Origin of the sequence: Deinococcus sp. AB2017081, assembly GCF_034440735.1 — a bacterium.
GTDB classification, from domain to species: Bacteria; Deinococcota; Deinococci; order Deinococcales; family Deinococcaceae; genus Deinococcus; species Deinococcus rufus.
This window is the reverse complement of the sequence record NZ_CP140098.1, coordinates 359,774-471,040: the sequence shown is the minus strand read 5'-3', so window position 1 is coordinate 471,040 and position 111,267 is coordinate 359,774. Positions and strand designations below refer to the sequence as shown.

At 69.5% G+C, this 111,267-nt stretch carries 109 protein-coding genes (2 of these 109 only partly in view); 40 read left to right on the top strand and 69 right to left on the bottom strand.

The annotated features are described in order from the left end of the window. Window positions 1-263, bottom strand: the 5' end (the start) of a protein-coding gene (locus tag U2P90_RS02275; protein WP_322473622.1) for a phosphotransferase. The gene continues 544 nt to the left of window position 1, outside the view; 263 of the gene's 807 nt are visible here — the first part of the coding sequence; the start codon lies at window positions 261-263; its stop codon lies off the left edge, out of view. Between the two features lie 126 nt (window positions 264-389). On the opposite strand from U2P90_RS02275, the gene U2P90_RS02270 reads away from it, so the two are divergent. Beyond that, window positions 390-1,124, top strand: coding sequence for a dienelactone hydrolase family protein (locus U2P90_RS02270; protein ID WP_322473621.1), 735 nt, complete (start codon window positions 390-392; stop codon window positions 1,122-1,124). A 238-nt stretch (window positions 1,125-1,362) separates the two neighbouring features. Then, window positions 1,363-3,060, top strand: coding sequence for a ribonuclease Y (gene rny / locus U2P90_RS02265; RefSeq protein ID WP_322473620.1), 1,698 nt, complete (start codon window positions 1,363-1,365; stop codon window positions 3,058-3,060). 533 nt (window positions 3,061-3,593) lie between these two features. On the opposite strand, the gene U2P90_RS02260 is transcribed toward rny, so the two are convergent. The 3 genes from U2P90_RS02260 to U2P90_RS02250 are packed head-to-tail and all read right to left on the bottom strand — an operon-like array spanning window position 3,594 to window position 5,439. Beyond that, window positions 3,594-4,271, bottom strand: coding sequence for a tRNA (adenine(22)-N(1))-methyltransferase TrmK (locus tag U2P90_RS02260; RefSeq protein WP_322473619.1), 678 nt, complete (start codon window positions 4,269-4,271; stop codon window positions 3,594-3,596). Further along, window positions 4,258-4,827, bottom strand: a complete 570-nt coding sequence (locus U2P90_RS02255) for a YqhA family protein (protein ID WP_295821311.1) — start codon at window positions 4,825-4,827, stop codon at window positions 4,258-4,260. Before U2P90_RS02255 ends, U2P90_RS02260 begins: the two co-directional genes overlap by 14 nt. Window positions 4,828-4,881: 54 nt before the next feature. Then, window positions 4,882-5,439, bottom strand: a complete 558-nt coding sequence (locus tag U2P90_RS02250) for an MOSC domain-containing protein (RefSeq protein ID WP_322473618.1) — start codon at window positions 5,437-5,439, stop codon at window positions 4,882-4,884. A 163-nt stretch (window positions 5,440-5,602) separates the two neighbouring features. Here U2P90_RS02250 and U2P90_RS02245 point away from each other — a divergent pair, with 163 nt between their 5' ends. Both U2P90_RS02245 and tyrS read left to right on the top strand, forming a co-directional pair. Continuing rightward, window positions 5,603-5,935: a hypothetical protein gene (locus U2P90_RS02245; protein ID WP_322473617.1), complete on the top strand. Its 333-nt coding sequence runs from the start codon at window positions 5,603-5,605 to the stop codon at window positions 5,933-5,935. Between the two features lie 348 nt (window positions 5,936-6,283). Then, window positions 6,284-7,528, top strand: coding sequence for a tyrosine--tRNA ligase (gene tyrS, locus U2P90_RS02240; protein WP_322473616.1), 1,245 nt, complete (start codon window positions 6,284-6,286; stop codon window positions 7,526-7,528). Between the two features lie 351 nt (window positions 7,529-7,879). Here the strand turns inward: tyrS and pyk are convergent, their stop codons facing one another. The 5 genes from pyk to U2P90_RS02215 all read right to left on the bottom strand — a co-directional run bounded on the left by pyk (window position 7,880) and on the right by U2P90_RS02215 (window position 14,899). Further along, a complete protein-coding gene (pyk, locus tag U2P90_RS02235) occupies window positions 7,880-9,328 on the bottom strand; it encodes a pyruvate kinase (protein WP_322473615.1) in 1,449 nt (482 codons plus the stop codon). 114 nt (window positions 9,329-9,442) lie between these two features. Beyond that, window positions 9,443-10,714, bottom strand: a complete 1,272-nt coding sequence (eno, locus tag U2P90_RS02230) for a phosphopyruvate hydratase (protein ID WP_322473614.1) — start codon at window positions 10,712-10,714, stop codon at window positions 9,443-9,445. Window positions 10,715-11,012: 298 nt separating this feature from the next. Next, complete coding sequence (gene dnaN / locus U2P90_RS02225) at window positions 11,013-12,095, bottom strand: DNA polymerase III subunit beta (protein ID WP_295823077.1); 1,083 nt, start codon at window positions 12,093-12,095, stop codon at window positions 11,013-11,015. A 361-nt stretch (window positions 12,096-12,456) separates the two neighbouring features. Further along, the gene (gene dnaA, locus U2P90_RS02220; protein WP_380102297.1) at window positions 12,457-13,812 is read right to left on the bottom strand and encodes a chromosomal replication initiator protein DnaA; all 1,356 of its coding nucleotides are present in this window, start codon (window positions 13,810-13,812) and stop codon (window positions 12,457-12,459) included. Between the two features lie 127 nt (window positions 13,813-13,939). Then, on the bottom strand, window positions 13,940-14,899 hold the full coding sequence (locus tag U2P90_RS02215; protein ID WP_322473613.1) for an NAD-dependent epimerase/dehydratase family protein: 960 nt from the start codon (window positions 14,897-14,899) through the stop codon (window positions 13,940-13,942). A 17-nt stretch (window positions 14,900-14,916) separates the two neighbouring features. On the opposite strand from U2P90_RS02215, the gene U2P90_RS02210 reads away from it, so the two are divergent. Further along, window positions 14,917-15,204, top strand: coding sequence for a hypothetical protein (locus tag U2P90_RS02210; protein ID WP_295823385.1), 288 nt, complete (start codon window positions 14,917-14,919; stop codon window positions 15,202-15,204). A 22-nt stretch (window positions 15,205-15,226) separates the two neighbouring features. Here U2P90_RS02210 and dprA read toward each other — a convergent pair whose 3' ends face one another. The 8 genes from dprA to U2P90_RS02170 all read right to left on the bottom strand — a co-directional run bounded on the left by dprA (window position 15,227) and on the right by U2P90_RS02170 (window position 23,181). Next, entirely contained in the window at window positions 15,227-16,288 is a 1,062-nt protein-coding gene (gene dprA / locus U2P90_RS02205; protein WP_295823393.1) for a DNA-processing protein DprA, read from the bottom strand. A 114-nt stretch (window positions 16,289-16,402) separates the two neighbouring features. Next, complete coding sequence (locus U2P90_RS02200; RefSeq protein WP_322473612.1) at window positions 16,403-17,803, bottom strand: sensor histidine kinase; 1,401 nt, start codon at window positions 17,801-17,803, stop codon at window positions 16,403-16,405. A gap of 21 nt (window positions 17,804-17,824) precedes the next feature. Next, window positions 17,825-18,484 (bottom strand): response regulator transcription factor, encoded by a 660-nt coding sequence (locus U2P90_RS02195; protein WP_322473611.1) that lies wholly within the window; start codon window positions 18,482-18,484, stop codon window positions 17,825-17,827. 52 nt (window positions 18,485-18,536) lie between these two features. Then, window positions 18,537-18,995, bottom strand: coding sequence for a hypothetical protein (locus tag U2P90_RS02190; RefSeq protein WP_295819511.1), 459 nt, complete (start codon window positions 18,993-18,995; stop codon window positions 18,537-18,539). 182 nt (window positions 18,996-19,177) lie between these two features. Beyond that, the gene (locus U2P90_RS02185) at window positions 19,178-20,713 is read right to left on the bottom strand and encodes a dihydrolipoamide acetyltransferase family protein (protein ID WP_322473610.1); all 1,536 of its coding nucleotides are present in this window, start codon (window positions 20,711-20,713) and stop codon (window positions 19,178-19,180) included. A 43-nt stretch (window positions 20,714-20,756) separates the two neighbouring features. After that, window positions 20,757-21,041: a hypothetical protein gene (locus U2P90_RS02180; protein WP_322473609.1), complete on the bottom strand. Its 285-nt coding sequence runs from the start codon at window positions 21,039-21,041 to the stop codon at window positions 20,757-20,759. Then, window positions 21,041-22,075, bottom strand: coding sequence for an alpha-ketoacid dehydrogenase subunit beta (locus U2P90_RS02175; protein ID WP_322473608.1), 1,035 nt, complete (start codon window positions 22,073-22,075; stop codon window positions 21,041-21,043). The genes U2P90_RS02180 and U2P90_RS02175 overlap by 1 nt, the downstream gene beginning before the upstream one ends. Beyond that, on the bottom strand, window positions 22,072-23,181 hold the full coding sequence (locus U2P90_RS02170) for a thiamine pyrophosphate-dependent dehydrogenase E1 component subunit alpha (protein WP_322473607.1): 1,110 nt from the start codon (window positions 23,179-23,181) through the stop codon (window positions 22,072-22,074). The genes U2P90_RS02175 and U2P90_RS02170 overlap by 4 nt, the downstream gene beginning before the upstream one ends. 211 nt (window positions 23,182-23,392) lie before the next feature. Here U2P90_RS02170 and mnmG point away from each other — a divergent pair, with 211 nt between their 5' ends. From mnmG to parB, 5 genes are all read left to right on the top strand, one after another. Further along, the gene (gene mnmG, locus U2P90_RS02165) at window positions 23,393-25,198 is read left to right on the top strand and encodes a tRNA uridine-5-carboxymethylaminomethyl(34) synthesis enzyme MnmG (RefSeq protein WP_322473606.1); all 1,806 of its coding nucleotides are present in this window, start codon (window positions 23,393-23,395) and stop codon (window positions 25,196-25,198) included. A gap of 86 nt (window positions 25,199-25,284) precedes the next feature. Beyond that, a complete protein-coding gene (locus tag U2P90_RS02160) occupies window positions 25,285-25,605 on the top strand; it encodes a hypothetical protein (RefSeq protein WP_295819525.1) in 321 nt (106 codons plus the stop codon). Then, window positions 25,602-26,339 carry a 16S rRNA (guanine(527)-N(7))-methyltransferase RsmG gene (rsmG, locus tag U2P90_RS02155; RefSeq protein WP_322473605.1) on the top strand — a complete coding sequence of 246 codons (738 nt, stop codon included), beginning with the start codon at window positions 25,602-25,604 and terminating at the stop codon, window positions 26,337-26,339. The genes U2P90_RS02160 and rsmG overlap by 4 nt, the downstream gene beginning before the upstream one ends. Window positions 26,340-26,349: 10 nt before the next feature. Beyond that, window positions 26,350-27,099, top strand: a complete 750-nt coding sequence (locus U2P90_RS02150; protein ID WP_295819530.1) for a ParA family protein — start codon at window positions 26,350-26,352, stop codon at window positions 27,097-27,099. Then, window positions 27,083-27,922, top strand: a complete 840-nt coding sequence (gene parB / locus U2P90_RS02145) for a ParB/RepB/Spo0J family partition protein ParB (protein WP_322473604.1) — start codon at window positions 27,083-27,085, stop codon at window positions 27,920-27,922. Before U2P90_RS02150 ends, parB begins: the two co-directional genes overlap by 17 nt. Window positions 27,923-27,994: 72 nt before the next feature. Here the strand turns inward: parB and U2P90_RS02140 are convergent, their stop codons facing one another. The 3 genes from U2P90_RS02140 to U2P90_RS02130 form a co-directional block, all read right to left on the bottom strand. Further along, window positions 27,995-29,383, bottom strand: a complete 1,389-nt coding sequence (locus tag U2P90_RS02140) for a VanW family protein (protein ID WP_322473603.1) — start codon at window positions 29,381-29,383, stop codon at window positions 27,995-27,997. A gap of 51 nt (window positions 29,384-29,434) precedes the next feature. Further along, window positions 29,435-30,436, bottom strand: a complete 1,002-nt coding sequence (locus tag U2P90_RS02135) for a YpdA family putative bacillithiol disulfide reductase (protein WP_322473602.1) — start codon at window positions 30,434-30,436, stop codon at window positions 29,435-29,437. Between the two features lie 71 nt (window positions 30,437-30,507). Further along, complete coding sequence (locus tag U2P90_RS02130; protein ID WP_322473601.1) at window positions 30,508-30,849, bottom strand: hypothetical protein; 342 nt, start codon at window positions 30,847-30,849, stop codon at window positions 30,508-30,510. Window positions 30,850-30,870: 21 nt separating this feature from the next. Between U2P90_RS02130 and U2P90_RS02125 the strand changes: the two genes are divergently transcribed. Then, complete coding sequence (locus U2P90_RS02125; protein ID WP_322473600.1) at window positions 30,871-31,020, top strand: hypothetical protein; 150 nt, start codon at window positions 30,871-30,873, stop codon at window positions 31,018-31,020. Here U2P90_RS02125 and U2P90_RS02120 read toward each other — a convergent pair whose 3' ends face one another. The 4 genes from U2P90_RS02120 to U2P90_RS02105 all read right to left on the bottom strand — a co-directional run bounded on the left by U2P90_RS02120 (window position 31,021) and on the right by U2P90_RS02105 (window position 35,123). After that, window positions 31,021-31,575: a hypothetical protein gene (locus U2P90_RS02120; protein ID WP_322473599.1), complete on the bottom strand. Its 555-nt coding sequence runs from the start codon at window positions 31,573-31,575 to the stop codon at window positions 31,021-31,023. It lies immediately after the preceding gene. 73 nt (window positions 31,576-31,648) lie between these two features. Continuing rightward, on the bottom strand, window positions 31,649-32,878 hold the full coding sequence (locus U2P90_RS02115) for an MFS transporter (protein WP_322473598.1): 1,230 nt from the start codon (window positions 32,876-32,878) through the stop codon (window positions 31,649-31,651). A 58-nt stretch (window positions 32,879-32,936) separates the two neighbouring features. Next, the gene (locus U2P90_RS02110) at window positions 32,937-33,785 is read right to left on the bottom strand and encodes an AraC family transcriptional regulator (RefSeq protein WP_322473597.1); all 849 of its coding nucleotides are present in this window, start codon (window positions 33,783-33,785) and stop codon (window positions 32,937-32,939) included. Between the two features lie 84 nt (window positions 33,786-33,869). Further along, complete coding sequence (locus U2P90_RS02105; RefSeq protein WP_322473596.1) at window positions 33,870-35,123, bottom strand: MFS transporter; 1,254 nt, start codon at window positions 35,121-35,123, stop codon at window positions 33,870-33,872. Window positions 35,124-35,322: 199 nt separating this feature from the next. Here U2P90_RS02105 and U2P90_RS02100 point away from each other — a divergent pair, with 199 nt between their 5' ends. The 3 genes from U2P90_RS02100 to U2P90_RS02090 all read left to right on the top strand — a co-directional run bounded on the left by U2P90_RS02100 (window position 35,323) and on the right by U2P90_RS02090 (window position 37,820). Further along, window positions 35,323-35,937, top strand: coding sequence for a CGNR zinc finger domain-containing protein (locus U2P90_RS02100; RefSeq protein ID WP_322473595.1), 615 nt, complete (start codon window positions 35,323-35,325; stop codon window positions 35,935-35,937). A 54-nt stretch (window positions 35,938-35,991) separates the two neighbouring features. Beyond that, window positions 35,992-37,383, top strand: a complete 1,392-nt coding sequence (gene fumC / locus U2P90_RS02095; RefSeq protein ID WP_322473594.1) for a class II fumarate hydratase — start codon at window positions 35,992-35,994, stop codon at window positions 37,381-37,383. An 86-nt stretch (window positions 37,384-37,469) separates the two neighbouring features. After that, on the top strand, window positions 37,470-37,820 hold the full coding sequence (locus tag U2P90_RS02090) for a hypothetical protein (protein WP_322473593.1): 351 nt from the start codon (window positions 37,470-37,472) through the stop codon (window positions 37,818-37,820). Window positions 37,821-37,948: 128 nt separating this feature from the next. Here U2P90_RS02090 and U2P90_RS02085 read toward each other — a convergent pair whose 3' ends face one another. From U2P90_RS02085 to U2P90_RS02070, 4 genes are all read right to left on the bottom strand, one after another. After that, window positions 37,949-38,152: a hypothetical protein gene (locus tag U2P90_RS02085; RefSeq protein ID WP_322473592.1), complete on the bottom strand. Its 204-nt coding sequence runs from the start codon at window positions 38,150-38,152 to the stop codon at window positions 37,949-37,951. Between the two features lie 62 nt (window positions 38,153-38,214). Beyond that, window positions 38,215-38,556, bottom strand: a complete 342-nt coding sequence (locus tag U2P90_RS02080; protein ID WP_322473591.1) for a YraN family protein — start codon at window positions 38,554-38,556, stop codon at window positions 38,215-38,217. 4 nt (window positions 38,557-38,560) lie between these two features. Beyond that, window positions 38,561-39,229, bottom strand: coding sequence for an HAD family hydrolase (locus U2P90_RS02075; protein WP_322473590.1), 669 nt, complete (start codon window positions 39,227-39,229; stop codon window positions 38,561-38,563). Window positions 39,230-39,299: 70 nt separating this feature from the next. Further along, window positions 39,300-39,701, bottom strand: a complete 402-nt coding sequence (locus tag U2P90_RS02070) for a putative dsRNA-binding protein (protein ID WP_322473589.1) — start codon at window positions 39,699-39,701, stop codon at window positions 39,300-39,302. Between the two features lie 42 nt (window positions 39,702-39,743). On the opposite strand from U2P90_RS02070, the gene U2P90_RS02065 reads away from it, so the two are divergent. Next, complete coding sequence (locus U2P90_RS02065) at window positions 39,744-40,211, top strand: hypothetical protein (protein WP_322473588.1); 468 nt, start codon at window positions 39,744-39,746, stop codon at window positions 40,209-40,211. A 6-nt stretch (window positions 40,212-40,217) separates the two neighbouring features. On the opposite strand, the gene U2P90_RS02060 is transcribed toward U2P90_RS02065, so the two are convergent. The 6 genes from U2P90_RS02060 to U2P90_RS02035 form a co-directional block, all read right to left on the bottom strand. Next, on the bottom strand, window positions 40,218-42,107 hold the full coding sequence (locus U2P90_RS02060; RefSeq protein ID WP_322473587.1) for a hypothetical protein: 1,890 nt from the start codon (window positions 42,105-42,107) through the stop codon (window positions 40,218-40,220). Beyond that, entirely contained in the window at window positions 42,107-42,877 is a 771-nt protein-coding gene (locus U2P90_RS02055; RefSeq protein ID WP_322473586.1) for an FHA domain-containing protein, read from the bottom strand. Before U2P90_RS02055 ends, U2P90_RS02060 begins: the two co-directional genes overlap by 1 nt. A 41-nt stretch (window positions 42,878-42,918) precedes the next feature. Then, window positions 42,919-44,520 (bottom strand): serine/threonine-protein kinase, encoded by a 1,602-nt coding sequence (locus tag U2P90_RS02050; RefSeq protein ID WP_322473585.1) that lies wholly within the window; start codon window positions 44,518-44,520, stop codon window positions 42,919-42,921. A gap of 70 nt (window positions 44,521-44,590) precedes the next feature. Then, a complete protein-coding gene (locus U2P90_RS02045; RefSeq protein WP_322473584.1) occupies window positions 44,591-45,973 on the bottom strand; it encodes a vWA domain-containing protein in 1,383 nt (460 codons plus the stop codon). A gap of 72 nt (window positions 45,974-46,045) precedes the next feature. After that, window positions 46,046-46,561: a GNAT family N-acetyltransferase gene (locus tag U2P90_RS02040; RefSeq protein WP_322473583.1), complete on the bottom strand. Its 516-nt coding sequence runs from the start codon at window positions 46,559-46,561 to the stop codon at window positions 46,046-46,048. Between the two features lie 49 nt (window positions 46,562-46,610). After that, window positions 46,611-47,846, bottom strand: coding sequence for a zinc-dependent alcohol dehydrogenase (locus U2P90_RS02035; protein WP_322473582.1), 1,236 nt, complete (start codon window positions 47,844-47,846; stop codon window positions 46,611-46,613). A gap of 176 nt (window positions 47,847-48,022) precedes the next feature. Between U2P90_RS02035 and U2P90_RS02030 the strand changes: the two genes are divergently transcribed. Then, window positions 48,023-49,579, top strand: a complete 1,557-nt coding sequence (locus tag U2P90_RS02030) for a sensor domain-containing diguanylate cyclase (RefSeq protein WP_322473581.1) — start codon at window positions 48,023-48,025, stop codon at window positions 49,577-49,579. Window positions 49,580-49,631: 52 nt separating this feature from the next. Here U2P90_RS02030 and uvrB read toward each other — a convergent pair whose 3' ends face one another. Next, window positions 49,632-51,647, bottom strand: coding sequence for an excinuclease ABC subunit UvrB (uvrB, locus tag U2P90_RS02025; RefSeq protein ID WP_322473580.1), 2,016 nt, complete (start codon window positions 51,645-51,647; stop codon window positions 49,632-49,634). A 232-nt stretch (window positions 51,648-51,879) separates the two neighbouring features. On the opposite strand from uvrB, the gene U2P90_RS02020 reads away from it, so the two are divergent. Further along, window positions 51,880-52,287: a phospholipase A2 gene (locus U2P90_RS02020; RefSeq protein WP_322473579.1), complete on the top strand. Its 408-nt coding sequence runs from the start codon at window positions 51,880-51,882 to the stop codon at window positions 52,285-52,287. On the opposite strand, the gene U2P90_RS02015 is transcribed toward U2P90_RS02020, so the two are convergent. Continuing rightward, window positions 52,269-52,808 (bottom strand): DNA topology modulation protein FlaR, encoded by a 540-nt coding sequence (locus tag U2P90_RS02015; protein WP_322473578.1) that lies wholly within the window; start codon window positions 52,806-52,808, stop codon window positions 52,269-52,271. The genes U2P90_RS02020 and U2P90_RS02015 overlap by 19 nt on opposite strands. A 93-nt stretch (window positions 52,809-52,901) precedes the next feature. Here U2P90_RS02015 and U2P90_RS02010 point away from each other — a divergent pair, with 93 nt between their 5' ends. Together U2P90_RS02010 and U2P90_RS02005 are read left to right on the top strand one after the other, a co-directional pair. Further along, window positions 52,902-54,137 (top strand): TCR/Tet family MFS transporter, encoded by a 1,236-nt coding sequence (locus U2P90_RS02010; RefSeq protein ID WP_322473577.1) that lies wholly within the window; start codon window positions 52,902-52,904, stop codon window positions 54,135-54,137. 79 nt (window positions 54,138-54,216) lie between these two features. Then, window positions 54,217-54,669 carry a hypothetical protein gene (locus U2P90_RS02005; RefSeq protein ID WP_322473576.1) on the top strand — a complete coding sequence of 151 codons (453 nt, stop codon included), beginning with the start codon at window positions 54,217-54,219 and terminating at the stop codon, window positions 54,667-54,669. Between the two features lie 31 nt (window positions 54,670-54,700). On the opposite strand, the gene U2P90_RS02000 is transcribed toward U2P90_RS02005, so the two are convergent. Continuing rightward, window positions 54,701-55,597: a LysR family transcriptional regulator gene (locus U2P90_RS02000; protein WP_322474663.1), complete on the bottom strand. Its 897-nt coding sequence runs from the start codon at window positions 55,595-55,597 to the stop codon at window positions 54,701-54,703. A 33-nt stretch (window positions 55,598-55,630) separates the two neighbouring features. On the opposite strand from U2P90_RS02000, the gene yedA reads away from it, so the two are divergent. From yedA to aceF, 3 genes are all read left to right on the top strand, one after another. Continuing rightward, window positions 55,631-56,521: a drug/metabolite exporter YedA gene (gene yedA, locus U2P90_RS01995; protein WP_322473575.1), complete on the top strand. Its 891-nt coding sequence runs from the start codon at window positions 55,631-55,633 to the stop codon at window positions 56,519-56,521. A 529-nt stretch (window positions 56,522-57,050) separates the two neighbouring features. Then, complete coding sequence (gene aceE / locus U2P90_RS01990) at window positions 57,051-59,780, top strand: pyruvate dehydrogenase (acetyl-transferring), homodimeric type (RefSeq protein WP_322473574.1); 2,730 nt, start codon at window positions 57,051-57,053, stop codon at window positions 59,778-59,780. A gap of 108 nt (window positions 59,781-59,888) precedes the next feature. Further along, window positions 59,889-61,676, top strand: coding sequence for a dihydrolipoyllysine-residue acetyltransferase (gene aceF / locus U2P90_RS01985; RefSeq protein ID WP_322473573.1), 1,788 nt, complete (start codon window positions 59,889-59,891; stop codon window positions 61,674-61,676). Window positions 61,677-61,729: 53 nt separating this feature from the next. Here the strand turns inward: aceF and U2P90_RS01980 are convergent, their stop codons facing one another. The 3 genes from U2P90_RS01980 to U2P90_RS01970 form a co-directional block, all read right to left on the bottom strand. Further along, the gene (locus U2P90_RS01980) at window positions 61,730-62,176 is read right to left on the bottom strand and encodes a hypothetical protein (RefSeq protein WP_322473572.1); all 447 of its coding nucleotides are present in this window, start codon (window positions 62,174-62,176) and stop codon (window positions 61,730-61,732) included. Window positions 62,177-62,255: 79 nt separating this feature from the next. Beyond that, window positions 62,256-64,229, bottom strand: coding sequence for a transketolase (gene tkt, locus U2P90_RS01975; protein ID WP_295820007.1), 1,974 nt, complete (start codon window positions 64,227-64,229; stop codon window positions 62,256-62,258). Between the two features lie 42 nt (window positions 64,230-64,271). Beyond that, window positions 64,272-64,700, bottom strand: coding sequence for a GntR family transcriptional regulator (locus tag U2P90_RS01970; RefSeq protein WP_322473571.1), 429 nt, complete (start codon window positions 64,698-64,700; stop codon window positions 64,272-64,274). A 346-nt stretch (window positions 64,701-65,046) separates the two neighbouring features. On the opposite strand from U2P90_RS01970, the gene U2P90_RS01965 reads away from it, so the two are divergent. Together U2P90_RS01965 and U2P90_RS01960 are read left to right on the top strand one after the other, a co-directional pair. Next, window positions 65,047-65,973 (top strand): GNAT family N-acetyltransferase, encoded by a 927-nt coding sequence (locus U2P90_RS01965; RefSeq protein ID WP_322473570.1) that lies wholly within the window; start codon window positions 65,047-65,049, stop codon window positions 65,971-65,973. Window positions 65,974-66,063: 90 nt separating this feature from the next. Then, window positions 66,064-67,119: a sensor domain-containing diguanylate cyclase gene (locus tag U2P90_RS01960; RefSeq protein ID WP_322473569.1), complete on the top strand. Its 1,056-nt coding sequence runs from the start codon at window positions 66,064-66,066 to the stop codon at window positions 67,117-67,119. Here the strand turns inward: U2P90_RS01960 and U2P90_RS01955 are convergent, their stop codons facing one another. The 14 genes from U2P90_RS01955 to U2P90_RS01890 all read right to left on the bottom strand — a co-directional run bounded on the left by U2P90_RS01955 (window position 67,120) and on the right by U2P90_RS01890 (window position 82,252). After that, on the bottom strand, window positions 67,120-67,590 hold the full coding sequence (locus U2P90_RS01955; protein WP_322473568.1) for a hypothetical protein: 471 nt from the start codon (window positions 67,588-67,590) through the stop codon (window positions 67,120-67,122). It abuts the gene before it with no gap. Then, window positions 67,587-68,759: a DUF1501 domain-containing protein gene (locus U2P90_RS01950; protein ID WP_322473567.1), complete on the bottom strand. Its 1,173-nt coding sequence runs from the start codon at window positions 68,757-68,759 to the stop codon at window positions 67,587-67,589. Before U2P90_RS01950 ends, U2P90_RS01955 begins: the two co-directional genes overlap by 4 nt. A 72-nt stretch (window positions 68,760-68,831) precedes the next feature. Next, window positions 68,832-70,091 (bottom strand): DUF1800 domain-containing protein, encoded by a 1,260-nt coding sequence (locus U2P90_RS01945; protein WP_322473566.1) that lies wholly within the window; start codon window positions 70,089-70,091, stop codon window positions 68,832-68,834. 30 nt (window positions 70,092-70,121) lie between these two features. Continuing rightward, complete coding sequence (locus tag U2P90_RS01940; RefSeq protein WP_322473565.1) at window positions 70,122-70,892, bottom strand: transcriptional regulator; 771 nt, start codon at window positions 70,890-70,892, stop codon at window positions 70,122-70,124. Further along, a complete protein-coding gene (locus tag U2P90_RS01935) occupies window positions 70,889-71,170 on the bottom strand; it encodes a hypothetical protein (RefSeq protein ID WP_322473564.1) in 282 nt (93 codons plus the stop codon). The genes U2P90_RS01940 and U2P90_RS01935 overlap by 4 nt, the downstream gene beginning before the upstream one ends. A gap of 66 nt (window positions 71,171-71,236) precedes the next feature. Beyond that, on the bottom strand, window positions 71,237-71,791 hold the full coding sequence (locus U2P90_RS01930; RefSeq protein ID WP_380102275.1) for an RNA polymerase sigma factor: 555 nt from the start codon (window positions 71,789-71,791) through the stop codon (window positions 71,237-71,239). An 86-nt stretch (window positions 71,792-71,877) separates the two neighbouring features. Continuing rightward, a complete protein-coding gene (locus U2P90_RS01925; protein ID WP_322473562.1) occupies window positions 71,878-72,864 on the bottom strand; it encodes a glycosidase in 987 nt (328 codons plus the stop codon). 119 nt (window positions 72,865-72,983) lie between these two features. Continuing rightward, complete coding sequence (locus U2P90_RS01920) at window positions 72,984-73,931, bottom strand: glycoside hydrolase family 130 protein (RefSeq protein ID WP_322473561.1); 948 nt, start codon at window positions 73,929-73,931, stop codon at window positions 72,984-72,986. Next, a complete protein-coding gene (locus tag U2P90_RS01915) occupies window positions 73,928-76,390 on the bottom strand; it encodes a hypothetical protein (protein ID WP_322473560.1) in 2,463 nt (820 codons plus the stop codon). The genes U2P90_RS01920 and U2P90_RS01915 overlap by 4 nt, the downstream gene beginning before the upstream one ends. Before the next feature lie 10 nt (window positions 76,391-76,400). Beyond that, complete coding sequence (locus tag U2P90_RS01910) at window positions 76,401-77,732, bottom strand: hypothetical protein (RefSeq protein ID WP_322473559.1); 1,332 nt, start codon at window positions 77,730-77,732, stop codon at window positions 76,401-76,403. Between the two features lie 25 nt (window positions 77,733-77,757). Then, window positions 77,758-79,029, bottom strand: coding sequence for an ABC transporter substrate-binding protein (locus tag U2P90_RS01905; RefSeq protein ID WP_322473558.1), 1,272 nt, complete (start codon window positions 79,027-79,029; stop codon window positions 77,758-77,760). 161 nt (window positions 79,030-79,190) lie between these two features. Beyond that, complete coding sequence (locus U2P90_RS01900) at window positions 79,191-80,048, bottom strand: carbohydrate ABC transporter permease (protein WP_322473557.1); 858 nt, start codon at window positions 80,046-80,048, stop codon at window positions 79,191-79,193. Beyond that, a complete protein-coding gene (locus tag U2P90_RS01895) occupies window positions 80,048-80,980 on the bottom strand; it encodes a carbohydrate ABC transporter permease (RefSeq protein WP_322473556.1) in 933 nt (310 codons plus the stop codon). Before U2P90_RS01895 ends, U2P90_RS01900 begins: the two co-directional genes overlap by 1 nt. Before the next feature lie 204 nt (window positions 80,981-81,184). Next, on the bottom strand, window positions 81,185-82,252 hold the full coding sequence (locus U2P90_RS01890) for a hypothetical protein (protein ID WP_322473555.1): 1,068 nt from the start codon (window positions 82,250-82,252) through the stop codon (window positions 81,185-81,187). Window positions 82,253-82,291: 39 nt separating this feature from the next. Here U2P90_RS01890 and U2P90_RS01885 point away from each other — a divergent pair, with 39 nt between their 5' ends. Together U2P90_RS01885 and U2P90_RS01880 are read left to right on the top strand one after the other, a co-directional pair. Then, window positions 82,292-82,972, top strand: a complete 681-nt coding sequence (locus tag U2P90_RS01885; RefSeq protein ID WP_295820046.1) for a metal-dependent transcriptional regulator — start codon at window positions 82,292-82,294, stop codon at window positions 82,970-82,972. Then, window positions 82,969-83,685, top strand: a complete 717-nt coding sequence (locus U2P90_RS01880) for a thermonuclease family protein (RefSeq protein ID WP_322473554.1) — start codon at window positions 82,969-82,971, stop codon at window positions 83,683-83,685. Before U2P90_RS01885 ends, U2P90_RS01880 begins: the two co-directional genes overlap by 4 nt. A gap of 10 nt (window positions 83,686-83,695) precedes the next feature. Here the strand turns inward: U2P90_RS01880 and U2P90_RS01875 are convergent, their stop codons facing one another. The 3 genes from U2P90_RS01875 to U2P90_RS01865 are packed head-to-tail and all read right to left on the bottom strand — an operon-like array spanning window position 83,696 to window position 86,120. Next, entirely contained in the window at window positions 83,696-84,982 is a 1,287-nt protein-coding gene (locus tag U2P90_RS01875; RefSeq protein ID WP_322473553.1) for a phosphotransferase, read from the bottom strand. 57 nt (window positions 84,983-85,039) lie between these two features. Continuing rightward, entirely contained in the window at window positions 85,040-85,780 is a 741-nt protein-coding gene (locus tag U2P90_RS01870; protein ID WP_322473552.1) for an SDR family oxidoreductase, read from the bottom strand. A gap of 25 nt (window positions 85,781-85,805) precedes the next feature. After that, window positions 85,806-86,120: a putative quinol monooxygenase gene (locus U2P90_RS01865; RefSeq protein ID WP_322473551.1), complete on the bottom strand. Its 315-nt coding sequence runs from the start codon at window positions 86,118-86,120 to the stop codon at window positions 85,806-85,808. A gap of 107 nt (window positions 86,121-86,227) precedes the next feature. Here U2P90_RS01865 and U2P90_RS01860 point away from each other — a divergent pair, with 107 nt between their 5' ends. From U2P90_RS01860 to U2P90_RS01850, 3 genes are read left to right on the top strand one after another with little or no spacing between them, the layout of a single operon-like run. Beyond that, window positions 86,228-86,689 (top strand): winged helix-turn-helix transcriptional regulator, encoded by a 462-nt coding sequence (locus tag U2P90_RS01860; RefSeq protein WP_322473550.1) that lies wholly within the window; start codon window positions 86,228-86,230, stop codon window positions 86,687-86,689. A gap of 54 nt (window positions 86,690-86,743) precedes the next feature. Then, the gene (locus tag U2P90_RS01855) at window positions 86,744-86,992 is read left to right on the top strand and encodes a hypothetical protein (protein WP_322473549.1); all 249 of its coding nucleotides are present in this window, start codon (window positions 86,744-86,746) and stop codon (window positions 86,990-86,992) included. After that, window positions 86,989-87,615 (top strand): phosphoribosylanthranilate isomerase, encoded by a 627-nt coding sequence (locus U2P90_RS01850; protein WP_322473548.1) that lies wholly within the window; start codon window positions 86,989-86,991, stop codon window positions 87,613-87,615. Before U2P90_RS01855 ends, U2P90_RS01850 begins: the two co-directional genes overlap by 4 nt. A 181-nt stretch (window positions 87,616-87,796) precedes the next feature. Here the strand turns inward: U2P90_RS01850 and U2P90_RS01845 are convergent, their stop codons facing one another. From U2P90_RS01845 to U2P90_RS01830, 4 genes are read right to left on the bottom strand one after another with little or no spacing between them, the layout of a single operon-like run. Beyond that, window positions 87,797-88,669, bottom strand: a complete 873-nt coding sequence (locus U2P90_RS01845) for a metalloenzyme domain protein (RefSeq protein WP_322473547.1) — start codon at window positions 88,667-88,669, stop codon at window positions 87,797-87,799. 60 nt (window positions 88,670-88,729) lie between these two features. Then, on the bottom strand, window positions 88,730-89,122 hold the full coding sequence (locus tag U2P90_RS01840; RefSeq protein WP_322473546.1) for a VOC family protein: 393 nt from the start codon (window positions 89,120-89,122) through the stop codon (window positions 88,730-88,732). Beyond that, complete coding sequence (locus tag U2P90_RS01835; protein ID WP_322473545.1) at window positions 89,119-90,027, bottom strand: DNA-3-methyladenine glycosylase family protein; 909 nt, start codon at window positions 90,025-90,027, stop codon at window positions 89,119-89,121. The genes U2P90_RS01840 and U2P90_RS01835 overlap by 4 nt, the downstream gene beginning before the upstream one ends. Continuing rightward, window positions 90,024-90,377 carry a VOC family protein gene (locus U2P90_RS01830; RefSeq protein WP_322473544.1) on the bottom strand — a complete coding sequence of 118 codons (354 nt, stop codon included), beginning with the start codon at window positions 90,375-90,377 and terminating at the stop codon, window positions 90,024-90,026. The genes U2P90_RS01835 and U2P90_RS01830 overlap by 4 nt, the downstream gene beginning before the upstream one ends. 114 nt (window positions 90,378-90,491) lie before the next feature. Between U2P90_RS01830 and U2P90_RS01825 the strand changes: the two genes are divergently transcribed. Then, window positions 90,492-90,896, top strand: a complete 405-nt coding sequence (locus tag U2P90_RS01825; protein WP_322473543.1) for a hypothetical protein — start codon at window positions 90,492-90,494, stop codon at window positions 90,894-90,896. A 901-nt stretch (window positions 90,897-91,797) separates the two neighbouring features. After that, window positions 91,798-93,852, top strand: a complete 2,055-nt coding sequence (locus U2P90_RS01820) for a DUF4132 domain-containing protein (protein ID WP_322473542.1) — start codon at window positions 91,798-91,800, stop codon at window positions 93,850-93,852. A gap of 30 nt (window positions 93,853-93,882) precedes the next feature. On the opposite strand, the gene U2P90_RS01815 is transcribed toward U2P90_RS01820, so the two are convergent. The 5 genes from U2P90_RS01815 to U2P90_RS01795 form a co-directional block, all read right to left on the bottom strand. Beyond that, window positions 93,883-94,242: a VOC family protein gene (locus U2P90_RS01815; RefSeq protein WP_322473541.1), complete on the bottom strand. Its 360-nt coding sequence runs from the start codon at window positions 94,240-94,242 to the stop codon at window positions 93,883-93,885. Window positions 94,243-94,400: 158 nt separating this feature from the next. Next, entirely contained in the window at window positions 94,401-95,321 is a 921-nt protein-coding gene (locus tag U2P90_RS01810) for a helix-turn-helix transcriptional regulator (protein WP_322473540.1), read from the bottom strand. 57 nt (window positions 95,322-95,378) lie between these two features. Beyond that, window positions 95,379-96,254: a nickel transporter permease gene (gene nikC / locus U2P90_RS01805; RefSeq protein WP_322473539.1), complete on the bottom strand. Its 876-nt coding sequence runs from the start codon at window positions 96,252-96,254 to the stop codon at window positions 95,379-95,381. Continuing rightward, window positions 96,251-97,258 (bottom strand): ABC transporter permease, encoded by a 1,008-nt coding sequence (locus U2P90_RS01800; RefSeq protein WP_322473538.1) that lies wholly within the window; start codon window positions 97,256-97,258, stop codon window positions 96,251-96,253. Before U2P90_RS01800 ends, nikC begins: the two co-directional genes overlap by 4 nt. 154 nt (window positions 97,259-97,412) lie before the next feature. After that, window positions 97,413-98,981 carry an ABC transporter substrate-binding protein gene (locus U2P90_RS01795; RefSeq protein WP_322473537.1) on the bottom strand — a complete coding sequence of 523 codons (1,569 nt, stop codon included), beginning with the start codon at window positions 98,979-98,981 and terminating at the stop codon, window positions 97,413-97,415. A gap of 174 nt (window positions 98,982-99,155) precedes the next feature. Between U2P90_RS01795 and U2P90_RS01790 the strand changes: the two genes are divergently transcribed. From U2P90_RS01790 to U2P90_RS01765, 6 genes are all read left to right on the top strand, one after another. After that, complete coding sequence (locus U2P90_RS01790) at window positions 99,156-99,599, top strand: hypothetical protein (RefSeq protein WP_322473536.1); 444 nt, start codon at window positions 99,156-99,158, stop codon at window positions 99,597-99,599. Next, window positions 99,596-100,309, top strand: a complete 714-nt coding sequence (locus U2P90_RS01785) for a hypothetical protein (RefSeq protein WP_322473535.1) — start codon at window positions 99,596-99,598, stop codon at window positions 100,307-100,309. The genes U2P90_RS01790 and U2P90_RS01785 overlap by 4 nt, the downstream gene beginning before the upstream one ends. Next, window positions 100,306-101,208: a DNA polymerase beta superfamily protein gene (locus tag U2P90_RS01780; RefSeq protein ID WP_322473534.1), complete on the top strand. Its 903-nt coding sequence runs from the start codon at window positions 100,306-100,308 to the stop codon at window positions 101,206-101,208. Before U2P90_RS01785 ends, U2P90_RS01780 begins: the two co-directional genes overlap by 4 nt. Before the next feature lie 122 nt (window positions 101,209-101,330). After that, window positions 101,331-102,356 carry an RNA ligase (ATP) gene (locus U2P90_RS01775; RefSeq protein WP_322473533.1) on the top strand — a complete coding sequence of 342 codons (1,026 nt, stop codon included), beginning with the start codon at window positions 101,331-101,333 and terminating at the stop codon, window positions 102,354-102,356. Window positions 102,357-102,382: 26 nt separating this feature from the next. Continuing rightward, entirely contained in the window at window positions 102,383-102,925 is a 543-nt protein-coding gene (locus tag U2P90_RS01770; protein WP_322473532.1) for a 3'-5' exonuclease, read from the top strand. Next, window positions 102,913-103,680, top strand: a complete 768-nt coding sequence (locus tag U2P90_RS01765) for a DNA polymerase beta superfamily protein (protein ID WP_322473531.1) — start codon at window positions 102,913-102,915, stop codon at window positions 103,678-103,680. The genes U2P90_RS01770 and U2P90_RS01765 overlap by 13 nt, the downstream gene beginning before the upstream one ends. 3 nt (window positions 103,681-103,683) lie before the next feature. Here the strand turns inward: U2P90_RS01765 and U2P90_RS01760 are convergent, their stop codons facing one another. After that, the gene (locus U2P90_RS01760) at window positions 103,684-105,252 is read right to left on the bottom strand and encodes a hypothetical protein (RefSeq protein ID WP_322473530.1); all 1,569 of its coding nucleotides are present in this window, start codon (window positions 105,250-105,252) and stop codon (window positions 103,684-103,686) included. Window positions 105,253-105,345: 93 nt separating this feature from the next. Between U2P90_RS01760 and U2P90_RS01755 the strand changes: the two genes are divergently transcribed. Then, window positions 105,346-106,590 carry an AAA family ATPase gene (locus tag U2P90_RS01755; RefSeq protein WP_322473529.1) on the top strand — a complete coding sequence of 415 codons (1,245 nt, stop codon included), beginning with the start codon at window positions 105,346-105,348 and terminating at the stop codon, window positions 106,588-106,590. A gap of 50 nt (window positions 106,591-106,640) precedes the next feature. Here U2P90_RS01755 and U2P90_RS01750 read toward each other — a convergent pair whose 3' ends face one another. Further along, a complete protein-coding gene (locus U2P90_RS01750) occupies window positions 106,641-109,250 on the bottom strand; it encodes a S8 family serine peptidase (RefSeq protein ID WP_322473528.1) in 2,610 nt (869 codons plus the stop codon). A 318-nt stretch (window positions 109,251-109,568) separates the two neighbouring features. Then, complete coding sequence (locus U2P90_RS01745) at window positions 109,569-110,486, bottom strand: magnesium transporter CorA family protein (RefSeq protein ID WP_322473527.1); 918 nt, start codon at window positions 110,484-110,486, stop codon at window positions 109,569-109,571. A gap of 64 nt (window positions 110,487-110,550) precedes the next feature. On the opposite strand from U2P90_RS01745, the gene crcB reads away from it, so the two are divergent. Next, entirely contained in the window at window positions 110,551-110,904 is a 354-nt protein-coding gene (crcB, locus tag U2P90_RS01740; RefSeq protein WP_295819099.1) for a fluoride efflux transporter CrcB, read from the top strand. Window positions 110,905-110,917: 13 nt separating this feature from the next. Then, window positions 110,918-111,267, top strand: the 5' end (the start) of a protein-coding gene (gene xseA / locus U2P90_RS01735) for an exodeoxyribonuclease VII large subunit (protein WP_322473526.1). It continues 862 nt past the right edge of the window; only the first 350 of its 1,212 coding nucleotides appear in the window; the start codon lies at window positions 110,918-110,920; its stop codon lies beyond the right edge, outside the window.

Here is a 111,267-nt window from a genome sequence, read left to right as displayed (position 1 = left end):
CCGATCCTCTCCACCGTGCCTTCCGGCCACGCTCCAGGATGAGCGCTTTCACCTGGGACGTACGTCAGCGTCATGCGGCCGTCTGGTGCGTAGCCATCGCCCAGCACACGAGGCGCTCCACCAAAGCCGACCCTCTCCAGATGTCTGAGGAGGGCTATGACGGCGTCAGACCACGCCCCGGCTTTTTTCAGAACGATGTCGCCCTTCCGCTGTGCATTGGCGGAGAGCGTCTCCTCCGGATGTCCGCCCCCGTCCGCTTGCATGCTTCTATCCTGGCACGGCCCGTCGCTCGGATGCCTTTCCTCCCCTCATCCGCGTGAAGGGCCTTGTCGCAGGGCACACCACCGATGCCGCGGCAGCCGTTACGGTTGAACGTGGAGGATCAATCCATGCTCAAGCACACGCTGTCTCTGTCCGCGTTCGTTCTGTCGTCTCTCGCGCTGGGCCAGGCGGTCAAGGGTGGGGACGTGACCGTCACCAGCTTCGGTAAGGACTACAGGAGCTACCTGTCCGCGCCGGCGAGCGCGACGCCCAAACCGGCCGTGATCCTGATCCACTCGTTCAACGGGCTGGAGCAGGGCTACAAGGATCTGGTGGACGAGATGGCGGGAGCCGGCTACGTGACGCTGGCGCTGGGCTGGCAGACCTTCGAGAAGGAGCCCAGCGACGCCACGGTCAAGGCGCTGGTCGAGGACGGCCTGAAGTTCCTGGCGGCCAGGAAGGACGTGAACATGAACGCGGTGGGCCTGACCGGCTTCTGTGCAGGCGGGCGCTACACCATGTTGCTGCTGCCGCAGATGAAGCAGTTCAAGGCGGGCGTGGCGTGGTACGGCTTCCCGGATCAGGGCGGTACGGCGGCCAAGCCCCAGGCCCCGGCGGCGCTGATCGGTGACCTGAGTACGCCCATGCTGATCCTGCACGGCACGAAGGACGTTCCCAGCCCGATCGCCGGGATCTACAGTTACGCGCAGAAGCTGGACGCGGCTGGGAAGAACTTCAAGCTCAGCGTGTATCAGGGCGAGCCGCACGGGTTCCTGCTCAGCAACAGCTTGATCGCCGACACGCCGGCCAGCCGGGGAGCACGTCAGGACATGCTGACCTACTTTGGAACCTGGCTCAAATAGCGTGATCACCGCCCATCCAGGCCCGGTCTCCCACATGGTGCCGGGCCTGTGGTCTGCCGTGCCGGAGCAGCGGCCACTGAACACCCTGGCCGTGCCACCTTCCTGAACGCCCTTTCACACCTTTGGGGCTACACTGCGCTTGGACGTCCTGTTCCTTGTGACGTCCGTGTCAACCCTATTTAAGAGTCGGGCATGTCCGGTCACGGCCGTGCTCATGAAGAACCGAGGAGGAGGCAGCATGACGACCATCTGGGTCATTGTGGCGCTCCTGGTCGGATTGGTCGGGGGGTTCCTGGGTGGTCAGGGGCGAGGGCTGCGTCAGCGGGCCGAACTCGATGACCGCCTGCAACGGGAAGCCCGTGCGGAAGCGGAACGCATCCGGGCAGCAGCGGAGGCGGAGGCGCGGCAGGTGCGGGAACAGGCCGACCAGGCCAGACAGGACGCCACACGGCGGATTCAGGAAGCAGGAGAACGCGAGGCACAACTCACGGCGCTGGGACCGCAACTCGACGCCCAGCGCGAGCAGCTCACCACCCTGCGGGCACAGGTGGAGGCCGAGCGGTCGCAGGCCAAGCAGGACATGGCCCGCGACCGCGAGGCGCTGGCGGGCGACCGGCAGGAGACGCGGCGCGAGCGCGAGGAGCTCAAGCGCGAGATCGAACGCCTCAACCGCCGCGCCGAGCAGCTCGACGCGCGCGGCGAAAAACTCGATGCGCTGGAAGAACGCCTGGAGGAGCGCGCCCGCACGCTGGGCGAGCACGAGGCGGAACTCGAGGGGCGCGGCAAGCAGATCGACCTCAAGCTCTATGAGGTTGCCAACCTGTCGCCCGAGGCCGCCCGCGACGAGATCATGTCCAGACTGGACGCGGAACTGGAAGAGGAAAAGGCCATCCGCGTGAAGGCCATGCACGAGCGGGCCACAGCGGACGCAAAGCGCTCGGCGCGGCATGTGATCGCGCAAGCCATCCAGCGCAGCGCCTCGGAGACGAGCGCTGCGCTGAGCGTTTCGGTGGTGCCGATCCCGAACGACGCCATGAAGGGCCGCCTGATCGGCCGCGAGGGCCGCAACATCCGCGCCTTCGAGGCCCTGACGGGGGTCGACCTGATCATCGACGACACGCCGGAGGCGGTGATCCTGTCGAGCTTCAACCCGGTGCGCCGCGAGGTCGCCAAGCACGTGCTGGACGCTCTGGTCGCCGACGGCCGGATTCACCCCACCCGTATCGAGGAGATGGTGCACAAGGCGCAGGAGGAGATGAAGGTCTTCATCCACGCCCAGGGCGAGGAGGCCGGGATCGAGGCCGGGGTGGTGGGCGTGAAGCCGGGGCTGGTGCAGCTGCTGGGCCGCATGTACTTCCGCACCAGCTACGGGCAGAACGTCCTGAAACACAGCATTCAGGTCGCTCACCTGACCGGGATCATGGCCGACGAGCTGGGTCTGGACGCCAGCATGGCCCGCCGCGCCGGCCTGATGCACGACGTGGGCAAGAGCATCGACCGTGAGATCGACGGCACGCACGTCGAGATCGGGATCAACCTCGCCAAACGCTTCGGTGAGCCCCAGGAGGTCATCGACGCCATTGCCCACCACCACGACCCGGAGAACGGCGAGACGCTGTACTCGGTGCTGGTGGCCGCCGCCGACGCGATCAGTGCGGCCCGGCCTGGTGCCCGGCGCGAGGAGCTGGAATCCTACGTGCGCCGGCTGGAGCAGCTCGAGCAGATCGCCGTGTCGTTCCCCGGCGTGCAGCAGGCCTACGCCATCCAGGCGGGCCGCGAGGTGCGCGTGATCGTGCAACCGGAGAAGGTCACGGACGCCCAGGCGACCCTGCTCGCCCGCGAGATCGCCGGGCGGGTCGAGCAGGACATGGAGTACCCGGGGCAGGTGCAGGTCACCGTCGTGCGTGAGAGCCGCGCCGTCGAGGTCGCCCGCTAGGAAGCCGGCGGCGCGGTGAGGGGCGGCCACGGGCGACCGGGCCGCCCCCTTCCTATGCAATGCGTGCCAGCACCAGACGCTGGAAAGACCGTCCAGCGAGGCGCTTTCCGGACGCGCCGGATGGAGTTGACACGCCCTGCATACCGCGCTATCTTTTGCTTATCACCGCCTGAGAGGGCGGCTTTTTTTGTGCCCGTGATCGGTTCGGGGCGGCCCGCCAATATCGGGCTATGCACAGCACACGAGACGCGCACTCTGAAACGCTCGTCCAGCACGGCCGTTCTCTCGCGGCTCGCATGGGTTTGACACCGCCTGCATACCGCGCTATTCTTTTTCTATCACCGCCGAAGAAGGCGGCTTTTTTATTGCCTGTGGCCGACCCGGCCACGCAGCCTCGGCCTATGCACCACCATTGCCCCGGTGTCGGCACGACAGTTGTCCAGAACGCCGTTTTTTTCGACCGGCGCATGGGTTTGACACCAGCTGCATACCGCGCTATATTTTCCCTATCACCGCCGAAGAGGGCGGCTTTTTTATTGCCTGTGATTGGAGCACCACTCCAGGGCGTCGTGCGCGGCGACCAGTTCGTCCTGGGCCGGGCGGCCGGGGCGGGCCAGGGGCGTCAGGCGAGCCACGTCCGCGCGCACCTGCGCGAGCAGCAGGGGGTCGGCGGCGCGCAGCAGGTGGGGGCCGTACTTCACGGCTGCCGCCCGGGACAGGCCGGCGTAGGCCGGGTCGGGGCCGGGACAGCGCTCGAAGCGCAGTACGGGGTACGTCCAGAAGCCCGCCGCGAGGCGTTCCGCGACGAGGTGGTGGCCGTGCGCCAGCGCCCACGCGCGCAGCAGGCCCGGCGCGTCGTTCGGCTGGAGCACCAGCGCGTGCGGCGCGGTCTCCCCCGCCCGGGCCAGGATGCCCAGGATGGTGCGCGCGCCCATGCCGGTCATGCTCGCGCTGTCCGCCTCGCCGGGGGCCAGGGGCGCGAACCCGTCGCCGGCGCGTACGTCGATCCGGTCGGTTAGGCCGGCGCGGGCGACCGCTCCCCGCGCGACGGCCAGCGGGCCGGGCGTGAGCTCCACGACCACGGCCCGCCGCGCGTGCCCGCGCCGGACGAGTTCCACGGGCAGGGCCGCGTGGTCACTGCCGATGTCGGCGTGCACGTCCGCGCGGATGAGGTGGAGGGCGGCCTCCAGGCGGGCGTCAAGGGTGGGCATCGGGCGGCGGGAGGCGGTGCGTGTCGTCGCGCGCGGCCCCCTGGCGGCTGAGGATCACCGAGAAGGTGCCCACCGCGAGGATCACGGCGGCGATCGCCGCGCCGTACACGAGCACGTCCGACCCGCCCTTCCACTCCAGCGCCACGCTGAAGAAGTTCACGGCGAGCGCCACGATCACGATGCCGATCAGCTTCTGCTTGAGGTCGTCGAAGGACTCGATGTGCAGCCACGGCGGCACGTTCCGCACGCGGCCCACGAACAGCGCCTGGAGGCCGAAGGAGATGATCAGCAGCGCCATGCCGATCAGAAGGGTGTCGGCCTGCTCGACCGCCGCGATGATCAGGGTCTTGGTGGTCTCGGCCTCGCCCAGCCGGCCGAGCGCCGCGCGGATGGTCACGTACGCCTGCGCGATCGCGGCGATGAACAGCGCGAGGCTGAACGCGAAGGAGCTCAGCACGCCGAGCTCCACGATCAGGCGCGTGAAGCCGAAGGCCCCGGACAGCGTGAGCGAGCGGGTGCGGCCCAGGGCGGACGTGGGAGCGGGGTCGCGGGCCATGCCGGCCAGCATAGCGGGGCGAGCGCCCTCACCCCAGCCCCTCGCCCTCCACGTTCAGTCCAGGGGCACCAGGGCGTCGCCCACGCGGACGGTGCCGCCGCTGATCACGCGGGCGGTCAGGCCGCCGTGGCCGCGCACGGCGTTGTAGCCGCCCTCGCCGAAGGCCTCCTCCATGCGCGAGCACGGGTGGCACTCGCCGGTGCCCTCCAGCACCACGTCGCCCACGCGGAAACGGCGGTCCTTGAGGGCCAGGAGCGGCACGCCGCTCACGACGATGTTGCGGCGCAGCGCCTCGGGCGTCACGGCGTCCAGGCCGGCCAGCGCGGCGATGACCGGCAGGTGCTCGGCCTGGATCAGGGTGACCTGCCGCTTGCCGCGGCCACCGGGCACCGGGGGCGCGTGAACCTCGTGGTCGACCTCGCCCGGCTGGCCGGTCAGGGCCTTCAGGCGGGGTGGGACGGTCTTGCCGTGGTCGCCGACGAGGCCGACCAGGGGGTGCACCTCCACGGCGTCCACGGCCTGCACCGGGGCGCGGCGGGCGGTGCGCAGCCCGATCCAGTCCACCCGGCCGGCGCGGGGAAAGGTCGAGCGCAGTTCCTGCATGGTCTTCACCCGCGCATGCTAGCGGGCGGGGGGCGGGCTGTTCATCCGGACGCCACCGGGCACCGGCGGGCGGTTAACCGTCGCCCAACCCGAACCGGGCACGCTGGACGGGTGCCGGTGGAAGGCTGGGGTGGCCGGCCCGGCCCAGTCCCCCACCCCCCGGAGGCTCCCCATGACCACCCTGACCGAACAGCTGAGCGCCAACGTCACGTACCGCGTCGAGCCGACCGCGCACCGCGACATCCTGCACGTCACCTTCGCGCCCGAGGACACCGTGCGGGCCCTGCTCGCGTCGGGCTTGGACGACGTGACCTTCGACGACCACGCCGCCGCGCTCGCCCAGCGGCTTGGCGACGCGGAGGCGGCCCGGCGCGGCCTGCGCGATCCGGCCATCGACATCAGCGGCCGCTACGGCGACGCGCTGGACGAGGTCGCGCCCCGCCCCGACAACGACGAGGAGGTCTACCAGCGCCTCGACCGCGAGTACGCGGAAGGGCAGGACTGACAGCAGAGTTCAGAGGTCTTGAGGGTCGCCCCGGATCCCTCTGAACCGAGCGAAGCGAGTCCCTGACATGACCGCGGCCTCCGTGGAGCCCTGGGGCAGCTGTTCAGCCCCGGGGTGGAACTGAACACCGCTGTGACCCAGAGCACCCGCCACGGGGCCGGGCCGCAGACACCGCCGCGCCGACCGCCCAGCCGTGGGGGCGTGGTAGCCTGGGGGCATGAGGCGTCCGACCCGACGTGCATATCGACCCCGCCGCTAGGGGGGGAACGTCTGTCGTGACCTGAAATCCAACCCCGAGCGGCGCACCGGCCCTGACCGAGTGCGCCGCTCTGTTCTGTGGAGTGAGACATGAGTGACATCCGTTGGACTGTGCCGGTGGACGAGCAGATTGAGATCCTGAAGCGCGGCGTGGTAGATCTGGTCAGCGAGGACGACCTGCGCCGCAAGCTGGGGAAGGGCCAGCCGCTGCGCGTGAAACTGGGGGCCGACCCCACCCGCCCCGACCTGCACCTAGGCCACGCCGTGCCCCTGCGCAAGCTGCGGCAGTTCCAGGATCTGGGCCACAAGGTCATCATGCTGATCGGTGATTTCACCGCGATGATCGGCGACCCGAGCGGCAAGTCCAAGACCCGCCCGCCGCTCACGCTGGAGCAGACGCGCGAGAACGCCAGGAGCTACCTGGAGCAGTGCCGCCTGATCCTGCGCCAGGAACCCGAGGTGCTGGAGATCCGCTACAACGGCGAGTGGCTGGAACCCATGGGCTACGCCGACGTGATCCGGCTCGCGAGCCGCTACACGGTCGCGCGCATCATGGAACGCGACGACTTCCGCAAGCGCTTCGAGGGCGGCGTGCCCATCGCCGTGCACGAGCTGCTGTACCCGCTGACGCAGGGCTACGACTCGGTGGCGCTGGAGGCCGACGTGGAACTGGGCGGCACCGACCAGCTGTTCAACAACCTGGTAGGCCGCGCCCTGCAGCGCGACTACGGCCAGGAGCCACAGGTGGTCATGACCCTGCCGCTGCTGGTCGGCCTGGACGGCACCGAGAAGATGTCCAAGAGCCTCGACAACTACATCGGCCTGACGGACGCGCCGCACGCCATGTTCGCCGGACTGATGAAGGTGCCCGATCCCCTGCTGGACAACTACTTCACGCTGCTGACCGACCTGCCGCGCGCCCGCATCGAGGAACTGCTGGCCGGGCATCCGGTCGCCGCACACCGCGAGCTCGCCCGCGAGGTCGTGGCGGCCCTGCACCCCGGAGCGGATCTGGACGCCGCCGAGGAACGGTTCCGATCCGTGGCCAGGGGCGGCATCCCCGAGAACATCCCCACCGTGACCGTGCCGGCGGCAGAACTGGACAACAGCATGGACACCGGGCGCATCAGCATGGCGAAACTGGTCGTGCTGGCTGGTCTGGAACCCAGCAACGGTGCCGCCCGCAAGCTGATCCAGAACCGGGGCCTGAAACTGGGCGGCGAGACCTACACCGACCCGCAGGGCAGCGTGTCGCGCGATGAGCTGACGCGGGACGGAGGCGTGGTCATCCAGAAGGGCAAGGACCGTTTTGCCCGCGTGGTTCTGGGGGGCTAGCACAGGAAATCCGTCAGACTGATGTTCCAGGAATGACGTTCACAACCCCTCGTCGGGCACCCGGATGTCAGCGCCCGGCACACGCCGTTCCGGAGTTATGCACAGGCCCCTGTGGATAACCGCAGGCCAGCTGTGCACAGTCCAGCACAGCATTTCCGCGGAACCGTCCCAGGAAGTTATCCACAGGCCGGATGTGGAAAGTTCACGTCCCTGTGGATAAAAAGACTGACCTGACCATGACATGGAGGACGGAGTTCCCGCGGCGCCGACGGCACCCTGACTATGGGGAATCCAGCAATCGGTCGCCCCTGGAAGAGCATCGGCTCCACCAGGGGCGACGGACGCTGCGGGTCAGCGGCGGCCGGTCGGGTCGTTGTCGCGCAGCCGTTCCACGCGCAGCATGTTCGTGGTGCCGCGCACGCCGAAGGGCACCCCTGCCGTGATCACGTAGCGGTCGCCCACATCCGCGAAGCCCGACTTGCGGAGTTCCTCGTTGGCGATACGCACCATGTCGTCCGTATCGCGCGGATCCTCGCTGAGCATGGGCTGGACGCCCCACGACAGCGCAAGCTGGTTGCGCGTGATCTCGTTGGGCGTGAGGGCCAGCACCGCCATGGACGGCCGGTACTTGGCGATGCGGGTCGCGGCTCCACCGGTGCTGGTGAAGGTCACGATGGCCGGGGCCTCGAGCTTCTCGCCGATCGAGCACGCGGCGAAGGCGATGGAGTCCTGAGCGAGTTCGGTGTCGATCACCATCTGCTGCTGCATCAGGTGGTAATGCTCACTGGCCTCGGCCTCGCGGGCGATGCGGTCCATCATGGCGACCGACTCGACCGGGTACAGGCCAGCCGCCGATTCGGCCGACAGCATCACGGCGTCCGTGCCGTCGTAGATGGCATTGGCCACGTCCGACGCCTCGGCGCGGGTGGGACGCGGCAGGCTGATCATGCTCTCCAGCATCTGCGTGGCCGTGATCACGGGCTTGCCCACCTCACGGCACATGCGGATGATGCGCTTCTGGATGGTGGGCACCTGCTCGGCCCGCATCTCGACGCCCAGGTCGCCACGCGCGACCATGATGCCGTCCACCTCCTTCAGGATGTCCTCGAAGCGGTCGACGGCCTGCGGCTTCTCGATCTTGGCCATCAGCTTGGCGCGGCTGCCGAAGCGCGACAGGTAGTGGCGGGCCAGCAACAGGTCGTCGCGGGAGCGGACGAACGAGAGCGCCACCCAGTCCACGCCCAATTCCGCGCCGAATTCCATGTCCTGCACGTCCTTGTCGGACAGGGCAGGCACGCTCAGGTCGGCCTCGGGGACGTTGATGCCCTTGTTGTTCTTCAGGACGCCGCCGATGACCACCCGGGTGGTCACGTCGTTGCCGCGCACGCCCTCGACGGTCAGGGCCATGTTGCCGTCGTCGAGCAGCAGGGCCATGCCGGGGTGCACGTCCTGCGCGAGCCCCTTGTACGTCGAGCTGACGCGCTCGGCAGTGCCCTCGATGTCGTCCATGGTGATGATGAAGCGGTCGCCGGGTGCCAGCGTCACGCTGCCCTCGGCGAAGCGGCCCACCCGGATCTTCGGCCCCTGGAGATCCTGGAGGATCCCGATCACGCTGCCGCGCTGGGCGGCGAGTTCACGCACCATGTTGTAGGTCTGGCGGTGATCCTCGGGGTTGCCGTGGCTGAAATTCATCCGGACGACGTTCAGTCCGGCGTCCAGCATGCGGCCCAGCACTTCGGGGCTGCGGCTGGCGGGGCCGATGGTGGCGACGATCTTGGTGGCGCGGTCGAAGTGTTTCATGTCGTGGGGACTCCAGTGGAGGGGGGTGGAAGCAATTCCAGCGGGGCGATGAGCGGTGAGCCCAGGGCTCTGACGGCGGTGCTGCTCGCCGTCCGGAGCCCAGAGCTCAGCACGTCACCTCAGGGCCTTGCGGCCCGGGTACACGGCCCGGTCGCCCAGCGCGTGCTCGATACGCAGCAGCTGGTTGTACTTGGCGATCCGGTCGGAGCGGCTGGCGCTGCCCGTCTTGATCTGCCCGGCATTGGTGGCGACGGCCAGGTCGGCGATGAAGGCATCCTCGGACTCGCCGCTGCGGTGCGAGATGATCGTGCCGTAGTGGTGACGCTTGGCGAGTTCGATGGCGTCCATGCTCTCGGTCAGCGACCCGATCTGGTTGACTTTCACCAGGATCGCGTTGCCGACCTTGCTGTCGATGCCGCGCTGCAGCCGCTCGGGATTCGTGACGAACAGGTCGTCCCCGACGAGTTGCACGCGGTCACCGATCTTGGCGGTCAGGGCCGCCCAGCCGTCCCAGTCGTCCTCGGCCAGGCCGTCCTCGATGCTCACGATCGGGTAGCGGCTGGCCCAGTCGGCCCAGAAGTCCACCATCTCGCCGGTGCTCAGAACGCGGCCCTCGGATTCCAGGTGGTAGTGTCCGTCCTTGTACAGCTCGGTCACGGCCGGGTCGAGCGCGATGGCGATGTCCTTGCCGGGCTCGTAGCCGGCCTTCTCGATCGCTTCCAGCAGGACGCTCAGCGCCTCCTCGTTGCTCTTGAGATCCGGAGCGAAGCCGCCCTCGTCGCCGACGTTGGTGTTGTAGCCCTTGGCAGACAGCACCTTCTTGAGCGTGTGGAACACTTCCGCGCCGTAGCGCAGGGCCTCGCGGAAGGTGGGCGCACCGACGGGCATGACCATGAACTCCTGGAAGTCCACGCTGTTGTCGGCGTGTGCACCGCCATTGATGACATTCATCATCGGAACCGGCAGGGTCTTGGCGTTGCTGCCACCCAGGTACCGGTACAGCGGAGTGCCCAGCTCGTCGGCGGCGGCGCGGGCGGTCGCCAGGCTCACGGCCAGGATGGCGTTGCCGCCCAGCTTGCCCTTGTTGGGCGTGCCGTCCGTATCCATCAGCGCGGCGTCGATCCCTGACTGGTTGCTGGCGTCCAGGCCCACGATGGCCTTCCCCAGCACGTCGTTCACGTTCGCCACGGCCTGCTGCACGCCCTTGCCCAGGTAGCGGTTCTTGTCCCCGTCGCGGAGCTCCAGTGCCTCGTGGGTGCCGGTGCTGGCCCCTGAGGGCACGATGGCGCGGCCCATGGCACCGCTGTCGAGGTGGACTTCCGCTTCCACGGTCGGATTCCCACGCGAGTCCAGCACTTCACGGGCGATGACTTTGTCGATGTTCATGGTGTACCTCCGGGTATCTACCCCGCGCCCTCAGAGCCTGCCGGGTGGAGCGAGTAGGTGTATCTCTGACACTATAAGCGCCAGACGTCAGCAGCGGACCCGGCCGGTCTAAGTCGGATGAGGCGCACATAAATTCCGGCTGAATCGAAAGTTATCCCCATTTTTTATCCACAGGTACGAAAACTGTGGATAACTTTCGCCGCTGTGCCGCCGGGCGTCCCGGCCGTGGCGCAGGCGTGGTCGTGACGGACGTGCAGAGTCCAGGCACGGCTGGCCCGTGCGGGCGCTGGCTGGCCCCTCAGACGCGCAGCGTGACCATGACGGCCATGTACCCGCCCCCACCGCTGGCGCGGAAGATGGCGGGGCTTGTGGAGCCGGAGAACAGCAGTTCGGCCTCACCGTCGATCGGCCCCAGGGCATCGAGCACGTGGCGGGCATTGAACGCGAGGCTCATGGCGGGCTCCACACCGCCCTGTGTGACGTCCAGCGTGTCCTGAGCCCGGCCGTAATCGCCCTCGGCGGCGAGCCGCAGCTTGCCCTCGGACACCAGGAATTCCACACGGTTGTTGGCGTTCTTGTCGGCCAGCACGGCCACGCGGTTCACGGCTTCCTTCAGGGCCGTGGCCGGCAACGTGACCTGCAGCTTGATCTCCTTGGGAATCACGCGTTCGTAGTCGGGGAAGTCACCATCAAGCAGTTTCAGGTTCATGCGGACGCGGTCCGTGGTGACGCTCAGCAGGCCGTCGCCATAGGTGAAGCGGGCCTCGCCGTCCTTAAGCACCCGGATGAGTTCATCGACCGAACGGGCCGGGATGATCAGGTTGCGGCCGTCACCGTCGGCGGGAAAATCCCGGATTGCCACGCGGTAGCCGTCCGAGGCCACCACGCGGGCCCCGCCCTGGCGGTGTTCGAGTTTGATGCCCCGGAAGACCGCCTGGAAGGCCTCGTTGCTGGCGGCGTAGCGGACGCTGGAAAATGCGCGGGCGAGTTCCTCGGCGTTCAGGCTGACGTCGGCGTGGGTGGGGAAGCTCAGCGGCGGGTATGCGGTCAGGTCGCCGGTCTGGAGTTTGAAATCCGAGCCGCCGGAGCGCACCGCGAGTTCACTGCCGTTGATCTCAAGTTCGACGAGTTCTCCGCCCAGATTGCGGACGATCTGCGAGAACAGGTGGGCCGGCACCACGAAGTCCTGCGGGCTCTGCACCTCGGCCGGAACGAAGCACGACAGGTCGATCTCCAGGTTCGTGCCGCTCAGGGTGAGCCCCGCCTCGGTGGCCTCGACCTTCAGGGCGGTCAGCAGGGGGTTGCTGCTGCGGCTGGGGATGACCCGTTCCAGCAGACCGAGCCCCTCGCTCAGGGTTTTCTTGGTGACGTTCGCTTTCATACCTCGCCTCACTGTCCGGATCCCTATCTTTTATCTGTTCTTAGACTTAAAAAAGATAGTAGTAGTAGTAATAGGGCCTGTGGAAACTGTGGAAAAGTGGCCTAGAGCCGCGCCCAGCGCAGGTCTGGCCTGTGGACGAAATTGTGGATAAGTCGGTGAAAGCTGTGGATAAGCTGTGGATAAAAACGCTGGTTATCCACAGGGGTCGCAGGGGGGTGGGTTATCCACACAGTTGTCCACAGAAAAATCGGGGTTATCCACAGCTTATCCACAGGGTTATCCACAGCTTGTGAAACTGCGCACACGCTTTTGGAACGCGTTCTGGAACTTATTCCGTAAGAAAAAGAATAAAGTGCACCCATTATGTGTCCAGACCCTCATCTTCCAGGCCCTGCATCTTGCGCCGCAGGGTGTTCACCGCGCCCGTCAGTTCCACGTCCTTGCCCAGCGCCTCGGTGACCTTGCTGATCGCGTGCATGACAGTGGAGTGATCCCGGCCGAAGAACTGGCCGATCTCGGGGAGCGAATGGTCGGTCAGTTCGCGGATCAGGTACTGCGCGACCTGACGCGGCACGACGACCTCGCGCACGCGGCCGGAGCCCCGGATCACGTCCGGCGGCATGTTGTAGTGCGACGCCACCTGCCGCAGCACGTCGATCATCTCGACCTTCACTTCCTGCGGCGCGAAGACGTTGCTGAGGGCCTTGGCCGCCACGGCGCGGGAGAACGGCACGTTGTTCAGGCTGGCGAAGGCCACCACGCGCATCAGGGCGCCCTCCAGCTCGCGGATGTTGGCCGTGACCTGCCGCGCGATCAGCTCCAGCACCTCCTGCGGGATGTCGATGCGGTTGTGCTCGGCATTCATCTTGAGGATCGCCACGCGCGTCTCGAATTCCGGCGACTGGATGTCCGTGATCAGGCCCCACTCGAAGCGGCTGCGCAGGCGGGATTCCAGCGTCTGGATGTCCTTGGGCGGCCGGTCGGAACTGAGGATGATCTGCTTGTGGTTCTCGTAGAGCGCGTTGAAGGTGTGGAAGAACTCCTCCTGCGTGCGCTCCTTGCCGGCCAGGAACTGGATGTCGTCGACGAGCAGCAGGTCCACCGAGCGGTAGCGGTTCCTGAACTGCGTCATCTTGTCGTCGCGGATCGCGTTGATCAGGTCGTTGGTAAAGGACTCGGTCGATACATACTCGATGCGTTTCTCGGGGAAGCGCTCGGCCATGTAGTGCCCGACCGCGTGCATCAGGTGGGTCTTGCCCAGGCCGACGTCCCCGTAGATGAAGAGCGGATTGTAGGCCTTGCCCGGCGACTCCGCGACCGCCAGGGCCGCCGCGTGCGCCAGGTTGTTGTTCGGTCCCACCACGAAATTCTCGAAGGTGTATTTCGGATTGAGGCTCTTGCGGTTGTCGGCGGGGGGCGCGGCCTGCGAGCGCTCCGACTGGGTGCGGCCCGGTGGGGGCGGGGGCGGATCGCTGGGCAGCAGCATGGCCTCCTGCTGCGCAGGCAGCACCTGGAAACTGACCTGCGGGTGCTCCGCGCCCAGAGACCGCAGCGCGTCCTCCAGCAGCTCCAGGTAGTGCTTGCGGAACCACTCCTGCGCGAAGGAGTTGCGCACGCCCAGCACCAGCGACCCCTCCTGCACGCCCAGGTTCTTCACCGGCGCGAACCACGTGTGGTACTCGACTTCTGAAATGTTCCTGCGGACGTACCCCAGCACGTCCGCCCAGATTTCGCCCTGCGAGATAACGCGCACCTCCCTTCCGGCCTGCTGACCTGTTTCTGTGCGCGCGTAGCATACCACCCCCCTCTCTCCACTCCGGGAGAGAGAAGGCGCCGCGGGACGTTCAGTGCTGGACGGCTGTCAGGATCTCTCCTTCCCGTTGGGGAGTCAGGGCATAGGTCAGACCAGCGCCTGCGCTCCAGGCCCGGGTGTCCCGCGCGGTGACGGCCGGATCGGTCAGCGTCAGGCCGGCGCGCCGGGCACGGTCATTCGCGATGTCCATCAGGCCGCCCTGCGCGTCGTGCTCCGGGATGTACAGGGGCAGCTCGCGGAAGCCCAGGTCATGGGTGTCGAGGTCGTGGCGCGGCACCCACACTGGCTCAGCGATGCCGAGCACGTCCATGAATGCGGCCCAGCTCAGACGCGGCCCCGCGAGGTTGAAGACGCCACCGATGCGGTTCTCCACGACCCCCACCGTGAAGCGGGCCAGATCGCGGCCATCGATGACCTGGACGTGATCCGTGCCGTCGCCGGGGGCCAGCACACGGCCACCCCGCGCGGCCCGATCCACCCAGTAGGGATACCGCGCCGTGTGGTCGTGGGGCCCCGCCACGATCTGCGGGCGCAGGAGGGTGGCCCGCTCACCGAACACGTCCTGCACGATCGCCTCGCACGCGACCTTCAGCGGTCCGTAGGTCTCGCCCGTGACCTGGGTGACATCCTCGGCCGCCGGGGGCAGCAGCGGATCGTCCTCGCGCACCGGGTGGCGTTCGGGTTCGGCATACACGCTGGCCGTACTGATGAACACGTACCTCTGCACACGGTCGTGCAGCAGTTCGGCGCTGGCCCGCACCGCCTGGGGGACGTAGCCGCTCACGTCCACACAGGCGTCCCAGGAACGGCCGTGCAGGGCGTCCAGGCCGTCTGCCTTGGCCCGGTCGCCGCGCAGCCGCTCGACGGCGGTGGGCAGGTCGTCGTGAGATCTTCCCCTGGTCAGGATGCTCACGTTATGTCCCGCTGTCAGACAGGCCTCCACGATGTGCCGCCCGACGAACTGTGTCCCGCCCAGGATCAGGATGTCCATGCCCGTATTCTGCGCCCATGAAAGTTCGCTTCACCGATGGCCGGATCCGCGTACGCATCGACGACCTGGAACTCGCGGCCCTGCAGGACGGCACGGTGCTGCGCGTGCAGGTGCCGTGGGACGGCGGCGGCTGGAGCGTGACCCTCGACCCGGAACTGGGCGCCACCGTCGGGGAGCACGGCCGGCTGCGGGTGGGCGTGCGGGACGTCCTGGAGGCCCTGGGGGCCCCGGAGCGTGAGGGCGTGACCGTTCCCGGCCCCCCGAAGGTCAGTCTGGAGAAGGACTACGGCCCGCAGCACCTGTGATCTGAACCCTGCCGAACCACCGTCAGCGCCGCGCCCAGCGTCCGCCGGTCTCCTCGGCCAGACTCTGGAGGTTGAGCATCAGCAGCGCGGTCTGGAGTTCGGGCAGGGTCAGGCCGGTCGCGGCCTGGAGATCGTCCAGCGTGAGGGGCGCCGTCAGCGCAGCGTAGGTGCGGGCCTGATCCGGCGGCAGCGTGGGCAGGGGCTGCGCGGGGGCCGCGCCCCAGCCCAGCTCGTCCAGGATGTCCTGTGCAGACTCGGTGAGCACCGCGCCCTCGCGGATCAGGCGGTGGGGGCCGGCAGCGCGGGGATCGCCGGCGCGCCCCGGCACGGCGAAGACCGTGCGCCCGCACTCCAGCGCGTGGGTGGCCGTGATCATCGAGCCGGATTTCAGTTCGCCCTCGACGACCAGTGAGCCGGCACTCAGGGCGGCGATCACGCGGTTGCGGGTGGGAAAGTGGTGCTGCGCGGGTGGCGTGCCCAGCGGGTACTCGCTGATGACGGTCATGCGGCGCGACAGCGGCACGTTCTCGCTGGGATAGATGTGGTTCACGCCGCTGCCCAGCACCCCCACCGTCACGCCACCCGCCTCGACGGTGGCCGTGTGTGCGGCCGTGTCGATGCCACGCGCCAGTCCGCTCACGACGACCACATCGGCCCGCGCGAGGTCACCGGCCACCGCGCGGGTCAGCTGGAGGGCGTGTGGACTCGCGGCCCGGGTTCCCACGATCCCGATGGCGCGGGGCACCGCCGGGAGGTCCGGTAGCTCGCCCAGCACCCACAGCACCGGCGGCGGATCACTCAGGGCCTCCAGGGCGTCCGGGTAGCCGGGCAGGCCGCGCCCCAGCAGGGTCACGCCGGCACCGGCGGCCTTCTCCAGCTCGGCGCTTGCCAGTTCCGCCGCCTTCGCAGCACCGATGGCAGCCACGCTCTTCACCTCCAGGCCGGGCACCTCACGCAACTCGGCCAGGCTGGCGGCCAGCACCTGCCGCGCGCCGCCGAGGTGCCGCCGCAGGCTCTCGATCCGTCGTGGCCCCAGCTGCGGCGTGAATCGCAGCGTCAGCAGGGCCAGCAGCTCATCGGCCATCTCGGCGGGGGCGGGTGCAGGACTGGTCACGGGGTCAGCATACGGAAACAGCGCTGATCTCTGCCGCGGGGGCCGGAGGGCGCGTCCGGGAGGGTGATGCTCCCCCGACGCGTCTCAGGTGTCCTCCTCGTCCTCCTCGTCAGCCAGCGCGGCGCTGGGAACGGTGAGGATGAACTGGGCCCCCCCGTCGGGGTGGTTGGCCCCCTTCAGGGTGCCCCCGTGCATCGCCGCGATCTGCCGGCTGACGCTCAGGCCCAGTCCGGAACTGCCGGATCCGCTCACGAAGGGATCGAAGATCCGCTCGCCCAGGTCGGTCGGCAGACCCGGCCCACTGTCGCGTACGGTGAAGGTCAGGCATTCGGGCGTCTCGGTGAGGTTCAGGGTCACGGTGCCGTCCGGCCCGGCGGCGCGGCGGGCATTGGCCAGCAGGTTGCGCAGCGCCTGGGTCAGGCGATCCGGGTCGCACAGGATGCCCACGCTCCACTGTCCGGTGAAGGCCGTGCCCGGCACCAGCCGGTCGAGCCGGTCGCGCAGCGTGGTCGCCGGGATGTAGTGCCACGCCAAACGGATCTCCAGCTGCCCGCGTGCCAGCTGCATCAGATCCTGCGTGGTGAAGGTCAGCTCGTCCGCGACGAGGGAGGCCCGCATGACCTCGGCGTCTCCCGTGCGCTCGCCGGCCCGGGCGAGGCTGGCCCTCAGCACCGTCAGGGGTGCTCCCAGCTCGTGCACGATCTGGCCCAGCAGCTGCTTCTCGCGGGCCTGTCCGGCCTCGATCCGCACCAGCAGACGATTCAGGGCGCTCAGCAGCCGGTGCACCTCGTCTTCCCGCGTGGGCAGCGGCAGGGTGTCCAGGCTGCGGGTCGGATCCAGGCGGTCGGCCAGGGTCGCGGCGTGCTCCAGCCCGCTCAGCGAGCGTTTCCCGACCCACCAGCCGACCAGCAGCAGCAGCAGCGGCGTGAAGACCAGGGCGATCAGCAGGGCGCTCAGGGCACTTTCACGCGCAGCGATCAGGTCATCTTCCGGCAGGCCGACCCACAGCGTGCCGAAATCCCCCACCGGACGCTGCACCGCCCGTACCGTGGTGTCCTGGATGTCCACCCGGCCCTGCTGCCCGAAGGGATAGGGCGAGCGGTCGTACTCGCGCAGGATCGGGCTGGCGGCGATCACCTGACCGCTCTTGTCGATCAGCATGGTGTACGCGGTCGGGCCGCTGGCCGTGCGGCCCAGACCCTGGCCACTGCCGGTGATCGCCTCGGCCAGGGTGTCGGCCCGTTCGTTCAGGCGGTCCGTGAACTGCTGATCCATGCGCGACAGCAGCAGGATGACCACGCCGGCACTGACCAGCATGATCATCAGCAGCGCCAGCGCCGAATACGTCAGCGCCAGCCGGAAGCGCAGGGAGTGCCGCCACGCGCCCGTGGCCGAGGGCAGGCCCGGAGCACGCGCTGCGCCCCCCGGCCCCGGCCGAACCTGTGGGGGCGCGGCGGGAGCCAGGGGGCGCGGCTGGGGCGTCATGGCCGGGCCGTGACCGTCATCTCAGGCCTGGAGCACGTAGCCGACGTTGCGGATCGTGCGGATCCGCAGGTCGCTGCTGGCGGTCTCCAGCTTCTTGCGCAGCTGCGAGATCCGCACCTCGACGCTGTTGCTGTTGGGCGTCTCCCAGCCGTACAGGTGTGACTCGATGTCGGCCCGGGAGAACACCCGCTCGGGCGTGCGCATCATCAGTTCCAGAATGCGGGCCTCGTGTTCGGTGAGGTTCACGGCCTTGTCGTCCACCGTGAGCAGCAGGCTGCTGGTGGACAGGCTGGTGTTGCCCAGGTTGACCCCGGTGCCGGCCGCCGTGCGCCGCAGCAGCGCCGTGATCCGGGCATCGAGTTCCGGCATGGCGAAGGGCTTGGTCAGGTAGTCGTCCGCGCCGGCGTTCAGGCCCTGCACGCGCTCCTGCACGCCGCTGCGCGCCGAGAGCACCAGCACCGGCGTCGAGGAGTACTGCCGCAGCGCCTGCACCAGATCCAGGCCGTCCCCGTCCGGGAGGTTCAGGTCGAGCAGGATCAGCTGGGCGGTGTGCATCCCCAGCCACGCCTGCGCGTCCTTCAGGGTCGCGGCGTGGTGGACGAGGTAGTCCGCCGAGAGGTACTCCTTCAGGAGTGGCCCCAGGTGGGGATCGTCTTCGACAACGAGAATCTGGGCCAGCATGGGCGTCTCCTTGTAAGGTGGCACGTCGTGCCGGGAACGGACGGAAGCGGAGCTACTTGCCCTGCCGGGCAGGGGCCTGCGTCGAGGCCGGGGCTCCCGCCGGCGCAATGACCTTCAGGCCCGGCAGACTCAGGGTTTCCCCGGTGGGCTGGAGGGTCAGCCTGAGTTTGTAGAGATTCAGGAACTTCGCGAGGGTGAGTGGGCCGTTCGCTGCGGCGCGGTCTGTACCGGCCGGAAGCTGGAGGCTGAGCTGACCGTCGTCGAGTGCTCCGTCATAGCGGGTCTTGAGGGTGGGGTACGTGCCCCTCAGCTTCTCGTCGTCACTGAGGGCGAACAGCACCACGACCGGGCCCTGGTAGTTGCCGACCAGCCGGGCCGTGAAGACGCCCCCGACGGTCTCGCCGTCGCCCAGCTTGGTCTGGAGTTCACGATCCCAGACGCTCATCTTGAGTGCCTGGGCCGGGGCAGCCAGGGCGCTCAGGGTGAGAACAAGCAGGGCGGAGCGGATCATCATGGCAGTGTACCTGCTTCTCCAGTGGAGGAAAGGTCGGCCGGAGCGGGCCGGAGCGCACACGCAGCCCACCGTGGCCTGCGTGCCGTCCACGCTAGCGCCCCTACCTGACGCGCCCGTGACCGGGGGTGATCCGGATCTTCACCTTGCTGCGGTGCAGGGTGGCCGGCCATCCCGCGTTCCTACAGCGCCTCGAGCATCAGGCGGTCAGGTTCCTCGAGCAGCCGGATGACCTCCTTGCAGAACCGCGCGGCCTCGGCCCCGTCCACCAGCCGGTGGTCGAAGGACAGCGACAGGTACATCATGTCGGCCGCGACGATCTGGCCGTCCGGGGTCACGATGGGCCGCTTCTGGATGGAGTGGACGCCCAGGATGGCCGCATCCGGCACGTTGATGATCGGGAAGGAGAACAGCGCCCCGATGGAGCCGATATTCGTCACGCTGAAGGTGCTGCCGGCCAGTTCGTCGGCCTGGAGCTTCCCGGCCTGGGCGCGGGCGGCCAGATCGGTGACCTCGCGGGCCAGGTCGAAGATGCTCTTGTGGTTCACGTCCTTCAGCACCGGCACCGTCAGCCCCGCATCGGTCGCCACCGCCATGCCGACGTTGTAGTAGCGCTTCATGACGATCTCGCCGCTCGCCTCGTCGAAGGAGGAGTTCAGGCTGGGGTACTTGCGCAGGGCCACGGCCACCGCCCGGAAGATGAACGGCAGGTACGACAGTTTCACGCCGGCCGCCGACGCCTCCGGCTTCACGCGGGCCCGGAAGGCGACCAGTTTGGAGAGGTTCACCTCGTCCACGGTCAGGGTGCGCACCGTGTACAGGTGGCTGGCCTGCATCTGCGTGCTGATGGCGCGGCGCATCCCCCGCAGCGGCACGCGGTCTTCGAGATGTTCGTACCCCTTGGGCGTGCGGTACTGGACGGGTGGGACGGGGAGGCCACCGGACTTCGGTGCGGCCGGGGCGGGTGCCGGGGCCGGGGTCGGCGCGGCAGGCACGGGAACCGGCTGAGTCGCCGCGGGCGTGGGTGCCAAAGCCACTGCCCCGTGCGCCTCGACGTCCTGCACACGGATCCGGCCGTTCGGCCCGCTGCCCTGCACGCGGCTCAGGTCGATGCCGCGTTCACGGGCCAGCTGCCGGGCGGCGGGCACAGCCAGCACCCGGCCGTCGGCACGGGCGTTCACCGGCTCTCTCTCCAGCACGCCCGTGCCGGCGGTGGAGCTGCCGGGCGCTCCGCTGCCGCTGCGGGCCCCCAGCCCCTGCACCTTCACGGCCTCGTCGGACGAGAAGGCGCGGAACAGGCTGGTCGAGTCGTCGTCGCCCTTCCCGGCCAGGTGCCCGGCTTCCACGATGCTGCCGCCCACGTCGGCCACGGCCTCGCGTTCCTCCTGGGCCTGCACCGGCAGGCCCACACGCTCGGCGTTGCCGGCACTGTCCTGGATCGCCTGGGTGGGTGCCGGGGCGGTGTCACCGCTGCCTGCGCCGCCAGTCTCGTCGATCTCCGCGATGGCGGCGTGAACCGGCACCACATCTCCCTCCTGGGCCAGCCGCCGGGTCAGGATGCCCGCCACCGGGCTGGGCAGTTCCACGGTCACCTTGTCGGTCATGACCTCGCACAGCGGCTGCTCCAGCGCGACCGTGTCTCCTTCGGCGACGAGCCACTTCAGGATCTCACCCTCGACCACACTCTCTGCCAGTTCCGGCAACAGCACTTCTTTCACGTCGGTTCTCCCGTTGAATAGGTGTTCAATGCACTCTGGCCGCTCAGTGCAGTACGGTCGCGCGCAGCAGGCCGTACACGATCAGCACGCCGCCCAGTCCCTGAATCCAGCGCTCCCCACGGGCATACACGAACGCCGAGATTCCCAGCAGCGCGAACATCGCGCCGATCAACACGTCCTGCCACGGCTGCGGCACCCGGCCCGTGGCGGCGTACAGCGCAAAGCCGAGCGCCAGCCCCACCGGGCCGAGCACCATGCGGCGCAGGTCGAGCTGTACCGGTGGCCTCTCCCCTCCCCTGCTGGGCCGGGGACGCTTCGGTGCGCGCATCAGTAGTTCAGGGCCCGCACGCACGCGGCCAGGATGCGGTTGGGCCCCGGCAGGTACACCTTGTCCTGCACGTAGGGATACGGCGTGTCGAAGCCGGCCACCTGCCCCACCGGCGCCCGCAACGAGTCGAAGGCGCGTTCCTGGATCACGTAGGCGACCTCGCCCATGAAGTTGCCGGTGCGCGGGGCTTCGCTGACCAGCACGGCCCGGCCGGTCTTCTGCACGGAGCCGACCACGGCCTCCTGATCCCACGGCACCAGGGAACGCAGGTCGATGACCTCGGCGCTCACGCCCTCGGCCCCCAGCGCCTCGGCGGCACGTTCCACGTCGGGCATCACGCCCCCGTAGCCGATCAGGGTGAGGTCGCTGCCCTCGCGGCGGATGGCCGCCTCGCCGATGCGGACGGTGTAGTCGTGGGCAGGCACCTCGCCCTTGGCGGCGCGGTACAGGCGCTTGGGTTCGAAGTAGATCACGGGATCCTCGCCCCGGATCGCGGCCTTGAGCAGGCCCTTGGCGTCGTAGGGCGTGCTGGGCATCACGACCTTCAGGCCCGGCGTGTGGGTGTAGTAGCTCTCCGGGCTCTGGCTGTGGTGGTGCCCGCCCTTGACTCCACCGCCCGACGGCGTGCGGATCACCAGCGGGCACGTGAACTGCCCGCCGCTGCGGTAGCGCAGCTTCGCCGCCTGACTGATGATCTGGTCAAAGCCCGGCCCCATGTAGTCGGCGAACTGGATCTCCGCGACCGGCCTCAATCCCCGCGCCGCCATGCCGACCGCCGCGCCCACGATGCTCGCCTCGGACAGCGGGGTGTCGAACACCCGCTCCTTTCCGAAGCGGGCCTGGAGGCCGGCTGTCGCCATGAAGACGCCGCCGCGTGCTCCGACATCTTCCCCGAACAGGACGACCCGGCGGTCGCGCTCCAGTTCCTCGGCCAGGGCCTCGGTCACGGCCTGGATCAGGTTGATGGTGCGGGGCTCCCCGGTCGTGCCTGGGGTGGGCGTATCCGTTGACTGGCGATCCTGCGTGGCGGTCATGCGCGGCCTCCGTCCTGCTCTGCCCGCAGCGCAGCCGCCTGGGTGCGCAGGTGCGAGGGCAGGTCGGCATAGACGTCCTCGAACATGATCTTCCAGTCCGGCTGGCCGGTCGCCTCTGCCCGCAGCACGTCCTGATCGACCTCCCGGTGTGTCCGGGCGATCAGGTCGGCGCGTTCCTCACTGCTGACCGGGTGGCCCAGGTGCTCCAGCAGCCGCTCCACACGCACGATCGGATCACGGCCCACCCATGCGCTGACCTCGTCGCGCGTGCGGTAGTGCTTCTCGGCGTCCGCGTCGGCGTTGCTGTGAGAGCCGACGCGGTAGGTCAGGCACTCCACCAGGGCGGGGCCGTCGCCGGCCCGGACGTGCGCGGCCGCGTGGGTCATGACCTCCATGACGGCCACGATATCGTTGCCGTCCACGTAATAGCCGGGCATGCCATAGGCGCGCGCCTTGACGTGGATGGTCTCGCTGGCCGTCTGTTGCCGCACACCCGTGCTGATCGCCCACTGGTTGTTCTCGCACACGAACAGGCAGGGGGCCTGGGCCACGCCTGCCATGTTCATCCCGGCGTGCCAGTCGCCCTCGCTGGTGGCACCGTCCCCGAAGGTGCAGACGGTGATCTCGTCGGTGCCCAGATATTTCTGTGCCATGGCGCTGCCGGCGGCCGGCGGCACCTGCGACGCGATGCTCGAGGAGATCGACACGAATTTCAGGGCCGCCGAAGCGAAGTGGTGCGGCATCTGCCGGCCCCGGCTGGGATCGGAGTTGGTGCCCAGGCACTGGCTGATCAGTTCGTACATCGGTACGCCCATGGCCAGCCCCAGGGTGTGGTCCCGGTAGTACGGCCACACCCAGTCGTGACCGGGACGGATCGAGCGGGCCAGGCCCACCTGGGTCGCCTCCATGCCGGTGGACTGCGCATAGAACGTGGTGCGGCCCTGGCGCAGCAGGGTGATGAGCTTGCGGTCGAATTCCCGCGCACGCAGCATCTCGCGGTGCAGCTCGCGCAGCAGCTCCGGCGTGAACCGGCCGGGCAGCGCCTGCACTGGCTGGCCGTCCTCGTTCACGTACCGGATGGGGTCGGGCGTATGGACTTCAATCACGGGCGGAACGCCTCCTTACGGCGGCCCGGCGCGGCACGACTGCCGACCCGGCCGATCTGTCTAGAAAACAGTTGTTAGGCATTCTAGCGGCTCTGTCTGGCCCACACCGGGCTCCAGGTCGTCCGACCATTCCAGACACACCCGCAGGAGCACACCGGACGCGCCACGTCACCGTTGGTGGCGGTCAAGACCGGTACACTGGCCGGCTGAGATGACGGACTGGGACGTGCTGGTGATCGGAGGGGGCCACGCTGGCCTGGAAGCCGCGTGGGCGGCCGCGAAGCTGTGCCGAACCGCGCTCCTGGTCGGCAACCCGGCCACGGTGGGCCGGATGCCGTGCAATCCGGCGGTCGGGGGGCCCGGCAAGAGCCAGCTGGTCTTCGAGGTGCACGCGCTCGGCGGCCTGATGGGTCAGCTGGCGGATGCCACCGCGATCCACACCCGCGTGCTCAATGCCAGCAAGGGGCCGGCGGTGCAGTCCCTGCGGGTGCAGAACGAGCGGGACGCCTACGCCGAGTACGCCCAGGATGTCATCCTGGGTCACCCTACGTTGGAGATCCTGCGTGGCGAGGCGGCCGATCTGGAGGGGGACGGCGACGGAGGATGGGTCGTGGTCACGTCGGATGGGCGGCGGTTCCGAACCCGGAGTGTGGTGATCGCCGCTGGCACCTTCATGCGCGGAGTGACGTGGTATGGCCGCCAGTCACGTCCCGAAGGTCGTCAGGGCGAGCCGCCCTCGCGTTTTCTGTCCTCTCCCCTGCTGCGGGGCGGGCATGTCCTCAAGCGGTATAAGACCGGCACGCCGCCCCGCGTCCGGGCGGATTCGGTGGACTTCGCGGCGCTGCTGGAGATCCCGGCGGATCCAGCACCGCGCGGGTTTACGGGCCAGCCGGGACCCCGGGCAGGCGAGTCCCCCACGTGGCAGACCCACACCACGGCTCAGACGCACCAGCTGATTCAGGACAACCTGCACGAATCCCCGATGTACGCCGGCGATATCGAGGGTCGCGGCCCGCGCTACTGCCCCAGTATCGAGGACAAGGTCGTGCGGTTCGCCCACCATGACCGGCACCTGCTGTTCGTGGAACCGGATGGTGTCCAGACCAGTGAGGTCTATCTCCAGGGGTTCAGCTCGTCCCTGCCCCCCCACCTGCAGGATCAGCTGGTGCGCACCCTGCCGGGCTTCGAATCGGCAGTGATCCAGCGCTACGCCTACGCCGTGGAATATGACGTCGTGGACTCGACCGAGCTCACCGTGCAGCTCGAATCGCGCCGGATGGCCGGTGTGTTCACCGCCGGTCAGATCAACGGCACGAGCGGGTACGAGGAGGCGGCGGCGCAGGGTCTGGTGGCCGGCCTGTCGGCGGCCCGCCGCGCCCTTGACCTGCCGCTCCACGAGTTCAGCCGGGCGAGCGGCTACCTGGGCGTGATGCTCGATGATCTGGTGTTCCGTGGAAGCGACGAGCCGTACCGCATGATGACCAGCCGTGTGGAGCACCGACTGCTGTGCCGTCAGGACAACGCTGACGAGCGGCTGGGACAGCTCGGTGTCCAGCTTGGGCTGGTGACTGCCGCCGCCGGGGAACGGATCGCGGCGAAGTACCACCGGGTGGCGGAGGGGGTGGCCGCGCTGGCCCGTCAACGCGCCGGAGGGCAGACCGGCGATGCGTGGCTGCGGCGTCCCGAATTCACCCTGGACGACGTGGAGGCACTGGGCATTCAGCTGCCGGCACTGGACGCCGCCGAGCGCGAGGCGGTCGAGATCCGCGTGAAATACGAGGGATACATCCGCCGGGCTGCACACCAGCTGGAGGCGGAGCAGCGCGCCCAGCATCTGGCCCTCGAGGGAGTCGCCTACGCCGAGGTGGCGGGCCTGTCCCTGGAGGCCCGCGAGAAGCTGCAGCGGCATGCCCCAGTCACCCTGGCGCAGGCCGCTCGGGTGCCCGGTGTCCGGCACGCCGATGTGAGTGCGCTGCTGGTGCATCTGAAACGCCGCGATGTTTCACGGGAAACTTGACGGTGAAACACAGCTGTACGGTTGAGCGCTTGACGCCCTGGATGTTTCACGGGAAACTTGACGGTGAAACACAGGGAGGAACGGACATGGAGGCATTTGACCAGGGACTGGTGCTCGGTGTCCTGATCGGAGAGGGGCACTTTGGCGGTGATGGACGGCAGCCGCAGGTCACAGTGCGGATGCACACCCGGCACGAGGCGCTGTTCCGCACGCTGGTGGAGCTGGTGCCCGGCTCGAAGCTGTACGGGCCCTATCAGCACGGCGGGCGCTCCTATTTCCAGTGGATGGTGCGGGGGGCTCTGTTGCGGGAGACCCTGGTACCGATGCTGGACGCCCTGCCGCTGGAGCGCATCGATGCACACGTCTACGAGCGCTACAGCGATATGAAGGCGCGGTACCAGCTGTGACGCCCGAAGGTGAACAGCTCCTGCGGGATGGACTCGGTGCGCTCTCAATCGTTCCGGGCGAGCACCAGGTGCAGCAGTTCGGTCAGCTCCACAGCCTGCTTGTCGAACGCAATGCACACGTGAATCTCACCGCGCTGAAGACCGAGCGCGACATCGTCCTCAAACACTTCATCGATTCGGCCTGCTGCCTGCGGGGAGCGCACCTCGACGGTGACCTGACCGTGATCGACGTGGGCACCGGTGCCGGGTTCCCCGCCCTGCCACTGGCCGTGCTGAGGCCAGCGCTCCAGCTGACACCTCTGGACTCGATCCGCAAGAAGATCGACTTTGTCCGCGACGCCGCGACGCAGCTCGCGCTGCCTCAGGTGCAGCCGGTGGTCGGCCGGGCCGAGACGCTGGGACGCGATCCCAACAATCGTGGCCGCTACGACCGGGTCGTCGTCCGCGCGGTCGCTGCGCTGCCGGTGCTGGTCGAGCTGGCCCTGCCGCTGCTGCGATCCGGAGGCCGACTGGTGGCGCAGAAGGGGGCCATCGGCGAGGAAGAGCTGGCGGCAGGACGCCGGGCCGCGGCCGAGGTGGGCGGAGAGATCATCGCCGCGGAGCCGTTCGAGCTGCCGCTGCTGGGCGACGCCCGGTCGTTGATCGTGGTGGAGAAGACCCGTCCGACGCCCCGCACCTACCCCAGGCGTGAGGGTGTGCCGGCCCGGCAGCCGTTATTCTGGACGGCGAAGTGACGGTGACTCCTTGAAAGCACTCGGAATCGTGAACCAGAAAGGTGGCGTGGGCAAGACGACCACGGCTGTGAACCTTGCCGCCTATCTGGCGGCCGGAGGCCGACGGGTGCTCCTGCTCGATATGGATCCCCAGGGGAATGCGACCAGCGGGCTGGGCCTGCGCGGCGCGGAGCACGGCCTGTACGAGGCGCTGGGAGATCCGTCCAGAGTCAAGGAGTTCACCCGTGGAACCGCTCAGAGTGGTCTGGACGTGCTGCCCTCGACCCCCGATCTGGCCGGGGCCGGTGTGGAACTGGCGGACGACCCGGATGCCCTGGGGCGACTGCTGGCCAGCGTGCAGGGCTACGACCTCGTGATGATCGACGCGCCTCCTAGCCTGGGACCGCTCACCGTCAATGTGCTGGCGGCCGCCGACGCCCTGCTGATCCCACTGCAAGCCGAGTATTACGCACTGGAGGGCCTCGCCGGACTGATGGAGACCGTGACGCGCGTGCAGGGCGGCCTCAATCCCCGCCTGAAGGTGCTGGGTGTGGTGCTGACCATGTTCGACGGCCGCACCAACCTGTCGCAGGAGGTCGAGACGATGGTGCGTCAGCACTTCGGCGAGCTGGTGTTCTGGTCGGTCGTGCCGCGCAACGTGCGCCTCTCCGAGGCCCCCAGCTACGCCAAGCCCATCAATGCCTTCGCGCCTCTGTCCAGCGGGGCGGCGTCGTACAAGCGGCTGGCCGAGGAGGTGCTGCAGCGTGTCGAAAAAATCTAGTCTGGGGCGCGGTCTGGACGCGCTGCTCGCCCGGCCTGCGGCGGACGCGCCGGGCGGCCCGCAGGTGCAGACGCTGAACATCGACCGCATCGTGCAGGCGGCGTACCAGCCCCGGCAGGTCTTCCAGCCCGAGGCGCTCGCCGAACTCGCCCAGAGCATCCGCGAGAAGGGGGTGCTGCAGCCCCTGCTGGTGCGTCCGCGCGGCGACGCCTTCGAGATCGTGGCCGGCGAGCGGCGCTGGCGGGCCAGCCAGCTGGCCGGGCTGACCCAGCTGCCGGTGATCATCCGCGATCTGGGTGACCGGGATGCCCTGGAGATCGCCATCGTCGAGAACCTCCAGCGCGAGGATCTGGGGCCGCTGGAAGAGGCGCGGGCCTATCAGGCCCTGATCGACCATGGGCTGAACCAGGAGGGGGTGGCGCAGGCCGTCGGCAAGGGCCGCAGCACCGTGGCCAACGCCCTGCGGCTGCTCACGCTGCCGGCTCCGGCGCTGGGGGCCCTGGAGGCCGGGGACATCAGTGCCGGTCACGCCCGCGCCATTCTGGCCCAGCCGGAGGGAGACCGGCTGTGGGCCCTGGAGCAGATCCGGGCGCGCAACCTGAATGTCCGCGAGTCCGAGGGACTGCGGCGGGAGGCGAAAGCGCCGGTGCCGGTCAAGGTGAATCCGCCGCGTGCGTACCGCCAGGTCGAGCTGGATCTGAGCCGCCGCACCGGCACCCGCGTGAAGATCACCGGCAGCGACAAGGGCCGTGTGGAACTCAACTACGCCAGCCGTGAGGAACTTGACCGGATCCTGGAACTGCTGGGCTACAGCGCGGAGTAGCGGGAGACAGACAGGTGCGGCAACAGAACAGGGGAGAGGCCCGCAGGTCTCTCCCCTCCAGGTATGCGGCCGTCAGCGCCGGGTGCCCACCAGATAGATGTTCGGCCACGGACGGTAGGTCGAGCGCAGCACGTCCTGCCTGAAGGTCTTGCCCCCCCGGACGAACGACCGTGTGACCTCGATCACCGCGCCGGGAGCCGCCCAGTCCACCTGCCGGCGCTGTCCGGCCGCCAGTGAGCTGTCGGGAATCAGCCGGTCGGCGGGCGAAGGCGTCGACTTCAGGGTGCGGGGCTTGCCCAGTTCCACGGTGAAGTCGCGCGGCCGACCGAAGACGTCCACGCGCAGACTGGAGGTCGTGTCATCCCAGCCGGTCTGGAACCACAGCGCACCGCCCGTGTCATTGCGGAACTTCAGATCCAGGCTGGGCTGGTAGATGGTGGCGTCCAGTCCCTGCGGATCGTAGTAGTGCACCTGATACGAGTGGTTCTGCCGCTGCACGATCGGCAGGCCGGCGCCGTACAGCGCCCGGAACACCGTGGTACTGACCTGGCAGATGCCGCCGCCCACGCCGTCGGCGGTGCGTTCGCCGGCGATCACCAGCCCCGTCACGAACCCCGTCTTCACGGTGATCGGGCCGACCATCTCATTGAACGAGACCATGGACGTGTCCACCAGGCGGTCGTTGAAATGACGGGCGCCCACATGGATGTTCGTCACCCGGGCCGGGCTGCTGCCGTAGTAGTTCGTCTCGCCGCCGCTGAGATGCGCGGTCAGGCCCCGTGACCGGAAGTACTCCAGCGTCCGGCCCGGAGCCTTCTGGCCGGCCACGACCACCGCCGCCTTCACGCCGTTCGGTGCGGTCAGTGCCGCCAGGACGTTGCGCCGGGTGGCGTCCAGATCGATGGTCAGGCCATTTTTCTGCACGACGGCCCAGCCGTCCCACTGTTCCTCGAAGCGGGCATCCTGCGGTGTGATGGGCAGCGACGCCATGAAGGCCTTCAGGTCGGCCTCCAGGCTCTCGGTGATCTTGCCGCGTTCCCGGAGCTGGGCGGCCCGCGCTCCGGGAATGGTCAGCGTGCGCGAGAACGGTACGGTGCCCGCCTTCCCACCGATCAGCGCTGGCCATGTCGTCTCGACCGTGATCAGCAGCGGGGCCTGACTGATGGCCGGCCTGGCCTGAACCTGTGGCACCGGTGGCTGTGGCGCGGGCACAGGTTCCAGCGGGGCCGGTGCTGGTGGCGTGGGGACGGCCACGGGAGGCAGTTCAGGCGGCGTGGGTGCCGGCGGCTCCGTGACGGGCTCCGTCGGGGGTTCAGCCGTCGGTGGTTCGGCTGGCGGCTCCTGGGGGGGCGTCGGGGTCGCCACCGGGGGCAGGGCAGGGATCACGGGATCCTGGCCCTGCGCGGCCCCGGTGCACAGGAACAGGCCCAGGCTCAGGGCCAGCAGCGGTCTGAACGTCATGCCCGCGAGTATTTCACGCGGTCTTCCCACTGCGGTGAGCCGAGGCGCCGCTCACTGGGGGATGGGGGTCACCGCTGTCAGGTCGCGCGCGATGTCTGCCACCGCCAGATCGGCGTGGAAGCGTCCGTTCTCGATGAACACCTGGTTGGTGCGGCCCGCGAATCCTGCGCTGCCCACCACGTACAGGCCCGGCACACTGCTCTGGTAGTGCCCGTCGAGCACCAGGCACTGATCCGGCTGCGTGGCGAGGTGCAGCTCCGACAGGAACGACAGGTCGGGCCGGTACCCCGTCAGCGCGAAGGTGAAGTGGGTCGGCAGGATCCATGTCGTGCCGTCCTCGCGCTGCACGACCACGTGCTCCGGGTGGATCTCGACCACACGCGACCCGAAGTGCGCGGTGATGCTGCCTTCCTTGATCCGATTTTCGAGATCCGGGCGAACCCAGTACTTGATGGTGGACTTGAGTTCCGGGGCCCGCACGACCATCGTGACATTCACGCCCGAGCGCCACAGATCCAGCGCCGCGTCGGCGGCAGAGTTGCCCGCGCCGATCACGGTCACGTTCAGACCCATGAAGGGATGCGCCTCGGTGTAGTAGTGGTTGACGTTCTCGCTGTCCTCGCCGGGAATCCCGAGGTGCAGGGGGTTGTCGTAGTACCCGGTGGCGACCACCACGCGGCGGGCCTCGACCACTCCCGGCGTGCCGTCCCGCTGCTCGACCTCCAGCGTGAAGCCGGCCGGGGCCGCGTGCACCCGCGTGACCTCCGTGTACTGCTCGACGTTCAGGGCCTCGCGCTGGGTGACCAGCCGGTAGTACATCAGGGCGTCGCGGCGATCCGGTTTGTCGTGCCCGGTCACCATCGGATGGTTGCCGATCTCCAGTTCCGGCGCGGTCGTGAAGAAGGTCATGTAGGTCGGGTACTCGAAGATGGCGTTCACCACGCAGCCCTTCTCCAGCACCACGTAAGTCAGGCCGGCCCGCTTGCAGGCGATGGCAGCGGCCAGCCCCACCGGGCCGGCTCCGACGATGGCGACGTCAACAAGGGCACTCATGGGGGGCATTCTGGCAGGGGAGAGGCCGCCAGACCGTGACCCGGGTGCAGGCAGGCACCCTGCGACAGCCGTCAGTCCACCGCGCTCCGGACGAACATCAGGGCCATGCTGGAGGACGTCCCGCCCGGGATGTCGTCACCCTCGAATTCCCGGAACAGGCAGATCAGGCGGCGTCTGAATTTGCAGGCCCACTGGCGGCTCAGGCGCATCGTGCCGATGTTCGGCAGGACGGGCTCATCGCCCCGCCACAGGTGGGCGGCAGGGCCGGCAGCGTCGCCCATCCTCAGGTCGCGTGCGGTGACCCACAGGCCGCTGCGGCGGCCGGTCTGCGGCCCGAGGATGGTCAGGGCACTGCAGGTCGGCTGCCGCTCCCGCCTGCCCCTGCGGCGGGCCACGGCAGCGGGCTCGTCCACACCCCACTGATCCAGCGCAGGGTGCCGCAGGACGTCCTGGGCCGGATCTTCAGCGTGCTGCTCACCAGCGCCAGCCTGGGCATGACCCTGAGCGTGTTCGCGCTGAATGCCGCCGTGCTGCTGGCTGCAGTGGTGTGGACACTGGTGGTGCTGTCCGAGCAGCCCGCGTGATCAGATCCGGCACGCGGGAGCCGCGCCGCTCCCTGGGGCGCCCAGGCGGGTCAGGATCACATCCACCTCGGCGTGGCCGGCGGGCTGCGTGTCGGTGGCGGCGGCGTGCTTCGAGAGCACCTGCACGCGCACCGTCCCGAACCGGCGTTCGCTGTTCACGTCGGCGCTGCTCCCGGCACGCACCCTGTCCTCGATGAACGCCCGCAGGGCGCTCAGCTGGTCGGTGCCCACCGCGAAACATGCCGATGCCACGGTGGCGCCCATCCGGCCCGACAGTTTCGCGACGGGCGCAGTGTTCTGCGAGAGGCCCGCCACGCTGCCCACGTATGTCAGCTGCGCCCCGACCGCCGCCTTCGGGCCACCCAGGGTCAGGAACCACTCGCCCCCGTAGCCACCCGGGATCAGCTGCACACCCTGGGCGCCGCGCGGCAGCTCGGCCGCCGGCCGCGGCGTGGCGCCGCGGAACACGCCGTCGGCGTACAGCCGGGGCAGGAGGTCTGCAGGGGCCGCGCCGGTCTGGCCCAGCAACAGGAACGGTACCAGAACGCGGGTCATGGGGGCAGTGTAGGACACGGCACGCCCGCGCCCGGCCGTGTTGCTCCGGGCGCTGGCATCCCCGTCACACCGCTCAGGCCGTGTCGGCGACCGGCGCGGTCTGGCCAGCCCCGCGCTGGCTGACCAGCACTCCCAGGGCCAGCAGGATCAGGCCCGTGCTCGCGCCGAAGGTGCCCACGCCGCCTGTCCGGGCGTACAGCGGCCCGGCCGCCAGCGGTCCCGCCACCTGGGCGAGCGAACTGAAGCTCTGGGCTCCGCCCTGCACCCGGCCCTGGGCATCGGCCGGGGCCGCGTTCGAGAGCAGGGCGTTCACGCTGGCCGTGAAGATCCCCTCGCCGACTGCCAGACAGATGGTGGCGGCATACACCAGAGCAGCGGACGGCCACAGGGTCAGCATGGCCAGGCCGGCGGTGCCCACGGCCCCCACGGCCAGGCCCAGCTGCGCCACCCCCCGCTCTCCGAACCGGCGCAGCAGCAGCGGCAACAGCCCGCCCTGCGCGATGATGTCGCACACGCCGACCACCATGAACACGGTGCCCAGCTGGGTGGGGCCCCAGTGCAGGGCGTCGCGGCCCAGCAGGGCCAGGACGGTCTGCATGATCGTGAAGGGCAGCATGAACAGCACCGAAACGCTGACCAGCCGGCGCACGGCGGGGAAGGCGAGGGCGGCGCGCAGGCTGCTCAGGGGATTCAGGTGTGCGGCGTCGAAGTGCCGCTGCCGGCGCCCGGGGGCCAGGCTCTCGGGCAGGACGAAGGTGCCCCACAGCATGTTCAGGATGCACACGGCCGCCGCGACGAACATGGGCGCGGACAGACTGACCTGCGCCAGTGCCCCGCCGAGGGCCGGCCCGAGGATGAAGCCCGCGCCGATCACCGCGCCGATCTGTCCGAAGACCCTGCCACGGTCTTCCTCGGGCGTGACATCTGCCAGATAGCCGAACAGGGCGCTCATGCCGCCGGCGGTGGCGCCGTCGATGGCGCGGCCCAGGAACAGGATCCACAGGCTGCCTCCCACGCCAAAGAGCACGTACCCGAGGGCCGATCCCAGCAGGCTGAGGATCAGCACGGGCCGGCGGCCGTAGGCGTCGCTCAGGGCGCCCATGACCGGCGCGGACAGGAATGCCAGCAGGGCAAACACCGCGCCCAGCCAGCCGATCACGCTGGCCTGCCGCGAGACCTCGGGCACGTACTGCGTGACGATGAAGGGCAGCACCGGGAAGACCAGCGACATGCCGATGGAGAACAGGAACGCCGTGGTGAGCAGGAAGAGCAGCGGCGGACGGGGTGGAGGAGACGTGGTCATGCGGGCAGCGTAGGCGGGAGCCCGGACGCGGTGATTGCAGAAATGCGACAGCCGCCGCTCAGATCAGCGGCGGCAGCATCCGCACGTCGAGCACGGCGCCCACAGTCTCGTGCTCGTTCCGCTGTTCGCTGAGTCGGGCGAAGGCCCCAGGCGTCAGGCCGGCCAGGGCGCGGAATTCGCGGGTGAGATGCGCCTGATCCGAGAAACCCATGTCGTAGGCCAGGGCCGCCAGGGGTGTATCTGGAGCCCGGCGCAGTTGCAGACTCGAGAGTTCGAACCGGATCAGCCGGGCCAGGGTCTTGGCCCCGATCCCGACCTCCTGCTGGAACTGTCGTTCCAGTGTGCGGGTGCTGAGCCTGAGCGTGTCGGCCAGGTCGACCATGCGGCGCTGCCCATGGCTGTGGTACAGCTGGACGGCCGCCTGCACGCCCACGCCGGGGGCCCGGCCGCGCTCGGCGGCCAGGCGGAGCAGCCAGGCGTGCAGACAGCCGATGGCGGTCTCGGTGTCGCGGTTCGTGAGGGCCGCCATGACCTGCTGGGCGGTTCGCTGGGCGTGTGGCCCTGCGGCGCCGCCCAGCAGGTCGAGCGGGGGATCCGGGTAGCTCCAGCCGAACAGCTGCCGGGCCGCCCAGGGATAGAGTTCGACCCCCACCGCCCGGATCGGGCCGCTCGAGACCATCCGGGTGGGAATCAGCGACAGGCCGCTGAGCGACGCCTGTACGATCGGCATGACCCTGCCGTCCGGCCCGATCTCCCAGCCGCGCCCGACGAAGAACATGAGGTGGGCGGTGTGTTCCGGCAGGCTGACGCGCTGCGACTCCTGCGGATCATCGTCGTCGATCAGCAGATAGGCCTGCACCAGGTGCCGCAGTTCCGGTGAGGAGGGCAGCACGTGGTGCGACTTCATGTCCCCACTGTGGCAGACCCGTCCGCACCGCGCCTCCGCCGGATGGCCGGGGCCGCTGTCGTAAAAATGCAAGACACGCCCCGCTCAGCCCTCCGGGAGTTGCCGCAGTGTCCACACAGGCGAGAAGCGTACCCACAGCCACCCGGTCGCGGTCATGGCGGTGCCCACCCACAGCGCGGCGTTCAGGCCCATGTGCTGGCCCAGCACGCCGAACAGCAGCGCACCCAGCGGCAGCACGCCGTAGGTCACGGTGCGGTAGCTGGCGCTCATGCGGCCCAGCAGTTCCGGCGGGGTCAGCGCCTGGCGCAGGCTCAGGTGGTGGATCGAGGACGCGGCCACCCCCACGCCCTCCAGGGCGTACGCGAGCATCAGCAGTGGCACGGTGGTGGCGGGGGTTCCGTGGATGGCGGGCACGAGCAGCGGCGCGACGCATGCCAGCGCGGCGGCCAGCACCAGCGCCCGGCCGAAGCCCACTCGGACGGCGAGCGGCCCGGCGAGCAGCGATCCCAGCAGTGCCCCCACGCCGCCCGCCCCGAAGATCAGGCCCAGCTGCGCGGGACTCAGGTGCAGGTCGCGCGTGGCGTACAGCACGAACAGCGTGCCCAGCGCCTGCATCGCTCCGTTGAAGATCGCGGCCTCGATGACCATGGCGCGCAGCATCGGGTGGCGGACGACCAGTCCCAGGCCCTCGCGCACCTCGGTGAGCAGGTGAACCGGATGTCCGGCCCGCGCCGGGGCCACCTCGCGCTGCCGGATGGCCGAGATCCCCAGCGCGGCCAGCACATATGACGCGGCGTCGAGCAGCAGGGCGCCCGGTGCGCCCAGCCAGCCGATCAGCACGCCGGCCAGCCCCGGCCCGGCGATCTCCGCGACCGACGCGCTGGCCTGCAGGGAACTGTTGCCCTGCACGAGCCGGGCCGTGCCGACCAGCCCCGGCAGGTACGCCGAGTAGGACAGGTGGAACAGCACGTCCAGCGTGCCGGCGATCAGGGCCACCGGGTACAGCGTGTCCATACGCAGCCACCCCGCCGCCGCTCCGAGGGGGATCACGGCCAGCAGCGCGGCGCGGCCGGCGTTGGCCACGATCATCAGGGGGCGGCGGGCCCGGCGGTCGACCCACACGCCCAGCGGCAGCGCCAGCAGCAGGAAGGGCAGGAACTGCGCCGCGCCCAGCATGCCCATCTGTGCGGGCGTGGCGTCCAGCCGCGTGACCGCCGTCAGGGGCAGCGCCAGCGTGGTGATGGCTGTACCGAACAGCGAGACGGTCTCGCTCCCCCACAGCTTCAGGAAGTCCGGCTGGGCCCGCAGCGCGGGCGGATCGCTGCCCACGGTGGTCATGGAGCGGCCGTCCGGAGCTGCGTGGCCGTGTCGGTGGTGGGCGCCGGGGTCGTCGGAATGGCACTCGGCTGATCTGGCATGGACTCCTCCTGGCACTGATCGTGACCATAACCCTTAAAGATGTCTTCTGAGGTTACGACGGAGGCGGATTGTCCGCCATTGCGCCTTCGTTCACCCGCATGGTCGGTACAGTGGAGGCATGACCGCGCCCGCTGCCGCGTTCTCGTTCCTGGCCGAGCGGCTGTGCCTGGACTTCGCGAACACCGTGGACTGGCACGACACCGACCATCCCGGCGAACGGGTTCACACGCCCGCCGACGTGATCCGCTGGGCCGCCGAGGCCGGGGCCCTCGATGCCACCACGGCGGCGGCGCTCCACGCCCACGCAGCGGCCCATCCCCGCCGCGCCGCCGCGCTGCTGGCCCGCGCCCGTGCGCTGCGGGAGGTCATCTACCGTGTCTTTTCGGCGCTCAGCCACGGCCACTCCCCGCTCCCCGAGGATTTAGGAGCCCTGGACACCGCCCGGCTGGAGGCCGCCCGGCACCAGCGCCTCGTGCCGGATGGCCACCGATTCACCCTGACGTGGGACGCTCCCGGCGACGACCTGAACCGCGTGTGGTGGCCCGTGGCGCTGGACGCCGCCGACCTGCTGACCGGCGGCCCGCTGGAGCGCGTGCGGCAGTGCGCCGACGACCGCGGCTGCGGCTGGCTGTTTCTGGACACCAGCAAGGCCGGACGTCGCCGCTGGTGCAGCATGGAGGACTGCGGCAACCGCGCCAAGGCGCAGCGCCATCGCCAGCGCGCGACGGTGTGACGTTCCCCGCGTTCCCCGCTGTGTGACACGCCGCGCGGCCTACACTGAAGTGCTATGACCACCCGCAAAGAGTCGGACACCATGGGCACGCTGGACGTGGACGCCACCCGCTACTGGGGCGCCCAGACCGAGCGCAGCATTCACAACTTCCCGATCGGCCGGGACACCTTCGTGTGGGGCCGCCCCGTGATCCGGGCGCTGGGCATCCTGAAAAAGGGCGCCGCGCAGGCCAACGCCGATCTGGGCGAACTCCCCCGCGACGTGGCCGACCTGATCGTGCAGGCCGCCGACGAGGTGATCGCCGGGACGCTGGATGAGCACTTCCCCCTGGTGGTGTTCCAGACCGGCTCGGGCACGCAGAGCAACATGAACGCCAACGAGGTCATCTCCAACCGGGCCATCGAGATCGCGGGCGGCGAAATGGGCAGCAAGGCCCCGGTGCATCCCAACGACCACGTGAACCGGGGCCAGAGCAGCAACGACACCTTCCCGACCGCCATGCACATCGCCGTGGTGCTGGAACTGAACGAGCGGCTGTACGGCAGTGTGCAGAAGCTGCGTGACACGCTGGATGCCAAGGCGCAGCAGCACGCCGGGCTGGTCAAGGTGGGCCGCACGCACCTGCAGGACGCCACGCCGATCACGCTGGGCCAGGAAATCGGCGGCTGGGTCGCGCAGCTCGACTACGCGCTCGCGGAGGTGCGCCATGCGGGCGAGGGTCTGCTGGAACTCGCCATCGGCGGCACGGCGGTGGGTACCGGCCTGAACGCCCACCCGAAATTCGGTGATCTGGCCGCGCAGAAGTACAGCGAGGAGACCGGATTCACCTTCCGCAGCGCAGAGAACAAGTTCGCCGCCCTGAGCGCCCACGACGCCCTGGTGCAGACCTCGGCAGCCCTGCGGACGCTGGCGGGCGCCCTGATGAAGATGGCGAACGACGTGCGCTGGCTCGCCAGTGGCCCCCGCAACGGCATCGGCGAGATCGTGATTCCCGAGAACGAGCCCGGCAGCAGCATCATGCCCGGCAAGGTCAACCCCACCCAGTCCGAGGCCATGACCATGGTCGCCACCCGCGTCTTCGGCAACGACGCCACCGTGGCCTTCGCCGGGTCGCAGGGCAACTTCCAGCTGAACGTGTTCAAGCCGGTGATGGTACATGCCGTGCTGGAGAGCATCCGTCTGATCAGCGACGCCTGCCTTGCCTTCAACGACAACTGCGCGGTCGGCATTGAGCCTGCCTATGAGAAGATCGAGCATAACCTGAGCATCAACCTGATGCAGGTCACGGCCCTGAACAAGCACATCGGCTACGACAGGGCCGCCGCGATTGCCAAGAAGGCCCACAAGGAAGGCAGCAGCCTGAAGGAAGCCGCGCTGGCGCTGGGCTACGTCACGGACGAAGAGTTCGCGCAGTGGGTCATTCCGCTCGATATGACGCACAGCTGAGGGCAGGGAAGGCGAGAGGGGCGGCGCTGTCACGGTGCCGCCTCATGTGCATTCACTTCTGGAGCGCGTCCAGGCTACCTTCAGGTATGAATTCCACCGTCAATCTGGGAAACCTGGGCTCGGGCTTCGGCGTGCTGGCTGCGGCACTGATCCTCGCCTACGGGGTGTGGGTCGGTCGCCGCGACCTGGGGATGCGGGCCATGTGGGGCGTGCTGGCGGCCGTGTTGCTGACCTCGCTCCTGCCGCTGGTAATCTTCCGCACCAGTCTGGTCGGCCTGCTGGTGGGGGGAGTCGGCGGCACCTTCCTGTCCACCCTGGAAACGGTTCTGCTTGGCGTCGTCTCGACGGCGCTGGCCGTCCTGCCCCTGTACGTTGCCGTGAACTGGCTGGAGGTCATCCGCAGGGCATCAGACGGGGCTATGCACAGCAGGCTCTAGCAAAGGGCACCGCAACCACGTCTCAGCCGAATATTTTCAGATCGGGACGCAGCGCTTGACCTCCGCTGCATACCACGCTATATTTTCCCTATCACCGTCCGAGAAGGGCGGGTTTTTTGTTTTGATCCCTACGCAGACCCGCCACGCCCCTTGGTTGCCTTCCAGGTGCCGCCGTAGCGGTACTCGGGGTTGTTCTCGGCCTCGGCGTGTCGGCAGGGCGGGCACAGGAAGATCCAGCTCTCGGCCTCGCGGCGCACCACGCGGTACATCACCGGTCCGGGCTGGCCGCAGCGGGCGCAGGGCTTTTCACGCTGTCGGTGCGCCTCGGTCATGGAGGGCAGTGTAGAGAGGCCACGGCGCGGCGCGGTGAGGACAGCATGGAGCGGGTACCGGTTCAGCCGTCGAGCGGAATGAGCGTGATGGTGCCCGAGTCGGCGGCCCCGTCGATGGCGAGCACCTCCAGCCGGCACGGCACGTCGTCGCGGCCCAGTTCGCGCACCAGATAGGTCAGGGCGGCGCGGCGCATCAGCGCGAGCTTGCGCGGCGTGACGGACTCGGCGGCGCTGCCGTGGGTCTCCTGCCGGCGCTGCCGCACCTCTGTGAACACCAGCACGTCGCCGTCGCGGGTGACCAGATCGATCTCGCCGCCCGGAATGCGGTAGTTGCGGGCCACGATCTCGCGCCCCAGGGCACGCAGGTGAGCCTCGGCCCGGTCTTCCGCGTCTGCGCCCTTCATGGATCTATGCCAGCCACGCGGCCCAGCCGGTGAAGTCCGGCACGGCCAGCGACGCGCCGGCCTCCAGCAGCGCCGCTCCGGGGGCGGTGGTCGTGAGCGCCACCACCCGGCAGCCGGCTCCGGCGGCGCTGCGCACGCCGTTGACGGCGTCCTCGTGGGCCAGGCAGTCGGCGGCGTCCAGGCCCAGCCGGGCCGCACCCAGCAGGAAGGGTTCGGGGTGCGGCTTGCCGCGTGACACGTCCTCGCCGGTCACACGGGTCACGAAGCGCTGGCCGAAGCCCAGCTGTTCCATCCCGAAGGCGACGTTGGGCAGGCCCGCGCTGGTCACGAGCGAGAACGGAATGCCCCGCGCGTCCAGGGCGTCCAGATACGCGCTCAGGCCCGCCACCTCGATCAGGGCACCGGCGGCCAGTTCGCGGTAGCGGCCCTCCTTGGCGTCCTCGAATCTGGCGGCGAGCACGGCATCGGGGTAGCTGCCGGTCAGGCGCTCGATGATCTCGGGGTTGCGGCCACCATCGACCTTGGTGTCCAGATCCTCCTCGGTCAGGTGCAGGTTCAGCACGCTGCGGGCCGTCTCCGACCACGCCTGCCGGTGGTGGTGGTTGTTCGCGGTGAGCACGCCGTCCATGTCGAACAGCACGCCCGAGGGTCGCCAGGGCCAGGAATCCTTCATGCGCCCAGTGTCGTGCACCGGGGGCCCGGTGTGCCCGCGTCATGTACACGCGGCAGGCACGGCCGCACCTTCACCCGCCTTCCGGCCCGTGACCCAGTTCGGTCAGGAGGTCGCGGTACAGCCGGGCAGCCTCGGCGCGCACCTCGTCCAGCGTGGCGTCCTCGGGGCAGAGGTCCACGGCGGCGTCCAGTGCCTGGGCCAGCACGGCGGCGTAGACCGGCCAGCGGCCACGGGGGGCGGTTCCGGCGTCGTCCGGCACGCCGTCCAACACCCGCAGGGCGGCCTCGGCAGCGGCCCGCTCGGCGTCCTTCTTGCTGCGGGCCTGACCGCCCGTGCCCAGCGGCTGGCCACCCACGAGCACCCGCGCGTGGAAGGTCAGGTCATGGGGCGGGCCGCTGGGCAGCGCCTCGAAGACCGGGGCACCGAGGCCCTGGGCCGCCAGCCGCGCGATCAGGTCACCCTTGGCATTCATGACCCAGAGCGTACCGTGCTCTGGCCGCGCTACGCTCCCGGCATGCCCAGCCCACACCCGCTGCGCCTGCTGGCCCTGCTGACCCTGACGTGTGGCGTCGCCCACGCCGAGCCGGTGCAGCCGGGACAGGCCTGGACGCTGAGCGCCACCACCGCCGACGGTGAGACCTTCCGCACCACCCTGCGCCTGACCGCCGCGCCGCCCACCGGCACCCCGGCCACCTACCGCGCCGACCGGGGCGTGCTGCTGCTGGACACGGCCCGGCGCACCCTGGTCGCCCTGGATCTGCTGGATGCCCGTGCCGGCGGTCTGGGCCTGGCCTGCGTGGTGGCTGGCCCCCTGGACGCCCCGGTGCTGTCGGGCGTCCTCGCCACCGGCACGCTGTCCGAGTTGCCCGCCCGGCTGGAGGCCGCGCTGGCGCTGAGTGGCGTGGCCCGCACCCCCGCCGACCGGGACGCGGCCCGCCGCGAACTGCGCCTGGGCACCTGCACCCTGACGCGCGGGCCGTAACGGGGCTCAGCGCACCCGTTCGATCACCAGGGCCGTCGCATTGTCCGGTGCGCCCGACGCCAGCGCCAGGGCGATCAGGCGGTCGACGAGTTCCTGTACCGGCAACGTATCCAGCAGCGGGAACAGCTCCGCGTCCGGCACCTCGCCCCACACGCCGTCGCTGACGAGCAGCACGCGGTCGCCCGGCACGAGTGTCAGCGGCTCGTCCAGCGTCTGCACGTAGTTCTCCTGCGGCACGCGCAGGCTGCCCAGCGACCGCAGCACCTTGTTGCGCTCGGGGCTGACCTGCGCCTCCTCGGGTGTCATCTGGCCCGAGGCGACCATGGCCGCCACATACGAGTGGTCGCGGCTCAGCTGCCGCACCGCGCCGCCCTGGCGCAGATACGCACGGGTGTCGCCCACGTGGCCCAGGTGCAGCGCCGCGCCGCGCAGTTCGACCCCGCTGATGGTGCAGCCGCCGTCGCGCCCGGCCATGGCGGTCAGGACGGCGGCGTTCGCGTCCCAGACCATCTCGGGCAGGGTAGAGCGCTCCGAACCCAGGAAACCCCGCACCGCCGCCGCGCTGGCGACCTCGCCCGCCGCCATGCCGCCCATGCCATCGGACACGCAGGCCCGCAGCACGAGTTCGGACGCACCGTGCAGACCGAGCTGCCGCCACGTGAAGCCGTAGCTGTCCTCGTTGGTGGGCCGCTCCGGGTTCAGGCCCACGTCGGTCGCTGCCGCCACGTGGTACGCCGGAAGGGGCGGCGCGGTCAGGGTCTTCAGGGTGGCGAGGACGCCGGCCGGGGTCAGGCGTTCCTCCGGTGGCCCCAGCATCCCGCGCAGCAGCTGCGGCACCCCGCCCACGGTCATGGCCCCCAGCACCGCGTCCGAGGCGCCTTCCGGCGGGAGGGTGCGCCCGGTCAGCCAGCGGTACAGCAGCGCTCCCAGCACCGCCACGCCGCTGCGTGGGTCGGCGGGCTGGCCCGCCAGCACCTCGGGCGGCGTGATGCCCTCGCGCACGGCGACCTGGGGCACGTCGCCCACGCGCGCCAGCCGGGGCGGAAAGCGCAGGCGCACGCCCTGCGGCGTCACGCGCGGCGCGTCCGGGTCGAGATCCACGACCACCAGCCCCTGCCGCTCCAGTGCGAACAGCAGCTGAGTCAGCTCGCGCAGGGAGGCCAGGGCGGTCGGCACTGCCAGCGGCGCGGCGATCGGCTCGCCCGCCACCGGCTCCAGCACGTGCAGCGCTCCCGACCGGGTGAAGCGGGGCAGCGCCCGGTGGGCCTGGGCCGTGGCCCACAGCGGTTCCGGTCGGGCGTAGACGTCCACGCTCGGCCCGCTGCCCACCGGACTGGCGACGAACCACCCGCGCCCCAGTTCCTCGTTCAGGTGGTAGCCGTCCAGCACGTCCCCCACCACCGGCCCGGAGACCGGCGCACTGGGCGCGTAGACCTCCTCCTCCAGATCGTCCGAGACGCCGGACGGCATGGCGGCGGGAGCGGGCGGTGGTGCGGTGGGCTCTGGAATCGCCGCAGCCACGGGCTGCTGGGCGGGAGCGGCCGGCGGCTCGACCACAGCAGGCTCTACCGGGGCGACGGACACCGCCCCCTCGTCTGGAGATGACGTCTCCGTGACTGGGCTGGCTGTCAGAAGGTCGTCGGCTCCCGGCTCCGGCGTGCCGTTCACAGAAATCGGAGATTCGGCCGGTTCAGCCTGTGCCGCCGCATCCCGCCCATCTGCCTCCAGCACGGCATCCCCATCCACCACGGCCACCGGGCCACCGGGATCAAAGGTGCTCAGCTCCGGCTCGGCGGCCTGCACGTCTCCGGCAGCGTCCTTCTTCGCGAACAGGTCGCGCAGGGTCGCGGTCGTGTCGTTCCAGTCGGGCGTTCCCGCGTCGTCCGGGGTGGTCATCAGCCCTGGTGGAAGGTCAGCATCAGGTTCCCGAACGCGACCTCGTCACCGTCCGCCAGCGCGGCCGGTTCCTGAAGGCGGGGCGAGAACGCACTCTCGCCGGACTTCTTGACGTACACGCCGTTGGTCGAGCCCAGGTCGCGCACCATCCACGCCCCGTTCTCGCGGTACAGCTCGGCGTGGCGTCGGCTGATGTGCTCCTGGCCGCCCATGCCGGTCAGGTCGATGTCCACCGGCCCGCTGGAGGCGTCGAAGCGCCCCACGACCAGCCGCTCGCCCTGGAGTGGGATGAACTCGCCCGTGGGTGCCCCGTACTTCTTGATGCCCAACTTCGCGGGCGCGTCCGACGGGGCCGGGGCGGTGGGAGCGGGCATGGCGGCGGCCACGGGCACGGGGCCTGCACCGTCCTGGGCGGCGGGCGGGGTGAGGTCGCCGTCGGGGGTCACGGCCTCCTGCATGGGGAGCGGGGCGGGCGTGGCCTCGGCGGCTGGAGCGCTGTCGGCTGAGGTGTCAGTGAGGCTGTCGGCGGGGGCGCTGTCCATCGGTGCAGCGGGGATCTCGGCCGCGGCCAGGGGCATCTCGGTCGTCCCACTGCCGGTCTCGGGCAGGGGCATGTCCGGCAGGCCGGTGTCGGTGGTGGCGGGAGCCGCGTTCTCGACGGCCGGGGTGGGCGCGGCGGTCTGCGGGGCGCTCAGCTCGACGCCGCAGCCCTCGCAGTAGGTGGTGCCATCGGGATTGACGGTGCCGCAGACGGTGCAGGTGATGGACATGGGTGTTCCTCCAGGGGCGAGAAGCGGAGAGCGGGAGCGGGTCAGAAGGAAATGCGGCGGATCAGCCGCAGGACGAAGAGCGAGAGGACGGCCGCCATGACCCCCAGCGCCGCGACGGTGGGCCAGTGCAGCGCCGCGCCGTTCGCGTACAGGACGGCCAGCGCCGCCGTGCCGGCCGGCAACGCCAGCGGCAGCGCCAGCCACGCCACCTGCCCGGCCACGAAGCCCGCCGCCGCGCCGATCAGCCCGGCGACCAGCAGGCCCGGCGTGCCGAGCTGCCCGATGGCCGGAAGCAGGGCGGGCAACTGCACCAGCCCGGTCACGCCCCCCAGCCCCACGCACAGCGCGACCAGCAGGATGCGCGGCAGCGGCGTAGGGCGCGGAGGCAGCGGGATGTTCGCTGGAGGCGGTGCGGCGGGCGGCTTCGGCGCGACCTTGACTGGCTGGGCCGGGGTAGGGCTGGACATCACCACCGGAGCCGGAGGTGGAGTGGGCGCTGGCGTGGGGCGCGGGGCAGGGGCAGGCGTCGGCGCAGGCCGGGCCGCCGGAGCCGGCTGAGGTTGAGGACGGGGCACGGGCGTCGGCTGCGGCGCCGGCTGGGGGCGCGGGGCGGGCTGCGGGGCGGGTGCAGTCTGCGTCGGCGCTGGAGCAGGACGCGGCGCGGCGGTCGCCTGGGGCGGCCCGATCAGCAGTTCTTCCAGGGCGCGGGCGGTCTGGGGGCGTTCCTCGACGCGCAGGGCCATGGACTTCTCGATGGCGCGGCGCAGCGGGGCGGGGGTGCCCGCCGGCAGCGGCGGGAGCGGCGTGCCCAGCATCAGGTCGGTCGCGGCGGGCGGCATCTGGCCGGTCAGGGCGTGGTGCAGGGTGGCTCCCAGCGAGTAGATGTCGGTGTACGGGCCGTACCGGGCGCTGTTGCCGTACTGCTCCAGCGGCGCGTAGCCGGGCGTGACCAGCCGCGTGTGGCTGACCGTGCGGCCCGGCGCATAGGCCCGCACCGAGCCGAAGTCGATCAGCACGATCCGCCCGGTCTTGTGCAGGAAGACGTTGTCGGGCTTGATATCGCGGTGAAGCAGACCCGCGCCGTGGACGTGTTCCAGGGTCTTCGCCAGCGAGCGGGCGACCTCCAGTGCGACCTGCGGGGGCAGCGGGCCGCGCTTCTCGATCAGGCCGCCCAGGGTCTCGCCCTCCAGGAATTCCATCACCAGATACGCGGTGCTGTTCTCCTCGAAGTAGTTCAGTACCCGCACGATGCCCGGATCGTTGAAGCGGGCCAGCACCTTGGCCTCTTCCAGGAAACGCTGCTTGGTCTCCTGAAATTCGGCCGGACTGAGGTTCCCCGGTGGGATCACGGCCGCCACCCGCCGCTGCGAGCCGTCCACGAACAGTTCCTTGACGGCCACCCGCAGGCCCAGCCGCACGTCCTGCGCGTCGTAGGTGATGCCGAAGCCGCCGCGCCCCAGCACGCGGCTCAGGACGTACTGCCCGCCCGCCAGCGTGCAGCCCGCCGGCAGGGCCAGCGCCGCCGTGACCGCCTTGGCGGCGGCCGACGCCGCGCCGGGCGTGAGCGGGGCCCCGCAGGTGCGGCACACGGTGTCCGCTGCTCCCACGGGCGACCCGCACACCGGGCAGGCCGTGCTGCTCACACGCCGCCCGGAGGATCGGATCGGCCGTGCCCCACCACCGGAGCCGGCAGAACGCTCTGCACCGTGTGGCTCAAGCGCCCGTCATCCTCCGGATGTCCTCGTCGGAGGGCAGGCCCCCGTCCGAGGACTTCAGGGTCTGGGTCTTGGCCCCCAGACGCATGGTCTTGGCGGTGCCCAGGCTGATGGTCTTGCTGCTGCCCAGTTCCCCGATGGCCCGGTCGAGCACCTGTGTCATCGCGCCGTTCCCGAGGCGCTGGGTCATGCTGCGGGCCAGTTCCAGGGTCTTGGCGGCCTGGGCCGGGTCGCTCCTGGCCTCGCGGGTGGCCTGCGCGACCAGTCCCTCGATGTTGCGCTGCTGCACCCACTGCATCACGCCGGGATCGACGCGGGCGGCCATGGCCTCGTCGCCCGTGAACTCCACGACCACGTCCAGCGGTGGGATCTCGCCCCGGTAGTTCGCGCCGGGTACCTGGTATGTGAGGCCCAGCTGGGCCAGCCGCATCCGCGCCGTGGGGCGGGCGGGCAGCGTGAACTCGAGTACATAGGTCGCGCCGATCCCGGCCTCGACGTTCCCGAGCTGCAGCGGGCCATCGACCTGCGCCACATCGGTCTGGGTGGGCTGCACCCGTGTCACGCGATCCAGCACCACGTCTTTCACGGTACGCACGCTCAGGGCGACGTTCGTGACGACCTCGTTGGCCGCCTGCTTCAGGTCGCCCAGCAGCGCCTGCGGCAGTTCCGTGGCCCGCACCGCCGGCGGCTGCGGGTTATCGGTGTCGGGCACCACGTCGATGGGCTGGCCCTGGGTACGATCCGTGATCAGGGTGAGCAGCTCGGTGTTGACCTCGTCGCCCACGCCGACCGTCGTCACGGGGATCTGGAGGCCAGCCAGTACGCCCGCCTGCTCCTCGACGACCGGTGCGTCGAAGGCCTGTCCGTCGGTCAGGAGCACCATCCGGCGGCTGCCATGTTCGCCCTGGAGCAGCTTCGCGCCGGCCTGCATGCCCAGGCCCATGTTCGTGCCGCCCGAGTACCAGTCCAGCCGCTCCACGCCCGCCAGCAGCCGTTTCGTGTCGCTCGCGGGCGTGAAGGGAACGAGTACGTCGGCCATGTCGTCGAACTTCACCAGCGCGATCCGGTCCGCGGGGCGCAGCAGGTCGGACTCGATGATGCCGGTCAGGGCCTCGGTGAGCAGTTCCAGTTTGTTCCGCGCGCCCTTCACGATCTCGTACTTCTTGCCGTCCACGGTGGTGGTGCGGCCAGTGGTTCCGGTCGGCTCGGTCACGACCTCGCGCATGGAGCCGCTGGTGTCCACGACGAACACCACGCTCAGGTCGGGCCGGGCCGCCTGCGCCTGCGCCGTCGGGGTGACGGTCAGGGTCAGGAACAGCTTCTGTCCGGCCGTCTGGGCGAGCAGGAACTCCCGGTGGGGCTGAACTCTGGCATCAAGCATGCGTTCTCCTTCGTTCACCGCCCATTATGGGCAGTCCAGCTGAATGGTTCCCGAATGCGGGCTGAACCGAGCTCACGCCAGCGCGGCCAGCAGCGCTCCAGGGTCTGGCCACACGACCTCCCGCCCCGGCCAGCCGTCGACATCGTCCTCGCGGGTGGCCACCTCCCGTCCGCCGCGCACCCCGTACCACGCGCGCACCGGGTTGCCCTCCAGCGTGGCGAGCCCCACGCTCCGCGCCCCGGCGGCCTGCACGCCCTCCACGGCGGCCCGCAGCAGCGCACGGCCGTGCCCCTGTCCGCGCGACGCCGGGCGGACAGGCAGCGCCATGACCTCGGCGTCCGTCCCGTGGGACGGGCCGCACCGCGCCAGGACGTAGCCCGCGATCTCGCCGGCGTCCTCCGCGACGAGCAGGAGATCGTCCGGGTACTGCGCAGGCCACGGCCGCCAGTCGCCGGTCTGTGCCTCCACCGTCACGCCGTCCCAGAAGCCTGGCGGGACGTGGGGCGCGTGGTCGAGACGGCAGGTGCAGACCTGCACGGCCGCGACGGCCGGAGCATCGGCCACGGTGAACGGGCGCACGCTGGACATGATCGCCAGTGTGCGCCCGTCCGGGAGCGGAACGGATCGTCCGGTTGGCCTACGCCTGGGGCTGCAGTTCCACCTTGATCCAGCCGGGCTGGCGCTGGTCGAAGGCCTCGTAGGCCTCGATGGCGCTGTCCATGTGCTCGTGCTGCGTGATGACCTTCGTGGGATCGACCACGCCCGCGGCCACGTACTCCAGCAGCTTCGGGATATAGGTGCGGTGGTTGCAGTTGCCCATGCGCACGGTCAGGTTCTTGTTCATGGCCTTGCCCAGCGGGTAGCTCTCGACGCTCGGCGAGTACACGCCGATGATGCCGATCTGCCCGGCCTTGCGCACCATCCCGACCGCCCATTCGGCCGCCTGGGTGGGCGCGTCGCCCGGCACCCACTGGCCGTTCTCCGGCTTGGCGTCCGGCGCGACCGTCTCCACCGTCTCCTCGTCCTGCTTCGCCTTCTTGGCATCGGGCTTCGCGGGGCCGCCGTGGGCATGCTGGGCATCCACGCCGACGGCGTCGATCACGCAGTCCGCACCGGTCTTGCCGGTCAGGCGCAGGACGGCCTCGACCGGGTCTTCGTGCTCGAAGTTGATGGTCTCGGCGCCGTTCGTGCGGGCCATCGCCAGGCGGTCGTCCAGGCGATCCACGGCGATGATCCGCGTGGCCCCCTGCAACTTCGCGCTGATGATCGCAAACTGCCCGACCGGGCCGCAGCCCAGCACCACGACCACGCTGCCGGTCTTCACGCCGGCCAGCTCTGCACCGAAATACGCCGTGGGGAAGATGTCGGACAGCAGGATGGCCTGCTCGTCGGACACGTTGTCCGGCAGCTTGATCAGGCTGGAATTGGCGTACAGCGCCCGCAGCTTCTCGGCCTGCATGCCCTGGAGGGGGCCGGAGTCCTTGGGGCCGCCATAGAAGGCGGTGCCGGCGTCCGGGCCGTTGGGGTTGGCGTTGTCGCACTGCGCGGTGTTGCCCTCGCGGCACTGCGGACAGTACCCGCACGACACCGTGGAGGGAATCACCACGCGGTCGCCGGGGGCGAAGTTCCGCACGTCCGCGCCGACTTCCTCGATCACGCCCACGCCCTCGTGACCCAGGATCGTGCCCGGCACCATGCCGCTCATGGTGCCCCGGATGAAGTGCAGGTCGGTGCCGCAGATCGCGCTGGCGGTCAGCCGCACGATGGCGTCGGTGGGCTCCTGGATGGTCGGTTCGGGAACGTCGTCCACGCGGATGTCGCCGATCCCGTGCCAGACCACGGCCTTCATGGTGCTGCGTTTCGCTGTGCTCATGGTGCCTCCTGTCGCCTGCGTCGGGCAGGCGTGTCGCGCACCATTGTTCCGGCTGTGGCGTCGCCGCACGTCCGCCACCGGTTCACACGGACTTGGTGAAGTCCTGTGCGCACATTGAGCGTCCTGCCAGAAGGTGTCATGACCACAGTCCGTCCGTGCCCCCTATCCTGGGTGATATGCCCATCACACCGCAGATGCCCGGTACCGCCGGGGCGTGGCTCGCGCGGCTGGACGACCTGTGGCGTCACCGGGAACATGACCGGTCGAACCATCCGGCCGTGCTCGGGCAGGTGCGCGCGTGGCTGGCCGGGCAGCCGGACGCGCCGCTGGTCATGGTGGCCGAACGGGTGCTCAGCGCGTATGCGAGCTGGCGCTCGGGCCTCATGGTCGAGACCCTGGAATCCCTTCAGCCTGTGCTGGCCCGGCCCGGCGCCCACGACGTGTGGGCGTGCCGGGCCATGAACATCCGGATCGCGCTGGGGTTCGAGGTCGGCGAGATGGCCCAGAGCATGTCCCTGGTCGAGGGCCAGCTCGCGCTGTGCCGGGCCCTGGGCGAGACCGAGATCGAGGCCTGTACCCTGCACGACATCGGCGTGATGCACAACGACCGGGGAACACAGCAGGGCCGCCCCTACCTGCAGCAGGCGCTCGAGAGTTTCCGGGCAGCGCAGAACGTCGGCGGACAGGCCTTCACGCACCTGAACCTCGCCGTGGCGGCCACGCAGAGCGGCCGGCCGGAGGACGCCCGCGAGCAGCTGGAACGTGCCATGCAGCTGGCCCAGCGGCATGGCCTGCCGTACGTCCACAGCATGGCGCTGGCCCAGCAGGGTGCGCTGGACACGGCCACGGCTCCGGCGCGGGCCGAGGCGCGGCTGCGGGAAGCGCTGCGGCGCCAGGTGCAGTACGGTGACCGGCCCATGTGGGAGGCCGTGGAGCCCCTGGCCCGCCTGCTGGCCGCGCAGGGCCGGCTCACGGACAGCCTTGACCTGCTCCACACCTTCGTCGCCGATGCCCAGGCCGCTCAGCTGCGGGGCATGGTCATGCAGGCCCACGCCCTGCTGGCCGACCTGTACGAGGCGCAGGGCACACCGGCCGAGGCGCTGCGCCACCTGCGGGCCCACGTGCAGCTGCTGCGGACGCTGCGCCAGGACGAGCATGAACAGCGCGTCAGCGCCCTGGAGGTCATGCACCGCACCGAGTTGATGCGCGCCCAGGCCGAGGCCGGGCAGCGCCGCGCCGAGGAACTCGGCCGCCTGAGCCACACCGACGACCTGACCGGCCTCCCCAACCGCCGCCACCTGCTCGACACCGGTGCGGCCCTGCTGCGCGAGCGTCCGGGTGCAGTGGCGATCATCGACATCGACCACTTCAAGGCCGTGAACGACCGGCATGGCCACGAGACCGGTGACCGCGTGCTGCACGCCTTCGCCACCCGCCTGCGGCAGGAACTGCCCTTGGCCTTCGTGGCCCGCAGCGGCGGCGAGGAGTTCGTCGCCCTGTTTCCCGGCCTCTCCCCACACGATGCCTGCACCCTGCTGGACGATGTGCTGGACGATGTGCGGACGGCAACCACCCTGGCCGATGACCTGCCCCGCGTGACCTTCACCGCCGGCGTGGCCTGCTGTCCGGACGGTGACCTGAAAGCCGCCCTGCGCCGCGCCGACCTTCTGCTCTACCAGGGCAAGACCGGCGGGCGCGACTGCGTGATCTCGGATGGGGAGCGGACGGCGTGACAGAGCCGCAGGCGTCGGAGAGTTCCCTCCGACGCCTGCGAGGAGCTGAACCCTACCGCCGCCCCCTCGACCTCACCTTCTGCCCCGGCACGGTCGCCTGCTTGAATTCCTTGCCCTGCAACTTCGCCTCGATGGCGCGGATCTGGTCGCGCAGGCTGGCGGCCCGCTCGAAGTCCAGATCCTCACTGGCCTGCCACATGTCCAGTTCCAGATCGGTGAGCTGCGCAGCCAGAGTGTCGCGATCCGTGCCCACGGTCTCGGAGCTGATCTCGCTGGGCTGTTCCTCGCCCCGGATGACGTTGCGCACGCCCTTGATGATCGTGGTCGGCGTGATGCCGTGTTCCTCGTTGAAGGCGGTCTGCTTCTCACGGCGGCGGCGGGTCTCGTCCATCGCGTACTGCATGGCGGGTGTGACGGTATCGCCGTACAGGATCACCTCGCCGTTCAGGTTGCGGGCGGCGCGGCCGATGGTCTGGATCAGGGCCCGCTCGCTCCTCAGGAAGCCGGGTTTGTCGGCGTCGAGGATCGCCACCAGCGACACCTCCGGGAGATCCAGTCCCTCCCGCAGCAGGTTGATGCCCACCAGCACGTCGTAGTGCCCCAGCCGCAGGTCGCGAATGATGACCTGACGTTCCACGCTGTCGATATCGCTGTGCATGTAGCGGGCCTTCACGCCCTTCTCCAGCAGGTACTCGGTCAGATCCTCGGACATGCGTTTGGTGAGGGTCGTGACCAGGGTGCGCTCGCCGATGGCGGCCCGCTCGCGCACGCGGCCCAGCAGATCCTCGATCTGGCCCTGGATCGGGCGCACCGTGACCGGCGGATCGACCAGCCCGGTCGGGCGGATGATCTGATCCGCAATGCTGTCACTGACCTCGCGCTCGAAGGGGCCCGGCGTGGCCGACACGAACACGACCTGCCCAGTCTTGCCCATGAACTCGTCGAAGTTCAGCGGGCGGTTGTCCATGGCACTGGGCAGGCGGAAGCCGTAGTCCACCAGCGTCTGCTTCCTGGCCCGGTCGCCGTTCGCCATCCCGCCGATCTGCGGCACCGTCACGTGCGACTCGTCGATGAACGTCACGAAGTCGTCGTTGAAGTAGTCCAGCATGGTGTACGGCGTCATGCCGGCTGCCCGCCCGTCGATGTGCCGCGAGTAGTTCTCGATGCCCGAGCAGTAGCCCAGCACCTTGAGCATCTCCAGGTCGTACAGCGTGCGTTCCTTGAGGCGCTGGGCCTCCAGCAGTTTGCCCGTGCTCTTGAAGTACTCCAGCCGCTCCTCGAGCTCCTGCTGGATGGTCACGATGGCCCGCTCGATGTTCCCTGCGCTCGACACGTAGTGCTTGGCGGGGTAGACCACCGTCGCGTCCAGTTCCGCCAGCCGGTCGCCGGTCAGCGGGTGCACCACGCTGATGCGCTCGACGTCGTCGCCCCACAGCTCGATCCGCAGCGGCTGCTCGTCGTACGCGGGCCACACCTCGATCATCTCGCCCTTGGCGCGGAAGCGGCCGGGCATCATCTCGATGTCGTTGCGCTCGTACTGCATGTTCACCAGCCGCCCCAGGATCTCGTCCCGACTGACCGCAGCCCCCTTCTTCAGGATCAGGTTCAGCGCCGTGTACTCCTTCGGGTCGCCCAGGCCGTAAATGCAGCTCACCGACGCCACCACGATGGTGTCCCGCCGGGTGAGCAGCGAGCGCGTGGTGGAGTGCCGCAGCCGCTCGATCTCCTGGTTGATGCTGGCGTCCTTCTCGATGAACAGATCTTTGCCCGGCACGTACGCTTCGGGCTGGTAGTAGTCGTAGTAGCTGATGAAGAACTCGACCGCCGCGTCCGGGAAGAACTCGCGGAACTCACTGGCAAGCTGCGCGGTCAGGATCTTGTTCGGGGCCATGATCAGGGCCGGGCGCTGCGTCTCCTCGATGACTTTTGCGACGGAGTACGTTTTCCCCGTGCCCGTCGCGCCGAGCAGCGTCTGGAAGCGCAGGCCGGAGTCCAGGCCGTCCACCAGGGACTTGATCGCGGTGGGCTGGTCGCCCGCCGGCGTGTAGTCGGATTTCACCTTGAGCATGGAACCTCCGGGAGGGCAGGGGAGAGCGGCCGCACGTGCCGAACGAATCTCCATATTTTACGCCCCGGACGTAAGGGGAATGTAGGCCGGATGGCTCACGTCGACTTGAGCGTTCCTTCGCTCGCCCACGCGCGACACTGGAGGCATGCGACCACGTCAGCGCCCACGCGGCGGCAGGGCAGCCCTGGCCCCCGCCCTCGCCGCGCTGCTCTGCGCTTGCTACCCGCCGACCGTGGCCCCCGGTGACCTGCCGCCGGGCGGGCTGGACTACGTGCGCACGGTCGCGTGGGGCAGCGTGGAGGCGTACGAGCAGGAGTACGCCCGGCACGCGGGCACGCCGCAGGCCCGGCCCGGCGTGGACTGGTTCCGCAACGGCTGCGCCGACCACCTGACACTGGGCCACGTGCGCGACTTCACGGCCGCGTGCGGGCAGCACGACTTCGGGTACCGCAACCTGCGCCTGCACGCCGCCACGCGCACCGCCGCCGACCGCCGGCGGACGGACGACGTGCTGTACGCCCACATGCGCGAGGTCTGCGCCGCGAAGGACGTCGGGCAGCGGCCGTCATGCGAGTGGACGGCCGCTGCGCTGTACCGCATGGTGCGCGTGTTCGGCGGCCTCTACTTCATCGGCCGCTGAGGGCCCGGGGCCGCTCCGCCCGGTTCGCAGGACGCCAGGAACGCCCTCACCTCGCGGTCGCCCGCCAGCACCACGAGCCGCAGTCCGGGCACCGTCCGGAGCTGCGCCAGCTGCCACGCGGCCTGCGGCGGGAAGCCCCAGATGTCGAGCAGCAGCGCTCGCGAGGGCCACTTCGGCGGGTGGCCGCCGTGCGGGTATCGGCCCAGACGCTCGCGCCAGAACGCCCGCCATATGCATTGCCAGCGGGGCGGGTTCAGAAAGATGACCGTGTCGGCGCGGTAGGCCCGCTGGAGCAGGGTACTGGAGAAGTTGCCATCCACAATCCAGCGCTCGCCCTCCAGCGCGTGCTGCAGACGTTCCAGCCACAGTCCACGTTCGACCGGCACCCAGCCACGCACAAAATACAGATCGTCCAGATGCACCAGGGGCAGCCCGGTGCGCCGCGCCAGCTCCAGCGCGAGCGTGCTCTTGCCCGAACCGGGACTGCCGACGATCAAGACGCGCCGCATGGGGGAGGGCATGGGGGGCAGTGTGGCGCGCGGGCGGGGCCGGGGCATACGCCGGATGGCTGATGTCGCCCACCCCCCACCGCCCGGGCCTACACTCGCTGTCGTATGCGCTCCCGCCCCGCCGCCCTGATCTTCATCCTGCTGACCGCCCTGATCGACATCGTGGGGATCGGGATCATCATCCCGGTGCTGCCGGGGCTGGTGAAGGAACTGGCGGGCTCGGAGGTCGCGGGGGCGCGCACCATCGGGGTGCTCACGGCCGCCTACGCGGTCATGCAGTTCATCTTCGCGCCGATCCTGGGGGTGCTCAGCGACCGCTTCGGGCGGCGGCCGGTGCTGCTGTTCGCCCTGACGGGCATGGGCCTGGACTACCTGCTGCTGGCCTTCGCGCCGAACCTCGCGTGGCTGTTCGTGGGTCGCGTGATCGCCGGGATCACCGGCGCGAGCCTCACGGTCGCCAACGCGTACATCGCGGACGTCTCCGCGCCGGAGGAGCGCGCGAAGAACTTCGGGCTGCTGGGCGCGATGTTCGGCGTGGGCTTCATCCTGGGCCCGGCGCTGGGCGGCTTCCTGGGCGAGTACGGCCTGCGCGTGCCGTTCCTGGCGGCGGCCGCGCTGACGGGCCTGAACGTGCTGTACGGCCTGTTCGTGCTGCCCGAGTCGCTGCCCGCGAGCAGTCGGGGCAAGGCCATGCGCCGCAGCGACCTCAACCCCCTGCTGCCGCTGCGGGCGCTGGGCGAGTACCCGATCCTGCGCTCGCTGGCGCTGGTGTTCGTGCTGCTGGGCCTGGCGGGCCAGACGATCTTCAGCACGTGGGTGCTGTACACCGAGGGCACCCTGAGCTGGACACCCGCCCAGAACGGCGTGGCCCTCGCGTTCTTCGGGCTGCTGACCGCCGCGGTGCAGGGCGGCCTGATCGGGCCGTTCATGGCCCGCTTCGGGGAGCGGCGCACCATCATGACCGGCCTCGTGTCGTCCACGCTGGAGTTCCTGGTGCTCAGCGTGGCGCGCAGCGGGGCGCTGCTGTATGCGTCACTGGTCGTGGGCGCGCTGGGCGGCCTCGCGAACCCGGCCATCCAGGGCCTGATCTCCAAGCAGGTGGACGAAACCGAACAGGGCCGCGTGCAGGGCGCGATCACCAGCCTGAACTCGCTGGTCGCGGTCGTCGGGCCGATCCTCGCCACGAACGTGTACGCGCTGGGCGTGGGCCGCAGTTTCCACGGCTCGGCATTCCTGATGGGGGCCGTGCTGTCGCTGGCCGGCACCCTGCTGATGCTGAACGTGCTGCGCGGCATTCCCGGCACCGGGCGCGGCGAGGTGTCGGGCCGCGTGGTGGGCTGAGGCGCGGGGTGACCGCCCACCTTCCAGCGCGGCTGGCCCGGTCGACCGCCCCGGCTGCCGGTATGGCAGTGGGCCGGCCATGTCACGGCGTGTCCTGAAGCGCCGGCTGCTCAGCCTGTCGGCTGGCGAGGGCATGGCCATCCTGGTGTTCGCGTGGCTGTACTCGCGGGCTGCGCCGCCTGCCGGATCTGGCGTGCTGTACGCCTTCGTGGTGCTGGAATTCCTGCTGCTCCAGGGTTCGGTGTACTGGGCCACGTGGCTGTGGTGGCCCGCTCGCCCCGACCGCGCCGGTGTGGTGCGGGTGTATCGGGCTCTGCGGCCGGTGAACGTCGCGCTGCTGCTCGGCCTGCTGCCCGCCGTGTGGCTGGACGGCCCGCACCGCCTCGCGGCGACTGCGCTCGGTGCGTTCGCGGCAGCGGAGTACGTCAACTACTTCCAGCGCCGACTATCGTACCCGCTGCCCGAGTTCCTGCGGAGGCTCGTGGGCCTGCGTTTCGGCCCGTCCCTGCTGTCCCGGGAGCTGCGGCGCTGAGCCGCGCGCAGGACAGCGGACGGGTGTTCGCTCAGCTCCCCCCGGCCGCGCCCAGCACGTCCTCGGCCACGCTCAGGAAGGCGCGCACGACCGGGCTGCGGCCCTCGCTGCGGCTCCACACGGCCACGATCTCCACGATGGGCGCGCCCTCGATGGGGCGGTACACCACGCCGGGCAGGCTCAGGCGGCTGAAGAACTCGATGGGCAGGAACACCCCGATGCCCGCCGCGACCAGCGACAGCAGCGTGGGCACCTCGATCGCCTCCTGCACCACGTGCGGCGTGAAGCCCGCCGACGCGCACCAGCGCATCACCTGATCGAAGTACGTCGCGCGGATCTGGCGCGGGAAGAACACGAAGGACTCGCCCTGCAGGTCGCTGATCTTCAGCTTCCGCCTGCGGGCCAGGGCGTGCTCGGCCGGCAGCGCCGCCACCAGCGGCTGCCGCCACAGAGGGCGCGAGTCCAGGCTGGGGTCGCGCACCGGCAGCAGCATCAGGCCCACGTCGATCTGCCCGCCCCGCAGCGCCGCCTCCTGCTCCTGCGCGGTCAGCTCGCGCAGATCCACGCTGACGTTCGGGAACAGCTCCCGGAACCGCCGCACGATCTCCGGCAGGCCCCCGAACGCGAGCCCGCTCACGAAGCCGATGGTCAGGCGGCCCACCTCGCCCCGCGCCGCCCGGCGGGCCCGCTCGACCGTCTGGCCGGCCAGCGCCAGCGTCTGCCGCGCCCCGATCAGAAACTCCTGCCCGGCCGGCGTGAGCTGCACCCGGCGCGTCGTGCGCAGCACCAGCGGCACGCCCACCTCGTCCTCCAGGTTCCGGATGGAGTTCGACAGCGCCTGCTGCACCACGAACACCCGCTCCGCCGCCCGCCCGAAGTGCTCCTCCTCGGCCAGCGCGACGAAATGCCTCAGGTGCCTGAGCTCGATCATGCGTGCCCCCACGGTAGCAGGGCGCGTAGCATGACCGGCGTGTCCGCCGCCGCCCCCACCCGCCCCGCCGTGACCACCGCCGTCCTGATCGCGCTGGGCGTGGTGTACCTTGTGTGGGGCAGCACGTACTTCGCCATCAAGGTCGCCATCGGCAGCATTCCGCCGCTGGGCATGCTCGCCGTGCGCTTCCTGGTCGCTGGGGCGCTGCTGTACGGCGTCCTGCGGTGGCGTGGTCTGCCCGCCCCCACCCGGCAGCAGTGGGGGTGGAGCGCCGTGATCGGCACGCTGCTCCTCGGCGGGGGCACCGGCTTCGTCACGCTGGCTGAACGCGACGCCAGCTCCAGCGTCGCCGCCCTGATGATCGCCGTCTCGCCGCTCTTCGCCGCCCTCTTCGCCTCCCTGTGGGGCGAGAAGACCACCCGGCGCGAGTGGCTCGGCATCGGCGTGGGGCTCATCGGGATCGTCCTGCTGAACCTCGGCGAGCTGCGCGCCACGCCCACCGCCGCCCTGCTGCTGATCCTCGCGCCCATCTGCTGGACGTTCGGCAGCCAGTGGTCACGGCACCTGACCCTCCCCGCCGGCATGATGAACAGCGCCGCGCAGATGCTCACCGGCGGGGCCGTCCTGACCGTCCTGAGCCTGCTGTTCCGCGAACCGTGGGGCACGCCCACCACCGCGAGCATGTGGGCCGTCGCGTACCTGATCGTGTTCGGCGGCGTCCTCGCGTACTCCGCGTACACGTACCTCGTCGCGCACGCCCGGCCCGCGCTGGCCACGAGCTACGCGTACGTGAACCCGGTCGTGGCGATCCTGCTGGGCGTGTTCGTGGGCGGGGAGCACGTCGGGCCGCTGGGTTGGGTGGCGCTGGGGGTCATCGTGGCGGGGGTCGTGCTGGTGGCGTGGCCGGGGGAGAAGCGGTAGGGCGTCCAGATTCCCCACCCCCCAGCCCCCTACCCCGGAGGGGCAGGGGGAGCGGCGCTGCGCTGGGCATATGGTCGCCATTTCCGGCGAGCGGGCCTTCGTGGAGGATTCGTTGGCGTGGGGCGGCGTCCCTGCCTCTCGTGGTCACGCCGTCAGCGCCCGCGCGCTGCGCGCCCATGAGCGGATAAGCCTACGTTGACGGAGCAAGAGGAGCGAAGGGCCGCCCCTGAGCGGATGGGGCCACATGCGATGGCATTCGGTCAGTGGCAGGGTGGGAGCCTCGTCTTTTTCCCTCTCCCCTCGTGGGAGAGGGAGGGAGGCGCGCAGCGCCGGAAGGGTGAGGGGGCCACCGGGCACCCTTCCCCGAATCCAGTTACCCTGCCGACTCCCTCTCCCAAGGGGAGAGGGCTGGGGTGAGGGGGCGTCCGCTCGGCCCCAACTCCGCCTCCCGCCATTCACCAGCCCGTGTGGTGGATCATGTGAGAATGCCCTGTTGGAAGTGGGCAATGGGGAAGCCTAGACTGCTTTCATGACGACATCTCCGCCGAACCGGCCGCCCCGTACCGGTCTTCCTGCCCAGCAGCGGCAGCAGCTGAACGAGGTCGAGAAGAAGGAATGGCTCGACTCGCTGGCGTACGTGTTCGCCGACGCGGGCGACAACCGCGCGGCGGAGCTGCTGGAGGAACTCGATCACTACGCGTACTTCCACGGCGCGCCGATCACCTTCAAGCAGAACACGCCGTACATCAACACCATCGACGCCGACCAGCAGCCGGAGTACCCGGGCGACCCGGAGATCGAGCGGAAGATCCGCAACATCATCCGCTGGAACGCCGTGGTCATGGTCATCAAGGCGAACAAGAAGAGTGATGGCATCGGCGGGCACCTCTCGACGTACGCCAGCGCGGCCGAGCTGCTGGAGGTGGGCTTCAACCACTTCTTCCGCGGGCACGGCGCGGGGCAGGATCGCGACCTGATCTTCTACCAGGGTCACGCGAGCCCCGGCGTGTACGCCCGCTCGTTCCTGGAGGGCCGTTTCGACGAGGCCCGCATGAACCGCTTCCGCCGCGAGCTCCAGCCGGACGGCGCGGGCCTGAGCTCCTACCCGCACCCGTGGCTGATGCCCGACTACTGGGAGTTCCCGACGGTCAGCATGGGCCTGGGCCCCATCCAGGCGATCTACCAGGCGCGGTTTATCAAGTATCTGGAGAACCGCGAACTGAAGCCGAAGGGCGACGCGAAGGTCTGGGCGTTCCTGGGCGACGGCGAGATGGACGAGCCGCAGAGCATCGGCGCGATCCGCTTCGCCGCGTACGAGAACCTCGACAACCTGATCTTCGTGCTGAACGCCAACCTCCAGCGCCTCGACGGGCCGGTGCGCGCGAACTCCAAGGTCATCCAGGAGTTCGAGGCGCTGTTCCGCGGCGCGGGCTGGAACGTGATCAAAGTCATCTGGGACAGCAAGTGGGACGAATTGCTCCAGAAGGACTACAACGGCACCATCGTCAAGCGTTTCGAACTGCTCGTGGACGGCGAGTCGCAGCGCTACGCGGCCTTCGGCGGCAAGGAGCTGCGCGAGAAGTTCTTCAACACGCCCGAGCTCAAGGCCCTGATCGAGGGCTGGAGCGACGCCGACCTGGAACTCCTGAACCGCGGCGGGCACGACATCCACAAGATCTACGCGGCGTACGCGTCGGCCGTGAAGCACAAGGGCAGCCCGACCATCATCATCCCGCGCACCATCAAGGGCTACGGCCTCGGCGAGAGCGCCCAGGCGCGCAACGTGGCGCACCAGGTCAAGAAGCTGGACTTTTCCACCCTGAAGGATCTGCGCGACCTGCTGGAACTCCCGCTGACCGACGAGCAGGTCGAGCACATGGAGTACTACCACCCCGGCCCGGACAGCGCCGAGGTGAAGTACGCCCTGGAACGCCGCGCGGCGCTCGGCGGCACCATTCCCGCCCGCAGGGTCGAGTACCCGCACCCCACCATCCCGAACGGCGAGTTCTACGAGGAGTTCGCCAAGGGCAGCGGCGACCGGCAGGTGAGCACGACCATGGCGGCCGTGCAGATCATCTCCAAGCTGCTGCGCGACAAGGAGATCGGCAAGTACATCGTGCCGATCGTGCCCGACGAGGCCCGCACCTTCGGCATGGACGCCCTGGTGCCGCGCATCGGCATCTACAGCCCGCGCGGGCAGACGTACACGCCCGTCGACTCCGGCTCGCTCATGGCATACAAGGAGAGCGTCAACGGCCAGATGCTCGAGGAAGGCATCACCGAGGACGGCGCGATGTCGTCGTGGATCGCGGCGGGCACCGCGTACGCGCACCACGGCGTGCCGACCATTCCGTTCTTCGTGCTGTACTCGATGTTCGGCATGCAGCGCGTCGGCGACCTCGTGTGGGCCGCCGCCGACCAGCGCGCCCGCGGCTTCATCCTGGGCGCGACCGCCGGGCGCACCACCCTGGCGGGCGAGGGCCTCCAGCACCAGGACGGCAACAGCCACCTGCAGGCGTACGTCGTGCCGAATCTCAAGACCTACGACCCGGCCTTCGCGTACGAACTCGCCGTGATCGTCGAGAGCGGCATCCAGCGCATGTACGTGGACGGCATCGACGAGTTCTACTACGTCACCATCGACAACGAGAACGAGGTGCAGCCGGCCATGCCCGACGACGGGCGCAGCCACGAGGAGATCCGCGAGGGCATCGTGCGCGGCCTGTACCGCTACCAGAAGAGCGGCAACACCAAGGCCAAGCTGCGCGCGCAGCTCCTGGCGGGCGGCCCGGCCATGGGCGCGGCTCAGGAGGCCGTCAAGGCGCTCGAAGCCTACGGCGTCGCCGCCGACCTGTGGTCGGTCACGAGCTACAAGGAACTCCACCAGGACGCCCTGCTCGCCCAGCGCCACAACATGCTGCACCCCACCGCCGAGCCCCGCGTGCCCTACGTGGCCCAGCAGCTGAGCCGCGAGAACGCCCCCGGCGTCCTGATCTCCGTCAGCGACTACATGAAGCTCGGCGCGGACGGCCTGAACGGGCACCTCGACCGCAAGCTGTGGACGCTCGGCACCGACGGCTTCGGCCGCTCGGAAGCCCGCGAGGAACTGCGCGACTTCTTCGAGGTGGACACCAAGCACGTCGTCCTGGCCACCCTGTACGCCCTCCAGCGCGACGGCAAGATCAAGGGTGACGTGGTCGCCAAGGCGATCGCCGACCTGGGCATCGACCCGGAACGCGACGCGCCGGTGCTGCGCTGAACGCCCGCCGAGGGCTGAGAGCCGAGAGCACAGACCTCGCTTCGGCTCAAGCCATCCCGGCCCTCTGCTCTCTGCCTCCCGCTCTCTGCATTCTCCGAAGGAGAACCCATGGCCACTGAACTGAAACTGCCCGACGTGGGCGACAACATCGAACAGGGAACGGTCGTGACCGTGCTCGTGAAGCCCGGCGACACCATCAACGCGGGCGACCCCATCATCGAGATCGAGACCGACAAGGCCGTCGTGGAGGTGCCCGCCGAGGCGGGCGGCACGGTGGAGGCGGTGAGCGTGAAGGTGGGCGACACCGTGAAGGTCGGCGGCGTCATTGCCACACTGGGCGGCGACACTGCGGGAGCCCCCGCTGGCGTGCCGGCCGCGTCGCCCAGCCAGGGCGGCGGCGATCAGGCCGCGCAGGCGGAGAGCACCGGCACGTCCAGCGACGGCGGGCAGGCGAAGGACGTGGCCCAGGCGCAACAGGCCGCGCAGAAGGAACAGGCCGGGACAACCTCTCCTGCGGCCAGCGCCTCTGCCGCCGCGCCTGCTGCTCCCAGCGCTCAGCCCCCCTCAGCGGGCGCACAGATCACGCTGCCGGACGTGGGCGACAACATCGAGCAGGGCACGGTCGTCACGGTGCTCGTGAAGGAAGGCGACACGGTCAGCGAGGGCCAGCCCGTCATCGAGATCGAGACGGACAAGGCGGTCGTGGAGGTGCCCGCCAACGCCGGCGGCACCGTGCAGAGCGTGGCCGTGAAGGTCGGCGACACCGTGAAGGTGGGCGGCGTGATCGCCACGCTGGGTGGTGGCAGCGCTCCGGCGAGCGCGCCCGCCCCGGCCGCTGCTCCCGCACCCGCCCCCGCGGCTCCGGCTGCTCCCGCCCAGCCCGCCGCCGTGAGCACGGGCGAGCAGCCCGCCGCGCAGTTCCCGAAGGCGCAGGGCACGCAGAACCCGCAGACCTTCGACGGTCGCACCGTGGTGCCCGCCGCGCCCAGCGTCCGCCGCCTGGCGCGCGAGATCGGCGTGGACATCCACGCGGTTCACGGCACCGGGATCGCCGGCCGCATTTCAGAGGAGGACGTGCGCCGCACGGGCGGCACGCCCACCGTGACCGCGCCCGCCGCCGCTGCCGGTCAGGTCGCCGCGCCCGCCGCCGCTGCTCCGGCCGTGGCCGCCATGCCCCTTCCGAACTTCGAGAAGTGGGGCACCGTCACCCGCGAGGACATGAGCGGCATCCGCAGGGCCACCGTGCGCTCCATGACCGCCAGCACCCTCATCCCCATGGTCACGCACTTCGACAAGGCTGACGTGACCGAGATGGAGGAGACGCGCAAACGCTTTGGCGCGCGCGTGGAGAAGGCCGGCGGCAAGCTGACCATGACCCACATCCTGATGAAGGTCGTGGCGAACGCCCTGCGCAAGTTCCCCAAGTTCGGCGCGAGCCTCGACCTCGACGCGCAGCAGGTCATCTTCAAGGACTACGTGAACATCGGCGTGGCCGTCGACACGCCTGTAGGCCTGCTCGTGCCGGTGGTCAAGGACGCCGACCGCAAGAGCATCACGGAACTCGTGCTGGAACTCTCGGAACTCGCCGGCCGCGCCCGCGACCGCAAGCTCAAGCCCGACGAGATGCAGGGCGCGACCTTCACGATCTCGAACCTCGGCGGCATCGGTGGGCATGCCTTTACCCCCATCGTGAACAGCCCCGAGGTCGCGATCCTCGGCGTCAGCCGCGGCGGCATGGAGCCGGTGTGGAACAAGGAGAAGGGCGAGTTTGAGCCGCGCAACATGCTGCCGCTCAGCCTGACCTACGACCACCGCCTGATCGACGGCGCAGACGCCGCCCGCTTCGTGCGCTTCATCTGCGAGAGCCTGGAAGACCCGTTCCTGATCTCGCTGTAAAGCGGGCAGAAGGCAGCAGAGAACCCCCGTCCGAGTGGCGGGGGTTCTGTCTGTTACCGGGCGCTCAGCACGCGACAGGAGCCGTCTGCATAGGTGGTGGCTCCGCCCGTCTTGATATTGGCTTTGAGCGTGCTCTGCCCGCTGCCCAGTGGCACCTGACAGTACGCATCATCAAAGCGTCCCAGCCGGAGTGCCCTGAATGATGCGTGGCTGCGACCGTCCCTGTACTTCATCAGGGTGATATCGCCAGACTCTGCGCCTCGTACGTTCACACTGATCGTGGTCATGGTTTCAAGGCTTCCACAGTTGGCAGCACAGGCGCGTGGAACGCCCTCCTGAGTGACAAGGAACGTCCCTGACTCGCGCTGACCGTCCAGTGTGAACTCGATGTCCCACTGTTGGCCCACTAGAATCCGATCGACTCCGATGCTGCTGGAAGTGGTCGTCGGCGCACAGCCGATCACAAAGGTGGCTATAGAGAGGAGGATTACGTTTCGCATTCCGTGCAGCGTAGCCTAGAACTGATTGCCCCCTCGCCTAACATGTGGCGAGGGGGCTGGTCATTATCTGGCCTGAGCCTTACAGCACGCCCCGGACGACCTTGATGACGTTCTCGACGCTGAAGCCGAACTTTTCGAAGAGCACCTTGGCGGGGGCGGACGCGCCGAAGGTGTCCATGCCGATCACGGGGCCGCCCTGCGTCCACTCGTACCACGGCTGCTTGCTGGCGGCCTCGATGGCCACGCGCTTCACGCCGGGGGTGAGCACCTGATCGCGGTAGGCCTGATCCTGCTCGCGGAAGACCTCCATGCACGGCATGGAGACCACACGGGCCCCGATGCCCTCGGCCTTCAGGGCCTGCGCCGCGTCGATGGCCAGGCTGACCTCACTGCCCGAGGCGATCAGGATGACCTGGGCGCTGCCGCCCTCGGCGTCGTGGACGACATACGCGCCCTTCTTCACGCCGGCATGGTTGCGCGGCAGGATGGGCAGATCCTGGCGGGACAGGGCCAGGGCGGTCGGCCCCTTGTCGTACTCCAGGGCCATGGCCCACGCAGCGGCGGTCTCGTTGGCGTCGGCGGGGCGGATCACGTGGGCACCGGGTACGGCACGCAGCATGGCGAGCTGGTCGATCGGCTGGTGCGTGGGGCCGTCCTCGCCCAGACCGATCGAGTCGTGGGTCAGGACGTACGTGACGGGCTGCATCTGGATGGCCGACAGGCGGAACGCGGGCTTGAGGTAGTCCGCGAACACCAGGAAGGTGCCCACCAGGGGGCGCAGACCGCCGAACAGGCTCAGGCCGTTGCCGGCGGCGGCCATGCCGAACTCGCGGACGCCGAAGTACACGTTGCGCCCGGCATAGTTGTCGTGGTCGAGCACGCCGCCGTCCGTGATGGTCGTCTTGGTGCTGCCGGACAGGTCGGCGCTGCCGCCCATCAGACCCGGGATCACCTTCGCCAGGGCATTGATGACCTCGCCGCTGGCGCTGCGGGTGGCGATGGCCTTGCCGCCGACCTCGTAGCTGGGCAGCGCCTCGCTCAGGTTGGCGGGCAGTTCGCGGGCCAGCAGGGCATCAACTTCCCTGCCCAGATCCGGGTGCGCGGCGCGGTAGCCGTCCATCAGGGCATTCCACTCGCTCTCCAGCGTCGCGCCGCGCTCCGTGGCGTTCATGTGGGCGGCGACCTCGTCGGGCACGGTGAAGGGCGGGTAGTCCCAGCCCAGGGCCTGCTTGGTCGCGGTGACGCCGGCCTCGCCCAGCGGCTCGCCGTGGGCCTTGCTGGTGCCGGCCTTGGGGCTGCCGAAGCCGATCACGGTACGCACCTGGATCAGCGTGGGCTGCGAGGTGTTGTTCTTCGCCACCGTGATCGCCTGCCGGATCTCGTCCAGGTTGTTGCCGTCCTCGACCCTCAGGACTTCCCAGCCGTAGGAGCGGTAGCGCTCGGCGGTGTCCTCGGACTCGGCCTTGTCGGTGGCGGTGTCGAGCTGCACCTGGTTGTCGTCGTGCAGCCAGATCAGCCGGCCCAGTTTCAGGTGTCCGGCCAGCGCGGCCGACTCGTGGTTCACGCCTTCCTGCAGGTCACCGTCCCCGAGGATCGAGTAGATGTGGCTGTCGAAGATGGGGAAGTCCGGACGGTTGTAGCGGGCGGCGAGGTGTGCCTGCGCCATCGCCATGCCGACGGTCATCGCGGCGCCCTGACCCAGTGGGCCGGTGGTGGCGTCCAGGCCGGGCGTGTGGAAGAACTCCGGATGGCCCGGCGTCTTGCTGCCCCACTGCCGGAAGTCCTTGAGCTCCTGCAGCGGCATGTCGTAGCCGGTCAGATGCAGCAGCGAGTAGATCAGCATGCTGGCGTGCCCGGCCGACAGCACGAAGCGGTCACGCCCGGCCCACTCGGGATTCTGCGGGTTGAAGCGCAGGAAGTCCTGCCAGACCACGTAGGCCATCGGGGCGGCCCCCAGTGGCGCGCCGGGGTGACCGCTGTTGGCGGCCTGCACCCCGTCGATGGACAGCGTGCGGATGGTGTTGACACTCAGCTGCGGCACGTCAGTTGACATGCCACCATCCTACCCCGGCCCAGGTTGGTGTACCGCGTACACTTATAGACCGGAGTCCTGACCGTCCGGTGACACGTTGCCCATCGTGGACTCATCCAGCGCTGTTCTCAGCGCCCCTGCCGAGACCCCTGCTTCCAGCAGGTTGCGCGTGTGCTGCTGCCAGCGGAGCAGGGCCTCGCGGGTGTCCAGAGTGCCGCTCCATGCCGCCCTGGCGACCGTCGTCCCGGCCCCGGCGCGGTTCTCGGTCAGCCCATCGTGTTTCAGGGCCGTGTAGGTCTTTGCCACGGTGTTCACGGCCAGCCCCAGATCGGCGGCCAGTGCGCGCACGGTGGGCAGAGGATCGCCGGGACGCAGTATGCCGCGCTCGATGGCGTGGGCCAGGGCGGCGTGGAGCTGTGCGTAGGGGGGACGCGACCCGTTCGGCTCGAGGCCGGCCCGGAGCAGGCCAAGCAGTTCGCCGTCATTCGTCATGGTGCCCTGACCATACGGCCTGCCGCCGCAGACAGACATGGCGCGCCCCCACCATTCGGTCGGTGGGGGCGCGGGGTGGGTTGGGGCTGGGGGAGTCTCAGTCCCTCCGGTCTGAAGTGCGAACACACCACGGCGTTCTCGTTCCGGTATGAGCATAATACGTCTAATGCGTAATCCTGTCAACTCCCTCTGTGAATGCTGCCTGAGTACGGATGGTGAGGGAAGTCAATATTCACCGTGTGGTGCTGGTGTTCCGCTGAGGCGGACGACGTATATGCAGCCACTGCGCCATTCGGCCTATGGTTCGGGTTCGCCTTCCCCTGCCCCGTCGGCGCACCATGACGCCATGCCTGATCCCACACCGATTGCCACGGACACGTCCTTCACGCTACGCCCCTTCCAGAACGCGGACTCCGGGGCTGTCGCCCAGCTCGTCACCGACGCCATGCGCGGCCACTGGACATATGCGCCGGAGCAGTTCCGGGAGAGCGCCGATCCGCTGTGCCGAGATCTGGTGGCCCTGCACGGCGAGCAGGTGGTCGCCACCGCGCACCTGTCGCCCTTCGGCACGGCCACCCCGGACGCCCTGCGGCTCGACCTGGCCGGCGAGGGCCGGGCCTTCACGCCGCTGTACCTGGCCGTGCTGGCCGATCTCCCGGCCGGGTTCACGCGCCTGCTGGGCGTGACCCGCGAGGACTTCCACGAGATCATGCACTTCTTCCACGCCGCCGGCTTCCGCAATGCGTGGCAGTCCTGGGGAGCGCACCTCGATCTGACGGCCTTCGACCCGGCCCCCTTCCAGTCGCTGGAGGAACGCTTGTTCGTGGCGGGTTACGAGACCGAGCAGCTGAGTCCGGACGCCCCGGATGCCGACTGGGACGCCCTGCACGCCCTGTATCTGGCCGGTATCCGTGACGCGCCCCGCAATCCCACCACCACGCCCGAGCCCCTCTCGCGGGATGACCTGCGGGACACCGTACGGCGCGAGGAGGCCGCCTTCGTCACGCGCTGGCGCGATGAGATCGTCGCCAGTACCCGCCTGACCCCGCACGGGCACGAGGTCGAGAGCGAACACACTGTCACGCACCCGCAGCACCGGGGGCGGGGACTCGCCACCGCGCTCAAGGGGCAGGCGCTCGCATGGGCGCGCGCGCAGGGGCATACCCATGCGGGCACCGGTGGCACGGTGCTGAACCTGCCCATGCTGCGCGTGAATACCCGCCTCGGCTATGTCACCGGTCCGATGTGGGTCACGTGGGAACGGCGCGTCTGACGGTGCTGTGGTTCCGGCCCCCGCCGACCCCCCCGGAACGGTCGGGCAGGTGAACTGAACCGCGTTCAATTCAGACCGTATCATGAGAACATGCCGGTGGAAGATCCACCCGAGCGGCACCTGGATCGTGTGCGACTCAGGGGCTACATCGTCATATGCCTGAGTGGGGTGGTCGCGTTCAGTGCACTGACCGTACTGTCCAGCAGTACAGAGATCCAGCGGTACATCTATGCCGCGAGTGCTGCCGGAAATCTGCTGCTGCTGCTGGGCGTGCTGACCTCCCGCATCCGGGCCCAGCAGGTCGACACGATCCTCGGGTGGGGGGCCGACATCGGAGCGGCCGTCACGGTGTGGGCGGTGAGCCGGAACCTCGGCCCGATGAGCGGGCAGACGGTCGCCTTTTTCGGGATCTTTCTGGTCGTGTGGTTCGGCGTGCTGCCCCTGAGAACCGCGTCTGTCCGGGCGGCGCTGCTGGTGGGTGCCGTCGCCGTGATCGGAGCAGTGCGCAGCCCGCCAGAGCCTGTGCCCGTGATCGTTTTCGCGTTGCTGGCCCTGCTGGTCGGTCAGATGACGGCCAGTGGGCGAGTCATCCGCCATGAGGCCAGCGAGAAGGCCCACTACGCCAACCTGGCCATGACCGACATGCTCACCGGGCTGCTGAACCGGCGTGCCCTGCATGGCGCGATGAACGCCTACTACGCCGGCGGGACGCGGGGCGCCGGCCGCACCCAGCGGACGCAGCTGGGGATCCTGCTGCTCGACTTGGACCACTTCAAGAACATCAACGACAGCTACGGCCACGATGTCGGCGACAGTGTGCTCCAGCACGTGGCGGGCGTCCTGCGGGCGTGTGCCGGCCCGGACGATCAGGTGGCCCGCTGGGGCGGCGAGGAATTCCTGATGCTGGTCATCACAGACGAGCGGGCAGACCTGGAACGCCGCGCCACCCAGATCATCGCCACCCTGCGGGCCATCCACAGCGGGCTGCCGCCCGTGACCGTGAGTATCGGCATCGCGCATGTCAGCGAGGCCAAGGATGTGGACAACCTGCTGCGCCTGGCGGATCGCCGCCTGTACCGGGCCAAGCGCAGCGGCCGCGACCGCGTGAACAAGGACACGCTGATCCGCCTTCCGGACGAGGGCTGATCAGCGGCGCTGTGTCGGGGGCACGTACTGCGCCGCGCCGCCCGCTGCGTCGAAGGCGGCCCGCAGCGCGGGCAGCGGCAGGGTGGGTACACTGTCCGGATCGCCCGGCAGGGTGCGGGCATAGACCTCCAGCACGTCGGAGTAGCCGTCGCCGTCGGCGTCTCCCTCGGCCTTCAGGACGGTGTACAGCACGTCCGGGAATCTTGCCTTCCCCCCCGCACGGGCATCGGTCACGAAAGCGGCCTGAAGCGCTCTGCCGAACGGATTCCACGGTGCCCCGCCCGAGTCCCTGACATGGCAGAAGGTGCAGGCCATGACCCGTCGGTCGAGTTCCCACAGGGGATTGCCCGCGTCGTAGTGCAGCTGCGGGATGGCCTGGAGACGGAACTTCGGCATGGCAGACGCCACGGGCACGGACGCGGCCACCAGCGCCGCCAGGACACCCGGCAGCAGCCATGCGGGCCGGGTCACGCGACCCACGCGGGCCCCGTGAAGTCCCCGTTCAGGATGACTCGGGCGTCCAGCCCCAGCCAGCGGGTCAGGGCGCTGGCATACACGCCCCGGAAGTCCTGCCGGTAGCGGATATCGCCGTCGGCCAGATCCTCCAGATCCGGGCTGCTGCCGTGGATGCCGCCCCGGACGCCCCGGCCCAGCGCGAACATCACGCTGCCCTGGCCGTGATCCGTGCCGGCCGAGTCGTTCTCCGCGACCCGGCGGCCGAACTCCGAGAAGCCCATCACGATCACGTCGTCCGCGAGGCCCTGCCGCTCTAGATCGGAGTGGAAGGCCGCGAGGCCACCGGCCAGATCCGAGAGCAGCTCGTCCTGCTCGGCCCGCTGTCCGGCGTGGGTGTCGAAACTGCCCAGCGACACGTACAGCACGCGCTGGCCCACCCCGGCCGCGATCAGGCGGGCGGTGTCGCGCAGCTGGCCCGCGAACTTCGTGTCGGGGTAGGTGGCTCCGGCGCGGTACTTCTTCACGTTCTCCTGCACGCGGGCGGTGTTCTTCATCATCTGCTGGGTGGCCTGCACCAGGTACGCCGCCTCGCCGCTGCGGGGGCTCTCCAGCAGCTGACTGAAGGGAGTGTTCAGGCCCTGCGGGAGCCTGAGCTGGAAGCTGTCCACCCCGTCGATGCTGGGCAGGCTGAAGTCGGCGGCCCGCAGCGCCTGCGGCGTACTGGCACCGATGTTGCTGGCGCAGAAGGGATCGCCGATGGTCTGCGCGATCCGCCCGATCCAGCCGTCGGCCTGCGCCTGGGCGGGATCGGCCGTGTGCCAGATCGCCATGCTGGCGAAGTGGCTGCGGTTGGGGTTCGGGTAGCCCACATTCTCCATCCACGCGAACGTCCCGCCGTCCCACAGCGGCATCAGGGGCTTCAGGGCCGGGTGCATGCCCAGGTCGCCGGTCAGGGTCAGCACGTCCTTCTTCGGGATGGCGATGGTCGGCCGCGCCGCGTAGTACGCGCCGTTGCTGTACGGGATCAGCGTGTTCAGGCCGTCGTTCCCGCCGGTCAGCTGGATCACGACCAGGGTCTTCGTGCCGCCTGCCTGCGCCGCTGCCCGCGCCAGGAAGCCCGGCATGCCGGACGTGGCGGCCACGGCCAGCGCGGAGAGTTTCAGGAAATCACGTCGGTCGGTCATGGGTGCTCCTTGGGGGCCTGAAGGCGGATGGCAGATGGCCGGACGGAGAGCTGTTGGCCTTCAGCGTTCCCTTCACGCCAGCTGGAATTCGGGGCTGACCAGTGCCAGATACGTGCGCTGGCGGGCGTTCAGGGACTTCAGGGCGGCCGGGGCGCGGTCGCTGCCCAGCAGGGCCAGGTCGGACGGCGCGGTGTCCAGTGTGGGCGCGGCCTTGCCCAGGGTCAGGGCCGCCGCCACCTGGAGGCGCAGCAGCAGGGTCGAGTCGTTGATCCACTCGCGCCCACCATCCCAGCCCTTCACGTTGTCGGGCTGAAGCAGCAGTTGCCCCATGCGACCGGCGGTCTGCGTGAGGTTCAGCAGCGCCTTCGGCTCCAGCTTCGGCTGGCCCATGGTGCGCAGCGCACCCACCACGAACTCGACCGGCGAGCGGATGATCCGGGCGCGGCTGGCGTAGAACTCGGCGCTGGACAGCAGCTCGGTCAGCACCGCGTTCACGTCGCCGTCCGTGCGCCGCCACGTCTCGGCGCTGCCCTGCACGGCCCGCTCGTCCGGCGTGTCGGCCAGGAAGGCCCGGTGCAGCTTGCGGGCCACGAACACGGCCGTCTGCGGGTGGGTGGCGGCAATCCGCACGATGTCCTCGGGGCTCAGGTTCCCGCTGCGGCCCAGGTAGGTCTTGCGGCCGGCGTCGTGCTGCCTCGCAGTGAACGTGAAGACCTGCGGCTCCAGAAAGTTTTTGTTGCCGCGCCCACCCGTGAACGTCCAGCCGCTCAGGGCACGGGCCCCCTCGCGCACGTCCTGTTCGGTGTAGTGCCCGATGCCCGTGGTGAACAGCTCCATGAGTTCCCGGCTGAAGTTCTCGTTGGGCTTGCCCTTCCTGTTCTGGTCGTTGTCGAGGTAGCGCAGCATGGCCGGCGTCTGTGCGACCGCCAGCGCGAGGCGCGTGAAGTCCGGCGTGGCCGCGTGCTGGCGCAGCACCTTCAGGTAGCCGGCCAGCGCGGACTGGTTGCGCACCTTGTCGGTCCCGATCACGAAGTGGTTGCTCCACATCAGGGCCAGCTTCTCGCGCAGCGGGTGCGGGCCGTAGGTCAGCTCGTACAGCCACGCGGCGCGGGTGAGCTGGATCATCGCGCCCGGCGTGGCCCCGGTGGCGGGGTCAAAGGGGCTGGCCGGGGCGAGCGACTGGTCGAAGGCCAGCGCCTCCCGCGCCACATCGGCCGCCCGGCGGCCGACCAGGGCACGGATCTGGGCGTCGGTCGCGCCGAAGGCCGTGCGGCGCAGGACATGCGCGGCATCCTCGGCGCTCAGTGTCTTGGTGTAGGGCGTCAGGGTCATGAGGCTCCTTGGTGGGCAGCGGCGCGGCCCTTATTCCTTGGAGGCGGCCGGAGCCACGAAAGTTCCCAGGCCTGAGGGGTCGACGCCACGAATGCCCGCCAGTGCTGTTACCAGCGCGTCCTGCGGCAGGTTCCCGACCAGCCACACGAAGCCGGTGCCCACCCGCCGGGACGCCACACCCGGCGCGGCCTTCACGTTCCGGGGAGCCGTGACCAGCGCCAGCACATTCACGCCGTCCGTCAGCGCGATGCTCAGGCCGCCGTCCGCCCGGCCCGTCACGCCCGAGGGCTCGAAGCCCGGCGGGACGCTCAGCCCCGGCAGCGCGCGCCGCACCGCCGCCGCCAGACCGGGGGGGCGAGACAGCGGCTGGGCCGCCACCTTCACCGGGGTCGCGTTCACGGTCACGAACGCGGCGCGGCGGGCCAGTCCGCCGTCAGCTGTGCGTTCCTCGTAGGCCAGGGGGATGTTCCACACCTGATCCACCCACAGCGCCCAGCGGGCTGCGCCGGCCGCCTTCGGGGTCAGGTCATAGCGGGTGGTCGCCCGGCCCGCGACCGCCCCGCCGTCCATCCCCGTGACCGTGAAATTCCGGGCGATCAGCCCCGGCATGAACGCCACCGCCGGCAGCCGTCGGGCCGTGCGGGTCGGTACGGTGCGGGGCGGAAACAGCACCGTGATCTGGACGTCACCCCGCGCCTCCAGCGTGCGGGCGCGGCGCAGGGCCGCGAGCAGGTCGTCGGCCGGGGCCGCGTCCGCGTGAACTCCCAGCAGGGCCGCGACCAGCAGACCGGCGCGCCTCACCAGCCGTCCCCGGCGGCCGACTGGTAGGCGTCGTAAGCCGCGCTGGCGGGCAGGGCAGTGTCGGGGCGCAGCACCAGCAGCCCCGTGACCATCGCCGCCGACGCCAGCAGCGCCGAGATCCACCCCGCCCGTACCGTGCGCGTCTGTGCCTGCTGCTGCACCTGCTCCTGGGCCAGCCGCTGCCGGTGCCCGCTCAGGAACCGCGCCGCCGCGCCCCGGTCGGCGTCCGTCTCGACCCGCGCCGAGGCGAACAGGTCATCGAGTTCGTGGTCAGTCATGGTCTGTTCCTATCGGTAGCCTTCTGCCCTCTGCCGTCAGCCATCCGCTCTCCGCTCTCTGCCCCCTCATGGCCTGACCCCCGCCCGTGACAGCCACTCTCGCAGGGCAGCGCGGCCCCGGTTGATGCGGCTCTTCACCGTCCCCAGCTCCACGCCGGTGACCTCGGCGATCTCGGCGTAGTCCAGCCCCGAGAGTTCGCGCAGGCTCACGGCCTCGCGCTGTTCGCGGGGCAGGGTCTGCAACGCCTGGGCCAGTCGCCCGCGCAGGTCGGCCTGTTCGCCGGCGTGGGCCGGGTCGTGCGGCGCGGCGGGTTCGGGAGTGTCGTCGAAGGGGATGTCCTGGCGGGCCTTCAGCGCCCTGTAACAGGCGTTCAGGGTGATGCGGTGCAGCCACGTGCCGAACTGCGCGTCGCCCCGGAACCCGCCCAGGCCCCGGTGGACGGCGATGAACACGTCCTGCACCACGTCGTCCGCCGCGCCCGGCCCGACGTTCACAGCCGCCAAGCGGTGCACCGCCGCCGCGTGCCGGGTCACCAGCGCCTCGAAGGCGTGGTCGTCCCGCACGGCCAGGCGCACGAGATCGGCATCGCACAGGGGGGCGTAGTCGTCATTCAAGGTCACCTCATACCTTAGAGGTGGCCGGGCCACGAAAAGTTCCACGGGGAGGGGAGACAGTGCTCAGCCTGCCGCCCTCCCCCCTGGTTCCCTCAGTCCCGATCCCAGCTCGGGTCGCCCGGCGAGGTCTGGACGAAGGCCATCAGGTCGTCGTATCTGCAGGTCGCCAGTCCCACCATGCGGTCGGCCCCGCCGTAGTAGACGTAGACCTCCGACTCGCCCTGATCGTTGGTCACGACCGGGTTGGCGCACGAGAAACACACGTTGGGCACGTCGCCCCGGATCTCCCAGGTCTCGGTGGGTTCCATCAGGAAGGTGCGCGGGCGCGAGAGGACGCGGCTGGGGTCGTCCAGATCCAGCAGCGCCGCCGAGAGCCGGTAGACGTGCAGGTCGTCGTAGGCGTGGTACAGCACCAGCCAGCCGTGCGGCGTCTCGATGGGCACGCCGCCGGCCCCGATGCGCTTCTCGTCCCAGCCGAGGTTCTGGGGCCGGGGCGACATCACGATTTTATGGCTGTCCCAGTTCACCAGATCGTCGGAGTAGGCGATCCAGATGTGCGGCGGGCGGCGGTGGAACATGGCGTAGCGCCCACCGATCTTGCGCGGGAAGACCACGTGATCCTTGTTGTGCTCGCCCCGGATGACCGGCCCCAGCCGCTCCCACGAGATCAGGTTGTGTGACCGGGCCAGGCAGGGCATGATGCCGTGCGCCGAGAACGCCGTGTAGGCCATGTAGAAGCACTGGTCGTCCTCGTGCCACGTCACGCGGGGGTCTTCCACGCCGCGCGCCTCGTAGGGCTCCTGCGGGGCGAGCACCGGGCGCTCCAGCTTGTTCCAGTGCAGGCCGTCCTCCGAGACCGCGTAGCCGATGCTGGACACGTAATCCACGCCCTGGGCCCGGTAGTGCATGTGAAAGAGCCCACCGTGCTGCACGACCGCCGCGTTGAAGACGTTGACGGCCTCCCACGCCTTCAGGGGATCGGGCCGCAGCACCGGACTGCGCGGGTGGCGGCGCAGCATAAAGCGTCCGGAACCGTCAACGTGAAGCGTGAGGGTGGGATTGAAGACATGCTGGGTCATGGGGACTCCGGGCGGGGGAGAGGGCGGAGAACGGTGGCCGGCGCGGGCGCCAGATTGGGGAGACCAGGGCATGGTGGCGTCCGTCGGCATGAGAAGGGGCCAGGACGGGATGGAGGTCTCTACCTCCCGTCCGGCCAGTCCACCACCGCCCGCCCGATCACCCGGTCACCGCCGCCGTAATAGATCTCCATCCGGCCACCGCGGATCACCAGTCCCTCGGCAAAGACCACGTTGGGCACGGTGCCGGTCTTCTCCCACGCGGTCTGCACCGTCAGGATCGGCTGCTCGCTGCGGGCCAGCACCACGCCGGGGTCGAAGCGGTCGAACAGCGCCGCGCCCACCGCATACACGTTGTTCCGGTCGCGCCCGTTGTAGATCAGCAGGATGCCGCGCTCGGTCAGGATCGGCGGTGGGCCGGGCTCCACGCCGCCCTCGTCCCACGTGCCGGGTCGGGGGCGCAGCACCGGGGTGTCCTCGGGTGTCCAGCTGTTCCGATCTGGTGAGGTCGCCAGTCGGATCTCCCGGTCGCCGAAGTACATGAAGTTCAGGCCGTTCACGGGCCGGTCGAGCATGGCCCCCGCCTTGCTCCAGCCGGTCTTGAAGAGCGGCCCCTGGCGTGTCCAGGTCTTCAGGTCAGCCGAGGTCGCCACGTTCAGCCGCGCCGTCGAGCGCCCGTCGAAGGCGGTGTAGGTCAGGTGGAACGCGCCTCCGATCCTCACCAGCCGGGGATCTTCCACGCCGCCCGCTTCCTCCGGGGTGGCCGGTTCGAATACCGGCCGGTCATCCCGCGTGAAGGTCACGCCGTCCGTCGAGCGGGCCAGTCCCAGCCGCGACACGCCCTGGCGATCCTGCGCCCGGTAGAGCATCACGTAGTCCTTGCCTTCGTGGATCACGGCCGGGTTGAACACCGCCATCCCCTCCCAGCCGTCGCCGCGTGGCTCCAGGATCGGGCGGGCGGGATCGCGGGTCAGCGGGCCGGGGAGTCCGGTGGCAGGCCGGGCTGGAGGTGGCGCCGGGGCTGCGCTCAGCAGGGTCAGGGACAGCAGGACGGGGAATGCCCGGATCACGGACGCGCCTCCAGCGTCAGCCCGAAGACGTGCATGGTGGTCTGCTCCGGCAGCACGATCTCGCGCAGCTCCTTATCGGGGTTCACGGCGAGCTTCTGCGCGTAGACGGTGCAGCGGAGGGTCTCAAGTTGTCCGTTGCCACCGCGCCGCGCCGGATACGTCGCCGCCACGGGCTCGCTGTATTGCGGGCCGCCGCACCAGTCGCTCAGGGCGAGGTCGCGGGACTCCTCGGTGCCATCGGCGTAGCGCAGGCGCACCGTCGCGCGGTAGTTGCCGTGGTCGGCCATGCCCAGCACGTGCAGCGCCGCGTAGCGTCCGGTCGGCACTGTCAGCGTCTGTCCGCGCAGGGTCACGACGTTCTTCGGCGCTTTCCAGTCGGGAAACCGCAGGGGCACGCCCCCCACGGTCAGCAGGTCGCCGGCCGCCGGCCCCCGTTCGGCCGGGAAGGTGGCCCCGAACTCGCCCCCGGGATTGTCGAGGTTGCCCCGCAGCGGCTGATCGGAGGTCGTGAAGGCGTCGGTGTCCACGGCCGGAGTCAGGATCAGCGGGAAGAAGTTGCCCACCCTGGGTTCAGCTGTCAGCGTCACGGCCGGCCCGCCTGCGTTCCCCGTCTGCGGCAGCGGCCCGGCCTGCGCCCAGGTCGCCAGCGCGAAGCCGTAGGCCGGCAGCTCGCGCCCTGCCACCGGGCGGCCCTGCCGGTCGTACACGTTGACCATCGCCCCGGCCGGGATCTGCTTCAGGTCGAGGTTCTGAGCCGCGTCGCTCCAGCTCTTGGCCAGCAGCACGCGCTCGCCCACCCGGCCCAGCAGGGTGTAGGCCAGGTTGGGAAACAGCCACACGGCGTCGGCCTGAAGTGCTTTATCCGTGCTCGACAGCGCCAGGGTGCCGCCTGCCGTCAGGCTGAGCCGGCCCAGTTTGGTGACGGTGGACACGTCTCGCGGGAAGGTCAGCGAGGCACCCAGCGTGCCCAGCCGCACCCCCGCGCCCGCCGGCCCCGCCGCGATCATCTGGGCCAGATACGGGCCGGTCATCCCCGCCGGCACCTTCAGCGTCAGGCTGGTGCCGGGGGGCAGCAGCGCGACCTTGCCGCCGCTGGCGCGGGAAGTGTTCCTCGTCTCGGGCGGGCTGCCGAAGTCGCTGCCGGACTCGGCCTCGATCAGCTCGTCCGTGACCCGTTCCAGGCGGGTCAGGTTCAGCTTCGCCTGCGCGGCCGGGCGGTTCTGCGCCCCCAGCAGCGCCAGCAGCCCGGTCACGGTGCTCTCGGCCCCCGAGGAGGCGTTGGTGTAGCCCCGTTCCAGGCCGTCCAGGACGCGCCCGCTGGCGGGATCGTACAGGGGCAGCTTCTGCTCGTTCTGGCCCAGCAGCCAGCCCACGGTCACGCCGCCCAGCCCGTTCCACACGCCCTCGCCGGTCACGTCGGCCAGCGCGAACAGGCCCGAGGCGATGGATTCCATGCCGTAGGCGATCTGCGGGTACAGGTCGGGGGCCGGTGTGAAGCCCTCCACCGGCCCGCGCGAGACCAGCAGCGCCGTGAAGGCCTGCCCCGCCGCTGTGCGGGCGGCGTCGATATACGCGGGTTTGTTCAGGGCGCGGCCCGCCAGCGCCAGAGCCTGCACCTGCCGCGCCCCCCAGGCGTGCCAGTTCCACGGGTCGTTGGTGTCGGGCAGCGGCAGGTTCCACGGGTAGGTGTCGGGAGCACCGGGGGCGTAGGCGGCAATGCCCTCAGCCAGTTGGCTCAGCAGGGTGCGGGCCTCAGTGTTCCCTGGCGTCGCCCGCACGTATTCTGCCAGCCCCACGGCCAGGATCGAGGCGATGTCCGCCCCGCCCAGCGGCAGCCAGTCGGGGGCCTTGATTCCGGCACCCAGGTCTTTGAACTGCCCGTATTTTGGTGTGGTGCCCTTCAGGAAGGCGGCCACGCTCCGGTTCAGCGCCGCCTCCAGCTCGCGGGCATACGCTGGGTCGCTCGTGCGGAAGGCCAGCACGCCCTCGGCCAGCGCCCACACGCCCCGCGCCGCCCAGAAGCCCGCACTCTTGCGCGAGGTCGGGCCGTCGCGGTTGATGCGCCCGTTGGGAAAGACGAAGTTGTAGAACTCACCGTCCTCGGCCTGGAGCGCCAGCACGGTGCCCAGCAGCTCGCGGCCCTTGCGCAGACTCTCCGGCGAGGCGTTCTGCACCCCGTCGCGCAGGTAGACCACCGCCGCCCGTGCCACGTCGTCCAGATCGACCAGTCCCTCGTCATCGTCGCCCACCTGCACGAACTTACCGGGAGCCTTGGGATCGGGCGCGGCGTAGATGGCGAGGCCGGTGTGCGCCCTGCCCTCAATCTGGAAGCCCGGAATGAGCAGGAAATCCAGATGCGCGAGGTTGGGGCGCAGCGGGGCAGCGGTCTGGGCATGTGCGACTCCGAGCAGCAGCGCAGACAGCACGGCCAGCCGCACTGGAGTGCGCTGGAACGTCACTCCAGGCACCTCAGGGCTTGCTGAGCGAGATTGAGGCGAGGTCGGCGGCGCGTTTCTCCAGATAGCCCACGGCGGCGTTCGCGTCGGCCGCCGCGTAGGGCTCGTACAGGTAGTGCCACGTGAAGGTGTCGCCGGGATACAGGTGCGAGACCCAGGGGTCGGGCTGGGTGGCCAGGGCCGCCCCCGCCTCGGTCTTCTTCAGCTCGTCCGGGAGCCACTTGAAGAAACCGGTGCGGAACTCGCCGGACTCGAACTGCCACTGGTCGCCCTGCACGAAGGTCGTCCAGTCCTTCGCCAGCGCGGGTGTCCCGTACGCCAGCTCGGCCACGCCCATCTTGGCGGTCGTCGAGTAGTTGGTGCGCCACGCCTCGGGCGAGACGAAGAGGTACGGGGCTCCCCAGAAGGCCGGGCGCAGGTTGCCGCTCAGTTTGTAGCTCACGTAGTTCTTGCCACCCACCTTCAGCAGGGCATTCCGGTCTTTGTCCCCGAAATAGACGTCGGGCGTCTGCTTCGTGAATTCGGCGTAGCCCACGCGGCGGAACAGCGGCGTGATGTGCAGGGCGTCGGGGTCGAGTTCGCTCATCAGGCGGGTCGCCTGGTGCTCCAGCTTCATCATGTCGGCGTAGCCGCGCGACACCACCGTGGAGGTCACGTCCACCATGCCGCCCGCGTACACCCGTGACACCAGCGTCTGCTCCAGGCCCACGAAATCCGGGCTGCTCAGGCGCGACACGACCACGGTGCGCACCGGCCCCGGCTTCAGCACGGCCACCGACTTCACGTCCATGCCGCTCAGGGTGGTCTTGCCCTCCAGATACGCGCCCAGCGCCTTGTCCTTCCAGAAGGTCGAGTTGTTGAAGCCCTCCACGCGCAGGTTGCCGATCTCGTCGGCCATCACGCCGCCCTGCGCGTTCAGGATGCGGGTCAGGCCCTTGGGCGTCACCTCGACCTTCAGCGTGCCCGCTGCGATGGTCTGGTTGTCGCCGGTCTTGGTCACGGTCATGGTGGCCGGATAGGTCGGCGCGGCGGCCTCGGTGTCGGACACCTTCAGCGTGACCGGGCCGCTGGCCAGGAAGGCCAGTTCGTCGGGGCCAGAGATGCGCCCGTTGCCGTCCAGATCGTCGATCTGGTAGGGCACTTCCCGCGTGCCCGCGAGCACCCTCAGCGAGTTCCAGTTCACGGCGAAGTCGGCCCCCAGCGTGTCGCGCACCCGCAGCAGCGTCATGCTGACCGGCACCGGCTGGCCGGCGGTGGCCGTCACGGGCACGTTCAGGGTGCGCTCGGCCGCCAGCGCGGAGGAGGCGAGGGTCAGGGCGGACAGGACGAGCAGGGTTCGGGTCATGGGGAGCCTCCAGGGAAGAGTGGGTTCAGAATCCGGAGAGGATGTCGCGGGCCTTCTGGCCGGCGCGTTTCACGGCCTCGGTGGGGTCGCCGCGTCCGTAGACCACGGCGCTCTCGTACTCGCGCGAGATGGCATCGAAGACCTCGACGAGGCTCTTGGTGTCGTCCACGCCACGGGTCAGCGGAGCCTGCCGCACGAACTTGCTCAGCAGCGGCTGCGCGGCGATGATCGACTTGAACTGCGCGTCAGTTTCCAGGCCCTCGCGGTAGGGGATCTGGCCGGTGGTCTTCATGAACAGGGCGTCGTTGTTCTTGCTGAGCACGAACTTGATGAACTTCCACGCCAGCGCCGGATCCTTGCTGGTCGTGAACACCGCGATGTTCTTGGGGTCGCCGTAGGTGTAGACCTTCTGGCCCTTCATGCGGTCGGGCACCGGCGGCGGCAGCAGGTCGATCTTCATGCCCTTGGGCGCGTTCTGGGCGTAAAAGGGCAGTGTGAACGGCCCGGCGGTCTCCAGCAGCGACTCGCCCTCGAAGAAGCGGTTGGCGGCCGTGCGGGTGCGCGGGGCCAGGCCCTCCTTGAACAGCGTGGCCAGGAAGCCGAAGACCTCCTGCCCCGGCTGCGCGTCGAAGATCACCTTGCCGCTCTTGTCCAGCAGCGTCTTGCCGCCCGACGCCGCGATGTACAGCGTGTAGAAGTCGAAGAAGCGCTGCCACCATGTCGCGTCCACCGTGGGCGCGTACAGGAACTTCTTGCCGCCCCACTTGGCCTTGACCTTACGTGCCGCCGCCAGGAATCCCGAATACGTCGCCAGATCGGCCGGCTTGATCCCGGCCTCGGCCAGCAGCGCGGTGTTGTAGGCCAGCAGCGTCGGGTTGGACTTCCAGGGAATCTGGTAGATGTTGCCGCCGGCGCTGGTGTAGGCCTCCAGCACGTCCGCGCCGCTGCGGTCGGTCATGAAGCTCTTGAAATCCGGCAGCTTGTTGTGCGCGTACAGCCCACCCGCCGACACGAACTGGCTGATCGCGCCGGGGTAGATGTTGGCCGCCACGTCCGGCGTCGTCTTCCCGGCAATCGCCGCCAGCAGCACCTCCTCCGATGACCGGGAGGCCGGGAGGGGCTGCATCTTGACCGGCGTGGACGGGTTGGCCTTGTTCCACGCGGCCACGATCTGCTTGGCGAACTCGATCTCCTCGGGGTTGGAGGACGGCCAGAAGGTCAGACCCTGGGCGCCGGCCAGACCCAGCATCAGCGGAACAGACACGGCGAGGTGGCGGAGGACGCGGGATGTGGTCATGGGTGGGGCTCCTTTCGCGTGGGGGCGGGATGTGTTCCGTGGGTTCTCGAGAGAGGGCTCTCTGTGGGAGGGGGTGAACGGGCATGGCGGCCCAGACGGCGTCTCCTGACCCTCCCGCCAGCCATTTACCGAAAACCTCCGCCCAATGGCCTCCAGCCCCCTCATCCCTTGATCCCCGTGGACGTGATGCCTTCGAGGTAGTAGCGCTGGAAGATCATGTAGATGACGATCATGGGCAGCACCCCGATCAGGCTGGACGCCATGACCGCACCGAACTGGCCGCCCGCCTGCCCGCCGATGGCGTAGGTCGTGACCATCTGGGTCAGGGTCATCAGGCCTTCCTCGCGGTTGACGATGGCGGGCCACAGGAAGTCGTTCCAGCCGCCCATGAAGGTGAAGAGCCCCACGGTCACGATGGTCGGCAGCGACACCGGCCACAGGATCCGGAACAGGATGGTCAGTTCGCTGGCGCCGTCTATCCGGGCAGCGTCGATCAGATCCTGTGGGATGGTCTTGAAGGTCTGGCGGAACATGAAGATGCCGAAGGCACTCATCATTCCGGGCAGGATCAGCGCGGCGTAGGAATCGGGCAGGCCCAGGCGCACGATCAGCAGGTACAGCGGGATCAGCAGCAGCTGTCCCGGAATCATCATGGTCAGCAGGATGACGTTGAACACGAACTCGCGCCCGCGCCATTCCAGCCGCGACAGCGCGTAGCCGACGATCGACGAGAACAGCAGCACCGAGACCGTGATCGTGCCGTACACGAACACCGAATTCAGGATCGCCCGGCCGATGGGAATCTGCGTGAATACGGCCTGGAAGTTGCCCAGCGTGGGCTCGCTGGGAATCAGGTTCAGGCCGTACTGCTCGCGCGGTGACTTGAGCGCCGTCGAGACCATGAACAGGAACGGCAGCACGAAGGAGAACGCGCCCAGCAGCAGCAGCGCCCAGAACAGCGCCTGACGGGCGGGGATGGACAGGCGCTCCAGCCGGGCACGGGCAGGGGTGGCCGTCATCAGTACGTCAGCTCCTGCTCGACAAAGCGGCGTTGCAGGAAGGTGACCAGGAAGATGATGGCCGCCAGCACCACGCCGATGGTCGCGGCGTAGCCCATGCGCAGGAACTGGAAGGCCTCGCGGTACAGCAGCAGCACCACCGACAGCGTGGAGTCGATCGGGCCGCCGCCGGTCATCACGTAGGGCTCGACGAACAGGCTGAAGCCCCCGATGGTCGAGAGGATCACCACCAGCAGCATGGCCGGGTTCAGCAGCGGCAGCGTGATGTAGCGGAAGCGCTGCCACGCGGTCGCGCCGTTCAGGCTCGCTTCCTCGTACAGGGCGGCGGGAATGGCCTGGAGGCCCGCCAGGAAGATCATCAGGTAGTACCCGACGTTTTTCCAGGTCGCCATGATGGCGATGCTCGGCATGGCCCACTCGGGCGTGGTCAGCCAGCCCACAGGCGAGACCTTCAGGGTCGCCAGAAAGCCGTTGAGCAGCCCGTCGTCGGCGTACAGCCGCGTCCAGATGATCGCAATGATCGCCCCGGAGGTCACATAGGGCAGGAAGAAGGCCGTGCGGAAAAAACCTCGCATGGGCAGCTTCTCGTTCAGGATGACCGCCAGCAGCAGCGCCAGCGCGATCTGGAGCGGAATGTGGATCGACAGGAAGACCAGCGTGTTCTTCAGGGCCGTGAAGAACAGGTCGTCGCCCAGCAGCCGCTGGAAGTTGGCGCCGCCCACGAAGGGCTTGTCCGCACTGACGATGTCCCAGCGGTGAACCGTCAGGTAGAACGCGAACAGCAGCGGGTACGCGGTGAAGACCGCGAAATGGATGACGTAGGGGGCGGCGAAGAGGTAGCCCAGCGGGTTGGAGCGGGGCCGTCGGCGGCGTCCGGGCAGGGCAGCTCCAAGCGGTGACCGCGTGCTCTGGTTGAGAACCGGCTCATGCATGACGTGGCCTCCGGCGGCCGGCGTGTGCCGGTGCCCCTGCGTTCAGCTCCGATAGCGGGTTGTCGATGTGCGGGCTCTGCGTCAGTATGCTCGCGCCGCTGCGAGATCCGGCGCAGACTTAACGCTCACTCAAGGGTGATGGGCGCTGTGGTGAACACCTGTCTGGCCGCCGGTTCCGATCCGTCCCCGCGCGGTGGCCCCTTCCTAGCCGCGCCGGCCGGTGTGCACCTCGACCTTCGCCGCCAGCGTGCGGTAGAACGCCGGGCGCTGCAGGTACGCCAGGTGCCCGGCCTGCACGTTGCTGCCCAGCGGAAAAGCCGTGTCGTGAACGCCCGGCACCATGTCCGCTGCCGGAAAACTCAGGAGGTCACTCTCGCTCCAGACATTCCAGAAGTACCCCAGGTGGGGCCCGGCGGTGGGCGAGGCCGGGCCGCCGGCCATCAGGCCCAGTTCCACGAACGGCCCCACCTGGCTGCCGGCCGCGCACCAGAAGTCCACCCGCACGTCCCGCAATTCCGGCGCCGCGGGCAGGAAGGCCCCCAGCACGTCGTACAGCAGCACCCCGCCCAGGCTGTGCGTGAGCACGACCAGCGGCTCCCCACTGTCCAGCCGCGAGGCGTGGGCACGGGCCAGGGCGTCCAGCACCCGCTGCACGATGGGGCCAGGGGCGCCGGGCGTTCCCCGCCGGTCGAGATACACCAGCAGGTCGCCCAGGAAGATCGGCACGAACGACGTGATGGGCCGACGTACCGTCAGCAGCGCCCGCGACAGGTTGCGCTGCCGCTGCACGACCAGCGGCGCCGGCAGGTGGGGCCGCCGGATGGGAGGCATGGCCGGAGTCCGCGCCAGGGCGGCGGCCTCCAGAAAGGGCCACGCCTGGGCCGGCGGCAGGCCGCGCGCGACCTCGATCAGGTTGGCGTCCCGCGCCACGCTCCATGCCGCGCGGATCACGTCCGGCCACGCGCCGGCGGGAGTGCGGGAGAGCAGCCGCGCCTCCAGCGTTTCGCCCAGCGCGTCGCCGTGTGGCAGGTCACGGTCTGCCGGGGCGGGTGGTGGCGTGGGCGGCGCGTGGTGGGCGCCCAGGTCGCCCCAGTACACCGGCGCGATGTCCACCCCGTCCGGGTCTGCTGGGCGCAGCACGGGCGCGACCGTGTCCCGCAGGGCCGCGAGCATGGCCGGCCACCGCAGCCCCTGGGTGACCCGCCGCACCGACGCCCACTCCGGGTCGTGCTCCTCGCGGACTGCAACTCCGTGGATGAACAGCACCGGCATGGGTTCAGAGTACCTGTGGCCACCCGTTAGACTGCCGGTATGACGGCCCGCACCCTGTCCCGCTCGGCGGAGGACTACCTCAAGCACCTGTATGTGCTGGGGCAGGCCGGCAAGGTGAACACGCAGGCACTCGCCACGGCCCTGGAGGTTGCGCCCGCCAGCGTGACCGGCATGCTGCGCAAGCTGTCCGAACAGGGACTGGTGTCGCACGCACCTTACCAGGGGGCCCAGCTGACCGCCGAGGGCGAGCGCGTGGCGCTGGAGGTGCTCAGGCACCACCGGCTGCTCGAACTGTTCCTGCACCGCGCCCTGGGCGTGCCGCTCGACGAGGTGCACGAGGAGGCCGAGCGGCTGGAACACGCCCTGAGCGAGAAGCTGGAGGCCCGCATCGCCGCGTGGCTGGGGGATCCGACCCACGATCCGCACGGCGACCCGATCCCCACCCTGGACGGCGAACTCCCCACCCGCGCCGAGCGGCGGCTGTCGCAGCTCGCGCCCGGCGACGTGGGCACCGTGGCCCGCGTCCCCGACGGCGACGCCGGACAGCTGCGGGCGCTCGTCGAGGCCGGGCTGACTCCCGGCGCGGCCCTGGAGCTTCAGGCCGTGGACGCCGCGCTGGGCACCCTGACCCTCTCGCTGTCTGGTCGCCCACTGACCGTGTCCCTGGGTGTGGCCGCGCAGGTGCACGTGCACGCGCCTCCGCGGCGTGCCCCCCGGTGAGCCGCGAGGCGCTGAAGGCCCGGCGGCGCACCCAGGCCCGCACCCGTGCCCTGCGCTGGAGCCTGGTGCTGCTGGTCGTGGTCGTCGGGGCCGGAGTGGCGTGGCTGGCGCAGACCCCGGATTCACCGGTCGGGCGCCGCCCCACCCCGCCACGCGCCACGCTGACCGGCGCGGCCACCGTCATCGACGGCGACACGCTGGACATCGCCGGGACGCGGGTACGCCTGTACGGCATCGATGCGCCCGAGTCGGCGCAGACCTGCCGCCGCGCTGGCCGAACCTACGCCTGCGGGCAGGAGGCAGTCACCGCGCTGCGCGGGCTGCTGGGAGGCCAGGCTGTCACGTGTCAGCGCCGGGACACCGACCGTTACGGGCGCACCGTCGCCGTGTGCCGGGTCGGCGGCACGGACGTGAACGCCTGGATGGTGTCGCGCGGACATGCCCTGGCGTACCGGGAGTACGGCACCGATTACGTGCCCCAGGAGAACGAGGCCCGGAAGGCAAAGCGCGGCATGCACGCCGGCACCTACGTGAATCCCGCCGACTACCGCAGCGGCGACACGACGCCTGCCACGGCTGCGGCTCCAGCGCGGCGCACGCCCTACGCCTCGTGTGCCCAGGCCCGCGCGGCCGGACGTACGCCCGTCCTGCGAGGCGAGGGCGGCTACAACGTCAAGCTCGACGGCGACGGAGACGGGAAGATGTGCGAGTAGGTGCGGGTGGTCAGAGTGAGCGGGAAAGCAGGGTCAGCACCCGCCGCAGGTGATCCAGATGGGCACCCGCCCACTCGGTCTTGTCCTCAACGGCCCCCTGGATGCCGTCCACGTAGCCCAGCGCCCGGAACAGCTCGCCGCAGATCAGTGCGTCCGCGAACAGGGAGCGCAGATCCTCCGGGGGAGCGCAGTCCGTCCAGGCCTCCAGGTACGTGTCGCGGGCGGCGTCCAGCACCGCGCCATGCTGGCTCCAATCGCCGCTGACCTGTTCGTAGGGGAAGAAGTACGCCGGGTTCACGTCCAGAAAGGGGTGGGTCAAGCACACATCCGACCAGTCGAGCAGGGTGAGGCGGCCGTCCTGCGTCAGCAGGTTCCCGCCGTGCAGGTCACCATGCCCCAGCGTGCGCGGGATGGGACTGGCCGCCAGTCGGCGCAGGGCGGCCTCCAGCTGCGGCCGTGCCCGGCGCAGCGTGGCGGCCTCGTCGTCGCTCAGGCCGCCGTCCTGGCCGGGCAGCAGCATGTCGTCGGAGTGCAGGTGCTCCAGCCACGACAGCACGTACTCCGGCCCCCGGTCGCGCAGCGTCCAGCCGGGCAGATGCGGAATGCTTGAGCGCTGGAGCCCGGCCACGTGCGTCATCACGGCGTTCAGGTCAGGCGCGCGGCTCACCTCGTCCCCGGCATCCTCCAGCAGCAGGAAGCCCCGCTCCCGGTCGGCGGCCAGCACGGGCGGCGCGGCCCCCTCCAGTTCGCGGGCCAGCAGCGGCGTGACTTCGACCTCGCGCCCGAAAAAGGCCGGCACGGCCTTGAAATACACCGGCCCCGCCGCCGTGGGCACCCGCCACAGCAGACTGATCTGCCAGTGCTTGAGCACGGCCGGCTCCCCGCTGCGTTCCCGCCCCTGGGCGGTCAGTTCCTCGTCCAGCCACGCCAGCGCGGCCGCGTGCCAGCCGGGATGCGTCCACGGCACGTTCGACGGTGGCGTCCGGGCCGCCGTGATCCAGGCCCGCTGCATGTCACTCCACGCCCCGTCCGGCCGCCAGTCCAGCGCTGCGCCGTCGTCGGCATGCAGGTGCCACACCACGTCGGCGCGGCGCACGCCATCGACCTCGCCGTGGGACTGGAAGTGCAGCCGGCGCAGCAGGACGCCGGGCCAGCCCGCTCCGTGCGCCGCCTCGCGCACGTTTGCGCCGAAGTACGTCATCTGATCGGTGCTCAGCGTCTGAAGAGCCGCCCGGTCGCCCTGCGTGAACAGCAGGTGCAGCGTCGTCTCGCGGCGGGGCGTCGGCGCAGAGGTCATGCCGCTCAGCGTGTCACGGCGGGCACCACGCGCACATCGGCAGGATGGCCGGGTGGCTCAGCGGCTGTTGATGCCCTGGAACACCCGGTCGTAGGTGCCGGTCGCCACGGCGTCGCGCAGGAAGCGCACGTTCTGCACACAGATCTCGGGGGCCTCCGGCTGCGTCTCCATGATCTGCATGACCTCGGCGATATACGCGTCCAGCGGCATGCTATGGGGGCTGTCGCGGTGGCCGGGCATCAGATCCGTGCCGACGGCCGGCGGCGTGAGTTCCAGCACCTGCGCGGGCGTGTCCCGCAGCTGATGCCGCAGCGACTCGGTGTACGAGTGGATCGCGGCCTTGGTGGCGCTGTAGGTCGGCGTGGCGGCCAGCGGCACCGAGGCCAGTCCGGACGACACGTTCACGATCACCGGTCGTGGCTGTGCCAGCAGGTGCGGCAGCAGGGCGTGCGTCAGCCGGATCGGCCCCAGCAGGTTGGTGGTCACGGTATGCTCGGCCACCGCCGTGTCGGTCGCCGTCAGGATGTCCTCGGCCTGCATGATGCCGGCGTTGTTGATCAGGACGTTCAGGACGGGGTGCTCGGCAGTGACACGCGCAGCCAGGGCCGCGATGGACGCCGGATCGGTCACGTCCAGCACGTACGGGTGCAGCCCCGGGTGCGCCGCGACGGCCTCGTCCAGCGTGCGCTGGCGGCGTCCGGCGATCAGCACGGTATTGCCGCGTTCGTGGAAGGCCTGCGCCAGTCCCAGGCCGATGCCCGAGGCCCCGCCGGTGATCAGGATGGTGTTGCCGGTCATGTGCATGGTGGGCTCCTTGTCGTGCTTACAGCAGGGGAGAGTGGGCGGTGGGCACGAGGCGGGTGACGTGGGGTTCAGCGGCCAGCAGATGGCCGTGCCGCGCCAGCAGCGCGCGCCAGGTGTCGGTGTCGTACACGGCGGCGTACAGTTCCTGGCGCTGTGCCTCGCTGTCGAAGCGGCGGATCCAGCAGTAGGTGTCGGGGTCGGTGTCGTCCGTGAAGGACGCGACGTAGGTCATGCCCTGCGCGGTCTGGTAGGGCAGGATCTCGCCCTGCATGACCTGCACCCAGGTGTCGCGCTGGCCGGGCCGTGTGGTGTACCGGCGGAACTCGTAGAACATGGCACCTCCTGGTGGCAGCGGACAGGTGGTCGGCCCGGCTGCAGACCGAGCATAGATACGACACTCTCTGTTGGGAAGTAGGCACCCGGAAGTTCTATACTTTCCCTGTGGAAAGTCATGCCATGGACGGCGTGCCGCGCCCGGCCGGCACCCCGTGGCCCAAGGCCACCCCGGATGTCGAGGCGCTGGTGCGCGAGATGATCGGCCGGGTGGCCGACAAGTGGACACTCCTGATCCTGGAGGTGCTGGAGGAACACGGCACGCTGCGCTTCACGCAGGTCGGCGAGCACGTGGGCGGGATCAGCCAGAAGATGCTGACCAAGACCCTGCGGCAGATGGAATCCGACGGGCTGCTCACGCGCACCGTGTACCCGGTGATCCCGCCCCGCGTGGACTACACCCTGACCCCACTGGGCCTGAGCCTGAGCGAGGCCTTCTGCGCGGTGTGGGAGTGGGCCGAGGCCCACCACGCCGAGGTGATGGCCGCCCGGCAGACCTTCGCTGCACAGGCCGGCACGCCAGAATGGATGCATGATCCGCAGCTTCCGTCAGTCCAGGACAGGCCGTGAACAGACCGGCCAGTCTCTCCATCCGGTCTCGCCTCCAGATCACCGGAACTCCCTATGAGCGACCGTGACCTGAACTTCGCCCAGGAGATCCTGAAGGGCCGCTCGTGGCGCGACGTGCCCGACGACGAGGTGCTGGCCCAGGCCGAGCGGCTGCTGGACGGCTGGATGGGGAACGAGCACCGCATGGAACGCCCGAAGCTGTACGACCACTACGCGCTGCTGCTGCTCGCCCTGACGCGGCAGGTGCGGGCGCTCGAGACCCGCGTGGCGGAGCTGGAGGCGCACAGGGACGGCCGCCCGTGATCCGCGTGAAGATCTGCGGCACCACGTCCGTCCACGACGCGCTGCTCAGTGCCGAGGCCGGTGCAGACGCGCTGGGCTTCATCTTCGCGCCGGTCAGCAAGCGGCTCGTGTCGGCGCAGGTGGCCCGCGAGGCCAGCCTGAGCGTCGGCCCCGTCGTGGCGCGGGTGGGCGTGTTCCTGAACCAGGGGCTGGACGAGGTGCTCCGCACGGCCGAGGCCGCCCGCATGAGCGCCGTGCAGCTTCACGGCCCGCTGTCAAGACTTTACGTCCAGCAGGTCGCCGCGTATTATCCCGTTCTGCGCGTCGTGCGCCCCGCCGATCTGGCGGCGGAAGCGGGCGTGTGGACGGGCATTTCCGGCGTCACCCTGATGCTGGACGCGCCTGAACCGGGGGGCGGCGTGCCGCTGGACTGGGAGGCCCTGCGCCCCCACTTCCCGCCCGGTGCGTGGCTGGCCGGTGGCCTCGGTCCCGCGAACGTCGCCCGGGCGATCCAGGCCCTGCGCCCTGCGGCCGTGGACGCCGTGAGCCGCCTGGAAGTGTCGCCGGGCCGGAAGGATCCAGACGCTGTGCGCGCCTTTGTGCAGACCGTCCGGACAGCCGAAAGCGAGAGTTATCCACAGTGAAACGGCAGCCTGTGGATAACTCTGGAACAGCTGAAGGTCATGTCGCGGGGTCGTCTCCTGTTCGTTCCAGACAGGCTTTTGCCGCTCGGAGGCGGCGGTCGGGACTGGGGTTATCCACAGGTTGTCCACACCCATTGTGGATAAGCCTGTGGATAACTTTCGGCCCAGATGGTGCCCAGGATTAAAATTCAGCGGTCTCCACGCCGTCCAGCCCGAACCACTCTGCGATGACCCGGCCTCCCCCCACCACGTCCGCCGGGGAGCCGAGGTTGACCCCCGTTCCGGTGAACGGCACGCGGGCCTGGGTGTGGCTCTTGACCGACAGGTCTTCCAGATTGCCGTGATCGCTGCTCAGCGCCACCCGCGCGCCGGCGTCCAGCAGACCGGTCAACAGGGCGTCGATCCGCGCCAGGTAGGCCCGGCCAGCGATCAGTGCGTCTCCGGGCACGGGCTCGGTGCCCTCGTGCCCCAGCAGGTCGCTGAACCACAGGTCGGCCGCGACCAGGTCGTGCGTCCGGGCAGCGGCGGCCAGGCTGCTGCCCACCCGGATGACCGCGTCCAGCGGCTCCACCGGCGTCCACGGCGCCCGGAAGGCGAGGCCCAGCGTGGCCCCCACCCCCGGCACGCCCGGCGGATTCAGCGGCAGTCCCGCCGCCCGGAACGAGTACGGAAAACAGCCCATGCGGTTGCGGCGCGGCGACGTGGCCTGAGACTCGAAATACGCGGGCACGTAGTGGTTTGCCAGCGCCACGTGTGCCCCGGCCTGGGCCAGCCGCACCGGCAGCGACGAGGCCGCGAGCAGCCGCTGCAGCGTCGGCCCCGGGTGCGGGCCGTAGTGCTCGCCCATCAGGCGGACGGCGTCCATACCGGTCAGCCAGCAACTCTGCCCGGTGCCGGACTGCGGCAGGCCCGGTACACCCAGTGTGGCGTCCAGGGCATGTCCGGCATCCACCAGCGGGCGCAGTGTGGGCAGCTCCTGCTCCCACACACTGCCGGGCAGCGCGTCCGCCGGGTGCCCCACCCCGTCCAGCGCCAGCCACACGATGCCGCTCACGGGGGCAGGATAGCCGCTGGCGGCGGCGTCGACCGGGTCGACCGGCTCAGGGTCTGGCCGTCAGCCCGCGTCAGCCCTCCATGCGAAGACGTCCACGCCGGTTCCGTCCGGGTCGGTCACCGTCGCGTAACGCTGGCCCCATGGGGCGTCGAAGGGCTCCGGGGCATCGTACCCGGCGGCCCGCAGGCGGGTCATGGCGTCGTCCACTCCGGCGGGCGACGTGGCCTGCACCCCGATGCCGATCCGGCCCCCGGCGTCCGGGCGAATCCAGCCGGGGTTCAGCCCGCGCATCAGCGCCTCGGTCTCCCACGCGATCCGCAGCCCGCCGACCTCGATCTCGACGTGGCCCTGTGCCGTGTCCACGTCCTCCGGGATGGGCAGGCCCAGCGTGCGGTAGAAGGCCAGCGACCGGGCCATGTCGGACACGAGGATGCTCACGTAGTTCAGGGTCATGCGGCACGCTCCCGGTCTGGCGTGAAGGCGGAACGGCTGCGCAGGTAGATGCCCCACTGGCCCTGCTGCTCGCCGTACCTGTCGGCAATGGCCCACAGCTGCTGCGGGCTCAGGTCACCGTACATGGGCCGGGCCGCCCGCAGGAGTTCTTGCAGCAGAGGGGTTCCGGTGTTCCCGTACAGGCGTTCCACGCGCCCCAGCCCGCGCAGCAGGACAAAGAGCGCACTCCACTCCCCGATGCCGGGGAGGCCCAGCAGCCAGTCCCGCACTCCGTCGTACGGGGCGGCGGCCAGGTCGGCAGTCTGCACCCCCTGGAACGCCTGCGTGACCGCGTGCAGGCTCCGGGCCTTGCGCTCGTTCGGGATCAGGGCGTGGAAGTCTTCGGGGCTCAGCCCAGCCAGATCGCCCGGCTCCGGGAAGGCCGGGTGATCCTCCCACGTGCCCCCGTGCGCGTCCGAAAGCGTCCGCTTCATGCGCCGCGCCTGAGCCAGCGGCTGGCGCTGCGTGAGCACCGCCCAGCATGCGACCTCGAAGGGTGTTAGGAAGCGCGGCTGGTGGAAACCGTGCAGCGCCCGGACGACGGGCCCCATCGCGTCGTCCGGCCCAGCCAGCGTATAGAAGGGCTTCAGATCCACGTCCGCCCCCAGGAAGAAGGCGATCCGCTCGCGCAGTGCCTGCACCTGGGCAGCCTCCAGGGGGCGTTCCGGATGCAGGCTCACGTCCAGCCCCCCGCCGCCCGCACGCACCACAAAGCCCACGGTCTGCCCGTGCAGGCGCGTGGCCCCCCGCAGCTCGCTGACCGTATCCTGCTCGCCCTGCGTGGGTGGAAAGCCGGTCAGGAAAGTCAGCGTGTGGCTGAAGTCGAAGGGCGGCATGACTGGCAACGTCAGCGTGACCACGCTCATGCCGGCGCCTGCCAGAAGCCGAGCTGGTGCCCGTCGGGCGACTGCGCCGTGAATGTCCGCCCGAAGGGCATGTCGTGCAGCGGCTCGCTGATGGTCGCGCCGCGCCCCGCCACCTGGTCGTGGTAGGCCTGCACGTCGGGCACCGTGAAGTACACGGTCACACCCGTACCCAGCGGCGGCTGTAGTACTGGACTCGTCCGCAGGGCCAGCCCGGCCCCGCCCGACGGTACAAAGGCGTTCGCGCCGGGGCGTTCCTCGGTGACCTCGAAGCCGAGCACATCTGTGAAGAAGGCCAGGGCGGCGGCGTAGTCGGCGGTGTGCAGCGTCACGAAGCTCAGGTCTGTCTTCATGCCTCCATGCTGCCGGGGGCCAGTGACAGCCCTATGTCAGGAGCAACATGGTGAGATGGGCACCATCAGACTGGATGTATGTTACGCTGTGAACAGAATCAGGAGGCCCGAATCATGTCCTACACCGTGAATGTCCTCGACGAGACCACCGCGAGACCCCAGCCCATCCCCGCCCTGACGCTGGACTTCGAGACCGAGACCGTGAGTGTGCGCGAACTGATCCGCCGCCGCGTGTACGACGAGGTCTCCACGTACAACGCCGGGAATCAGGAATGCTTCCGGGGGCTGGTCGTGCCCGAGGGGATGGAACGCGAGCTGAACAGCCCCGGCCTGGCGCGCTCACGCCGCATCGACTGGGAGCAGCAGTCGGCCCGCGCCGTGGAGGCGTTCACCCGTGGCGGCATCATCATCCTGATCGGCGACCGGCAGGCCGAGGCGCTGGACGAGCCCGTGACGCTGCGGCTGGGGCACCCGCTGGACGTGACGTTTATCAAGTTGGTGCCGTTGGTGGGGGGGTAGGGGGATGGCCCTCTTCATGTCCAGCGGCCCCAGCGGCTACGAGATCAACGGGCAGGTCGTCCCGGAACGATATTTCAAGGCCTTCAAGGAGCTGAGCACACAGGTAAGTTACCCGCGAGAAGCTGAAATTACTCGCCTGAACGCCTTACTCGAAAGTGAGGAACTCCGCCACCCTCAATGGATACATCTGATCTGGCTTGCGATTGAAGATAAAGCCGACATCTTAGAGCCTGGTTTGGTGATTTCCGCTCGCCTAGCAGCCTGGATGCGTGTCAATCCAACTCCATTAACTTTGTTACGAGAACTGCGAGAGCTTTCCCAGCCTGCGCACGACTTGATTCTACGGAAACTTCGTGAAATCGAGGTCGGGGCACTATCTGCACCCACACTCAGGGCGTCGGTGATTGAGGCGTTGATCCTACTCGACAGGCTGAACGACCTTGAAGTCGCGCTGACCACGGCGAAGGGTCAGGAGGCGGCAGACCTCTGGCTTGCTGTCCTGCAAGAGCGTGCCAGGCAGGATATTTATGATGATCAACCACAGAGAGAGCCTTTGCCGTTGCCACCTGTTCCTGCGGGGCAGAATCGATACCTACTCCAGCGTGTTCTGAGCCTGCAAAACCTACCTCATCAGGGCACAGACGGGGTGACGTCAGGTATGCGAGGCGCTGTAAGGGCGTGGGATCGAGTGGTAAGAATGATGCTGAAACCGCTTGTCCAACAATTGGACGGCGAGGAATTGGCAGCTGTGATCCGAACACAGATGGAACCGTTCGCCAGTCCTCTGGTTTATTACGGCCAATGGTCGGGTAACGAGAGCTATCTCCATCCTCTCGTGGAGCAGGCATTCAGGCAGAACCGAATGACTCCGCTCGGTCTCGCGGCTGCCAGAAGATCTGCAATGGTCTCCTACTGGGGGCCAACCGCCGAGAAATACCCGTGGTGGGCACTCGTTGCGAACACCCTCACCCCCGAACTCAACCCCGGCGAGGCGTGGTCGGACGCCTTCCTGACCCGCCTGGACACTCTTCCCGCCGAGCAGCGGCAGCCCTGGCCCGCGCTGGTGGCCTTCGCGCGCACGGCGTCTGCGGGGAAGCCCACGGCGAAATGGCTGAAAGACGCCGAGAAGCACCTGAACGCCGTCGGCGCGGCGCCGTTCCGCGAGGTGCTGACGGCCGCGCTGCCGCTGCTGCCCCGGCCGCGTACCTTTCGCCTGAATCCCGTCCAGTACGGCGGCGATCCAAACCTGATGCTCGACGAATTCAACGCGCTGTCGCTCAAGGGCCTGCTGTGGATGGTGCCCCTGGTGGCCGACGACGCACTGATCCGGGTGGTGGCCGGCGTGGTGGAATCGGCGCTGAAGAAGGTGCCGGGCGTCGGCCCCCGTGCGCCGAAGATCGCCAACGCTGCGGTGTATGCCCTGTCGCGCACCGAGTCCGGCGCGGCCCTGTCGGCACTGGCGCGGCTGGCGACGACCGTGACCTTCAAGGGGACCTTGAAGGAAGTACAGAAGGGGCTGGACGTGGTGGCGGAGCGCCTGAACGTCACGCCGGACGAGCTGCTGGAACTGGGCGTACCCACCCTGGGCCTGACGGCAGTGGGCGAGCGCACGGACATGCTGGGCGACGTGGAGGCGCGGCTGACCATGGACGCGGCCGGTGCCCACCTGGGCTTCAGCCGGGACGGCAAGACCATGAAAAGCGTCCCGGCAGCTGTGAAGAAGGACTACGCCGAGGAACTGGCCGACCTGAAGGCCGCGCAGAAGGAGGCCGAGAAGTCCGTGGTGGCGCTGTCGCAGCGGCTCGACACTCTGATGATCCAGCCGCGCATGTGGGCCGGCGAGGCGTGGCTGGAGCGCTACCTGAACCACCCGCTGGCCGGCACGGTGGCGCGGCGGCTGATCTGGGTGGTGGACGGCGTGCCCGCGCTGTGGGCGGATGGTGAGATGCGGAACGTACAGGGAGAGAGCGTTCCCATCCTGCCGACCGCTGTAATCCGGCTGTGGCATCCTCTCGGGCGGGCGGTGGAGGAGGTGCTGGCGTGGCGTCGCCGGCTGGAAACGCTGGACATCCGCCAGCCGTTCAAGCAGGCGTGGCGCGAGGTCTACGTGCTGACCGACGCCGAGCGGCGCACGAATACGTATTCCAACCGCTTCGCGGGGCACATCCTGCGCCAGCACCAGTTCCACGCGCTGGCGGCGCTGCGCGGCTGGCGCAACCGGCTGCGGCTGATGGTAGACGATTCGTACCCGCCCGCCATGCGCGACCTACTCGCGTACGGCCTGCGGGCGGAATACTGGATCGAGGGCGTGGGCGAGAACTATGGCGAGGACAGCACCGAGTCCGGCAGTTACCTGCGCCTGAGTACCGATCAGGTGCGTTTCTACCCGCAGGGCGCTCCCGAGAACCACGCGCACGCCGGGGGCGGCGGGTACACCATGTGGGTGAACCAGACGCAGCAGCCCGTGGCCCCGCTGCCGCTCTCTCAGATTCCGCCCCTGGCGCTGTCGGAGGTGCTGCGCGACGTCGATCTGTTCGTGGGCGTGGCCTCGGTGGGCAATGATCCCACGTGGCAGGACGGCGGCCCCGGCGGACGTTTCCGTGAATACTGGCAGTCCTACTCGTTTGGCGAACTCACTGAGACGGCCAAGACCCGCGCCGCGTACCTGGAACGCCTGATCCCGCGCCTGAAGATCAGAGACCGCCTGACCCTGGACGGCCGCTTCCTGCGCGTGCAGGGCAACCGCCGCGCGTACCGGATTCACCTGGGCTCGGCCAACATCCTGATGGAGCCCAACGACCAGTACCTGTGCATCATCCCCGGTGGGAAGGGCAGCGGCCTCGACGTGGAGTTCGACGGTGACCGGGTGCTGTCGCTGGTGCTGTCCAAGGCGTTCCTGCTGGCCGACGACACGGCGATTACCGACCCGGTGATCCTCCAGCAGCTGGGGCGCTGAATAGTCCCCCTGGGACGGATAGGGCCGACGTCACGCCGGCGTCTGGTGGAACGTCAGGGTGTGACCGTCCGGCGTGCGGACGCTGAACATCCGCCCGAAGGGGCCGTCCTGCGGGGGCTGGATGACCTGTGCGCCCGCTGCCGCGATCCGGGCATGGTACGCATCGGCGTCCGGCACCCCGAACCACACGCTGACGCCTGCGCCGAGGTGATCCTGCGGTTCGTGCGGCAGGGGCTCACGGACAGCCAGCGTCGCTCCACCAGCCTGAGTGAAGACCGCCGCAGTGGGCGGGCCAGAGGTGGTCTCGAAGCCCAGAACCCCGGTGTAGTACTGGCGGGCGGCGGTGAGGTCGGTGGTGTGCAGGGCGATGAAATCGAGATTCGTGTGCATGGTGGTGCCTCCTGACGTCATGCTGCCGGGGGCCAGTGACAGCCCTATGTCAGGAGCGGTGTCACAGCGGTGTTCAGTTCCACCCCGGGGCTGAACTGATGCCCCTCGCTTCCACGTCCAACCGCTGCCGTGTCCGTCACTCCCCCTGAACCCTGCTGTCAGGAGCCTGCGAGCATACCCCGCGCCTCGGCCTGCACCAGTTCCCTCAGACCGTCCGGCTCCAGCACGCGCACGTCCGCGCCCCAGGACAGCACCCACGCCAGCACGTCCCGCCCGTCCCGCACGCGCAGGGTGACCTCCAGCCCGCCTCGCGCGGGCGTCACGGCGTGCTGAAAGAAACTCGGCCGCTCGCGCAGGGCCCGCTCCGATCCGGCGGGAAACTGCAGGCGCACGGTCACGTTCCGCCCCTCCCGGTCAGGTTCCGGGCCGGTGCGCCACGCAGGGTCGCGGTCGAAGGTCGTGGCCTCGACCGTCAGGTGCTCGATGCGGCTCAGGCGGAAGGTGCGCCGGTCGCTGCGCGCGGGATCGTAGGCCCCCAGCAGCCACGCGCCGTGCAGGTAGACCAGAGACAGCGGGAAGACCTGCCTCCCTCCGGGATCGCCGCCGGGTTTGTGGTACGTGAAGCCCACCACACGCCCGCCCAGCACCGCGCCGCGCAGCACGCGCAGGAGTTCGGCGTCTGCGCCCTCGTCGGGCGGTACCACGCGCAGGCGGCCACGCAGATCCTCGACCTCTCCGCGCCGACCGTCCGGCAGGGCCGCCGTCAGTTTCTTCTGCGCCGACTGCGCCGCCGCGCGGTATTCGGCGTCGAAGGCGGCACTCACGGCCTCTGCCCCCAGCGAGAGCATCACCGCCTCGGGCACGCTCAGGTGCAGCGGCGGCAGGAAATATCCCGGCATCAGCGAGTAGCCGCGTCCCGGCACGCTGAGCACCGGCACGCCGGCCTCGTTCAGGGCCAGCACGTCCCGGTACACGGTGCGCTCGCTGATGCCGAACTGCCGGGCCAGGGCGGCAGCGGTCGTCCACTCGCGGCCCTGGAGTTCCAGCACCACGGCCAGCAGGCGATCCGTGCGGTTCATGAAAGACAGTATGGCCGGGTGGGTCTGAACGTCGAACTGGGTCGCGTCCCGACCTCCCTACCGCGCCGCCCTCGGGTCGAACACGTCCCGCAGGCCATCCCCGAGCAGGTTGAAGGCCAGCACGGTCAGCAGGATCGCCACGGCGGGCGCACTCGACGCCCACGGGGCGGGGCCGATGTAGTTGCGCGTCTCGCTGACCATCGCGCCCCATTCGGGCGTGGGGGGCTGCGCCCCGAAGCCGATGAACCCCAGCCCGGCGGCGGTCAGGATGGCGCTGCCCACGTCGAAACTGCCCTGCACGAGCAGCGGGGCCAGCGCGTTGGGCAGCAGGTGCCGCACGGCGATGCGGCCCTGGGTCGAGCCAAGCGCACGGGCGGCCTCGACGAATTCCCGCTCGCGCAGGGCGAGCACCTGGGCACGGATGAGCCGCGCGTAGGTGGGCCACGACACCAGCGCCACCGCGATCATCACGTTCGTCAGGCTCGGCCCCAGCGCGGCCGAGATCGCCATGGCGAGGATCAGGCTGGGAAAGGCCAGGAAGATGTCGGTCACGCGCATCAGGCCCTCGTCCCACCAGCCGCCGCGCAGGCCCGCCACGAGGCCCACCGCCGATCCGACCAGCAGCGACGCCAGCATGACGCTGACGCCCAGACCCAGCGAGATCCGCGCCCCGTTCAGCACGCGGGCCAGCACGTCCCGCCCCAGCTGATCAGTGCCCAGCGGATGTGCTCCAGACGGCGCCTGGAGCCGCGCCCCGAGGTTCTGCGCCGCCGGGTCGCCCGTCAGCGCCGGCCCGAGCAGCGCCGCGGTGACCAGCAGGGCCAGCAGCACCAGCCCGACCATCGCGCCCGGATTGCGCCGGAAGCGCCGCCAGTTCGCGTTGCCAGTGGCGGCTGGCAGGGTGGACTCTGTTGGAAGGGGGGTGGCCGTCACGAGAAGCTGATCCTGGGGTCGAACAAGGCGTACAGCAGATCGACCAGCAGGTTCACGACCGAGTACGCCAGCCCCGCGATCAGCGTGACCCCCATGACCGCCGGGAAGTCCAGGCTGATGGCCGACGTGGTCGCGTAGCCGCCGATGCCCGGCCACGAGAAGATCGTCTCGGTCAGCACCGCCCCCGTGAGCAGCGACCCGAACAGCGTGCCCAGCACCGTCAGGATCGGCAGCGAGGCGTTGCGCATGGCGTGCCGCGCGATCACCCGGGCACGGGTCAGCCCCTTGGCCCGTGCCGTGCGGATGTAGTCCTGCCCGAGCACCTCCAGCAGCGCCGAGCGGGTCATGCGGGTCAGCAGCGCCGCCGAGAACATGCCCAGCACCAGCCCCGGCAGCAGCAGGTGCCGCAGCGCGTCCACGAAGACCTCGCGGTCACCGACCAGCAGGGAATCGATGGTCACCAGCCCGGTCTTCACGGGCGGCGGCAGGCTGTAGGCGTCCAGCCGCCCTGGCCCCGGCAGCCATCCCAGCTTCTCGTGGAACACGTTCAGGGCCAGGATCGCCAGCCAGTACACCGGGGTCGCCCCGCCCAGCAGCGCGAAGGTGCGGGCCAGCAGATCCGGCCACCGGCCCTGCGTCAGCGCCGCCACGATGCCCAGCGGCACCCCGATCAGCACCGCGAACACCACCGCGCCCAGCGTCAGTTCGAAGGTGGCCGGGAAGAACTGCCGCAGGTCGGCCGTGATCGAGTTCTGGGTCCGCAGCGACGCTCCCAGGTCGCCGCGCACGAGGTTCCCCATATACACCCCGTACTGCACCACCAGCGGTCTGTCCAGCCCGTTCTTCACCCGGAATTCCTGGAGCTGCTCCTCGCGCGCGTTGTTGCCCAGCGCCGCCGCTGCCGGATCGGCGGGCAGGGCGTGTGAGATCACGAAGGCCGCGAGCGACACGCCCCACAGCACGAACACCATCAGCGCCACGCGCCGCACGATATAGACGAGCAAAGGGGCTCCTTATGGGGCGGCTGAGGCTGCGGGTGAACCCCTCAGTCACCTGCGGTGACAACTCCCCTGGGGGGGAGCCAACGAGCAGATCCTTGCCTCCCTCTGGGGGGAGGTGCCCGAAGGGCGGAGGGGTTCGCCCTCAGCTCAACCGTGACTACTTCTTGCTGATCTTCTCGAACTGCACGTCACCGTTGGCGTTCTGGTTGAAGCCGCTGACGCTCTGCTGGATCACGATGGGCCGGCTGGGCTGGTACAGGATCGCGAAGGGGCCGTCCTTGACCACCAGCGCGGTGAGCTGCTTGTAGAGGTTCAGGCGCTTGGTCGCGTCCGTCTCGATGGCGGCGCTCTGGGCGAGTTTGCTGGCAGCGGCGTTCTGCCAGCCGTTGCGCCACGCCAGGGACTTGGCGTTGTAGTCGCTCAGAGGGGTGCCGTTCCCATCGGCGTCGGGGTAGTCCGGGCTCCACGAGACCTGGATCAGCGGGGCCTTCTGGGCGCGGTAGGCGGTCAGCAGCTCACTGTTCACCATCTGCTTGATGTTCAGCTTGATGCCCACCTTGGCGAGGTCGGCCTGGATCTTGGCGGCCAGATCCGCGCAGGGCACCCCGCCCGCGCATGAGCCGGTGCTGACCATGAAGTCCACGCTGAAGCCGCCTTCCTTGCCCGCCGCCTTCAGGAGTTCCTTCGCCTTTTCGGGGTTATAGGGGTAGTAGATCTTGGGGTCAGAGCCCGCCAGCCCGATGGGAATGATGGTCTGCGTCTTGCGGCCCAGGCCCTGGAGCAGCCCACTGATGATGCCGTCCTGGTCGATGGCGTAGCGCACGGCCTCGCGCACGCGGGCGTCCTCGAGGGGCATGCCCTTGGCCGAGTTCATGCCCAGGTACGCCAGCAGGAAGGAGTCGGCCTTCTGCGTCCTGAACTTCGTGCCGGCGGCCACGGCCTTGAAGGCGTCCGGCGTGTAGTTCATCGCCACATCGATCTCGCCGGAGTTGGCGGCAGCCTGCTGGGCGCTGGATTCCAGCATGTAGCGCAGGATCACACGCTTGATGGTGGGCGAGCGGCGGAACGCATTCGGGTTCGCGTCCAGCGCGACCTGGGCGCTGCGATCCCAGCGGTTCAGCACGAACGGCCCGCTGCCCGCCGAATGATCCTTGAGCCATGCTGTCCCGTAGTCCCCGCCCTGTTCGTGGGCCTTTGCCTCGGTCGAGTCGATCACGCCGCCGATATTGAAGGTCAGCAGCGCCAGCACGATGTTCGGGTTGGCGGTCTTGGGGATGTCCATCACGACCGTTTTCGCGTCTGGCGCCGTCACGCTGCCGACCTTCAGGTTCGCCACGTCGGTGTACAGGAAGCTCGACGGCGTCTTCAGGTTGATGACGCGGTTCACCGAGTACACCACGTCGGCCGCCGTCACGGGCCGCCCGGTGCTGAACTTCGCGTCCCGCAGCTTGAAGGTCAGGCGCGAGCCGGTGGCAGTCGGCGTGACCGTCCAGCTGCTCGCCAGCCGGGGCTTCAGGGTCGTGAGGTTGTTGCCCTCGTACGCCACCAGCGTGTCGTACAGGTTCCCCGTGACCAGCGAACCACTGAACTCGTACGACACGCCGGGATCCAGGGTGATCAGGTCACTGAAGTCCCCGCCGATCACCAGCGTGCTCTGGCGGGAGGTCTGCGCGGCGGCCGTGGCCAGCAGGCTCAGAGAGAGGGCGGCGGTCAGGGCAGCTTTCATCGAGTGACGCATACGGTACCCCCACGGTTCAGACACCAGAACTCAGGAATGCTCCACTTCACGTTCTTCAGACCCAGCTCACGGACACGGTCATTCTGGCACCTCCACCGGGGGTGTCCAGGCCAACGGGGAGTGGTGCGATCCACCCGTTACGCTGACTGAACCCACGCTGCTATGCCGCATGACCCTCTGGAGCACGTCATCGAACCCCTGTACGCCGCCTTCCGCCGCGTGCCGAAGCCGCCGCAGGTCGCCGGTGAGCCCTGGGAACTGACCGACCACTACCGCCGGTTCCTGCTCCGGGAACCTCTGCGCACGCTCACGGCCACCCACTTCCGAGACTATCTGTTCGTCATGCACGCTGCGCACGTGGGGCCGTGGTCGGAGTTCGCATACTTCCTGCCCCGGCTGCTGGAGCTGGTGGCACAGGGCGAGATCGATGACTTCAACTCGGAGTCCATTCTCAGGGTGGTGCGGGCCGCACTGGAAGATCACAGATTCACGCCGGCTCAGGCCGAGGCGGTGCGTGCTGTCCTCGCGCTGTCGGGCGGGGGGTTCGCAGACGTGGAAGATGACCCGGTCGCGCGGCTGGGCATACTCAGGCAGGAGGACACGTGAATCTCGCGCAGGCAATCGCACAGCTCTATATGGCCTTCGCTGATGTGCCAAAGCCAGTCACGCTGGACGGCTGTCCCTGCTGCACTGATCCGGCCCATCTGCACCGTATGGTCAGCACACCGCTCCGATTGCTGACCGTGGATGACCTCGCCAAGTACGGGGTCAAGGCCACCACCACGATTGGCGATGGAAGAGATTACCTGTATTTCCTGCCCAGACTTCTGGAAGCGGTCAGCGCGGAAGTCATCGGGTGTGATGCCGAGATCATCCTGGGTCGCCTGCGGAGCGGTGGATGCCCGCTGACCGTGCAGCAGCACGAGGCCGTCAGCGACTTCCTCCACGCATGGTGGGCTGAACTGCTGACAAGCGAGGACAATGTCTGTTTCAAAGTGAACGCTGTCCTGACCTCCGTCCACCTGTTCGGGGAGCCGTGGGCCTCGTTCCTGCGGGAATGGGACACCGCGCCACTGCCCCAGGCGATCCATCAGCTGGCGTGGTTCATCAAATCCGACGTTCATGCCATGGACGATGTCAGGCAGTTCAATGCGTTTCTGGACACTGCTGCTGAGCAGGAACTCGCCGCGCTGAGGAGCTGGTTGCTTCGCCCCGAGATAGCCAGACGCCTTGAAGTTGCCTTCTTTGCAGACCCGGACGGCCCAGTGGCGCAGGACATCAGCGACGCTTTGCTGTACCTGGGAAATCCGTCATGACCCCCGATCACCGCCTCCCGGTTGGCACCCACGTGACCCTCCGCACCGTACACGGAGAGAAGCTGGTGGGCGCGGCGGGCATCATCCTGAGGCAGCCGCCCGGCGATGGCCCCAGTGTCTACGCCGTGCAGTTCCCCGACGGCGTGGTGCTGGAGATCAACCGCGTGCATCTGGCCGTGCGCCGGAGCGAGCTCGAAGCCCTGCCGGAGCCGGGCACCGATCTGTGGCCTTATGTGCAGTACCGCTGCGTGATGGGCAGCCGCGCCTTCGGCCTGGACACCGACGCCAGCGATACCGACCTGCGCGGCTTTTTTCTGCCGCCCGCCCGGCTGCACTGGGGGCTGGCCGACCTGCCCGAGCAACTGGAGCGCCACTCGGAACACACCGAGGAGGTCTCCTGGGAGACCCGCAAGTTCGTGCGGCTGGCGCTCAGGGCCAACCCGAACGTGCTGGAGTGCCTGTATTCGCCGCTGCCGCTGACCGTGACCGAACAGGCGCAGGCGCTGCTGGACATCCGGGGGGCGTTCCTGAGCCGATTGCTGTACCAGACCTACAACGGCTACGTGCAGGGCCAGTTCCGGCGGCTGGAGCAGGGCCGCCGCGCCCACGGCGACATCCGCCCCAAGCACGTGATGCACCTGCTGCGGCTGCTGCTGAGCGGCATCCACGCCCTGCGAACCGGCGAGATCATGGTGAACGTGGGCGAGCACAAAGGTATGCTGCTGGCCGTCAAAAGCGGGCAGATGGACTGGGCCGAGGCGAACCGCTGGCGGCTGGAGCTGCACGCGGAATTCGATCGGGCGTTTGAGCGCACAACGCTGCCCGAGCGTCCCGATTTCGAGACGGTCGAGGCATGGCTGATCGCCGCGAGGCGGGCGGCGGTGGGCTGGTCGGGGTAGGCCGGGACGCCTACGGAGTGTGCGCGGTGTGCGGACGCGGCGGGGACGTGGGGCCGGGCAGACTGCGGAGCGGTGGAGAGTCTTCCGCCGGAAATCACCATCAATACTCTAAGGAACCCCGTATGGCTGAACGTCAGGTGGTCAAGGAACACGCCCGCCTCTTTCCCCATCCGAACGCCGAGCGGCTGGAGCTGTGCAAGGTGGGCGCCTTCCAGCTCGTGGTGCGCCGGGGCGAGTACCGCGACGGCGACGTCATCATCGTCGCGCCGGAGCGCTCGCTGTTGCCGCCGCACTACGCGCAGCTGTACGTCAGCGCCGACACGGGCGCGTCGTATCTGCACGGCCCCGAGAAGAACCGGGTCGGATCGGTGCGGCTGCGCGGCGAGCTGTCGCAGGGCGTGATCATTCCCGGCGAGGGGCTGGAGGGACTGCCCTTCGGCGAGGATCTGTCGGCCGCCCTGGGCATCACCTTCTGGGAGCCGCCGATCCCGGCGAACATGGCGGGGGCCGTGGCCCCGCTGCCGGTGGCCCGGCACTACCAGCACCACGACGTCGAGCAGTTCGGCATCTATGCCGACGAGTTTCAGGGCGGCGAGCCGGTCGTCGTGACCGAGAAGCTGCACGGCTCGCAGGGAGTGTACTTCCGTACCGGCGGCGTGTGGTACGTGACCAGCAAGGGCCTATCGCGCAGTGGTCTGTCGCTGCTGGACAGCGCCGCCAACGTGTACTGGCAGGCGGCGGGCAACGTGGGCCTGTTCGCGGCGGCCGACGCGGCTGTCCCGGACGGCGAGCTGCAGGTCTTTGCCGAGGTCATCCCGGTGCAGAAGGGCTTCGGCTACGGGCAGCAGAAACCGACCCTGCGGGTCTTCAAGCTCAGCGTGGCCGGGCAGGTGCAGCCCCGTGCCGACTGGCCCGAGTGGTTCCAGACCTACGGCGTTCCCGTGCTGTACGAGGGGGCCTACGACCCGGAGCACATCCGCAGCCTGCGCGGCGGGCTGGAGACCGTGTCGGGCTCGGGCCTGCACATCCGCGAGGGCCTAGTGCTCACGCCAGCCGTGCCGCGCCCCAGTGGCGACGGCAGCGACCTGAGCGTCAAACTCGTCTCGGACGCCTACGCCCGCAAGGAAACCGGCGAGGAGCTGAGCTGAGGATGGAGTCGCCACCGGAAGGATTCATGCTGAACATCATCGATATCGAGGCCACGTGCTGGGATGGCCCGCCACCCGCCGGGCAGACGAACGAGATCATCGAGATCGGCGTGTGCGTGCTGGATATGCAGAGTCTGGAACGGGTCGAGCGGCGGAGCGTCCTCGTGCGCCCAGAGCGTTCCGAGGTCAGTGCTTTCTGCACCGAACTCACGGGCCTGACGCCGGCCGAGGTCGTGGGCGGCATCAGCTTCCGGGAGGCGTGCGAGGAACTGCGCCGGACGTTCCACACGGACTCCCGCCCGTGGGCCAGCTGGGGCGACTACGACCGCAAGCAGTTCCAGCTGCAGTGCGCGGCGTCCGGCGTGCCATATCCGTTCAGCTCCCGGCATACCAACGCCAAGAAGGTGTATACCGAGGCTCACGGGCTCAGAAAACGGCCCGGCATGGCGCAGGCGCTGGCCGCCGCCGGGTTGCCCCTGGAAGGCCGACACCACCGGGGCGTGGATGACGCCTGGAACATCGCGGCGCTGGTCGCGGGCCTGATCCGGGAGGAACAATGGACACCCTGACCTTCCCGCCACAACTCCAAGCTGCCGCTCACGACCACCCGTACCCGCTGCTGTTCGCCACGGTCAGCGGGGCGCACCTGTACGGCTTTCCCAGCCCAGACAGCGACTGGGATCTGCGCGGCGTGCATGTGCTGCCTGTGCGGGACGTACTGGGTCTGGAGGATGTGCCAGAGACGTACTCGCTGGAACGGGATGACGGGCAGGTGGAACTCGACCTCGTCACCCACGACGCCCGCAAGTTCGCCCGCCTGCTGCTGACGCGCAACGGCTACGTGCTGGAGCAGCTGCTGTCGCCGCTGGTGGTTCACACGTCGGCGGCGCACGCGGAACTGGTGGCCCTGGCCCCCGGCGTGCTGACGCGCTGGCACGCGCACCACTACCTGGGCTTCACGGCGAACCAGTGGAAGCTGCTGCACAAGGAGGCCGTACCCCGCGTCAAGCCGCTGCTGTACGCCTTCCGCACGGTGCTGACCGGCCTGCACCTGATGCGTTCGGGGGTGGTCGAGGCGAATCTGGAGGTGCTGAACGGGGATGCGCGGCTGCCGTTTTTAGATGACCTGATCGCCTTGAAGCGGAACGGAGCCGAGCAGGAACCGCTGCCCGCGCCACTGGAGACCTACCGCGCCGAGCATGAGCGGCTGGTTCAGGCGCTGGAGGCGGCGAAGGACAGCACGCACCTCCCGGACGCCGTGCCGGAGGACGTGCGCCGCGCCGTCAGCGACTGGGTGGTGCGGGTGCGGCTGGGATCGGGCTGAGGCTCACGGCTGCACGTCGAAGGTCTGCACCCGGCTGACCAGCGTCTTGCCGCCGCTGCCACTGGCCGTCACGGTCAGGGTGTGTCGGCCGGGGGGCAGGTCGGCGGGCAGCGTGAAGCGGTACGGCAGGGCCCCGCCGACGGGGACGGCGCGGCCGTCCAGGGTCACGGTGACGCGGGTGGGCGGCTCGAAGGTGCGGAGCCACACGGCCCCCTGCACGGCCTCGCGCAGCTGCACGCGGGTGGGGAAGGGCTGCGGGACGTGGACGGTGCCGGTGCCGAACGCCGTGCGGAAGGTCTGCATGCCCAGCAGGTCACGGAACGCAGCCACCTTGGCCGGCACGCCGGGCAGGGAGTAGTCGTTGCGGCGCTGCGGCGCACGCGGCTGCACGAAGGCGCTGGTCTGCATGTCGATGTTCAGCCAGTTGATGTTCTTCACGCGCGGGTACTTCAGCGCCGCGCCCCAGTACAGTTCGCGCAGTTTCTGGGCGGCGAAGGCCGTGTAGTCCACGCCGGGGGCCGCGCCGCTGCGGTGCGCCGAGGCGTACTCGCTGACCTGGATGGGGTGCGTGCACGCATATTTCCGGTAGATGGGATCGAGCACGTCCAGCGGGTTCACGCGCAGGCCCGGCTGGGTGCGGTCGCCGTTCTGGAAGGGCACGCTGTACAGGCTCAGGCCCACCCAGTCCACGGCGTCCGGGCCGGGATAGTACGAGTCCAGCACCTCCAGCCGAGAGGGCATCATCATCCAGACCATCGCCACGTTCGGCGCGGTACGGGCCATCACGTCGTGCACCAGCCGAAATTTCGTGCGGTACAGGGCGGGGTCGCGGCTCCACTCGTTGGCGGAGTCATTGAATTCCCCGGCGAAGCGCAGGAAGATCGGCACACCGGACGCGGCGGCGGCCCGAGCGAAGGGCAGCACACTCGCCTCGGTCACCTGCCGCAGCGGGATGCCCGGCTCCAGCGCGATGTGCAGGGCCCCGCCGGCCGCCTTCACCGCCTGCGCGAGCCGGTGGGGGAAGACCTCACCCACGCCGGGCTTCAGGGTGAAGTAGCGGAAGTACACGGCCAGCGGCGTGCCGAGCTGCTGCGGCACGAGCAGGCGGCCATCCCGGCCGATGCCCTGTTCGTCCACGTAGGCCCCCAGGTACACGCCGGTCGCTGGCTCGAACTTCGCCGGGGTGGGCTGGCACGCGGGAGCGGGGGTGGACGCCGCGTTCAGGACGTACAGGGCGGCGTCCTGCCGGTAGGGCGCGGCCAGGGTCTCCAGGGCTCGGGCGGTCACGCTGTCGCCCCGCGAGCGGTAGCCCTGGATGGCGCGGTCGTAGGCCTGCGTGGCTCCGGCGAAGTCGTCCAGGCGCACGCGGGTGTCGGCCAGGGCCCGCCAGTTGGCGGCGCTGGGATTCAGCGTGGCGGCCTGGAGGAAGGCGGCGGCGGCAGCCTGGAGCTGTCCGGCCCGCAGCTGCGTCTGTCCGGCGGCGTACCACTGGTCGGCGCTGCGCGGCGTGGCCGCCAGGGCCAGCGGCAGCAGCAGCCCCACGGCAAGCAGGCCGCTGCGGAGACTCTTCATCACACTGCCCCTCACCCGTCAGATCCTAGCGGACGCCACCCACCCGGCACCACGAGATTTTCGACCCGCCCGGATGTGCGAGCATCGGGCCACGTGTCCGAGCCCCTGTCCAGTGTGCCGCCCCAGACCACCCCCATCGATCTGCCCAGCCCGGCGCTGGTCGTGCTGATCGGTGCGCCCTCGGCCGGCAAGAGCACCTTTGCGGCCCGGCACTTCGCGCCGGACGAGGTGGTGTCCGGTGACCTGGAAGCACTGCTCCGCGCCGCCCACGACCGCCTGGAACGCGGCCTGCTCACCGTCGTGGACGCCACCCTCGTGAGACCGCACGACCGCCGCCCGCTGCTGGAACTGGCCCGTGCCCACGACCTGCCGGCGGTGGCGGTGGTGCTCGACCTGCCCCGGAGCGTGCTGGAGGCCCGCAGCGCCGCCCGGCCCGGCCCGGCGGTCGACCCGGACACGATCCTGCACCAGCACGCCGAACTGCGCCGTACGCTGGGCGGCCTGCCCCATGAGGGGTTCCGGCGCGTGTGGGTGCGGCGCTCGGAGGCCGAGGTGGACGCGGCGCAGGTCACGCGGGTGCCCCTGCGCGTGGATCGGCGCGACCTGACCGGCCCCTTCGACGTGATCGGGGACGTCCACGGCTGCCTGCCGGAACTGCGCGAGCTGCTGGGCACCCTGGGCTACGGGCTGGACGGTGACCACGTCATGCCGCCCGCCGGGCACACCGCCGTGTTCCTGGGCGACCTCGTCGACCGGGGGCCGGACAGCGCCGGAGTGCTGCGGCTGGTCATGGGCATGGTCAGCGCGGGCACGGCCCTGTGCGTGCCCGGCAACCACGAGGAGAAGCTGGCGCGGGCGCTCTCGGGCCGGGCCGTCAAGCCCATGCATGGTCTGGACGCCACCCTGGCGCAGCTGGACGCGGCGGGCAGGGACTTCCAGACGCAGGTTCAGGCCTTCATCACCTCGCTGCCCCCACATCTGGTGCTGGACGGCGGGCGGCTGGTCGTCGCGCACGCGGGGCTGCCGGAGCGTTTTCAGGGGCGCACGTCCGGCCGCGTGCGGAGCTTCGCCCTGTACGGCGACGTGGACGGCACCCGCGACGAGTACGGCCTGCCGGTGCGGGGGGACTGGGCGACCGCGTATACCGGCGCGGCGCTGGTCGTGTACGGCCACACGCCGCACGTCGCGCCCCGCCGGGTGGGGAACACCGTGAACATCGACACCGGCTGCGCCTTCGGCGGGCAGCTCAGTGCGCTGCGCTATCCGGGGCAGCAGATCGTGTCGGTGCCGGCCCACGCGCAGTACACGGTGCCGGCGCGGCCACTCGCGGTGCCATAGCCAGCGGGCGGCCTCCAGCAGTGTGGAGGCCGCCCGCATTGACTTCGGAATTACTTCTTAGGGGCGTTCACCGTGATCACGGGGGACTGCCAGCGCTCCACGTGGGCGGCGTTCGCGGCGTCACCCAGCGCCTTGAGGGCCGAGATCTTCACGATGTACTGGCCGTTGGGCACGGGCTTGCGCTTGTCGTGCGTGTTGCCCACGCCGTTGTAGCCCCGGCTCCAGCTGACCTGACCGTCCCACGCGAAGGCGAAGAAGCCGGTCGCGGTGGAGTTGCGCGGCAGGTACTCGTCGGTGCTGGCGTTGAAGAACTGCGAGTGCACCGGCTGCCCGGTCGCGGCGTCCACGACATCGAGCTTGATCCAGCGGGCAAAGTGGTCGAGGTGCAGCAGGAACTGCGGGTAGTCGCTGCCCTGCATGGTGAAGGTGCTGGGTGCGCTGAGCACGTCATAGCCGGTGCCGGCGGCATTCAGCTTCGCCATGGTCTTCAGGCCGGTCAGGATGTTCAGGCTCTGGTAGTCGCCCTGGAAGCCGGCATAGGGCACGCGCAGGGTCTCGCTGCCGTTGTCCGGCGTGAATACCACGTAGCCGCCGTACACGGTCTTGGCCGCTCCGGTGGGCGTGATGGTCACGGTCACGCTGGCGCTGCTGCCGGCCGGCACGGTCACGGTGGGGGCGCTGAACGAGGCGCTCGCGCCGGGAAGCTGTGCGGTGACGGTGTAGTTTCCGGCGGTGCCGAGGGCGCCCTGGTGGCCCAGGGTGTACGTGACGGTGCCCGCGCTGCGGTTGGTCACGGTCAGTGTCTGGGTCTTGGTGCCGCCCGCGACCTCGTTCTCGCCCAGCGACAGCTTGGACGGGGTCACGCTGGCGGTGGCCTTCACGGCGTTCACGACGTTCGCCATGCCCGCGCCCTGGCGGTGCACGAAGTCCAGGAAGCCCAGGCCGGGGTTGCCGCTCCACGGCTTGGGGGTCGCGGTGTTCTGGAGCAGGCCGCGCATGTCGCCGGCGGCGATGGGTGTGCCCGCCGCCCGCTTCGCCTGGATGACCAGCGCCGAGATCCCCGCCACATGCGGCGAGGCCATGGACGTGCCGCTCAGGATGGCGTAGCCGCTCGGTTCCAGGCTCAGGGGGTACGTGGAGCGGATCAGGCCGCCGGGCGCACCGATGTCAGGCTTCAGGCCCAGCTTGGCATCCAGACCGTAGGAGCTGGAGGAATCGAGCAGGTTGCCGGTCGGGTTGGCGTAGCTGCCGCTGTTCGCCGTCCACGTCATGGTCGTGGGGCCGGCGGCGATGCGGTTGTTCAGCAGGGCGCCCTGCGTGTCCGACACGCTCACGACCGGGATGGTGATGGCGGGCGTCCCGGTGACGGTGCCGGCGAAGGGGCCAGCCGCGTTGTTGTAGATCACCACGGCCGCCGCGCCGGCGTTCTGGGCGTTCTGGGCCTTGATGTAGAAGGTGCAGCCGCCGCGCCGGATCAGCACGGCCTGCCCGGTCAGGCTGCCGGGGGCCAGCGGGGAGCAGGCGTCGGTGGCCGAGGTGGGCGTTCCCGTCTTCGCCATCGGCAGCGTGCCGGTGGTGGGCGCGGCAGGAGCACCCGTGGCGTTCTGATAGCCCATCTTCGTGCCGTCGGGGGACACCGTGAATTCGTTCAGGAACACGTGGGTGTTCATGAAGTTCGCCACGCCGATGACTTTGTCGCCCACGCCGGGGGCTCCGGCCGCGAACACGCCGCCCGTGCCGCTGTTGCCGATCGAGGCCGCGACGACCACACCGGCATCCACGAGGTTGCTCGCGGCGACGGCGCTGGGGTACTCGGGCCACGAGTTGAAGGACGCGCCGATGCTCATGTTCAGGACGTCCATGCCGTCGGCCAGGGCGCGTTCCATGGCGGCGATCATGATGTCGGAGTCGGTGCTCCCGGCGCAGCCGAACACGCGGTAGATGCCCAGTGAGGCCTGGGGGGCCACGCCCTTGACGGCCCCGCCCGCCGCCGCGATCCCGGCCACGTGCGTGCCGTGCCCGCCGCAGTCGTCCACGGTGTCCTGACCGGGCACCGGGGTGTTGGTGCCGTCGTAGGCGTCGCCCACGAAGTCGTAGCTGGCGACCACGCGGCCCGCGAAGGCGGGGTGGTCGAGATCCAGGCCGGTGTCCATGATGGCGATCTTCACGCCCTGGCCGGTCAGGCCCAGCTCGTTCTGCGCGACGTCCGCCCCGGTCTGGGCGATGGCGGTGGTCATGTCCGGCGTCTCGGCGCTGCGCTCGCCGTCGGGCATGGGCACGCTCAGCACCGGGAAGACGGCCTTCACGCCGGGCACGTCGCGCAGCTTGGCCACGTCGGCGTCCGCGACCTCGACGGACACGCCGTTCCACAGGCGCTCGAACTCCAGACGATCCTTGACCTTCAGGCCCAGGGCCTTTGCCTGGTCACGGAAGGCCTGACGCTCCTGGGCGAGCTGGGCGCGGGCACCGCCCTTGCTGGTGGGCGCACCGGCGAGTTCCACGAACCACGCGCGCGGCGTCTGGTTCTCGCTGCCGGCCGACAGGGCCTGCAGGGTGGTGTCCGGCTGGGCAGCCACCGGAGCGCGCTGGGCACCACAGGCGGCCAGCGTCAGCGAGAGCAGGGCCAGGGCAGAGGGACGGAGCAGGCGGGATACGGTCATGGAGTCTCCTGACGGTAGGACAACAGACGGCCGTCCGATGGGCGGCCTGACGATGGGGACGACAGAAACACGACGCAGTGGGTGGATGTCACGATGAAAATAAAAACTTCATGAAGCCCAATGTGTGATGCAATGCCCTTTCCTTTCCCGTTGTAAGAAAATTGTCACAGACTTTCTGATTGCCAGGTGCAACTCCGGCATCCGGAGACACGCCCGCACGACCCGGCGCCGTACCCCCCGCGCCGTGTCGGTGCTCGGGCCGTGCTCGGTGGCCTGACGGGCCCCGACAGCGTGCTGCGTTCACGTCGCTGCCCCGCCTTACCACCAGCCACGCCGCTTGAAATACACAGCGAGCACGCCGCCGACCAGCAGGAAGCTGGCCCACGCCAGGGCGTAGCCGTAGCGCCACGGCAGTTCCGGCATGTGCTGGAAGTTCATGCCCCACACGCCCGCCAGGAAGGTCAGCGGCAGGAATACCACGCTCACCGACGTCAGGGTGCGCATCACCTCGTTCATGCGCTGGCTCTGGAGGTTCAGGTGCAGGTCGAGCAGGCTGGTCAGGAAGTCGCGCAGGCTGTCGAGCCGCCCGGCGGCCCGTGTGAACGAGTCCTGGGCGTCGCGGTAGCGCACCAGATCCTGCGGGCTGCAGTCCGCGTGCCGGCCCAGCACGGCCGTCGCCTCCCGCGCGTCCGACGCGAGCCGCCGGGCCTGCGCCAGCAGATGCTTGAGCTCGAAGACCGCCGGCACCGGGTTCTCGCGGGCCTTCATGAACACGCGTTCCTCCAGCGCGTCCAGCTGCATCTCGAAGCCGCTGGCCAGCGTGAAGAAGGTGTCGGCAGTGTGGTCGAGCAGTTCGTAGGTGACCTCGTGCGGTGTGTTCACCGCGTCCCGGCCGACCAGCCCCCACACGGCATCCAGGGCGTGCGTGCTGGTGCTGCTCAGGGTCAGCACGGCATCTCTGTACACGAAGATGCTCAGCCGCTCCGTGAACTCGTCGGGCTGATCCGGGTGCGTGAACGACCGCAGCGTGATGAACTCGTGCTCCGGGTACTGTTCGGCGCGGCTCCAGTGCCCGTGCTCCAGCGCGTCCTCCAGGGCCAGCCGGTTGACGGGGAACGCGGCGCGCAGCACGGCCAGATCGTCGGCACTGGGATCGCGGCAGTCCACCCACACACCCTGGGTCTCGCCGTTCCAGTGGAGGTCGTGGCCGGTGTCCAGACGCTGGGCGCGGATCATGGCCGCATCGTAGTGCGCCGGCATGTGGCCTATCCTGAACCGCGTGACTACGTGGGCGTGGGTGATGCTGGGCGGGGCCGTGGGCGCGGCCGCCCGCTACGGCACGCAGCTGACCCTGGCCCCCCTGGTGGCCCGCACGGGCTTTCCGGTCGCGGTGCTGCTGATCAATGTCCTGGGCTCGTTCCTGCTGGGCCTGACCGTCGCCCTGGTCGGCCGGGGCGTGTGGCCCGAGGCGGCGCGGCTGGCCTTCGGCACCGGCGTGCTGGGAGCCTTCACGACCTTCAGCACCTTCAGCGTGGAGCTGGGTGATCTGCTGACCGGGGGCCGGGCCGGCAGCGCCGCCGTGTACGCGCTGCTCAGCGTGGGGCTGGGCGTGCTGGCCGCCCTGCTGGGCCGCAGCGTGGGGGAGCGCCTGTGAGCCGGGGCACCCCATGACCCGTCGCCGGAAGAAGGCCGAGGTGACCCGCCCCCCCGAACAGTTCCTGGAACTGGCCGAGGTTCTGCAGTACGTCGCGGCCGTCATCGCGCGGGGCGTGCCTGGTGCCGTGTGGGTGCGGGCCGAGGTGGCGTCGCTGACCGACCGGCGGCACCTGTACCTCGACCTCGTGCAGCTGGCCGAGGACGGCGAGATCGCCCGCTGCCGCGCCACCGTGTGGGCACGGGAACGCGCCGAGCTGGAGGGCAAGTTCCGTCGCGCCACCGGCGGTTCGCTGGAGGCCGGGCTCAAGGTCTTACTGTTCTGCACGCCGGAATTCCACCCGCAGTACGGCTTCTCGCTGCA

Excerpts from the sequence above, each read along its gene's own strand:
- U2P90_RS01900 (WP_322473557.1), bottom strand. The coding sequence starts at position 80,048 with ATGACGGCCACCCCTGCCCGTGCCCGGCTGGAGCGCCTGTCCATCCCC.
- U2P90_RS01770 (WP_322473532.1), top strand. The coding sequence starts at position 102,383 with ATGCTGAACATCATCGATATCGAGGCCACGTGCTGGGATGGCCCGCCA.
- U2P90_RS02100 (WP_322473595.1), top strand. The coding sequence starts at position 35,323 with ATGACCGCGCCCGCTGCCGCGTTCTCGTTCCTGGCCGAGCGGCTGTGC.
- U2P90_RS01775 (WP_322473533.1), top strand. The coding sequence starts at position 101,331 with ATGGCTGAACGTCAGGTGGTCAAGGAACACGCCCGCCTCTTTCCCCAT.
- uvrB (WP_322473580.1), bottom strand. The coding sequence starts at position 51,647 with ATGCTCAAGGTGAAATCCGACTACACGCCGGCGGGCGACCAGCCCACC.
- U2P90_RS02110 (WP_322473597.1), bottom strand. The coding sequence starts at position 33,785 with ATGAAGTCGCACCACGTGCTGCCCTCCTCACCGGAACTGCGGCACCTG.
- U2P90_RS02160 (WP_295819525.1), top strand. The coding sequence starts at position 25,285 with ATGGAGGCATTTGACCAGGGACTGGTGCTCGGTGTCCTGATCGGAGAG.
- U2P90_RS02055 (WP_322473586.1), bottom strand. The coding sequence starts at position 42,877 with ATGTCCATCACCTGCACCGTCTGCGGCACCGTCAATCCCGATGGCACC.
- U2P90_RS02090 (WP_322473593.1), top strand. The coding sequence starts at position 37,470 with ATGAATTCCACCGTCAATCTGGGAAACCTGGGCTCGGGCTTCGGCGTG.
- aceF (WP_322473573.1), top strand. The coding sequence starts at position 59,889 with ATGGCCACTGAACTGAAACTGCCCGACGTGGGCGACAACATCGAACAG.
- U2P90_RS01925 (WP_322473562.1), bottom strand. The coding sequence starts at position 72,864 with ATGACCCAGCATGTCTTCAATCCCACCCTCACGCTTCACGTTGACGGT.
- U2P90_RS01895 (WP_322473556.1), bottom strand. The coding sequence starts at position 80,980 with ATGCATGAGCCGGTTCTCAACCAGAGCACGCGGTCACCGCTTGGAGCT.
- U2P90_RS01750 (WP_322473528.1), bottom strand. The coding sequence starts at position 109,250 with ATGACCGTATCCCGCCTGCTCCGTCCCTCTGCCCTGGCCCTGCTCTCG.
- U2P90_RS02215 (WP_322473613.1), bottom strand. The coding sequence starts at position 14,899 with ATGGACATCCTGATCCTGGGCGGGACACAGTTCGTCGGGCGGCACATC.
- U2P90_RS01790 (WP_322473536.1), top strand. The coding sequence starts at position 99,156 with ATGCCGCATGACCCTCTGGAGCACGTCATCGAACCCCTGTACGCCGCC.
- rny (WP_322473620.1), top strand. The coding sequence starts at position 1,363 with ATGACGACCATCTGGGTCATTGTGGCGCTCCTGGTCGGATTGGTCGGG.
- fumC (WP_322473594.1), top strand. The coding sequence starts at position 35,992 with ATGACCACCCGCAAAGAGTCGGACACCATGGGCACGCTGGACGTGGAC.
- U2P90_RS02005 (WP_322473576.1), top strand. The coding sequence starts at position 54,217 with ATGTCACGGCGTGTCCTGAAGCGCCGGCTGCTCAGCCTGTCGGCTGGC.
- U2P90_RS02010 (WP_322473577.1), top strand. The coding sequence starts at position 52,902 with ATGCGCTCCCGCCCCGCCGCCCTGATCTTCATCCTGCTGACCGCCCTG.
- U2P90_RS01815 (WP_322473541.1), bottom strand. The coding sequence starts at position 94,242 with ATGCACACGAATCTCGATTTCATCGCCCTGCACACCACCGACCTCACC.
- U2P90_RS02040 (WP_322473583.1), bottom strand. The coding sequence starts at position 46,561 with ATGTCCAGCGTGCGCCCGTTCACCGTGGCCGATGCTCCGGCCGTCGCG.
- U2P90_RS02035 (WP_322473582.1), bottom strand. The coding sequence starts at position 47,846 with ATGAGCACAGCGAAACGCAGCACCATGAAGGCCGTGGTCTGGCACGGG.
- U2P90_RS01795 (WP_322473537.1), bottom strand. The coding sequence starts at position 98,981 with ATGAAAGCTGCCCTGACCGCCGCCCTCTCTCTGAGCCTGCTGGCCACG.
- dprA (WP_295823393.1), bottom strand. The coding sequence starts at position 16,288 with ATGGCCGATGAGCTGCTGGCCCTGCTGACGCTGCGATTCACGCCGCAG.
- U2P90_RS02075 (WP_322473590.1), bottom strand. The coding sequence starts at position 39,229 with ATGAAGGATTCCTGGCCCTGGCGACCCTCGGGCGTGCTGTTCGACATG.
- U2P90_RS01945 (WP_322473566.1), bottom strand. The coding sequence starts at position 70,091 with ATGACCCTGACGCCCTACACCAAGACACTGAGCGCCGAGGATGCCGCG.
- U2P90_RS01820 (WP_322473542.1), top strand. The coding sequence starts at position 91,798 with ATGGTCTCCTACTGGGGGCCAACCGCCGAGAAATACCCGTGGTGGGCA.
- U2P90_RS02065 (WP_322473588.1), top strand. The coding sequence starts at position 39,744 with ATGCCCAGCCCACACCCGCTGCGCCTGCTGGCCCTGCTGACCCTGACG.
- dnaN (WP_295823077.1), bottom strand. The coding sequence starts at position 12,095 with ATGAAAGCGAACGTCACCAAGAAAACCCTGAGCGAGGGGCTCGGTCTG.
- U2P90_RS01885 (WP_295820046.1), top strand. The coding sequence starts at position 82,292 with ATGACGGCCCGCACCCTGTCCCGCTCGGCGGAGGACTACCTCAAGCAC.
- U2P90_RS02060 (WP_322473587.1), bottom strand. The coding sequence starts at position 42,107 with ATGACCACCCCGGACGACGCGGGAACGCCCGACTGGAACGACACGACC.
- yedA (WP_322473575.1), top strand. The coding sequence starts at position 55,631 with ATGACCGGCGTGTCCGCCGCCGCCCCCACCCGCCCCGCCGTGACCACC.
- U2P90_RS02105 (WP_322473596.1), bottom strand. The coding sequence starts at position 35,123 with ATGACCACCGTGGGCAGCGATCCGCCCGCGCTGCGGGCCCAGCCGGAC.
- U2P90_RS01780 (WP_322473534.1), top strand. The coding sequence starts at position 100,306 with ATGACCCCCGATCACCGCCTCCCGGTTGGCACCCACGTGACCCTCCGC.
- U2P90_RS01835 (WP_322473545.1), bottom strand. The coding sequence starts at position 90,027 with ATGAGCGTGGTCACGCTGACGTTGCCAGTCATGCCGCCCTTCGACTTC.
- U2P90_RS01840 (WP_322473546.1), bottom strand. The coding sequence starts at position 89,122 with ATGACCCTGAACTACGTGAGCATCCTCGTGTCCGACATGGCCCGGTCG.
- U2P90_RS01970 (WP_322473571.1), bottom strand. The coding sequence starts at position 64,700 with ATGACGAATGACGGCGAACTGCTTGGCCTGCTCCGGGCCGGCCTCGAG.
- U2P90_RS02115 (WP_322473598.1), bottom strand. The coding sequence starts at position 32,878 with ATGACCACGTCTCCTCCACCCCGTCCGCCGCTGCTCTTCCTGCTCACC.
- U2P90_RS02080 (WP_322473591.1), bottom strand. The coding sequence starts at position 38,556 with ATGAAGGGCGCAGACGCGGAAGACCGGGCCGAGGCTCACCTGCGTGCC.
- U2P90_RS02175 (WP_322473608.1), bottom strand. The coding sequence starts at position 22,075 with ATGACCGCCACGCAGGATCGCCAGTCAACGGATACGCCCACCCCAGGC.
- aceE (WP_322473574.1), top strand. The coding sequence starts at position 57,051 with ATGACGACATCTCCGCCGAACCGGCCGCCCCGTACCGGTCTTCCTGCC.
- U2P90_RS01745 (WP_322473527.1), bottom strand. The coding sequence starts at position 110,486 with ATGATCCGCGCCCAGCGTCTGGACACCGGCCACGACCTCCACTGGAAC.
- eno (WP_322473614.1), bottom strand. The coding sequence starts at position 10,714 with ATGAACATCGACAAAGTCATCGCCCGTGAAGTGCTGGACTCGCGTGGG.
- U2P90_RS02195 (WP_322473611.1), bottom strand. The coding sequence starts at position 18,484 with ATGCTGGCCCAGATTCTCGTTGTCGAAGACGATCCCCACCTGGGGCCA.
- U2P90_RS01810 (WP_322473540.1), bottom strand. The coding sequence starts at position 95,321 with ATGAACCGCACGGATCGCCTGCTGGCCGTGGTGCTGGAACTCCAGGGC.
- U2P90_RS01760 (WP_322473530.1), bottom strand. The coding sequence starts at position 105,252 with ATGAAGAGTCTCCGCAGCGGCCTGCTTGCCGTGGGGCTGCTGCTGCCG.
- U2P90_RS01865 (WP_322473551.1), bottom strand. The coding sequence starts at position 86,120 with ATGTTCTACGAGTTCCGCCGGTACACCACACGGCCCGGCCAGCGCGAC.
- U2P90_RS01950 (WP_322473567.1), bottom strand. The coding sequence starts at position 68,759 with ATGACCGACCGACGTGATTTCCTGAAACTCTCCGCGCTGGCCGTGGCC.
- U2P90_RS01905 (WP_322473558.1), bottom strand. The coding sequence starts at position 79,029 with ATGACCACATCCCGCGTCCTCCGCCACCTCGCCGTGTCTGTTCCGCTG.
- U2P90_RS02085 (WP_322473592.1), bottom strand. The coding sequence starts at position 38,152 with ATGACCGAGGCGCACCGACAGCGTGAAAAGCCCTGCGCCCGCTGCGGC.
- U2P90_RS01765 (WP_322473531.1), top strand. The coding sequence starts at position 102,913 with ATGGACACCCTGACCTTCCCGCCACAACTCCAAGCTGCCGCTCACGAC.
- U2P90_RS02015 (WP_322473578.1), bottom strand. The coding sequence starts at position 52,808 with ATGCCCTCCCCCATGCGGCGCGTCTTGATCGTCGGCAGTCCCGGTTCG.
- U2P90_RS01855 (WP_322473549.1), top strand. The coding sequence starts at position 86,744 with ATGAGCGACCGTGACCTGAACTTCGCCCAGGAGATCCTGAAGGGCCGC.
- U2P90_RS02190 (WP_295819511.1), bottom strand. The coding sequence starts at position 18,995 with ATGATCCGCTCCGCCCTGCTTGTTCTCACCCTGAGCGCCCTGGCTGCC.
- U2P90_RS01830 (WP_322473544.1), bottom strand. The coding sequence starts at position 90,377 with ATGAAGACAGACCTGAGCTTCGTGACGCTGCACACCGCCGACTACGCC.
- U2P90_RS01910 (WP_322473559.1), bottom strand. The coding sequence starts at position 77,732 with ATGACCCGAACCCTGCTCGTCCTGTCCGCCCTGACCCTCGCCTCCTCC.
- U2P90_RS02135 (WP_322473602.1), bottom strand. The coding sequence starts at position 30,436 with ATGAGTGCCCTTGTTGACGTCGCCATCGTCGGAGCCGGCCCGGTGGGG.
- tyrS (WP_322473616.1), top strand. The coding sequence starts at position 6,284 with ATGAGTGACATCCGTTGGACTGTGCCGGTGGACGAGCAGATTGAGATC.
- U2P90_RS01980 (WP_322473572.1), bottom strand. The coding sequence starts at position 62,176 with ATGCGAAACGTAATCCTCCTCTCTATAGCCACCTTTGTGATCGGCTGT.
- U2P90_RS02030 (WP_322473581.1), top strand. The coding sequence starts at position 48,023 with ATGCCCATCACACCGCAGATGCCCGGTACCGCCGGGGCGTGGCTCGCG.
- mnmG (WP_322473606.1), top strand. The coding sequence starts at position 23,393 with ATGACGGACTGGGACGTGCTGGTGATCGGAGGGGGCCACGCTGGCCTG.
- U2P90_RS02045 (WP_322473584.1), bottom strand. The coding sequence starts at position 45,973 with ATGCTTGATGCCAGAGTTCAGCCCCACCGGGAGTTCCTGCTCGCCCAG.
- U2P90_RS02260 (WP_322473619.1), bottom strand. The coding sequence starts at position 4,271 with ATGCCCACCCTTGACGCCCGCCTGGAGGCCGCCCTCCACCTCATCCGC.
- U2P90_RS02200 (WP_322473612.1), bottom strand. The coding sequence starts at position 17,803 with ATGACGCCCCAGCCGCGCCCCCTGGCTCCCGCCGCGCCCCCACAGGTT.
- U2P90_RS02245 (WP_322473617.1), top strand. The coding sequence starts at position 5,603 with ATGACCACCCTGACCGAACAGCTGAGCGCCAACGTCACGTACCGCGTC.
- tkt (WP_295820007.1), bottom strand. The coding sequence starts at position 64,229 with ATGTCAACTGACGTGCCGCAGCTGAGTGTCAACACCATCCGCACGCTG.
- U2P90_RS02180 (WP_322473609.1), bottom strand. The coding sequence starts at position 21,041 with ATGCGCGCACCGAAGCGTCCCCGGCCCAGCAGGGGAGGGGAGAGGCCA.
- U2P90_RS02255 (WP_295821311.1), bottom strand. The coding sequence starts at position 4,827 with ATGGCCCGCGACCCCGCTCCCACGTCCGCCCTGGGCCGCACCCGCTCG.
- U2P90_RS02210 (WP_295823385.1), top strand. The coding sequence starts at position 14,917 with ATGAAAGTTCGCTTCACCGATGGCCGGATCCGCGTACGCATCGACGAC.
- U2P90_RS02120 (WP_322473599.1), bottom strand. The coding sequence starts at position 31,575 with ATGACCCGCGTTCTGGTACCGTTCCTGTTGCTGGGCCAGACCGGCGCG.
- U2P90_RS02070 (WP_322473589.1), bottom strand. The coding sequence starts at position 39,701 with ATGAATGCCAAGGGTGACCTGATCGCGCGGCTGGCGGCCCAGGGCCTC.
- U2P90_RS01875 (WP_322473553.1), bottom strand. The coding sequence starts at position 84,982 with ATGACCTCTGCGCCGACGCCCCGCCGCGAGACGACGCTGCACCTGCTG.
- crcB (WP_295819099.1), top strand. The coding sequence starts at position 110,551 with ATGCTGGGCGGGGCCGTGGGCGCGGCCGCCCGCTACGGCACGCAGCTG.
- U2P90_RS02270 (WP_322473621.1), top strand. The coding sequence starts at position 390 with ATGCTCAAGCACACGCTGTCTCTGTCCGCGTTCGTTCTGTCGTCTCTC.
- U2P90_RS02140 (WP_322473603.1), bottom strand. The coding sequence starts at position 29,383 with ATGACGTTCAGACCGCTGCTGGCCCTGAGCCTGGGCCTGTTCCTGTGC.
- U2P90_RS01870 (WP_322473552.1), bottom strand. The coding sequence starts at position 85,780 with ATGACCGGCAACACCATCCTGATCACCGGCGGGGCCTCGGGCATCGGC.
- U2P90_RS01935 (WP_322473564.1), bottom strand. The coding sequence starts at position 71,170 with ATGACTGACCACGAACTCGATGACCTGTTCGCCTCGGCGCGGGTCGAG.
- U2P90_RS01825 (WP_322473543.1), top strand. The coding sequence starts at position 90,492 with ATGTCCTACACCGTGAATGTCCTCGACGAGACCACCGCGAGACCCCAG.
- pyk (WP_322473615.1), bottom strand. The coding sequence starts at position 9,328 with ATGAAACACTTCGACCGCGCCACCAAGATCGTCGCCACCATCGGCCCC.
- U2P90_RS01960 (WP_322473569.1), top strand. The coding sequence starts at position 66,064 with ATGCCGGTGGAAGATCCACCCGAGCGGCACCTGGATCGTGTGCGACTC.
- U2P90_RS01890 (WP_322473555.1), bottom strand. The coding sequence starts at position 82,252 with ATGCCGGTGCTGTTCATCCACGGAGTTGCAGTCCGCGAGGAGCACGAC.
- U2P90_RS01965 (WP_322473570.1), top strand. The coding sequence starts at position 65,047 with ATGCCTGATCCCACACCGATTGCCACGGACACGTCCTTCACGCTACGC.